Raw genomic sequence first — 115,343 nt, 5'->3', positions numbered from 1 at the left:
TGGGCCTGGTGGAAGAAAAAGATAAAAATGCGGTAATCGATAACCTGGTTAAAGATATCAGAGATCGTAAAAACAGTTTAACCGCTGGTGATATTGGCTATCGTTACGTTCTGCGTGTTTTAGAAGACGCCGGAAAATCGGATGTGATTTTTGATATGAACAGCCGTTCTGACGTACCTGGTTATGGGATGCAGCTAGCCAAAGGTGCAACAGCCTTAACCGAATCGTGGGCCGCCTTGCCAACGGTATCCAACAATCATTTTATGCTGGGGCACTTAATGGAATGGCTTTACAGCGGCATTGGTGGTATTCGACAGGAAGAAAATGCCGTTGCCTTTAAGCACATTAAAATCGAACCTGAAGTGATTGGCGATTTAACTTCTGCTGATGTAAGTTACGATGCTCCGTATGGCAAAATTTCTACAAAGTGGATCAAAACCGACAAAAGTTTTACTTTAGAAATCAATATTCCTGTAAATACAAAAGCGACAGTTTATTTCCCTGTTTTACCGAAATATGATATCTCGGAAGCATATAATTCATCGTTTGCAGATGCAGGAACAGAAAATGGAAAAACCAAATTGGCTATCGGGTCAGGTTATTATAAATTTAATTTAACGTACAAATGAAAAAGGTAATCCTCGCATTGTTTCTTTTTGTTAGTGCATTTAAATTGAATGCCCAAAGCACTAATCCTGTTTCAGCAGAAACCATGGAAAAGATTTACCAGGAAGTGAAAACTCCTTATAAATATGGCCTGGTAATGGTGCCAGCAGATAAAGACCATAAAATGGATTGCCCGACTATATTTAGAAAGGGTAAGTATTGGTACATGACTTATCTGATTTTTAGCGGTCGCGGTTACGAAACCTGGCTGGCGAAGAGTAAAGATTTATTGCATTGGGAGAATCAAGGTAAGCTGATGTCGTTTGGTGATGCAGGTCATTGGGACGATAACCAAAAAGCAGGTTATAATGCATTGCTGGATACCAGATGGGGTGGAAATTACGGTGTAAAGCCATTTGATGGTAAATACTGGATGTCGTATTTCGGTGGTAAAGAAAAAGGTTATGAAGTAGAGCCCTTGTCAATCGGCATGGCTTATACAAGCAAAGATCCATCAATAGTTCAGGAGTGGAGCCGCCTGGATAAACCCGTTTTAACATCAGGCGATGCAGATGTACGCTGGTGGGAAAACCGCAACAAACTTTTTAAAAGCACCGTAATTGAAGATAAACAAAAACTTACCGGACATGCATTTGTGATGTACTATAATGCTGTTGGCGATTCACTATTGAACAATAAAAAAACACGCTGGTATGAACGGATTGGTATGGCCGTTTCTGATGATATGGTTCACTGGCAACGGTTCAATAAAAACCCGGTCGTTCATCATCCTGTTGGCATTACCGGCGATGCTGTCATCCAAAAGGTTAACGGAACCTGGGTAATGTTTTACTTCGGCGCCTTCTGGCAAGATAGAAAGGGTTCATTTAATCGCTTTGTAGCTTCGAATGACCTGGTCAACTGGACTGACTGGACAGGCGAAAACCTGATTGAATCATCAGAAAAATATGATGAATTATATGCACATAAATCTTTCGTTTTGAAGTATAAAGGCACGGTGTATCATTTTTACTGCGCGGTAAATAAACAAGACCAACGCGGAATTGCGGTAGCCACTTCAAAAGATTTAGGTAAGAGCACATTAAATTTTGTAAGCGAAAAGAAGAATTAGAATGAAGATAACTCAATTTACATATCAGATTTTTGTGCTGACGATTTTAGCTGGTTTTGCAGGATTTCAATGCGCGGCTTTAAATTCCGTCATTTCGACTGTAGCGCAGTGGAATGGAGAAATCTATAAGAATCGTTTGAATATAGATTTCTCCACTACGGTCGAAATGACGACCGTTTCTACTTCACGCACCAGAATTAGCTTCAATAAAGATTGGAAATTCTTTTTAGGTGATGAACCAAATGCGAAATCTCCAGCCTATAATGATATTAAATGGAGAAAACTCACCTTACCACACGATTGGAGCATTGAAGGTAAATTTGATGAGAAAAATCCGGCCAAACCAGAGGGTGGAGGTTTACCTACCGGCATAGGCTGGTACAGGAAGGAATTTATAGCACCAGCTAATTTTAAGAATAGAATAATCAACATCGAATTTGATGGCGTATATAAAAACAGTGAGGTTTGGATCAATGGCCATTACCTGGGCAAAAGGCCTTATGGCTACAGCTCCTTTTCTTATGAGATCAGCAAATTTTTAAAGCCTGGAAAAAACAGTATTGCAGTTAAGGTTGATAATTCAGCACAGCCCGATTCACGTTGGTATTCTGGCTCGGGGATTTATAGAAATGTATGGTTAACCTCAGCGGCTGCCGTTTCGGTAAAACGTAATGGTGTTTTTGTGAAAACTACTATAATTAGCGGCGATAAAGGTCAGAGCGTTGAAAACCGGATTTTATCTCCTGGTGAAAGTATGGCATCAATTGCTGTTGATATCGAACTCGAAAATAAATTCAACACAAAAGGTACTTATAAAATCCTGACCACCATTTTCGATGATAAGGGAACAAAACTTCAGCAAAAGCAATGGCCGATGGCGGTTGATCAAAATGCATTGAAGTTAGTTACCAATGGTTTGAGTATTGCAAATCCAAAGTTGTGGTCGGTTGAGCAACCCGTGATGTACAAACTGCTTACAGAGATTATGCAGGCGGATGGAAAAATTATCGACAGTTATACTACGGCATTTGGGATTCGCGATTTTAATTTCGATGCACAAAAAGGCTTTTCTTTAAATGGGAAACCGATGAAAATTTTGGGCGTTTGCCTGCACCACGATTTGGGTGCTTTAGGCGCAGCAGTAAATGTACGTGCCATGGAACGCCAGCTGGAAATCATGAAAGCAATGGGGGTAAATGCCATCCGTACCGCTCATAACCCTCCGGCACCTGAGTTTTTAGATCTATGCGATAAAATGGGGTTCCTCGTAATGGATGAGGCTTTTGATATGTGGGTGAAAAAGAAAAATAAAAACGATTACCACCTGAATTTCCCAGAATGGCACAAAAGCGATTTAGAGGAAATGATTAAACGAGATCGTAACCACCCATCCATTATACTGTGGAGTATTGGAAATGAAATCCGTGAACAGTTCGATAGTACAGGTGTGGCGATTACAAAAGAATTGGTGGGGATTGTTAAAAATCTCGATAAAACACGACCCGTCATTTCGGCGTTGACAGAAACAAAAGCTGAAAAGAATTTTATCTATCAAGCCAATGCACTGGATATTTATGGCCTTAACTACAACCATAAATTATATAAAGATTTTCCTGAAAATTATCCAGGTGTTAAATTCCTGGCAACAGAAACTACTTCAGCTTTAGAAACCAGAGGTTTTTACGATACAGCCGATACCATCCGCCGTTGGCCAAAAGACGGAAAAACCAAGTTTACTGAAGGTAACAGCGAATGGTCAGCATCTGCTTACGATAATGTTTCAGCTTATTGGGGCTCCACACATGAAGAAACCTGGGCAGCCGCTAAAAAATACGATCATGTATCTGGCTTATTCGTTTGGACGGGTTTCGATTATCTGGGCGAACCTTTACCTTATCCATGGCCAGCCAGAAGCTCCTATTTTGGAATAGTTGATTTGGCAGGATTCCCGAAAGATTCATATTACATGTATCAAAGCGAGTGGACCAACAAACCCGTATTGCACATCCTGCCGCATTGGAACTGGAAGCAGGGTAAGTCGGTTGAAGTATGGGCTTATTACAACAATGCCGATGAAGTAGAACTTTATCTGAACGGAAAATCCTTAGGTAAAAGATCAAAACAAGGTGATGACTTACATGTGCTTTGGAAGGTGCCTTTTGAGCCCGGAACTTTAAAAGCAGTATCCCGTAAAAATGGGAAAGAAGTTTTAGTGCGAGAGATGAAAACCGCAGGAGATCCGGCGAAAATTGAATTAATCGCTGATAGAAAAAATATTAAAGCCGATGGCAAGGATTTATCTTTTATCACGGTCCGCATTTTAGATGCGGCAGGGAATGTAGTGCCAAACGCTAATAATCTGGTCGATTTTAAAGTAGATGGTGTTGGTTTTATTGCTGGTGTTGATAATGGATTTCAGGCAAGTATTGAGCCTTTCAAGGCCAATTACCGCAAAGCATTTCATGGTTTATGTTTAGCCATATTGCAATCGACTGAAAAAAGCGGTGAAATCAAACTAACCGCATCATCAGCTGGTTTGGCGTCTTCATCGATCATTATTAAAACGGGTAAATAAAAAAAATAATAAAGGTTTTGTCATTCTGAGGAACGAAGAATCTGCAAGAGATAAGAAACAGGCTCTGCTAAGACAGTAGCTGATGCGTGGGTTGAGGAAAACAGTTAGGGATTCTTCACTGCGTTCAGAATGACAAAAAATAAAGAGAAAATATAGTGGAGAAGACGATTAACTTAAAAGGAATAACCTGGAATCACAGTCGTGGGCTTTTGCCGATGGTGGCAACCGCACAGCGCTTTGCTGAATTGCATCCTAATGTTCACATTACCTGGGAGAAAAGAAGTTTGCAGCAATTTGCCGATTTTTCCATTCAGGAATTGGCAGAACGGTTCGACTTGTTGGTTATCGACCATCCATGGGCAGGTTTTGCCGCTAAAACAAAATCTATTGTGCCTTTGGATGTTTACCTTTCTGATGAATATTTAAAAGACCAGGAAGAAAATGCTGTTGGCCAATCCTACGAGAGTTATTTTTATGATGACCATTTATGGGCTTTGCCAATAGATGCCGCAACACCGGTAGCCGCTTCAAGGCCAGATTTACTTGCCGAAAGAGGATTGCACCTGCCTGAATCTTTTGACGATTTATTGGAACTTGCTGATAGAGGTTTAGTCGCTTTTGCGGGTATTCCGATTGATGTACTAATGAATTTTTACACACTTTGCTGCTCATTCGGCGAAGATCCTTGCCAAAACGATGAAGAAGTGGTTTCGGCAGAAACAGGGGTTAAAGTACTGAAAATGTATCGCGAGCTGGCGGCAAAAATGGATAAAGCCAACTTCAATAGAAACCCCATTCAGGTGTATGAAGCCATGACTTTAAGTGATGAAATAGCTTATTGCCCTTTCGCTTATGGTTATTCAAATTATTCGCGTAACGGTTACGCCCGTAAAACCCTGCATTTTCACGATATGATTAGTTTAGATGGGGAAACCAGGCTGAGAAGCACGCTGGGCGGAACCGGTTTAGCCATCTCTGCCAAATGTGAAGCGCTCGAGGTTGCTGCTAAATATGTAGAATTTGTAGGTTCTCCAGCTTGTCAATCTACATTGTTTTTTGAAAGCGGTGGCCAGCCCGGACATTTAGCAGCCTGGAGAAATGAAGAAGTAAACCGCCAGAGCCATAATTATTTCCTGAATACATTACCAGCTTTGCAAAGGGCATTTCTTCGTCCGCGATACCACGGGTCTATGTATTTTCAAGACCATGCAGGCGACGTTGTTCGCGATTATTTAATGAATGGCGGAGATGAAATTCAGGTGTTAACCGCCCTGAACGCATTATATCAGAAATCTAAAAGTTTAGTATTATCATGAACAGGCCGTTAGAAGGACTTTTGGTTTTAGAGTTTTGCCAATTTTTGGCGGGACCATCGGCTGGATTAAAACTGGCTGATTTGGGTGCCCGTGTGATTAAAATTGAGCGACCAAAAACAGGCGATGCTTGTAGACAACTATCTATTAAAAATCTCTTTGTAGATGAAGATAGTTTGCTTTTTCACACCATAAACCGCAATAAAGAAAGTTATGCTGCCGATTTAAAGAATCCTGAAGATTTAGAGAAATTAAAAAAACTAATCAGTAAGGCCGACGTCATGACGCACAATTTCCGTCCGGGTGTAATGGAAAAAATTGGTCTGGATTACCAAACGGTTCAAAATATTAATCCCAAAATTGTTTATGGTGTAGTAACCGGTTATGGCAATGAAGGACCATGGAAAAACAAACCGGGTCAGGACTTATTGGTTCAATCCGTCTCAGGTCTTACTTTTTTATCAGGAGTTGATGTAGATGGGCCTGTTCCATTTGGTCTTTCCGTTTCTGATATCATGTGTGGAAACCATCTGGTGCAAGGAATAATGGCCGCTTTGATCAAAAGAGCCAAAACCAACAAAAGTGTTTTAGTAGAAGTAAGCTTACTGGAATCAATTTTAGATGTGCAATTTGAGGTATTAACAACCTACCTGAACGATGGCGGGAAATTACCCGATAGAAGCGGAGCAAAGGGAAGTGCGCACGCCTACCTCAGTGCACCTTATGGCATGTACGAAACTGCCGATGGTTATATTGCCATGGCAATGGGCAATCTCCCAAATATCTGCGCAATCATTAATTGCGATATTACTGATCTGTATGTAGAAGCAGGGTCGGCCTTTGAAAACCGTGATCAGTTGATTGTGCGTTTAGCTGCCACTTTTAAAAAGGAAAATACTAAAACCTGGGTCGAATTGTTAGAAAATCACGGAATCTGGTGTGCTGAAGTATTAAATTATCAAAAGGCAACCGCTTTGAGTACTTACAAAAAACTGGATATCGCGCAGGAATTAAACTTAGATGGAGGCAAAACCATCAAGACAACCGTTAGCCCGATCCGTTTGGATAGGGAGAAGTTATTTGCTTCGAAAGCCGCGCCAAAATTGGGGGGAAATACTTCTGATATTAATAAAGAGTTTGAATTGAATTAGAGTGTACGTCACCCTGACCTGAGTTTACGAAAGCTATGCAGTAAATTTATTTCAGGGTATATCTAGCAGGAAAGATGCTGAAATAAATTCAGCATGACGAACATTCTTGTTGAAGTGACGATTTAAAGAAATAAAATTATGAGACCGCTTGAAGATTATTTAGTTATTGATTTCAGCCAGTTTCTTTCTGGTCCTTCGGCAGGCTTGCGCCTGGCCGACATGGGTGCCCGTGTAATCAAAATTGAGCGTTTGGGTGTTGGCGATATCTGCCGCACGCTTTACACTTCGAACCTGATTATGAATGGCGAATCGTCGGTTTTTCATGCCATCAATAGAAATAAAGAGAGCTTTGAAGTTGATTTAAAAAGTGAAGAAGACTGCGAAATGGTCCGCGAGCTGCTAAAAAAAGCAGACGTAATGATTCACAACTTCCGCCCAGGTGTAATGGAACGTTTGGGTTTCGACTATCAATCGGTTACCGCTATAAATCCTAACATTATTTATGGTGAAATTTCTGGTTACGGAACCGCTACCGAATGGAAAAATAAGCCAGGTCAGGATTTGCTTTTACAATCGGTTACCGGCTTAACATCATTAACCGGAAATGCTGATAGTGGTCCTGTTGCCATGGGTTTGTCCATTGTAGATATGCTGGCAGGCGCACATTTAGCCCAAGGACTATTAGCTTGTTTATACCGCAAAGCCATAAAAAATGAGGGTGGATTTGTACAAGTAAGCATGATGGAATCGGCCTACGATTTTCAGTTCGAAACCATTACTACCTTTATGAATGATGGCGGATGTTTACCCGAACGTTCAAAAAAGAATAATGCAAATGCATATTTAGGTGCGCCATATGGTATTTATCAAACAGAAAACGGATATTTAGCCCTGGCAATGGGTTCAATCCCACAGCTGGGCCATTTACTTGATTGTGATAAACTCGAAGATTATGTTGAAGTAACTGAAGCATTTGATAAGCGGGATGAGATTAAAGCGATTTTAGCTGAACACCTTTTATCTGCCACCACCGAAAACTGGCTTTCGATACTGGAACCGGCTGATATTTGGTGTGCTGATGTTTTAAACTGGAATGCACTGATGGCGCACGATGGTTTTAAGGTGTTGAACATGATACAGGAAGTGGAAATGGTGGATGGTTACAAATATGAAACCACCAGATGTCCGATCCGAATTGATGGCGAGTTGCTCACTTCATCAAAAGGTTCGCCTAAATTGGGACAGGATAATGAGCAAATTATCAAAGAATTTATAACACAGCATACCACTGCAAATGCATAACCAGATAGATACTTTCAGAATAGCCGTTCGTAAATTTGCGCCCTTCGAATCTGCCATGCAGAAATTCTGGGATCAATATTGTGCTTTTTCGGGTTGTAAGCTGAAATTGGAAATGGTGGTGATGGATCTGCACGAGCTTTACGATAGTACCATTACCAGAAAAGGTTTGGCCAATGGCGACTTTGATATCGCCCATATCAGTACCGATTGGGTTTTGGAGGGCTACACTGATCAGGATTTTGAAGTTTTAAATCCATACATCAATAAAAATAAACCAGATGATTTTCCGAGGGGCTGGAGCAAGTCGCTGCTCAGTTTACAGCGTTTTGGCTGGGAAATAGTGGGACTGCCTTTTCATGACGGACCTGAATGTTTTATTTACCGAAGGGATCTGTTTGAAAATGAAACTGAAAAAGCCAATTATTTAGCACAATACGGAAAAGCCCTGGAAGTACCCAAAACCTGGGAAGATTTTCATCAGATTGCCAGATTTTTCAATCGCCCGCAGAATAAGCTTTACGGAAGTATCTTCGCATGTTACCCCGACGGCCACAATACCGTTTTCGATTTTTGCCTGCAGCTATGGACCAGGGGCGGAAAATTGGTTGATAAACACGGCCATATCCAGATCAATACACAAGCGGCCATTGATGGGCTTAATTTCTATCGTGCCATGGTTAATGATAAAACCGCTGTTCATCCGAAATCGTCAGAATTTGAATCTGTTGGTGCCGGAATAGCCTTCTCACAAGGTGAAGCAGCAATGATGATCAACTGGTTTGGTTTTGCAGCCATGTGCGAAGTGGATGACAATTCAAAGGTGAAAGGCAAAATCGATGTAGAACGTTTACCATCTGCTCCTGACAAAGAATCTGCTTCATTAAACGTTTACTGGCTTTACACCATTGCAAGTGGCAGTAAAAACAAAGATATCGCCTACGATTTTCTTCGTTTTGCTTTAGCAAAAGAACAGGATAAACAACTCACTTTAGCGGGCGGAATTGGTTGCCGGATTTCGACCTGGAAAGATGAAGAAATTAATAAAATAATCCCATACTACCATAAACTGGAAGCTTTACATGAAGTAGCCAATATGCTGCCTCAGAAAACAAACTGGGCTGCAATAGCGGCAATAATCGATCAGATGGTTTTGCAGGCGATTAATACAGATCAATCTACTGAAGAATTGATCCAGCTTGCGCAGAATCAGATTAATGAAATTGACAAATGAGTATTGAGATCAAATATAAGCCAGACCTACCCGAAACAAAGCAACCTATCATCATTATTGGTGCAGGGGGCATTGTAGGCGATGCACATCTTCCTGCCTATAAAATTGCAGGTTTTGAAGTGCATGGCATTGTAAACAGAACTAAAGAAAGGGCACAGAAATTAGCAGATACCTTTGGTATTCTAAACGTGTATAATTCAGTTGCAGAGGCGGTAAAACTGGCTCCTGCAAATGCCGTTTACGATTTAACCATCATGCCTGAGCAGTACATCGAAACATTAAAGCAGTTGCCTGATGGAAGTGCGGTGTTAATCCAAAAACCAATGGGTGATGATTTTACTCAGGCAAAGGAAATTCTCGAATTATGCCGCGCGAAAAACTTAAAAGCAGCTATAAACTTTCAATTGCGTTTTGCTCCGTTTGTAAGCGCAGCAAAATACCTGATCGATAAAGGATTAATTGGCGAATTATACGATATGGAAGTTCGTGTAACCGTTAAAACACCCTGGGAAATTTTCCCCCATGTGATTATTCACCCGCGGTTAGAAATCCAGTACCATAGCATTCATTATGTAGATTTAATCCGTTCGTTTTTAGGTAATCCGGAAAGTATCCTGGCGAAGACATTAAAACATCCGGCAAAGAATTTATCCTCATCACGTTCTACCATTTTATTCGATTACGGCGATACCATGCATGCGGTAATCAACACCAACCACGACCATGATTTCGGTCCAAATCACCAGGAAAGTTATATTAAATGGGAGGGAACAAAGGGCGCCATTGTAGCTAAAATTGGCTTATTGATGGATTATCCGCATGGTGTCCCCGATGTGTTTGAATATTGCATTGTAGAGGACGGAAAACAAGCAGCATGGCAAACCGTAAAGCTGGAAGGCTCCTGGTTTCCAGAAGCTTTTATCGGTACAATGGCCAATTTGATGCGGTATAATGAAGGATCGGCAGCTATTTTACACACCAGTGTTGAAGATGTCATCCAAACCATGGCCGTTGTAGAAAGTGCTTATCAATCGAGTGATATTGGAGGAGTAAAGGTTAAGGAACAATTAAATAAATAGAACGTCATTGGGAGGTATGGACTGAGTGAGCCAACCTGTGCTGATTTTTATCGGTAAAGCAATCTGTTTTGCAAGAAAGATTGCTTCGTTTCGATGAAAAATCGAAAACTCGCAATGACGGAATTATAGATAAAAAACACAAAATCGTCCTCGTTTGTAACGAGGATGCAGGAGAAAAGCGATTGTATCGCTTATAAAAAGTTAAAAAATATGTATTTCAAATCAACATTTTTTGAAGATTATCAATTACAGGATAAACGCGTAACCTTAGGCCGCACCATAACGGAAACCGATTTCGTCGTTCATGCAGGTCATACCGGTGATTTCTTTCCGCACCATATGGATGCAGAATGGTGTGCCACACAACCGTTTAAACAAAGAATCGCTCACGGAACAATGATTTTTAGCATTGGGATCGGTTTAACCGCATCTGAAATTAATCCGGAAGCTATGAGTAAAGGATATGATAAACTGCGTTTTGTTAAACCTGTTTTCATTGGCGATACCATTCATTCTGAAATCACAATCTCTGAAAAGGGGGATAGTAAAAGACCAGCATATGGCACTGTAACCGAACACGTAGAAATCATTAACCAGCACGGAGAAGTGGTATTGGTATGCGACCATCTTTTGGTAGTGAAGAAGAAAATTCATTAGCGCATTGGTCAATAGTTCATTGGTCTGAGCACTAACAGCGAGAGTTTTAGTAGCTATAATTACAAAGACCAATCGATTAACAAATGACCAATGAATTACTGAACAACAAACTAGACCTATTCACAAAACTAATGAACCAATGACAAATGAACTAATGAACCAAGCTAATGACTAACGAACCACTAAACACACAGCCAGAAATGATAACTGAGGGCGATTCGTCATCAGGGAAAAAATATTTATTGCCATTTATACTCGTGATCAGTTTGTTTTTCCTTTGGGGAATGGCACATAACCTCGATTCGATCCTGATTCCACATTTAAAAAAAGCCTGTAATTTAAATAACAGACAATCGACTTTGATCGACACCTCTGTTTTCTTCGCTTATTTTTTAATGGCTATTCCTGCCGGAATGATTTTGAAAAAGTGGGGATATAAAGCAACCATGATTTCAGGTTTACTGGCCTTTGCTTTCGGTGCATTTTTATTTGTTCCAGCTGCCAATAATCTGTCGTATATCACATTTTTGATTGCACTTTTCATCATTGGTTGTGGTTTAACCATGCTCGAAACTTCCGCAAACCCTTATGCTGCTGTTTTGGGCGATCCTGCAAAAGCGACAAGCAGATTAAATCTCGCAGCATCTTTCAACGGATTGGCTGCAATGGTAGCACCAATGATTGGCGGATTATTTATTCTATCAGGTAAATCGCATACCAAAGAAGAATTGGCAGCCATGACAGACGCAGGTAGAAACAGTTATTTCTTAGAAGAAGCGGCATCAGTTAAAACGCCATACATTACCCTAGGGATTGTTTTATTGGTAATAGCTGCTATATTTTACTTTATCCACCTTCCGGAAATTAAAACAAAAAGTATAGATGGTGAAGCTAAAGGCAGTTTTTTTGGTGCATTACGCCATAAACACCTAAAATGGGCAGTTGTTGCTCAGTTTTTCTATGTTGGTGCGCAGGTTTGCGTGACTAGCTTTTTCATCAGAATGGCTCAACAAGGTGGTGGCTTTGACGAGAAAACAGCAGCCTCATATTTGGCTATTTATGGTTTACTGTTCACTGTTGGTCGTTTTGCTGGAACTGCGATCCTTCAATTTGTATCATCGCATAAACTGCTCGCCATTTATGCGGTAATCTCTATTTTATTGTGTTTGGTAGCCATATTAGGCAAAGGCTCTTATGTGGTTTATGCATTGGGTGCAATAGGATTTTTTATGTCGATTATGTTCCCAACCATTTTTGCATTAGGAATAGATGGTATTGGCGACGATACCAAGCCAGGTTCGTCATGGTTAATCATGTCGATTGTTGGTGGCGCAATTTTACCATTTGGAATGGGAAGTTTAATCGATATGTATGGTGATAATATCCAGATCGGCTACAGCATTCCATTGGTATGTTTTTTAGTTATTCTTTATTTCGGTTTAAGAGGTTATAAAATCGCGCACAAATAATGATAAATTTTAGATATATCCAGGTTTTATGCATTATACTGATCATTCTTAACTTTTCAGTAAATGTTTTTGCGCAACCAAATGAAAATGCTAAACCCTGGGTATTTTGGTATTGGATGCATGGCGGAGTATCTAAGGCGGGAATTACCGCTGATTTAGAAGCCATGAAAAGCTCGGGCATAGGTGGTGCCTATTTAATGCCTATTTATGGCACCAATAAACCTGATGTATATCCACAGCCAGTGGTTCAGCTTACCCCGCAATGGTGGCAAATGGTCGAATTTGCGATGAGCGAAGCTAAACGATTAAACCTGAAATTAGGCATGCACGTAAGTGATGGTTTCGCCTTGGCAGGAGGGCCATGGATTACACCAGAACTTTCTATGCAGAAACTTGTTTGGTCTAAGCTAAACATCAAGCATACAGCAGCTAAAATCAATTTAACTCAACCAAAGTATAACGAGAATTATTATAAAGATATTGCTGTTTTTGCTTACCCGTCTCCTACAAATGCAGGTATTTCAACTAGGACAGTTATTCCCAAAATAACAACAAGCAATGGCGTTGATGCCTCAGGTTTAATTAAACCCGAAAACACTAAAAACTTTGGTTCAAATGAACCATGTTACATTCAATATGAGTTTGAGCAACCGTTTACCTGTCGCAGTATAACCATTAAAATCAATGGCAATAATTATCAGGCACATCGTTTGGCCATCGAAGTGAGTAATGATGGTCAGGTTTTTCGTTCAATAGGCAGATTAACGCCCCCCCGCCATGGCTGGCAAGATACCGACGAAAGTGTAACGCATGCTATTGTGCCGGCAACAGCTAAATTTTTCAGGTTTATTTACGATAAAAGTGGCGCTGAACCTGGATCAGAAGATTTAGATGCCGCCAAATGGAAGCCATCATTAAAACTGGTGAATTTGGAGTTATCTTCAGAAGCACAGATTAATCAGTTTGAAGGTAAAAACGGTTCGGTATGGCGGGTAAGTGAAAGAAGTACCGAAGCTCAAATTGCAAAGAATTTATGCATTCCGTTAAATAAAATGATCAATTTAACAGGTAAATTGAATCCTGACGGAAGTTTAAACTGGAAAGCACCAAAAGGCAACTGGACCATTTTAAGGATTGGCCATACTTCAACCGGGCATACCAATGCCACAGGCGGTGGTGGAACCGGTTTAGAGTGTGATAAATTTAATCCGGAGGCCGTAAAACTACAATTCGAAAGCTGGTACGGCGAAGCACTAAAACATGGCGGACCTGAAATCGCTCAAAAGGTTTTAAGTGTTTTTCATGTAGATAGCTGGGAGTGCGGTAGCCAAAATTGGTCGCCTGTATTTAAAGCCGAGTTTTTAAAGCGCAGAGGTTACGATTTAACACCTTACCTGCCCATTATGACCGGATTACCGGTAGAAAGTGCAGCTGTATCTGAAAACTTCCTTTATGATATAAGAAAAACCATCTCCGAGTTAGTTGTTGATCAGTTTTATAAAACCTTGGCGCAATTAGCCAAAAAGAAAGGTTTAACATTTACGGCCGAAAGTGTGGCGCCGACCATGATGAGCGATGGTTTAATGCATTATAAAATGGTGGATGTGCCCATGGGCGAATTTTGGCTGAACAGTCCCACACACGACAAACCAAATGATATGCTCGACGCGATTTCAAGTGCGCATATTTATGGTAAAAACATTGTTCAGGCTGAGGCTTTTACCACTTTAAGAATGGATTGGAACGAAAGTCCGGCGAGTATGAAAACCTTACAAGACCGAAATTATGCACTCGGCATCAATAAAATGGTATACCATGTTTTCGTTCATAATCCATGGATGGATAAAAAGCCAGGCATGACCCTCAATGGCATTGGTTTGTACTTTCAGCGCGATCAAACCTGGTGGAAACCAGGGAAGGCCTGGGTAGATTATGCAGAACGTACACAAAACCTGCTGCAACAAGGCAAACCGGTAGTGGATATTGCTGTTTTCACGGGCGAAGAATTACCACGCCGTTCAGTATTGCCTGATCGACTGGTTGAAACCCTACCCGGCATCTTTGGATCCGATGTAGTAGAGGCAGAAAAGAAACGTCTCGCCAATGTCGGTGAACCGTTAAGACAAATTCCAGCTGGCGTAACACATTCAGCAAACATGGCCGATCCTGAAAATTGGGTAAATCCGCTGCGCGGTTATGCATACGATAGTTTTAATCCAGATGTGTTAAGCACGGCTACAGTAAAAGACGGTCAAGTGGTTTTCGAAAGTGGGGCATCCTACAAAGTTTTGGTCATCCCGGGTAAAATGAAAATGAACCCGAATGATCAGTATATGAGTTATGCAACTGTAAAAAAAATATTTGAATTAATTATAGCGGGCGCTAATGTGATTGTAGCAGACAAGCCTTTGTATCAAAATGGTTTACAACATGTTAGTCAATCTGCATTTAGCTCGGCAGTGGATGAAATTTGGAAGAATAATTTTCATGAGATAAATAATAATAATCATTCTGTTTTAATGAAAATAATGGATAAAGGAAATCTGTTTAAAGCTCCTTTTAATACCGATAATTTTAAACTTTTAGGAATTGAACCAGATTTTTATGTAACGGAAGCTAATTCGAACAGTGAGCCAATTACTTATGCAAAAAAAGTTGCTTATACTCACAGGAAAACTGATAAAAAGGATATCTATTTTATTTCAAATCAAGAGGCTAAAGAAAGAAATTTATGGTTTTCATTCCGTGTAACCAATAAAATACCACAAGTTTATGATGCTGTTGCCGATAAGTTAACTGACGTTAATAATTGGTCGAGCGAAAGGGGACGAACAGGCTTTACGTATAAAATCGCGCCTAATCAAAGTTTGTTTTTTCTCTTTGAAAAAGAAACCACAAAAACTAAACTTAATAATGGCAACAACTGGTCAACTTTCAAAACCATCCAGGATATTTCCAAATCATGGCAAGTCAAATTCGATACCGCATATGCCGGACCATCAAAGCCTGTCATTTTTAACGACTTATCCGACTGGACATTAAATACCGATAGCCTGGTTAAATATTATTCCGGAACAGCTGTGTACACCAAGAACTTCACTTTTAATGGAGATCTTAAAGGTAAAATCTGGATTGATTTAGGTGAGTTCTCCAGCATTGCAGAAGTAAAGGTAAATGGTATAAACTGCGGTACACTTTGGACTGCCCCACATCGTCTGGAAATTAGTAAAGCCTTAAAGAAAGGAGAAAACCAGATTACTATCGAAGTAACCAATACCTGGGCTAACCGTTTAATCGGCGATCAGCATATTCCTGAAAATAAAAGAATGACCAATACAAATGCACCTTTCCGGTTAGAAGGAAAGCCGTTAAATCCAGCCGGATTGTTAGGCCCGGTAGTGATTCAAGTGGAGGAATTATAGAAGATGGCAATACTAAAGAAAATAGAAGGAAACGAGCTGTATCTATACATGAATGGAAATCTTATATACAAACGCTGGCTTAATACCGGACAATCAAAAGTATTTGATATCATGGCTTATGATAAATATACATTGATCAGTATTCGAGATTTAGCATATGAAAATAGTGGCGGACTTTTGCCTGTAAAAGCCAAATTAAAACTCAAAACAGTAGAGGAAGGTGGACGGCAAACTGGATTTATTAGTGGATACAGACCAAATCATGTTTTTGAGTACAGTGACAACGGACAATTGTTGCAGACATACATTGGCGACATCATATTTGAAGGCAAACCGACAATTGAACCCGGAGAAGAAAGAGTAGTAACAGTTCGCTTTCTAATAAATCAACCAATTGAAAAATATCTAGACAAAGGCCGAATTTGGTGGATACATGAAGGACAAAGGCAAATTGGACAAGCAGAAATAATATGAAGACAAAATAACTGTCCTTCACTAAGCTCCCAAACCAATAAGATATGAACGCATTAAAAATTAATTTATCCCTTGCTTTGCTAACCATAGTGCTCTGCTTAAATGCACAGGAAAAAGCCTTGGTAAACAATTCAAATTCACCCTACGCCAAATTGCACAGCATCAATATGACTGATGTAACCTGGACGAAGGGTTTTTGGGCAGATCGTTTCAAAATAGCTACCGAAACCATGGTACCCAATATGTGGGCCATTTATAACGATCCTAAAATCAGTCATGCTTTCGAAAATTTCAGAATTGCAGCAGGATTGGATACCGGATCTCATTCAGGCCCTTCTTTCCATGATGGCGATTACTACAAAACTTTGGAGGCTGTAGCTGCGCTTTATGCTTCAACCAAAAACCCAAAACTGAACGAAATGATGGATCAGGCCATTGTAGTGATCGGTAAATCGCAGCGTGAAGATGGATACATCTACACCAAGGCCATGATTGAGCAACGAAAAACCGGTTCTAAAAACCAGTTTCAGGATCGGTTAAGCTTTGAATCCTACAATATTGGCCATTTAATGACAGCTGGATGCATCCATTATCGCGCTACAGGTAAAACTACTTTACTTAACATCGCTAAAAAGGCAACCGATTATTTATACAACTTCTATAAATCGGCCTCACCTACATTAGCGAGAAATGCCATTTGTCCATCGCATTATATGGGCGTGATAGAAATGTACCGCACCACAAAAGACCCACGCTATCTGGAACTTGCTAAACATTTAATTGCCATTAAAGGTAAAATTGATGATGGAACAGACGATAATCAGGATCGGATTCCATTTTTACAGCAAACTAAAGCCATGGGACATGCTGTAAGGGCAAATTATCTTTACGCTGGTGTGGCCGACCTTTATACCGAAACGGGTAAAGACTCGCTATTAAATACCTTAAATTTGATGTGGGATGATGTAAATCAACACAAAATGTATATTACAGGTGGCTGTGGCTCACTATACGATGGTACTTCGCCAGATGGTACGTCTTACAATCCCGCAGATGTGCAGAAAATTCACCAGGCATTTGGCCGCGATTACCAGTTACCCAATTTCACTGCGCATAACGAAACCTGTGCCAATATTGGCAACGTACTTTGGAACTGGCGAATGCTGCAGATTACAGCAGATGCCAAATATGCTGATGTGATGGAACTGGCTTTACATAACAGCGTTTTATCAGGAATCAGTTTAGATGGAAAGAACTTTTTGTATACCAATCCATTAGCTCAATCGAATGATTTACCTTTTAAACAACGCTGGTCGAAAGATAGAGTACCCTATATAACCTTATCAAACTGCTGCCCGCCGAACGTGGTACGTACCATTGCTGAAGTAAGTGATTACGCTTATAGTGTTTCTGATAAAGGACTGTGGTTTAATTTATATGGAGGTAATAACTTAAGTACTAAATTAGCTGATGGAACAAAGATTTCATTATCGGAAGAAACCAATTATCCATGGGATGGAAGGATAAAAATCAACATCAAAGAAACGGAACCTAAGGCTTATTCAATTTTTTTGAGAATCCCGGCGTGGACACATGATGCAAAAATTACGATCAACGGAAGAGCTGTAAATATTAAGGCCACTTCGGGTACCTATGCAGATGTTAATCGTATCTGGAAAAAAGGAGATGTAATCGAGTTAAACCTGCCTATGGATGCCACACTGATCGAGGCCAATCCCCTGGTGGAAGAAAACAGAAACCAGATCGCCGTAAAACGTGGCCCGGTTGTTTATTGTTTAGAATCGACAGATCTACCTGGAAAAAGTATTTTCAATGCTTTTGTGCCTACCTCAACTAAGTTCGAGGCAAAGTCGATAAATATCGATGGGGCTGAAATGATGAGTCTGGTCGGTAGCGCAAAAATAGTGGAACCGAACAACTGGAAAAATGTGTTATACCGTCCGATTGACTATAAAAACGAAGAAATACAAATAAAGCTGGTACCGTATTTTGCCTGGGGAAACAGAGGACATTCAGAAATGTCGGTATGGTTGCCGGTGAGTAGATAATGTGTAGAGGACTGGTAGGCGTTTCGTCATGCTGAATTTATTTCAGCATCTTTCTAGCTTAAGACCCTGAAATAAATTACCTTCGGTGAGCTCGCTTAAAGCTAGGTTTACTTCGTAGCTTTCGTAAACTCAGGTGAGGGTGACTCCCGACTAAAAAATAAATGAAAACAATGAAACTAAAACTCATCATATTTTTAAACCTTGCATGTTGCTTCATCGCATCTGCAATGGTTAAGCCCGTGTCTATTTTTACAAATCACATGGTGCTACAGCAACAAAGCAATGTGGCGATCTGGGGCTGGGCTAAACCCGCAAGCAAAGTAAAGATCAGTACTTCCTGGAACAAACAAAACTATACCGTTACTTCCGATCAGCTTGGTAAATGGAAGGTAAGGGTGGCCACACCAACAGCAGGAGGGCCTTACGAAATTGAATTAAATGATGGTGAAAAATTAGTTTTAACCGATATCCTGATCGGCGAAGTGTGGTTTTGCGGCGGACAATCAAACATGGAGATGCCGATGAAAGGTTTTAAAAGCCAACCCATAATTGGTTCTAACGAGGTCATTTTAAAATCGTCGAATAAAAATATCAGGTTGTATACCGTTCCACGTTCTTCAATAACCGAAAGACAAGAAAATAGCAAGCCTTCTGATTGGAAATTGGCTGCACCAGAAACCGTTTCTAATTTCAGTGCCACGGCCTATTATTTTGGTTCGTTGTTAAGCGAAATGTTGAACGTACCAATTGGAATCATCAACGACAGTTACGGAGGATCAACTATCGAGGCCTGGATGTCGCCGGAAGATCTAAAAGCCTATACCGAAATTAAAATTCCATCAAAAGGCGACAGCATTAAAGAAGTTAGCCGCACACCAACCACCCTGTATAATGGTATGCTGTATCCAGTGATGGGTTATGGCATAAAAGGTGTTATCTGGTACCAGGGCGAATCTAATTACGAGCGTCCGGATCGTTACGAAGATCTGTTTCCTGCAATGGTTTCTTCCTGGCGTAAAAACTGGGACAATGGCGATTTCCCGTTCTATTATGCCCAGATTGCACCATATAATTATGCACAATTGCCTCCTAATCATATTGGTGGAAAATATAATTCAGCCTATTTAAGAGAAGCACAACGTAAATCATTGGCTAAAATTCCAAATTCTGGAATGGCAGTTTTATTGGATATTGGCGAAGAAAAATCTATTCACCCAGCAAACAAAAAACAAGGCGGACAGAGACTGGCTTACCTTGCTTTAGCTCAAACTTATGGCATTAAAGGTTTTGGTTTCTCAAGCCCCAATTACGAATCATTAACGGTAGAAAAGAATACTGCTGTGATCAAATTTCAAAATGTACCAAACGGCTTAACTTCTTTCGGTAAAGAACTATCTTTATTCGAAATTGCAGGAGCCGACAAGAAATTTTATCCGGCAAAAGCAGCCATAAAAGGAAGTAGCATAAACGTTTCAGCCCCTGAAGTTAAAGCGCCCGTAGCCGTTCGTTACGCCTTTAAAGATTTCGTAATTGGGGATTTGTTTGGAAACGATGGCCTGCCTGTTTCCTCATTCCGTACTGATAACTGGGATAATTAATCATGATTTTAGCCACTAAGACACAAAGCGCACGAGGTATTTTAGCCAGGAACTTAAATGTTCTTTCATGCCTGATATGGTTGAAAATTCCTTTAAATTTCTTATGTGGTCTCAGGTGCCTTAGGTGGTCAAAAAACACACACCTTTTCTTTGTCTTTTTGTGGTTAATCATTCCAAATGCTTTTTCGCAAGAAAAAGACAATGTGGTATGGACCTCACAAAGTAACAATTCATCAGCATCTATGCCCGTAGGTGGTGGCGATATTGGCTTAAACCTTTGGGTAGAAAAAGGTGATGTTTATCTCTACTTATCGCGTAGCGGAACATTTGATGAAAATAATACCTTACTCAAACTTGGTCGTGTTAAACTGAGGTTAAGTCCGAATCCTTTCGAAGGAAAAACCTTCAAACAGGAACTGATTTTAAGAGATGGTTATGCCCTGATTTCCGGCACAAATGGTCAATTAAACACTCAAATTAAGGTTTGGGTAGATGTTTTTAATCCGGTCATCCACCTTGATGTAAAATCCAATCAGAAAGTTACAACCGAAGCCAGTTACGAAAGCTGGCGTTTTGAAGACCGCATCACGAAAGGCAAAGAAAATAACCAGAATTCGTATAAATGGGCACCTCAGGGTATTGTTAAAACATGGAAAGATGAAATAGCCTTTAAAAATAATGTTATTCAATTCTACCATCAGAACAAACCTGAAACCGTATTCGATGTTACCGTAAAACAGCAGGGACTTGAAGACAGAAAAGCTGATCTCTTTAATCCTTTAAAAAATCTCATTTCCGGAGGTGGCATGCAAGGCAGTAATATGGTGCCGGCCGGAAACTATTCAGGGATATACCTCAGTACGCCATTTAAAGCCTGGACTTTGAAAAGTAAAACGCCTGCTGTTTCAAACCATATCACCGTTACTTTAAATACTTCAAAAACAGCATCAGTTAGCGAATGGGAGAAGGATTTAAATAGGATAAAGGTTAAAAACGATCAAAAAGCCAGTATAAAATGGTGGAATGCCTATTGGGCAAAAAGTTTCATTTACATTCAGGCTAAAGACGAAACGGCAAATCAATCGGCTAAAAACTATCAGTTGTTCCGGTATATGCTGGGCTGCAATGCCTTTGGTCAATATCCAACAAAATTTAACGGCGGACTTTTTACTTTCGACCCTCAGTTAACGGATACGGCCTTAAAATACACACCAGATTTCAGAAACTGGGGTGGTGGAACACATACCGCTCAAAACCAGCGCCTGGTGTATTGGCCAATGTTGAAAAGCGGAGATTTTGATATGATGAAAGCTCAGTTCGATTTCTATCTGAATTTATTGAAGAATGCAGAAATCAGGACTGAAGCATCCTGGGGGCATAAGGGCGCTAGTTTTACCGAACAATTAGAAAATTTCGGACTACCAAATCCTGCTGAGTATGGCTGGAAACGCCCTGCTGATTTTAATAAAGGTATGGAGTATAATGCCTGGTTAGAATACGAATGGGACACTGTGCTGGAGTTCTGTATGATGATTTTGGAAACTGAAAGGTATGGTGGCAAAAACATCGATAAGTACCTTCCTTTAATCGAAAGTTCACTTACCTTTTTTAAAGAACATTATACTTATTTAGCCAAACAAAGAGGCGCAAAAGCTTTGGATGCCGAAGGACATTTGATTTTATATCCAGGTTCCGGGGCCGAAACCTATAAAATGGCTTACAATTCTACCTCTACAATTGCGTCTTTAAAAACAGTTCTGGAAAGATTAATGGCGCTGCCTTCTTTGTCTGAAAGCAAAAAAACCGAATGGGCAGCGATGCTAAAAACCATTCCACCAATAAGTTTCAGGGCTTTCGAAGGACATGCCACCATTTCTCCTGCTAAACTTTGGGAGCGTATTAACAATCAGGAGAGTCCACAGTTGTATCCTGTATATCCATGGGGAATTTATGGAATGGGTAAACCTGGTTTAGATACCGCAATTAATACTTTTAAATACGATACCGATGTGCTGAAATTCAGAAACCATATCGGATGGAAACAGGATAACATCTTCGCTGCAAGGTTGGGCTTAACTGAAGATGCAGCCAAGCTAACTATAGCTAAGTTAAAAGATTCTGGCAGGAGGTTTCCTGCATTTTGGGGGCCAGGTTTCGACTGGACACCGGACCACAACTGGGGTGGATCGGGTATGATCGGCTTACAAGAAATGCTGATGCAGGTTGACGAAAAAAAAATATATTTGTTTCCGGCATGGCCAAAAGATTGGGATGTGCATTTCAAACTTTATGCGCCTTACCAAACCACGGTAGAAGGAACTTTAAAAGATGGAAAATTAATAGAATTGAAGGTATTACCTGAATCGAGAAAGACTGATATAAAAATAATGATTAATTAAGCGGTATCGTCATCCTGAACTTGTTTCAGTATCTAACAGGAAAGATGCTGATCCCAGAACTTCGGACCAGCATGATGGACGCTTTAATATAAAAAAGAGATGGATTTACAATTAAAAGAAAAAGTTATTGTCATCACGGGTGCTGCAAAAGGCATTGGCCGTAGTATTGCAGAAGTATTTGCCAAAGAAAATGCAATTGCGGTAATTGTTGGCAGAAAAGCAGAAGACAATCAGATCGTGGTTGATGCAATTGCTACAAATGGCGGAAAAGCAGCACAATTTGTGGCTGAACTATCTAACCCGGAAGATTGCGAAACCGTGGTGAAAAATATAGTAGCACAGTTCGGCAGGATTGATGGTTTAGTAAATAACGCAGGCGTTAATGATGGTGTGGGTTTAGAAAGTGGCAACTATAAAGACTTTATGGCCTCGCTGCATAAAAATGTGGTACATTATTATTTGATGGCGCACCATGTTTTGCCAGAATTAATTAAGAGCAAAGGTGCTATTGTCAACATCACCTCTAAAACCGCAGAAACGGGACAAGGAAATACTTCAGCTTACGCAGCTGCTAATGGTGGGAGAAATGCCTTAACCCGTGAGTGGGCAGTTGAATTACTGAAATATGGCATCCGTGTAAATGCAGTAGTGGTTGCCGAATGCTGGACACCCGCCTACGAAACCTGGATCGAGACTTTAGACAATGCGGAAGAAAAGTTAAAAGAGATTACGGCTAAAATTCCATTGGAGAACAGAATGACAACTGCTGAAGAAATTGCGAATATGACGGCTTTTTTAATGTCAAGTAAATCAAGCCATACCACCGGACAAATTATTCACGTTGATGGCGGTTATGTTCATTTAGATAGAGCTTTAGCCAACGCCTAGTTCTGTCCGCAGTTTTTAGTTAACAGTTTACAAATTACAGTTAACCGATTGACCAATTTATACGATTAACCTTCAATTTAAATGAAAACCCTTACCTGTACAACACCTGGAACTTTCGAATATTCAGAAACAACAAAACCTGAACTTAAAAAAGACCATGCAATTATAAAAATTAAAAGAATCGGTATTTGTGGAACCGATTTACATGCCTTTGAAGGTACCCAACCTTTCTTTAATTACCCACGGGTTTTAGGTCACGAGTTGTCTGGCGAGTTGGTTGAGGCCGATGGAGCTGATGGTTTCAAAATAGGAGAGGCGGTTACTTTTATTCCATATTTTAATTGTGGTGAATGTATTGCCTGTAGAATGAACAAACCTAACTGTTGTGTTAAAATGCAGGTTTGCGGTGTACATGTTGATGGAGGAATGCGCGAATATTTACAGGTTCCTTCCAGAACACTTTTACATGGCGAAGGCTTGAGTTATGATGAACTGGCATTAGTGGAACCTTTAGCCATCGGTGCACATGGTGTCCGCCGGGCAGATGTTCAGCCCGGAGAGTTTGTACTTGTTATTGGTGCCGGACCAATTGGTTTAGGTACAATGGAATTTGCAAGGATAGCAGGCGCAAATGTGATTGCTTTGGATATTAATGAAGACCGCCTGGCTTTCTGTAAAGATAAATTAAAGGTGGCCCATGTGGTTAATGCCCTTTCTCCTGATGTGGTGCAGCAACTTAGCGACATTACCAATGGCGATATGCCAACGGTTGTAATTGATGCTACAGGTAACCAAAAGGCAATTAATAACGCCATAAACTATATGGCACATGGAGCCAGGTTCGTTTTAATCGGACTTCAAAAAGGGGATTTAATTTTTAACCATCCTGAGTTTCATAAAAGAGAATCCACCTTAATGAGCAGCAGAAATGCCACCATTGAAGATTTTGAACATGTAATTAAATCGATGAAGGCAGGTTTGGTTAATCCAACAAATTACATCACGCATCAGGTTCAATTCGAAGCGGTAAAAGATGAGTTCGAAAGCTGGTTAGATCCTAAAAACGGGGTGATTAAGGCTATGGTTAGTTTGGGGAATTAAACTTTAGCCATAATTTAACGCTGGTCGTCATGCTGAATTTATTTCAGCATCTATTATACATAATATTCCTGCCAGAAGATCCTGAAACAAGTTCAGGATGATGGTTCGTCATTTCGAGCGAAGTGCAACGCAGCCGAGAAATCTATTTTCAATTTACTATTACTTAATAGATCTCTCTCCCGATTTAAAATCGGGACTTTGCTTCAGTCGAGATGACGATTTTTTTATTGGAACCTTTCAATTGTACTTGTTTCATTAATACAATCACAGGAATACGATCGCATAAAAAAGCTGGTAATCTTATGATTACCGGCTTTTGCATTAAGGTTTTATTGAAATTACTTATAAAAAACCTCATTCCAATGCAATTCATTTCTGAACTGATTGATTTTGGTATCAGCACCAATATTTACATATTCTAAACCGGCAATATTGGCAAAATCCAATAAATGTTCAGTCGTTAAATTCTGACTATAAGCAGTATGGTGTGCACCACCGGCATAAATCCAGGCTGCACAACCTGTTTTCATATCAGGTAAAGGTTTCCACAATACACGGGCTACCGGTAAGTTTGGTAAATCATGTTCAGCTTCAACAGCTTTCACTTCGTTCACCAGCAGACGAAAACGGTTACCCATATCAATTAAAGCTGCATTTAAAGCATCACCACCAGCAACATTAAAAACCAGTCGGGCAGGATCAGCTTTACCACCAATACCCAATGGGTGAACCTCTAAGCTTGCTTTACCGCTAGCCAAAGAAGCATCAACCTCGAGCATGTGCGAGCCTAAAACCATCGAATTTGCGGGATCGAAGTGATAAGTATAATCTTCCATAAATGCATTTCCACCGGCCAAACCTGCACCCATTACTTTACAGGCACGTACTAAAGCTGCCGTTTTCCAATCGCCTTCACCTGCAAAGCCATAGCCATCGGCCATTAAACGCTGCGCAGCAATTCCTGGTAGCTGGATCATGCCGTGCAAATCTTCGAAAGTATCAGAGAAACCTTTAAAGCCACCATCTACTAAGAATTTTCTTAATCCTAATTCAATTTTGGCTGCCTCATAAACAGATGAGTGCCTTGCGCCGCCAGCTTTTAAATCATCAGCCATTTCATAGGTGGCTTCGTATTCTTCTAATAAAGACTGAATGGCATCTTCACCTATTCCATTAATTACTGCTACCAAATCGCCTATACCATAAGTATTTACAGCAAAACCGAATTTCATTTCAGCTTCAACTTTATCGCCATCGGTAACGGCAACATAACGCATGTTATCGCCAAAACGGGCAAATTTAGCGCCTTGCCAATCGTGCCATCCGGCAGCAGCCCTGCACCAGGTATCAATCTGTTTGGCCACTTCTTCATCCTGCCAATGCCCAACAACTACCTTACGGTCTTTGCGCATGCGCGAAACCATAAAACCAAACTCACGGTCTCCATGTGCACTTTGGTTCAGGTTCATGAAATCCATATCGATGGTATTCCACGGAATATCGCGGTTAAACTGTGTGTGTAAATGTAGTAATGGTTTTTGCAAAACATTTAAACCCCTGATCCACATTTTAGCAGGAGAGAAGGTATGCATCCAGGTGATTACCCCAATACAATTCTCGTCAATATTGGCTTGTTGTAAGGTTTCGAAAATCTCTTCAGTCGTTTTTACAATCGGTTTGTATACCACCGAAACAGAAATACTGCCGTTTTGGTTTAACGAATCGGCTACCTCCTGGGCATGTGCTGCCACTTGTTTTAAGGTTTCTTCACCGTACAAATGTTGTGTACCCGTGATAAACCAAACTTGTAATTTTTTTAAATCAATCATTACTATTTATGTTATTTTTAATTTATTCAATGCCACGGTCTGTGTCCTCACAGGCCGATTTTTTTTCTTTTTTTGAAAAGCAAGGTTCCGTATTTCATCGGTTACTGCAGTCCTGCTTTCCGTTTTATTCACCCACCTTCGGTTGGGCTCATGCTCACTCCAATCAGGTTTAGATTACTTAGGTAAAACTTACAATTTTAAACCCGACAGCAGCGACAGCTCCCGATTCTTCATCGGGACTATAGCGAATGGCGGGGCTTTCGTTTCCTAAGCACCACTGTACCTGCTTTCCAAAACCCTTAATTCAATTTATGCAATTAAACTCAAAACTTATTTTTGTCCATAATAAGCACCATCACCATGTTTACGTTCATAATGTTTCTCTATTAACGAATCCTTCAGCTTTGGTGCCTGCGGATTGATCTGTTCTGTTAACAAAGCCATTTGTGCCACAGTTTCTAAAACAGCACTGTTATAAACTGCTTTCTCGGCTGTTTTTCCCCAGGTAAAAGGAGCATGGTTACCCACCAAAATCATTTCAACTTCTTGATAACTTAAACCCAAACTTTCAAAATGGTTCATGATCTGAAAGCCCGTTTCGTACTCATAATTGCCTTTAATCATTTCATCAGCCATTGGTGGTGCGCAAGGAATATCAACAGTTAAATGGTCGGCATGGGTGGTCCCGAAAATTGGAATTGCCCTTTGTGCCTGCGCCCAGGCCGTTCCATAAGTAGAATGGGTATGCACAATCCCGCCAATTTCTGCCCAGTGTTGATATAAAACGGCATGGGTCTTGGTATCTGATGAGGGGCGTAAAGTCCCTTCAACCGTGTTGCCGTTAAAATCTACAATAACCATTTTTTCGGGTGATAAATCCTCGTAAGGCACACCGCTTGGTTTAATGGCAAAAACACCTTTCGACCGGTCTGCAGCACTTACATTACCGAAAGTAAAAAGCACCAGTCCCAATTTAGGTAACTGCATATTGGCCTGGTAAGCCTGCTCTTTTATATCCTGATAGTTGCTCATGATAAATAAGGTTTTACATCTTTTTTATTGTATTTCTCCAGGTATCTGCCCAGACCTAAATATTGCTGGTAATGCTGGCGGTAAAGCTTTTGCTTTTTAATATTGGGCTTATATTCTTTCTCAAAACCTGTTCCCATGGCCGCCATAGCGGTTTCGATATCTGGATAAATGCCTGCCGCTACCGCTGCAAACATCGCGGCGCCTAATGCACAGGTATGCTCAAAACGGTGAATCCTGATGGGCATTTCCAGTACATCGGCCATCATTTGCATAATATAAGCCGATTTTTTGGCGACACCACCAATGCCGATAATTCCTTTTACCGGAACGCCCTGTTCTTTAAACCGATCTACAATAGCCTTTGCACCGAAACAGGTTGCTGCAGCTAGAGCACGGAAAAACCGAGGTGCATCAGTCCCTAAACCTAAACCTGTTATGGCCCCTTTAAGTTCCTGATTGGCATCTGGTGTTCTACGGCCGTTTAACCAGTCAATAGCCAGTTCTGCATAATCCTCGTTTGGTAAAGCATCAGCCTGTTTGCTTAAATTAGCAATAATTTTGCCCTCTAATTCAGCCTTTAATGCAGTAGCAGTAGCTTCATCAATTACTTCAGATTCTGTAAGTAAATGATTTAACGGCCAGCTGATTAAGTTTTTAAACCAGGCATAAACATCGCCAAAAGCAGATTGACCAGCCTCTAAACCTGCCATCCCCGGAATTACTGAACCATTAACCTGTCCGCAGATACCGTTAATCAATTTACCATGTAAATCCTGATTGGGTGCAACCAGGATATCGCAGGTACTTGTACCCATTACTTTACTCAGGTAGTAAGGTTCAATCTGTCCGCCTACTGCGCCCATATGGGCATCAAACGCGCCAACGCCTACCACCACATCAGTATTTAAGCCTAATTTGTTTGCCCATTCCTCGCTCAATGTTCCCGCAGAAACATCAGAGGTATAGGTGTCGGTAAATAATTTAGCTCTGAAGCCGGCTAAAAGCGGATCAAGGCTGCTAAAGAAATCTTCTGGAGGTAAACCGTTAAATTCTTCTGCCCAAAGTGCTTTATGCCCTGCAGCACAACGGCTACGTTTCATTGTGCTAATGTCGTTTCCACCGCAAAGTAAAAACGGAATCCAGTCGCAATGCTCTACCCATGATGCTGCACCTTTTTTAATAGTCAAATCGACCCTTAAAATATGCAATAATTTAGACCAGAACCATTCTGACGAATAAATGCCGCCGACGTATTTCAGGTAGTTGGTATCGAATTTTGTGGCATGTTCATTAATTTCGGCAGCTTCTTTTACTGAGGTATGGTCTTTCCAAAGCACAAACATGGCATTTGGATTCTCTTCAAAATCTTTAGTTAAGGCAAGGGGAGTACCTGTTGCATCAACCGCAACCGGGCTCGAACCCGTTGTATCAACGGAGATACCTTTTACCAAATGTGCAATTTCAGCACCACCTGCTTTAGCCAGGCAATCTTTTATGGTGTGGGTTAAACCTTCAATATAATCTAGGGGATGCTGGCGGAACTGATTAACAGCGGGTTTACAGTATAAACCTTTCTGCCATCTTGGATAAAGAAAAACCGATGAGGCTATTTCTTTTCCGTTTGCGGTATCGACTAGAACAGACCGGACAGAATCTGTCCCGTAATCCACTCCAATTACATAGTTTGCTGTGCTCATAACAATAAATAAATGTCTAATTAACGTTTATTTTTTTGAAATAAGAAATTTTATTGATTTTTTAATCAAAAACCTCAATTTTAGATGGATACGACCACTATTTTGTTTATGGGTTTTGCACCTGGCTGGTAGATTAAGCTATTCTTTTTTCGCTGCAGGGTATAAAAATTTAAAGGAATTGGAAACCGCCTGATGCATGATGGTGGCATGATTCTCTTGGGGTAAAAAATCAAAATATACTTTTACATTTTTGTTTTTAAACCCTTTTATCTTTTCAGCCAATACATTTGCATCCACTTCCATTACCCTGGGTATTTCGGTTGGGGTAAGACCTTCTTTACCAACAGCAATGTAAACCGAAGTTTGCTGCTTAAAAGTACTTTCTTTGATTTTCGAATCTTGATTTAACAAGGAACCATTATTCCACCATAGGCTGGGGCTAATAATAATGTATTGATTAAAAAGTGCAGGTTTTTTGATTAGGATTTCAGTCGCCAGCAATCCACCTAAAGATTGACCGATGATGGTTTTATTTGTATTCGTTTTATATTTTGCCTGAATATAAGGCTGAAGCTCATTTTCTATAAAGGAAATAAATTTATCCGAATGACCTGTTGTAGGGTAGCTTTTCTTGTCGCGCTCAATTGATGTTGGAAAAGTAAAATCCCTTTTACGATCGACGGTTGCAATGCCCACTACAATTGATTTAGGAACCTGATTTACCCACTCGAAACTATTAAACTGCACAAGCCCTACAATATGGATAAAATCTTCATCAGCAGAACCATCGAGCAAATAAATTACCGGGTATTTTGTGGTATCATTTTGTTTATACCCTTCGGGTAGGTATATATTTAAAATCCTCTTTTCTGAGAGCGCTTTCGATTGTATTTCATCAATTACACCTAAAACAAAAGCTTTACTTTGAGCAGTATCATTTAATTTATTTTTTTGTCCAAAAACTAAAGCTGTAGAAAAAGTTAAAAGAAGAAGTAAAAATGTTTTATTCATATTTTTCCTGTAGGATATCGGCTGTGATAAAATGTACTCAATCGGTACACTTTTTTTGGAAAAATACAATTTTCAACTGGCCTGATAAAATTGATACTGATTTATGTAACCGGTAAATCGTTAACAAGAAAGATAAATGTCTGAAACACCCCACTATAATGTCCATTTAGACCTGCCTTAAAAGATGTGGTTTACACTAAATTTGCTTTTAACTTGTCACGATATCAGTGTGGTAATTAAATTAAACCCATTTGAATTATCTATTGAAATCTAAAAATATAAATATGAAACTTAAAAAATTAGTAATCATCATGTGTCTAATGATGGGTACGCAGCTGGTAAAGGCACAGGTAATAGCAACCGATCTGGTTAAGGAGTGGGAAAGATCAAAAATTTACACCAAAGAATATCTGGATGTAATGCCTGAAAGTGCTTATTCTTTAAAACCTACTCCTGAAATGCGGTCTTTTGCTGAACAGCTGTTACACCTTGCAGATGCCAACTATGGTCTGGGCGCTGATGCAGTAGGTCAGAAAGATCCTTTTGCGCTGGGCGAAATGGAAAAAACTGTAGATAAATCCAAATCTAATGTCACTAAGTTAGTGCTGGCCAGCTATGATTATGTAATTGATAATATAAAAAAGATGACAGATGCACAGCTGAATGAAAGCTTCAAAATGTTGGGTAAATTCGAAATGAACCGAAGAACCGCTTTGGCTAAGGTGTTTGAGCACCAGACTCATCACAGAGGGCAAACGACAGTTTACATTCGTCTGGCAGGCATCAAACCACCACAAGAAAAATTATTTTAAAATGGAAACTATAAATTTCACGTCTACGATACTGGTAGACCAAACACTGAGAGAGGTTTTTGAAGCTGTAGTAGCCCCTCAAAAGTGGTGGTCAGGAGAATTCGAAGGAAATACAAAAGATCTAGGTGACGAGTTTACTTACCGTTACAAGGATATTCATTATTCTAAGCAGCATGTTGTCGAGCTAATTCCAGATCAAAAAGTGGTTTGGCTGGTCACCGAAAGCCAACTTAATTTTCTTGAAGATAAATCGGAATGGACCGGCACAAAAATAATTTTTGAGATTTCCCCCGAAGGGAATAAAACCAGATTATTGTTCACACACCAGGGAATACATCCTGAAATTGAATGTTACAGTGCCTGCTCAACTGCGTGGAGCCAGTTAATTAATCAGAGCCTGTATAGCCTGATCACTGCTGGTGAAGCGCAAAAACCTTTATTATAATTTGCTTTAGCGCGAAACAACAACATTAAGGTCATGTTCCGCGCTAAAGCTGTCTCCATTTGTAAGCACGAATTAATCAGCTGTCTTTCAGGTGCTGTCTGTGGTTTTTGCCCCATCTGATCATTTCCAGGATGATGTCCCCAAATGATCTGCAATATTCCGTTGATGTATATTCCACACTTACCGGTGTGTCAGCTGTAACCGTTCTTTTGATCAGTTGGTTTGCTGTCATTTCTTTTAATTCTTTGGAAAGCATACGTGTTGTAATTCCAGGAATGCTCCTTTCAATTTCACGGAATCTTTTATTGCCATTACAAATGGAATTGATAATGGGGAGCTTCCATTTACCTCCAAGAACATAAAGTGTATCCTGCAAAGCCTGTATTTCTTCCTGTTGATTGCGTGGATTGGACAGTACCTCTGTCGCAATCTGGTTTCTTTTTTCTGTTTCCATTATTGGTATACTCTGTTATACTGAATACAAAAGTATACCAATATAAGCATATTTTTGTCGTCATAAAATTTATTTTTTGATCATGAGTAACTTAACAGGAAAAAAAGCGCTGGTAACCGGCGGAAATAGCGGCATTGGCTACGCCACTGCAAAAGAATTAAAAGCACAGGGTGCAGAAGTAATCATTACCGGAAGAAGAAAAGACGCAGTTGATAAGGCTGCTGCAGAACTTGGTGTGATAGGTTTGGTGGCAGACCAGAGCCAGATCACCGCAATTGAGGGATTAGCCAGCGATGTTGAAAGCATCTTTAATAAAATTGATATCCTTTTTATCAATGCAGGTGTAGTGGAACAGAGCAGCATTGCAGAGGCGACTGAAAAAAGTTTTGACACTATTTTTGGTATTAATTTTAAAGGTGCCTACTTTACTTTGAGCAAATTTATTCCATTGATGAATGATGGTAGTTCAGTGGTATTTCTTTCTTCAAATACCGCACACATGGACGGGGCAAAAAGCTCAATTTATACTTCAAGCAAATCAGCACTGAACTCGGTTATGCGTATTGCAGCTGTAGAGTTAGCGCCTCGCCAAATCCGGGTAAATAGTGTAAGCCCAGGACCCATAGCTACAGAAATTATGAATAAAATGGGACTGAACGAAGAACAGTTAAATGGCATTAACCAATGGCTCATCAGCCGCAGTCCGCTAGGCAAAATTGGGAAATCTGAGGATGTGGCAAAAATGGTTGCTTTCTTCTGTGGTGATGCTGCAACCTATATAACTGGTGCAGAAATTGTGATGGACGGGGGCATGAGTCTTAAGGCTTAGCACTAATGGCTAAGGTACAAGTAATCGCTGGTAAAGTGTTACAAAGAAGCTAAATGAATTAAGGCTAGTACAAACAAAAGAGATGACATCAAACAACGTATAGACCATCAGATGGTTAAGCACTAAGTAATATTTTCCAGGGAAGTTAAGGTCATTTATAAGTATTTTTGTTTATCAAACACAATACGATGAACGATACCCAGCAGAAACTTAGACACCAGCAGGTGCAATACCTTGAATTTCTTTCGCGCGACCTTGAAAAGGTAAAGGCATTTTATACCGGGGCTTTCGGGTGGACCTTTACTGATTACGGGCCGGAATATACTGCTTTTGAGGGCGATTTTGTTGACGGTGGTTTTACATTAGGAGCGCCTGAGAAAGGAAGCATTCTGGTCGTACTTTATTCACAGGATTTAGAGGGAACCAGAACGAGCGTTCTTAGTGCTGGTGGCATAATTTCAAAAGAAATATTTGCTTTTCCCGGTGGACGCAGGTTCCAGTTCCTTGATCCGGATGGTTATGAGCTTGCCGTGTGGTCGTTGTAAGCAATAAACAGAAAGCCAATCACTTAAAAGCGATCACACGGCTACCCATTTTGTCATTTTTTGTGAAGCTCCTGCGCAAGTCCTATGAGAAGGCCTTCTGATCCTCTAATGTAGCACAGTTTGTAGGAGTCTTCATATTGAACCACCTCGCCAACAAGTGTAGCACCAAGCTTTTCTAGTCTTGGTAAGAGTTCTTCGATATCTGAAACGGTAAACATTACCCGCAGGTAGCCCAGGGAATTAACCGGCGCTGTGCGATGGTCTGAAACAGTAAGTGGAGCCAGAAACTGTGAAATTTCAAGTCGGCTGTGGCCGTCGGGGGTCACCATCATCGCGACTTCCACGTGCTGGTTACCCAGCCCCGTAACCTTACCTGCCCATTCGCCCTCGATTGTGGCCCGGCCTTCCAGTTTCAGACCGATTTCGGTAAAGAAAGAGATGGCATTGTCAAGCGATGCTACAACAATGCCCATATTATCCATTCTGATTAATTGGTTTTGTGCCATAAGAATTTGCTTATAATTTAAAATTAAGGAATTTCACAAAGTTAATAGACGATTTATGGACCAAATTGAGATTGATAACGAGCAGGCGGTGTAAAATGAGCATTACGATTAAACACAAAAGACGCAGTTTCTGGTTTTTTTTGGGGGGATCGCGCTTGTATTTTTCGCTCGATAAAGAGAATTTCGTACCAGATCCGAATCCGTATTAACAAAAAAACCTCACATTTCTGTGAGGTTTCTTGTGATCCCGCTGGGATTCGAACCCAGGACCACTACATTAAAAGTGTAATGCTCTACCAGCTGAGCTACGGAATCTACTTTGTTAAAAACGTTATCTGTTTCCTTTAAAGTGGTGCAAATATAGGGTTATGGAGTGTTTCCTGCAAATAAAAAATCGCGAAACGCGTTAGTGTATTGATTTATAGGCGAATTAATTATTTACCTTCTCTTTTTTAAACTTAATTGATATTTTTATCGCTCCTAATTTAATATCAATCATGTATAGATTTCTTTCTGCTTTGTTTTTTTTGCCGCTTCTCTTTGTATTTTCTTGTCAATCTAACCATGCTAAAGAAGAAGAACGGGCCAAACACAAGCAAGATTCTTTGGCCTCATGTGAAAAAAACATGCCCAGCCGTTTTGGTGCGGTAAAAGATTCTTCAAGTTTCGCTTCTAATAATAAAGTAAGTCACGATGGCATGGTTTTAATTCCGGCCGGTGAGTTTGCAATGGGTGCTTCTGATAAAGAGGGTAGAGATGATGAATATCCGCAACACCAGGTTAAAGTATCTTCTTTCTGGATTGATGCTACCGAAGTAACCAATGCCAGTTTTAAAAAGTTTGTAGACGCAACCGGGTACCTGACTACAGCCGAACGTAAACCAGATTGGGAGGAAATGAAAAAACAGCTGCCGGCAGGCACACCAAAGCCACCTGATAGTGTTTTTGTTGCCGCATCTTTAGTTTTCTATCAGCCTAAAAGTGTTACCTCTTTAAATGACGCCTCACAATGGTGGCGTTGGGTTAAAGGCGCCAATTGGAAACATCCTCATGGCCCTAACAGCGATATTAAAGGAAAAGAAAATTATCCGGTGGTACATGTATCTTGGGATGATGCCATGGCTTACTGTAAATGGTCGGGTAAACGTTTACCAACAGAAGCGGAATGGGAGTATGCTGCAAGAGGTGCTTTGAAGAATGAAAAATATCCATGGGGGAATGAAGATATAGAAAAAGGTAAAGTAAAAGCCAATACCTGGCAGGGGAGCTTTCCGGTTAAAAACACCAATTGGGATGGTTTTAATGGTTTAGCTGCTGTGAAAAAATTTAAGCCCAATGGTTACGGACTTTATGATATGGCGGGCAACGTATGGGAGTGGTGCAGCGATTGGTACCGCCCGGATTATTATAGCACAATTTCGGGATTGATCGATAACCCAAAAGGTCCCTCAGACAGTTATGATCCTATGGAGCCAACAGTACCTAAAAGAGTGGTAAGGGGCGGTTCTTTTATGTGTAACGCCTCTTATTGCAAAGGTTACCGGGTAACTTCGAGAATGAAAACTTCAGTTGATACAGGCTTAGAACATACCGGTTTTAGGTGCGTCAGCTCTAACTAAAGCCTTTTTTTGTTAAAGTTAAAATTACGCAAACGTTTGATCCATATTTTATTAAATATTATTGTTTAGTTTGGTCAAATCAAATTAAACCGAACCAAATCTTTATGCAACAAACAACAAAATCAGGTCAAACACAAGGGCCAAAACCGCTTATTATCATTTGCGCGCTATTCTTTATTTTTGGCTTTGTAACCTGGGCAAACGGAACCTTAATTCCTTTCTTTAAATTATCTTTCGGACTATCAAACTTACAGGCATTCTTTGTAACCTTTGCCTCATATATGGCTTACTTCTTTTTAGCGTTGCCATCATCGTGGATACTAAAGAAAGTTGGTTTTAAAAATGGAATTGTTTTAGGCTTGGTAATTTTAGGCCTGGGTTCATTAATATTTATACCTGCAGCCCAAACCAGAACCTTTGGTTTGTTTTTAACCGGAATTTTTGTTCAGGGTGCCGCTTTAGCTTTATTACAAACTGCATCAAATCCTTATTTAACCATTATCGGCCCAATAGAAAGTGCAGCAAAACGGATCAGTATTGCGGGTATCTGTAATAAATTTGCCGGAATGATTGTGCCTTTGATTATGGGTAGTTTGTTTTTGAAAAATGCTTCAGAAGTAGAGAAACAAATCAAAGCAGCTACAGGCGCGGTTCACGAGCAGTTATTAAATGATGTTTTAGGCCGTGTAAATATGCCCTACATTGTTTTAGCTATCGTTTTCTGCCTTTTTGCTATTTTCATTAAATTCACTAACCTGCCAGAAGTTGAAGTGGAAGAAGATGTAATCGACGAAAGCAAAGGAGAAGTGGTAAAACATAAAAGCATTTTTCAGTTCCCACACTTATTCCTGGGTGCACTTTGTATTTTTGTATATGTAGGTGCAGAGGTGATGGCTGGTGATATTATTGGTATTTACGGACGCGAGTTAGGCATTAGTCCGGAGATAAGCGGGAAATTAACCTCTATTACGCTTTTTAGTATGTTAATCGGTTATATTATAGGTATTGTTACCATTCCGAAATACATCTCTCAACAAAAAGCACTTAGAATTTGTGCGATTTTAGGTATCATTTTTACCATTTTATCTTTTGTAATCTCTAGCTGGTTTGCTGTAATTTTTGTAGCCTTACTGGGTTTAGCCAATTCATTAATGTGGCCGGCAATTTTCCCGCTAGGTATTAGCCACTTAGGTAAATTTACCAAAATCGGTTCAGCTATTATGATTATGGGTATTGCAGGTGGTGCTTTAATGCCATTATTGTACGCCTTTTTGAACGAAAAATTACATGTTAACTTTCAGTTAGCTTACCTTTTAACGGTATTACCTTGTTACTTATACATTCTGTATTTTGCGATAAAAGGCCACAAAGCTGGATTGAATTTAAAATAACCAAAACCAAATAAATTTTATGATTAAGCCCGATCTTTAATTAGATTGGGCTTTCTTTTGCGATTAATTTTCCCTTATTTTGGCGAAATTATAAACGAGGTCTGAATCTCATATCTCAAATTACAATACTCATATCTCAATAATGAATAAAGCTATTTTCCTAGATCGTGACGGTGTACTCAATCACGAAATATATGATTACATCTGCCGTGTTGAAGATTTTAAAATCCTGGATTACCAGATTCCGGTATTAAAAAAACTATTCGATGAAGGTTATCTTTTAATCGTCATTACCAATCAGGGTGGCATTGCCTTAAAGCGTTATACCGAGCAGGAGCTGGCCATTATGCACCAGATGCTTCGCAATGCTTTTGTGGCTAAAGGAGCTGATATTGCTGGTTTCTATTATTGCCCGCATCATCCAACTGTTGGCGGAGAATGCAAATGCAGAAAGCCTGCTTCGGGAATGATTTTAGACGCCATTGATATGTACGATATTGACCCGGCACAATCGGTCATGATCGGCGATAAACCAAGAGATGTGGAAGCTGCAAACGGGGCAGGGGTGAAAGGCATTCTAATCGAACCCGATGAGCAGATTAGTTATGAAAAGATTAAAGAAGTCCTCAGTCGTGAGTCTTTAGTCTAACAACTGTTTTAGGTGTAGGGAAGATGTAAAATGGAAGAGGGGTGACGTAACTCAAAGTCCATTATATACCTTACATCATCCATGATAATAATTTGGGCGTTTTAACACGCTGTACACTATATCTTTTTGGCTGTCATTCGATTACATTACCATTGACGTTATTTTGCAAATGATTATTAATCAGCTTTTAAACTGCTTTCGCATTGCCATCCAGCTAGGCCCTAGCACGGTATCCCCGTTCTACTTAAATCCGGCCTAACAAATTTTTCGGGCTACATTGTTCTGGCCACACAACTGGCTTCAAAAGAAAAATTTTCAGCCGGCATTTTTTGTTTCTTTTTGATGCCAAAAAGAAAGAGCCATTCGGCGGCGGTGAGCCGAGGCAAGACTGTGGTGTATGGCAAAAGAAATCAATTATACTTCACTAATTTGATTTTTATAAAATAAATTACCCCTCAGGGTGACAACCAAAAAGGATGCTGTTCCATCGTTAACGCAATGACTACGAAGTTTAGAAACTGAAGAAGCCTGCGAAATTATACCACATCCCTTACCTAAACTTCCGAAATCCTACAACACTCATGCCTTTTGAGATTTCGGCAGATGCTCTGGCCACCTAGACCTGATTGAAATGGCATTCCGGTAATAGACTAATTTGTATTTATCGAAAATTCACCGGAATATAATGGAAAGCAGGACTACAGCCACCGACGAGCACTGTATCTGCGCTCCAAAAAATAAATTCCGCAATGAATACGAACATTAGAAAGGGAAGGAGCGGACGAATAACTTCGTTAGTCAAAAGCTGCTGAAATTCTATTACGCTTTTCCCCAGCTAATCCTTACGAAATCCTACAATGCTCAATGCCCCTTTGAGATTTCGTAAGATACCCTAAAAAAAAATCCTAAGTCTTAAACCGGAAACCGACTCAAGACTTAGGACTAAAGACTCTCGACTTATTTTAATCTATTTCCCAGCTGCTTTAGCGTGGTCAGCTAAAAATGTAGCTAAACCGCTATCGGTTAATGGGTGTTTTAATAAACCAACAATTGCAGCCAATGGTGCGGTAATTACATCAGCACCTAATTTAGCACAGTTTACAATGTGTAATGGTCCGCGGATTGATGCTGCTAAAATCTGAGTTTCGTAACCGTAGTTATCAAAAATAGTTCTGATATCTTCGATTAAAACCAAACCATCGCTAGAAATATCATCTAAACGGCCTAAAAACGGAGAAACATAAGTAGCTCCGGCTTTAGCTGCTAATAACGCTTGTCCGGCAGAGAAAATTAAAGTACAATTGGTTTTAATTCCTTTTGAAGAGAAATATTTAATGGCTTTAACACCATCTTTAATCATCGGAACTTTAACGACAATTTTCGGGTTTAAAGCTGCTAAAGCTTCACCTTCTTTAACAATTTCATCAAAAGTAGTAGAAATAACTTCAGCACTTACGTTATCATCAACAATATCGCAAATCGCTTTATAATGGTTAATTACATTTTCATCGCCGGTAATACCTTCTTTAGCCATTAAGCTAGGGTTGGTGGTTACGCCATCTAAAATGCCAAGATCTTGCGCCTCTTTGATTTGATCAAGATTTGCGGTGTCAATAAAAAATTTCATGGTTATAAATTCTTAAATATTTGAGTTTCTATGATTGAACCCTGAAGAATTTAATTCCCCCTTCAGGGGATTAAGGGAAAAGAAAAAAAAGGGCAAGCACCTTCTATCGCACCGCTACAACCTTCTACCCTTGCTGTGTTCCCACCCTGGGGGAGTTCAAAGGGAGCTGGTCGTAAAAGACTTGCCCGGCCACAAAGGTAGAAAAAGAAGTTGTTTCGCGAAATGCATTTTTGCATTTTTTTTCTCTTTTAAGCTATGTAGCTGATTAATAATTTAATAAATTTAAAATGTGTAATTTTAAATGGGATAAGAAAATACAACATTCGCAATACCTGAGGTATGTTATTTATATGCAAATAAAATATTCGTATATAAATCTACAATTAAAACGATTTATGCAGGAATTTAGCAGAAAAAGTGAATTTATTGTACAATATTACCATTATAAATTTGATAAATATTTATCGGTATTATTATCATTTTTTCAATGCAAAGACTTTAAATTACTTAAGGACTAAAATTTTTCTAAAAATCGTGTCAACTCTGTAATTTAAGATTTGTTTTTCGTATCTTAGTGTTTCCTATACACTAACAACTAACGAGCAAAGAATGGAACCAAACAGTGGATTGTACGATGCGCAATTTGAACACGATGCCTGCGGTATTGGGTTCGTTGCACATGTGAAAGGGCGAAAATCGCATCAAATCATCTCTGATGCACTTACTATTTTAGAGAATCTAGATCATAGGGGGGCATGTGGAGCAGAACCGAATACAGGCGATGGTGCAGGTATTATGATTCAGATTCCTCACGAATTTTTTTATGACGAATGTTTAAAAGCTGGCTTTAGCCTACCTGAAACCAATAATTATGGTGTAGGTATGTTATTTATGCCAAAGGATATCAGATCGAGAGAAGAGTGCAGAGAATTGATTTACCGTGCCGCCGAAAAATTAGGCCTTGAAATTTTAGGTTTTAGAAAAGTTGATGTTGATACAACAGATATTGGCAATATGGCCCTTTCTGTTGAACCAGAAATTGAGCAGGTATTTATTGCCCGCCCTTATGCAGTAGCACCTGGGGCTGATTTCGAACGTAAGCTTTATATTTTTAAAAATTACCTGATTAAACTGATCGTAAACACCGTTCATGGTGGTAAAGATTTTTATATCGTTTCGCTTTCTGCGCAAACCATTATATATAAAGGTCAGCTTACTTCATTACAGGTACGTACCTATTTTACCGATCTAACCGATAAGCGCATGGTTTCTGCTTTAGGTTTAGTTCACTCTCGTTTTGCGACCAATACTTTCCCTTCGTGGAGGCTGGCGCAACCATTCCGCTTTATTGCACACAATGGTGAGATCAATACTTTACAAGGAAATTTAAACTGGTTTAGGGCAGGCGTGAAGTCTTTTGCTTCTGCTTATTTTACACCAGAAGAATTAGATATGTTGTTGCCTGTAATCGATGAAACCAATTCAGATTCAGGCTGTTTAGATAATGTTATTGAATTGTTACTTCACTCTGGAAGAACCCTGCCTCATGTATTAATGATGTTGGTGCCGGAGGCCTGGGATGGTAACGAAGATATGGATCCGGTTAAAAGGGCATTCTACGAATTCCATGCTACTTTAATGGAGCCATGGGATGGACCTGCAGCAATTGCTTTTACCGATGGTAAATTAATTGGTGCTACTTTAGATCGTAATGGTCTTCGTCCTTCCCGTTATGCCATTACTTCTGATGACCGTGTAATTATGGGCTCTGAGGCTGGTGCATTGGCTATCGATCAAAGTACCGTAATCGAAAAAGGTCGTTTAACGCCTGGCAAAATGTTCGTCGTAGACATGGAGCAAGGCAGAATTATCAGTGATAACGAAATTAAAGAAGAAGTTTGCGGTAAAAGTCCTTATGCCGATTGGATTAATCGATATCAAATCCGTTTAGAGGAATTACCTGAGCCACGTGTAATGTTCACTGGTTTATCAACTGAATCTATTTTTAAATATCAGCAGGTTTTTGGTTACAGCAGGGAAGATGTTGATCTTTTGCTTAAACCAATGGCCATTGAAGGTAAAGAACCAATCGGTTCTATGGGTACCGATACTCCATTGGCTATTCTATCCAAACGCCCTCAGCATTTATCTTCTTATTTCAAACAGTTATTTGCACAGGTAACCAACCCGCCAATAGATCCGATCAGGGAGAAAGTGGTGATGAGTTTGGCCAGTTTTATGGGAAGCATGGGTAACTTGCTGGAAGAAACCCCAAAACAAGCACATTGTGTAGCCATTAAACATCCAATTTTAACCAATCAGGAGTTAGAGAAATTAAGAAGCATCGATACCGGTGTTTTCCAGGCGAAAACTTTACAGACTTATTTCAGGGCTGATGGCAAACCAGGCGCTATGGCGAAAGCTTTAGACCGTTTGTGCCGTTATGCCGTTGATGCGGTCGAAGATGGTTTCCAGGTAATTGTATTAACCGATAGGGCTATCGACTCTGAACATGCTGCAATGCCTTCTTTATTGGCCGTTTCAGCAGTACACCATCACTTAATCCGCAAAGGATACCGTGGTGCTGTAGGTATTGTAATTGAGGCGGGTGATATCTGGGAAGTTCATCATTTTGCTACTTTGTTAGGCTTTGGTGTAACAGCCATTAACCCTTATCTGGCATTAGAAACCATTAACGAGTTCAAGGAAGAATCTGGTTTATCAACAGAACAGCTTACTAAAAACTATATCTACGCGGTTAATAGTGGTTTACTTAAAATTTTCTCTAAAATGGGCATCTCCACCTTGCAATCATATCAGGGTGCGCAGATTTTCGAGATTTTAGGTTTAAATAAACAAGTGGTAAATACTTATTTCACTGGTGCAGTTTCACGTATCGGTGGCTTAGGATTGGATGAAATTGCGAAAGAAACCTTAATTAAACATCACCGCAGTTTTGGTCCGCTAACACAGACCGAAAACTTGTTGCCGGCAGGTGGAACTTATAAATTCCGTCGTAAAGGTGAAGCGCATTTATTTAATCCGCAAACCATTCACTTGTTGCAAAACGCAACCCGTAAAAACGATTACAATATTTTCAAGCAATACTCTAAATTGGTAAATGAGCAAACACAACAAGCTTATACCATCCGTGGATTGTTCGAATTTAACTATAGCCGCCCATCAGTACCTTTAAATGAGGTAGAATCTACCGAAGCAATCTTAAAAAGATTTGCAACAGGCGCGATGTCTTTCGGTTCAATTTCGCACGAGGCGCACTCTACTTTAGCCATTGCCATGAACCGTATCGGTGGAAAAAGCAATACCGGAGAGGGTGGTGAAGATGAAATGCGTTATACTAAATTGCCAAATGGCGATAGCATGCGCTCGGCCATTAAACAAGTGGCTTCTGCACGTTTCGGTGTAACCAGTTACTACTTAACCAATGCCGACGAGTTACAGATTAAAATGGCCCAGGGTGCTAAACCAGGAGAAGGTGGTCAATTACCAGGGCACAAAGTGGATGATTGGATTGCAAAAGTTCGTCACTCTACCCCGGGAGTTGGTTTAATTTCTCCTCCGCCTCACCACGATATTTATTCGATTGAAGATTTAGCCCAGCTAATTTTCGATTTGAAAAATGCCAACCGTGCTGCCAGAATCAATGTGAAACTGGTTTCAAAAGCTGGTGTAGGTACTATTGCAGCGGGTGTTGCTAAAGCACATGCCGATGTCATTCTGGTATCTGGTTTTGATGGCGGAACAGGCGCTTCTCCTTTAACTTCTATCCAGCACGCTGGTTTACCATGGGAGTTAGGCTTGGCAGAAGCACACCAAACTTTAGTTAAAAATAAACTGCGTAACCGTATTGTGTTACAAACAGATGGTCAGCTTAAAACCGGTAGAGATATCGCTATTGCAGCCTTATTAGGTGCTGAAGAATGGGGTGTTGCCACAGCAGCCCTGGTTACTTCAGGATGTATTATGATGCGTAAGTGCCACTTAAATACTTGTCCGGTTGGCGTAGCTACACAAGATCCGGAATTAAGAAAACTATTTACTGGTGATGCAGACCACGTAGTGAACTTATTTTATTTCCTTGCGGAAGAATTACGTGAGATTATGGCTGAATTAGGTTTCAGAACCATCCACGAAATGATTGGTCAGGCTGATATTTTGAAAGTACGCGAATTACCTGCTGAAGACTGGAAACTGAAACACCTTGATTTATCAGCTATTTTATACAAAGCTGAAGAAAATGGTTTGCCTTTATTTAATACTGAAGGTCAGGATCATGGTTTAGATCAGGTTTTAGATCATAAGTTAATTGCTGCAGCACAACCTGCCATCGATCATAACGAGCCGGTATTTGCCAGCTTCGATGTGAAAAATACCGACCGTGCGCTGGGTACCATGTTATCGAATGAAATCTCGAAAGTTCATTTAGGTGCTGGTCTACCTCCGGATACGATCAACTTTAAATTTGTAGGTTCGGCCGGACAGAGTTTCGGTGCATTCAATACCCGTGGGGTAACCTTATCACTGGAAGGTGAAGCGAACGATTACGTAGGTAAAGGATTATCGGGTGCCAGATTAGCCATTTATCCTTTCTCAAACTCAACCTTTATCCCTGAACAAAATATCATTATCGGTAACGTAGCCCTTTACGGTGCCACTTCTGGTGAGTTATTTGCCCGTGGTAAAGCAGGCGAACGTTTCGCCGTGCGTAACTCTGGTGCAACAGCCGTTGTTGAAGGAGTGGGTGATCACGGTTGTGAATACATGACCGGTGGTGAAGTGCTGATTCTTGGTGATACCGGAAGTAATTTCGCTGCTGGTATGAGTGGTGGTGTGGCCTGGATTTATGATGCCAACGGAACTTTTGCACGCAAATGCAACAAGGAAATGGTTGATTTAGATCCGCTGCAAGCTGAAGATGAAGAGCGTATTTTAGCTTTACTTAAAACGCATATCCGCTTAACGGACAGTAGAGTAGCTGAGTTTATCTTAAGCGATTGGAAAACTCAATCTGCTCATTTCGTAAAAGTATTCCCTAAAGAATACAAAGCAGTTTTAAGCAAACGTAATCAACAAGTAAAAACACACTAGGCCATGGGAAAAGTAACAGGATTTCAAGAATACGATAGAGTTGCGCCCACCAGAGAAGAGGCTGCAACACGTGTAAAACACTACGGTGAATTTTTAAATGATTTACCTTCACAAGAATTAAACAATCAGGCTGCCCGTTGTATGGATTGCGGCGTACCTTTCTGCCAGTCAGGCTGCCCATTGGGTAACGTGATACCAGAATTTAACGACGCTGTTTATCAAGGCAAATGGGAATTAGCGGCCAATATTTTATTAAGCACCAACAACTTTCCTGAATTTACAGGTAGAATTTGCCCTGCACCATGCGAATCAGCATGTGTATTAGGTATTAACCGCCCGCCGGTTTCTATCGAGGAAATTGAGAAACACATCATCGAAATCGCTTTCGAAAAAGGATTTATCAAAGCAAAAGCACCATTAATCAGAACCGGTAAAAAAGTTGCTGTAATTGGTTCAGGTCCTGCAGGATTAGCTGCCGCTGCCCAGTTAAATAAAGTCGGACATGAAGTGACTGTTTTCGAACGTGACGATGCTCCAGGCGGTTTATTGAGATACGGTATTCCTGATTTTAAACTACAGAAAAATGTAGTGGATCGCCGTATCGATTTAATGAAAGAAGAAGGTATTATTTTTAAATGTAATGCCAACGTAGGCGAGAATGTTGAAATAGGTACTTTATTGCGCGATTTCAACGCCATTGTATTGGCTGGTGGTTCAACTATTCCACGCGATTTGCCAATTGATGGCCGTTCGGCTAAAGGTGTTCATTTTGCAATGGATTTCCTGAAACAACAAAATAAACGTGTGGCAAGCAGAGCTGTTGAAGCAGAAGATATTATGGCTACCGGTAAAAATGTAATCGTAATTGGTGGTGGTGATACCGGATCTGACTGTATTGGTACTTCGAACCGTCATGGTGCGAAGTCTGTGACGCAATTCGAGATTATGCCGATGCCGCCACAGGCACGTAACGAGCATATGCCCTGGCCAAATTATCCAATGTTGCTAAAAAATACCTCTTCTCACGAAGAAGGTGCACAAAGGGCCTGGTCAGTAAATACAAAAAACTTTATTGCTGATGAAAAAGGAAACCTTAAAGCCTTAAAAGTAGTCGATGTAGAATGGGAAATTGATGCAAACGGACGCCCGGTTACTTTTAAAGAAGTGGCAGGTACAGAAAGAGATCTTCCATGCGAACTGGTGCTTTTAGCAATGGGTTTCTTACATCCTCAAAAAGAAGGTTTAATTGAGAAATTAGGCGTAGAGTTAGATAACCGCGGAAACGTAAAGGCATCTGAACACACCTATCAAACCAATATTGCCAAGATTTTTGCCGCAGGTGACGTTCGCCGCGGACAATCATTAGTAGTTTGGGCTATTTCAGAAGGTAGGGAAGCTGCCCGCAAGGTAGACGAATACTTAATGGGAACAACTAAACTGGCATCGAAAGATGCCGTTGCATACGCTTAGTAGGTTTTAAATTCTATATTTTTAGGGTCGTGGTTTGCACCACGACCTTTTTTGCTTTGATAAATCTTTAGTTAATTCTCTGCCACGGAGGCACGGAGCTTATTCCTTTAAGAAACATCGTCCTCGTTTACAACGAGGATGCAAGAGAATGGCGATTTTATCGCCCCTAGAATTCTTATTAAGCATTACAAATGCGAACCTCACTAATCCTAGGTACAAACGAAGACTATTTGCAGAGAGATCTTACAGCTAGCTAGTTTAGGGCGGTCGTCATGCTGAACTTGTTTCAGCATCTATCATACTGTTTAGTTGCTAATCATTTTTCGACACGGAAATTTCAGCATGAATACTTAACATATGATTATTAAATAGATCCTGAAATAAATTCAGGATGACGAATATGCGAGAAAAATAGATTAAAACAACTTCAATTGCTCATCTTTTGGTGGCTTCTCTTTTCCAAAAATGGTTCTGCCACCATATTTCCAGCTTTCCGCACGTTCTTTTTGAATTACTTTTTCAAAATCCATATTCGGAACAAAGTCTTTTTCTGCATTACGGGCAATTTGATGCAGCGATTTTATCGCTTGTTGTTTATTGGTATTTCCAATCTTTGCTTTTTCAATGGCTTTCTGCAAAACACTGATGGTCTCATCATAAACGTTTACCGGAACAGGGAAGGGGTGTCCATCTTTACCGCCATGCGCAAAAGAATAACGTGCAGGATCGGTAAACCGTGAAGGTGTACCGTAAATCACCTCACTTACTAAAGCCATTGATTGTAAAGTTCTTGGTCCCATGCCTTCAAGTAATAATAATTCCTCAAAATTACCCGGTTGTTTTTCCTGTGCCAGCCATAGTATACTTCCTAAACGTTTTAAATCGACATCTTTCGATTTTACTTCATGATGATCGGGCATGACCAATTTTTGTATTTCACCAAGCATTCGAGTTGGTGATTCAGTTGTCATGCTCATCATACTCTGCCTTGTTTTATCGGCATCGTTATCGGTTAGATTTAAAATCTGGCCTTGATTAATGCCACAAATACCCGTATGAGGCTCTTCTACAAAAGATTTTAAGTTTTCAGAATGCCAGTGGTACCTTCTTGCTGTCGAGCTGCTATCGCTCATGCCTTGTTGCACCACGGCCCAATCGCCTTCGTTGCTTAAAATAAAACTATGAAGATACAGTTGAAAACCATCTTGAATGGCTGTATTATCTACTTTTGCACTGAGTTTACTGGCCCGAACCAGCGCTGTTCCATTTAAGCCTGTTTGATCGGCAATTTTTAAAAGTTCGTTTGGGGTTTCCCTGCTGTATTTCCCTTTGCCTCCACAAATATAAATCCCCAGCTCTTTTGACAAGGGATTAATCGACTTCTTCAAAGCACCCATTACCGATGTGGTAATTCCTGAGGAATGCCAGTCCATACCCATTACGGCGCCCAGGCTTTGAAACCAAAAAGGACTACTTAAACGGCGTATTACTTCTGCTTTACCATATTCTAATAGTATCGCTTCGGTTATCGCTAAACCAAGTGTAGCCATACGCTGTGCCAGCCATGGTGGTACATGCCCATAATGTAGCGGTAAATCTGCGCTTCCTGATCTTTTCAATACTAACAAATTTAGTAAAATATTATTTAAAAAAAAGCATTATTTTATTGGCTATAGAAAGGACCTGACATTAATAAAAGCGATTATCCGGTGTAAACTAAACTTGATTGGAGTGAGCATGCCGATTTTTTATCGGCATAAAACGGAAAGCAAGGCCGAACCTAACCTAAGAATTACCACTATTGCTTTTCAGAAAAAACGATTGATGATATTTTTTGTTATTTTGAGGAACAATAATACTGGCGAAGACTCATTCATACATGCGGAAATTCTTACAACGTTTACTCAGTACCTGGATTATTCGCATGTCGAATAAGTTTGGTTCAAGGCCTAACCGTAAACGCATCCACGCTGCTTTAAATAAACTGTACAAAACCATCAATGCATCACCTGGGAAACGGGGACTTATTTTTGATGTTACCGATACAGATAAATTTATCATTTTATCGGATCAGCATAAAGGTGCCCGCGATTATGCCGATGATTTCACCTTAGCTGAAAAGAATTACCTTAAGGCACTCGAATACTACAATCAACAGGATTTCCATTATATCAATTTGGGCGATAGCGAGGAACTTTGGGAGAATTTACTCGAATCTGTAATCAAGCACAATAAGGAAACTTTCGAAGCAGAAAAAGCTTTTATCTCAAAAAATCACTTCACTAAAATATTCGGCAACCATGATTTATATTGGGATAATGATCCTTTAGCGGGATTTAACCTCAATAGAATTTACGGGACCAAAATCAGAATTTATGAAGGGGCAATTTTAAGAATGCCGCTTGGAGAAAGTAAACTTGATATTTTCTTAACCCACGGACATCAGGGCGATTTACAGAGTGATGGTAACTGGTTTAGCAAATGGTTTGTGAGTACGGTTTGGGCACCACTGCAATCGTATCTTCAAATTAATCCGAATACACCAGCGTACAGCAATCAACTTAAAACCGCACACAATGCACTAATGTACAACTGGGTAGCTGCAAAAAAGAATATGGCTTTAATTACCGGGCATACACACCAGCCGGTTTTCGCCTCATTAACACATCTGGAACGCATTTATATCAAACTGAATAAAGCCAAACGAGAAAAGAACACCGAAGATCTTGCGCTTTTAAATGCAGAACTTCATAAAGTGATAAAAGAAAGAGCCAAAACACCACGTATTGGCAAATATAAACCAGGCTACTTTAACAGCGGATGCTGTTGTTTTAGTGATGGCGATATGACAGGTATAGAAATCGAAAATGGCTTTATAAGATTAATAAAATGGTCGTACCACAGAAATGCGATTCCTGAAAGAATTTTGCTTGAAGAAATGAAAATCAGCGAATTAGCAGATTTAAACCTATTTAATGGGTAACATAACGTAAAATGTTGTACCCAAATCTTTTCCTTTGCTTTCTACCCATAACTTTCCCTTGTGTATATCCACTAAAGCATTTACGGTGATTAACCCCAAACCATAAGTATTTTCATGATCTGTAGCTACAGCACTTAAGGTGGCGAATTTTAAGAAAATTTTATCCAGATCTTCTTCTGTTAAACCTACACCATTATCTTTCACCTGAATGGTGACTTCATTTTCTGAAGCCTGATGTGTGATGTGAATTTCCTTTCCGCCTGAAGAAAATTTAATGGCATTGTCGAGTAATTGGCTAAAAATGACCTTAAGTTTGTCAGCATCACCAAAAATTTCTACCGGCGCTCCAAAATCGATGATAACAGTTTGCTTTTTCAGTTTAAGCGCTAAATCTAAATTAAATTTTACCTCTTCGAGTATTTCTTTCAGGTCAACCTTTGCTTTTTTAGGCTTAAAGGAATGGGCTTCCTTACGCGCTGAAATTAAAAGATTGTTCAGATTTTCGATTATCCTTTTAGATTGCGTATTGATCTTATCCGCAATTAAACTTGTCCTTTCCTCAACACCAGGAATCCGTCCCAACAGTTCTGACTGTAAAGAAATGGTGGTCATGGGATTTTTAAGGTCGTGAACAAGCACATGTAAACGATCATCATAAGCCCTGAAAGTTCTTCTGATCGAAATCCTGGATTCGAGTTTCTCCGTTACCATATCTGCCAATAACCCTAACATTTTAAGTTGCTGTGCTGTAGCCGCCTTAAATTCGATATCTGCCGCGTAAATCAAACCAAGCTCATAACCTTCAGGCGAGCTGATTGGCATAGAGGCAAAAAAAGTAAATGCATCATTTTTTAAAGGTAATCCGATAAATGATCCCAATTGAGCTTTCATAAAGAAGTCTCCATCTGTTTGAAAACCGATACCCGCATTCGGAACATCGAATATTTCTGCAGCCAATTGTGCAATCTGATCAAAAGCCCTTTCTTCAGCTGTATCTAAAATCTCATAATATCTCAATTTTTCCAAACGCAAGGTTTCATCTGATGGAATCATGTTATCTGCTTTTTCGTAATGCATTAAGGTTTTAGTTTACTTATAAGGATGAATAGCTATTAGTTTACTTATAAGGATGAATAGCTAAAGGTAAAAATTATGCGTAAATACTGTAAATAATATAAACAATTAAGTCGTAAATTTCGTTAATATAAAGTTGGAGGAAATAGGGCAGAAAGCGTTAAAATTACTACCAAAACAGTTTAGATAATGAGATTATACATAGAACGTAAACCTGTTAAGGTTAACCCGGATACTAAAAGAGTTATTGCACGTTTTTTTTTTAACGGAGAGGAGAGAGCATTAGAAGTCATCAGGAAGGTTTTAGAGTTTTCAGATGAAAAAGTGTTTTCACTGATATCGCCCATCTTACAGGAATATTCGAAAAGGCATCGCAACATCACTAAAATTTTAACCCGTCACTGCAAAAAATTAAAAAAGCAGTTTATTGCCCTGGGTACTGAAATAGAAGATATTGATGAATACACCAAATTGCTAATTGGTGCCTATTTTACCCACGAATATTCTATTGAATCTGCCGCTTTTTTCAATCCGAGTATTGTAGACGACCCTGATCAGACCGATCTGGTTGAAGGGGAAAAACGGGTAATCATCAGTTTTAGGGCTGTTGGAGAAGGCCACATTTCTTCTATTGTTTTCCGTCGTGCTTTAATTGATAAAAATAACAATATTCAGGTTTTACCTGTTGGAAATTACGTTGATGAAGCTGAAGTGGTAAAAAATGCCATTTACGTGAAGAAACTATTCCTGAAAAAAGCAGCCTATGCGCAGATTGATCCTTCTGTATTGGAAGAAATTGAATCGAAACTGGATGATAAATTTGAATATACCAGCCTGAGTAATATCATTAAAGATTCTAAAAGTCTGCACAAAGAAAATCCCGCACGTTTAATTGAATACGATAAAGTGCTCTGGCTGTCAGACACTTACCATACCATTTCATTTTCTAAAGATACAGATATCTCTGACCGTGTAATTTTTCCGATTTCAGAATTTGAGCGTAAAGGGATTGAAGATGCACGTTTTGTTAAGTTTATTAAAGATGATGGCAAAGTATTATACTATGCAACCTATACCGCATTTGATGGTTCTTTGATTATTCCCAAACTGGTGCAAACCGAGGATTTCTACGAGTTTAAAGTGATTCCGCTATATGGTGATGGTGCTCAGAATAAAAACCTGGCCCTATTTCCGCGAAAAATTAAAGGGAAATATGTGATGATGAGCCGGATAGACGGCTGGAACAATTACCTGATGTTTTCTGATAAAGTGAATGTTTGGGAAAATCCAATCCTTTTAAAGCAACCGCGATATGATTGGGAATTGGTGCAGATTGGCAATTGCGGATCTCCGATTGAAACAGATAAAGGATGGATAGTAATTACACACGGTGTTGGCCCCATGCGCAGGTACTGTATTGGTGTAAGTTTATTGGATCTTGAAAACCCGAGCATAGAAATTGGCCATTTAAAAGAACCATTAATTATTCCGAATAATGATGAACGCGAAGGTTATGTACCCAATGTGGTATATTCCTGCGGTTCGATTATCAGCAATGGTGAATTGATTATTCCCTATGGCTTATCTGATTACAGTTCTTCGTTTGCGACGGTAAACCTCGAATTGTTACTGGCTAAATTACTGGAGAATAATTAAGATATAGCTTTCATCAGGCTAAATCATAAGTTGTAATTCCACCCGAAAGCTGTCACTACTACTTGTTGAGCATCTTACTGGTCATCAAAACCCTGAAACAGATCAGGGTAAACGATCATTTTAACTCAATTTGTACAAGAAAATAACACAAAAGGCTGATTCATTTCTGAACCCGCCTTTTTTATTTCAGAGACAATTAAATATCTAGCTACACTTATCTGCCTCCACTAAAGGAGAAGACAAGGTTTCGTATTCTGCTTCTGCAGCCTTTAATATGGCCAAATGAGAGATGAAATAAGCTAAGGTACTTTCAGCCCCCTGGTTTCTATTCACACTGTTGAACTGTAATCCATCTGCACAACCATGGGTTTCAAAATCGTATAAGGGAATATGCAGACTGTTTTTCCCTAAAAACCACTCATAACTGATATGCATTAAATTTAAGTATTTATCATCTTTGGTCACCTCGAAAGTTTTGGCATAAAGTAACACCATGGCCATTGTTTCTATAGCCTGCTGGTCATATATCGGATTTTTACCATGTTTTTTCATCCATCCCGCATTTCCAACAGGATTTAGGTATCCATTTTCGAAAGAAAAGCTATTCAAAAACGCAATACTTTCCATTGCAATTTTATAGGATGTCGCATTGCCGGTAACTTCGTAATGATGAAGCAGAGCCAAAGGAAGGATTGCGTTATCGTAGGTCAGAATATCTTCAAACCAATGCCAGTCGCCATCTTTATTATCTTTATACGATGCCATTAATGAATTGGCCAGCATATTGATTTCTTTTGTGATTAACTCATCACCAGGATGGGCACACAGGTAATAAGACAGCCCAATAATGGTATTTGCTTTTCCACGGAGATATTTTAATTCTTTAAAATGGGGAATCGAATGTGAAAATAATTCCCTGCCGAATTCACGGTAAGAATTATTAGGTGCACTGCAAACTAAATAACCCAATGACCAAATGGTACGGCCAAAAGAATCTTCAGAGCCTACCTCATCCAGATAATTGCGGTTAAAACTCAGGAAATTCCTGAAATTTCCGTCATCCGTTTGCATATATTGAATGAAACTGAGGTAAACAGGCATGAATTTTAAAGCTTTAGGGTTTTTATCCTGCTCTATGGCCATTAATGCCATAATTAATGCCCTTGCATTATCATCGATGCAATAGCCTTCTTTTAAATTTGGAATGCCAAAACGGGCATGCTGTATAATTCCGGTATCATCTGTTAATAACGAAATATGATTTAAGTTAAGCGCTGGCATCCCTTCTACATCAATGATAGGAGGCGTAACTCTTTCAGGTCTTTTTCCATCAGCCAGAGCCTCATTTAATGCGTTAAGGTAAACACTTCCAATGGCTGGCCAGCGAAGGTTTAAGCCATATTCGTATGCATTTTGCTTCAGTTTTTGATATTTATCTTGATCGCTTAATAGTTCATTAACAATCTTTGCCAGCTGTACATCATTTTTAAAATCGAATAATTTGCCTCTGTTATCTGCTAATAACTCCTGAGCGTGCCAGTATGGCGTAGAAACCACTGCAGCACCTGCACCAATAGCGTATGATAAAGTACCACTGGTTATCTGGGCTTCATTTAAATATGGTGTGATGTATAAATAACAGGCCGTTAAATATTGATGTAATTCTTCTTCGGAAACAAATTTATTAACGAAAGCAATATTATTCTCGACGCCTAAATCTTTTGCCAATGCTTTCAAACTATCGCGATATTCTTCACCATTGTGTTTCACCACGCCAGGATGGGTATTCCCCAAAATCACATATAAAACATCAGGATGTTGCGCTACGATTTCGGGTAAAGCTTTAATCACCGTTTCTAAACCTTTATTCCGGCTAATTAAACCAAAAGTAAACAGTACCTTTCTATTGGCAAAAAGCTCACTTTGCGCAATTTCGTTATTTGGTATAGGTTCCAGATCCGGAACACCATGTTCTATTAATTTGATTGAAGCCTTAGGGATTTGATAAATACTGGTCAAAAACAAGACTGCCTTTTTACTCATGACCACTATTTTAGAAGATTTAACGGCAATCTCCTTAATAATGGTTTGCTGCATAAAATTCGGCTCTTTTAAAACCGTATGCAAAATGGTAATGAATGGCTTTTTTAGTCGGTTGATTAAGGATAATAAAAACACCCCACTGTTACCACCATATATACCAAACTCATGCTCAATGATACAAGTATCTACATCGCTGTTATTGATAAAATCAGCAGCTTCGATATAGTCCTGTTGATTTTGCTGGCGTATCACAAATTTTACTTCGCTCGGGTAATCGTGTTCATTAACATCATCTGATTCATTTAATGCAACAACAAAGCTTTTCTCTGAATGATAAGCAGGATTTAAACTTAGGGCATTCACTAAGTTCTGATTAAAAGTAGCTAAACCGCATTCGCGAGGAGGATAGGTTGAAATATAGGCTATTTTCATAAGTATTTCAAGTAGGTTGATACTTAAATAACATTATATTATCTAAATAGTTTGTGATTTCCTCAAAATACGCTTAATAAAGCCAAAACAATCTGATTTGGCCACTTGTTAGTAAGTAAATATTTAGCTATGAGATCAATATGGAAAGGTTCGATTGGATTTGGTTTGGTAAATATCCCGGTGAAGTTATTCTCGGGCGTCCAGAATAGTAACCTTGATTTAGATATGCTCGACGAACGTGATCATGCGAAGATTAAATTTCTAAGGGTAAATGAAAATACACATAAGGAAGTACCTTACGAGAAGATTGTTAAAGGCTATTTTTTAAAAGACAGTTATGTTGTTTTAGACAAACACGATTTTGAAGAGGCCGCTCCTGAAAAAACTAAAATTATTGAGTTAGAGAATTTTGTTGATATAAAAGATATTAATCCTATTTATTACGAAACTTCTTATTATACCGAACCCGAAAAGCAGGGCAAAAAAGCGTATGGATTATTGCTAAAGGCTTTAGAAAAATCGGGCAAGGCCGGTGTGGCCAGGTTTGTATTAAGAAATACAGAAAATTTATGTGTAATCCACCCGATGGAACATGTGATTGTAATTACTAAAATCAGGTTCCAGGAGGAAATCAGAAGCTTATCAGAAATTAATAAGGTGGATGATATTACCATCACCAAAAAGGAAATGGATGTGGGTTTAGCATTGATTAAACAATACAGCTCCAAATTCGACTTGAGCGCTTTTAAAGATGATTACAGTACTGAATTATTGAAGATAATCAAAGCGAAATCTAAAGGAAAACGCGCCACAGTGAAAAAGATGAAACCACAAAAAGCTTCAAGCGACGATTTATATGAGCAATTGATGCAGAGTTTGGGCTCGAAGAAAGGGGCGTAGTTAGTTTGGCGTTGTTGAAACCGCTTAACGCTAAGCGCTATACAAGAAGTTCATTGGAGTGTTAATCACTCCAATGAACTTCTTTCTATTTAAAAGCAGCTTTCAATTGATCTGCTGCATAAGCCTGTGCCGCTTTTGCTTCCGGAATAACGATAGCCATACCAAAAAATTCGTGTGTTACGCCCTCATAGTTTTTAAGATCGACCCTTACCCCGGCAGCCTTAAGTTTATCAGCCAGCATGATACCATCATCGTTTAAAGGGTCTATTTCTGCGGTAATAATCGTCGTAGGTGGAAGTCCTTTTAAATTGGCATTAACCAATGATATTTTAGGATCCTGTGCTTCAATCATGGTGTTCAGGTACTGATTAGTAAACCATCCCATCATCGCTTTGTTTAGCGGTTTTGCTTTTTCATACATTTTGTAAGATTCTGTATTCATGTCTGCCTGCGCAATAGGATAAACCAAAACCTCGTGCACAGGAAGCATGATGTGTTTGTCTCTAGCCATTATAGATACATTTGCCGCTAAATTTCCGCCTGCACTTTCGCCAACCACTGCAATCTTCGCTGGATCGGCTTTTAATTCTACCGCATTTTTAATCGCCCATTCGTAAGCAGTAAAAGCATCATTATGCGCCGTAGGGAACTTATTTTCGGGTGCTAAACGATAAGCTACAGAAACCACAACAGCACCAACCTGCTCGGCCAAAGCCTGTGCCGATGCGTTATAAACATCTAAATTGGCTATAACAAAACCACCACCATGGTAATAAACAATGAGCGGATAGGGACCATTTCCTGCTTTTGGCGTATAAATACGCAAATGAATTTTGCCTCCGCTTGCATCAATATCTTTACCTATGGTATCGACCTGAGCAACTGGTATGGGAATATTGTTTTGTTTTACCAAATCCATTACCGCATCCGTTGGTGTATGATTTTTACGCGCATCAGTCGCATTTAAAGTTTCTAAAGGTTTATCTCCATAACTACTTAATTTTTCCATTACCGCCTGCATTTCCGGCTTTATTGTTTTTCCCCATTCGGGAGCTGGTCCGGCAGGTTTTAACCCTGCTGTTAATGTTGAATCGGTTATGGTCGAATCAGTTGTTGTCGTCGTTTTTGTTCCTCCCGTACAAGCAGAGAGCGAAACTGCCACCCCGAAAATGAGTGTACTAAACTTTATTGAGTTGGTTTTCATAGCGATATTTTATTGTTTTTATTAAACATGTTTCTATAACAGTATCAATCAGATAGTGTTTTCATCGCCTCACAACTTTTTAGAATTTACTTAAATAGCAAACATCTTGGCGAATTAGTGTGTTCTTAAATAAACGAAATTTTATGCTAACAGAAATAACAGGATTACCGGATCATATTTTTGGGGTAAGGGCTACAGGAGAGGTGACTAGCGAAGATGTAAAGAGCGTTTTGTTAACCGGTTTAAAAAGAACCGCCGAACGATTTAAAGAAATCAGGTATCTGCTTGTTTTAGAAACTGATGTGAAAAACTTTACAGCAGGCGCATGGGTACAGGATGTTAAAGCCGGTTTACAAAATTTTACCAAATGGAAAAAAATTGCCGTAGTAAGTGCCGAAAAAGGAGTGGAGTGGTTTACTGATGTTTTTACAGTAGCTACACCCGGTAAATCTAAAGGCTTTAAACCAGAAGAAATAGAAGAAGCCAAAGCCTGGTTAAATGCCGAAGACTAATTATTAAACAACAGCTCATGAAAAATTCTAAAACAGCGGAAGAAAGTAGCAAGGCTACCGCACCGAAAAATGCAAAAGCTAAAGGCGCTGATGATCAAGTAACATCAGCCAAAGATGCAAAGAAAGTAAGTGTAAGTAAAGATGCACTTGTGAAACATAAAAAGCCGTAATCAGTAGAAGATATTCCTTAGTTTTATGAAGATTGATGCCAGTAATATTGACCATTTTTATGATAAAGCCTACGATTGGATAATTGATAAAGGACCGTCTGTAATTTTAGGCATAGCGCTGCTTATTTTAGGACTATGGCTAATTAAGTTATTAGGAAAGTGGATGCAGGGAGGTATGCACCGCAAAGATGTAAATCCATCACTGCGGCCATTTCTAACCAGTTTAATGCTGATAACCTTAAGAATTTTGTTGGTGCTTACCGTGATGCAGATTATTGGCATTCAACTTACTTTTTTAACCGTATTAATTGGTGGTATTGGGGTTGCTGCAGGCTTAGCTTTATCAGGGACACTGCAAAATTTTGCCAGTGGTGTATTGATTTTACTGCTGAAACCTTTTGTGGTAGGCGATAATATTATTGCCCAAAATCAGGAGGGAACCGTAACATCGATCCAGATATTTTATACCATTGTTAAAACTTTCGATAATCGAACGGTAGTTATTCCAAATGGCAAATTATCAAACGAAGTAATTATCAATATCAGCAGAGAAGGCAGCAGGAGATTAGATTTTGAAATGAAATTTAGTTATGGCATCGATTATGAAAAGATTGTAACGGTTTTCAATAAAACGGTCGATGAATTTAAAGATTGCCTCAAAACACCGGAAAGGAGAATTGGAGTGTCTGCTTTAGAGGATAGTGGATTTAAAGTAAGCTTAAATGTTTGGGTTAAAGCACATGGTTTTACCGATACTAAACTTTCTTTTTTAGAAGTACTGATGAAAAACCTAAAACTTGGAGGAATAAAATTACCTGGTATGGCCGATTAAAAATCTATTTTCTCAGCAATGCATAAATCTTATCCATTAGTTCGTCGATGTTAAAAGGCTTAGACATAAAATCATCTGCTTCTATTCCGTCTAATGTATAATTGTTTGCATTATAACGGGCAGAAATCATTAAAACGGGAATATGCTGTGTCGTCGCGGTATCTTTAAGTTCTTTTAAAAGTACCCTTCCATCAGCGTCAGGGAGCATAATATCCATGATAATCACATCCGGATTGAATTGATGAACATGGTTAATAAAATCAGCACCTTTGTTTAATCCATCCACATTAAAAGCTTCGCTTTCTAAAATAAGGGTTATAACATCTAAGATTGCGTGGTTATCTTCAATAACCAAAATATTTTTCTTTGCCAAAGTTGGGATGATTTTAAAAATTCAAACAAATATATAATAAAAAACAAATCTCAAATCCGAATTTAGCAAATTAGAGTCATTCTAAAAATAGGCTTAAAATTTGTTAATTCGTGAAATAAAATACGCTGCAATATCAAATACATATGACTAAATTTTCTGTAGACTTAACCAATTGCGATAAAGAGCCCATTCATATTCCTGGTAAGATTCAATCTCATGGCTTTCTGGTAGCAGTTGATAAGAATAGCCTATCCATTACCTACATTAGTGAAAATGCAGGAGTTTTTTTGGCAGCGCAAGCCACAAGCTTATTAAACAAACCACTTCCGGTTTTAAATCATTTTATTAAACAACAAGATCCGGCTTTTAATATCGAAGACCTGCTTAAACTGGGTATTATCCGGAAAAGCTTTGATGCCATTAGCCCACATCCTGTTGAAATTAACGGCCTTCCTTTTTATTTGATTATTTCTTCATCAAAAAGCGACTGGTTAATAGAATTTGAACCCGTAACCTTACAATTCGATATTCAAAGTTCCATTGGTCGTTCTGCGTCATCTATGCTTCAGGGGAAAAATGTTTCAGCATTATTAAAAGGTGCTGCCCTGGAAGTAAAAAAGCTAATCAATTACGACCGGATTATGATCTATAAATTTTTAGATGATGGTCATGGCGAAGTGGTAGCAGAAGAGAAGGAAGCCGATTTAGAACCATTTTTTGGATTACATTACCCGGCATCGGATATTCCTAAACAGGCGAGAGAACTTTATAAATTAAATTTAACCAGGCTAATTGCCAATGTAAATGTGCCAGATTCGCCAATTCTTACTTTTAAAGAAAACGAGGCACTCGATTTAACTAATGGCAGTTTACGAGCGGTATCACCCATACATATTCAATACCTGAAAAATATGGGTGTGCATTCGAGTTTCAGCATATCCCTCATCTCTCATGGCGAATTATGGGGTTTAATTGCCTGCCATAACTATAGCCCTAAATTTATAGATTATAAAGCCAGAGAAGGCGCTAAGTTAATCGGGCAGATTCTTTCTTCAGCATTAGAATATCGCCAGGAAGAAGAAGATGCAGAGGTTATTGAACAATTTAAAAGCACGGCTAATGTTCTGGTCGAACATTTAAACCGTGATAAGTATTTAGTTGAGGCCATAACCGGCCACAAAAGAACCATTTTAGATGCAACCAAAGCTTCGGGTGTGGCCATCATTTTCGAAAATGAACTTAAAACCATTGGAAATGTGCCATCAGAAGAAGAAATACTGGAACTTTCCGAATGGTTGAAAACCACCAATGATGAATCGATATATTATACGCATCGATTATCTGAAATCCATTCTCCGGCTAAAAAATACAAGTCAATTGCCTCTGGAATTCTTTCCTGTATATTAAATAAAGAACTGGGCGAAATGATTATCTGGTTTAAACCCGAAATCATTACTACTGTAAATTGGGCCGGAAACCCCGAAAAACCGGTAGTTCCTTCTGAAAATGGCTTGCTAAACCTATCTCCTCGGAAATCATTCGAAATCTGGTCGCAGGTAGTTAATAACACTTCAGAAAAGTGGATGGCTGAAGAAATCGCCTCAGTTTTAAGAATACGTGAAATTATTATTGCCGATATTAATAAAAAGGCTAATGAAATCAGACTGCTTAACGAAAAACTGCAGGCTGCTTATGAAGAACTGGATACGTTTAGCTATACCATTTCGCACGATTTAAGGACTCCGTTAACCTCGATCAAAACTTATGCAGAGCTTATGCTTAAGAATAAGAGTATTGATGAAAATGGCCGAAAAATGCTAAGCAGGATTTTAACAGGCGCGGATAAAATGAATTTCTTAATAAAAGAGATCCTAAATTTAGCAAGAGTGGGGCGTTCTGAAATAAATTTTGAAACAGTTGAGGTAGAATCTTTGTTAAAAGAAATAAAGAGCGAAGTGTGGTCGGCCTTTAAAGCAGATCATACCGAGTTGGTTTTAGGTCAACTACCTAATATAAAAGGAGATAAAACCATGATCAGTCAGGTTTTTACCAACCTGATTGGTAATGCAGTAAAATACTCGGCCATGGTAGATAAACCTAAAATTGAGGTTTCTGCGTATATAGATGGAGGAGAAATTATCTACGCAGTTAAAGATAATGGGATAGGAATTGACAACCGTTATTACGACCGGGTTTTTGAACTTTTTAAACGGATGGATAATGTTAAGGATATAGAAGGCACAGGAGTGGGCTTAGCAATTGTAAAAAGGGTTGTAGAAAAACACAGTGGCAGGGTTTGGTTTGAAAGTAAGTTAAATGTAGGATCAACTTTTTTTGTAGCTTTTAAAAACAGATAAAATGAAAACACCAGATATATTTTATGTAGAGGATGATGTAGACTATGCATTTTTTATGCAAAGTGCATTACAAGAGGTTAAGGATACCTTGAATTTAACTATAGTTGAAGATGGGACAGAAGCATTACAAAAACTTCAGAAGTTTGCTGAAAGTAAAACCAAGCCTAAATTAATTCTGCTTGATTTGAATTTGCCGGGCTTGTCTGGGCTCGACCTGTTAAAATTCATCAGGGATATTCCTTATCTGAAAACGATACCAGTAATCTTGTTTTCTACATCTGATAATCCTGACGATGTTAAGGCATCAATAGAATTTGGCGCCAATGCTTACCTAACCAAACCTGATGGTTATGAAAACCTGGTTAAATGCGTACATTCTGTACACGATTTCTGGTTTAACCAACACCTAAGGTTAAATTAAAATACTATAAAATAATAGGAAGAGATTCGGGTATTAAATCCGAATCTTTTCTTTTTAATAATTAAATTTCCTTTTATGATTGCCAATTTATTGAGAACTGAAACTGCAGAAAACCATAAAACATTAGAATCTTTAATGTTTGTTAATGAGATTATGAACAATTCTTTAAGCGTTGATCAGTATAAAAAGCTGTTAACCATTAATTATATTATTCACCAGAAATTAGAGAATACGCTTGCGAATAGGTTAGATGCAAATATTGCTGAGCAACTGGAAATGAAGGACAGGTTAAAGCTCGCGGCATTAGAACAAGACTTAAATTATTGGAATATAGATAGTTTAACATTACCGGGTTTAGATTTTGAATTGTTTGTTCCAGAAAAAAATACTGCTGAAGTTTTAGGCGCACTTTATGTGTTAGAGGGGGCTACATTGGGCGGAAACGTAATTAAAAGGCATATTTTAGCCAATCCCAATTTTAAAGATCACGAAGATGGCTTAAATTATTACGGCGTTTATGGCGAAGAACTGAGTGCAAAATGGAAAAAATTTGTCTCCATAATAAACCAGGTGGTTGCTGAGGTGGATTATAATCGCTGTATAAATAGCGCCAACTTAACCTTCAATAACCTGATCAACTTATCTAAACAACTCAATTAAGTTGCCGGATTTTGATCGTAAAATCTGAAAAAATACCTCTATAATAGTGCCAGGGCATTTTTTTGATTGTGTAAATGTGCAAAACTTCTTTCAAATAAATATTTGCTTTCTGTTGTTAATTCAAGGTAAATATGTATTATTGAAAAAATAAATTTTTTAAACCTTAAAAACATCAATTAGCGATGGAAAAATTCTCAAAAGTTAAAGCTGCTGTTGCTGCTATTGAAGCAGATGTAGAAAAATTTTATAATGCTGGCAATGCAGCTGCTGGTACTCGTGTGCGTAAAGCAATGCAAGATCTTAAAGTTTTAGCACAAGAAATCCGTGCAGAAGTAACTGACAAGAAAAACTCTGGAAAATAATATTTCGCGAGTAAGAAACAAAAAGGGTTCTGGTATGCCAGGGCCCTTTTTGCGTTTATGGATGTTAGCCAGTCTTACGAAGTTTAGGGCGCTTTGTTGCTGAGCTTCATTAAGTCTCAGGAAGCAGCGCAATCGTCGCCCTGCACTTGTTTCAGGGTCTTAATGAGGTATCATATAGATACTGAAATAAATTCAGCCTGACGCCAATAAACGCATTATCCCTATAAAAGATAAAGCTCCCCATCGCGGAGAGCCTTTATCCAACTAACAAAACATATTTTTTATTTATTATCCTATCAGAAATAAACGATAATTTATTTCCAAGTAGGTGTAACAGTCAAATTACTACCAGCATTAGAAGTTAAACCTGCTGCTACAATTGTATCTATATAGGGAATGAAAAACTCATAGTCACTATTTATCGGAGTATTTTGTGGATCTTCTGCTCCAAAAATTAATGCTCTAAATCTAATATTGGGATCCGGATGATCTAGAATTATCTTTATCTTATTACCTATCAGCAGTCCATTGCTATCAAATACTTCCGTTTTGGTTACGGTATATGTATTTGGTGTTGCTGTTGGACTTGGCGGAACTATAATTTCATTACTATAGCTACGAGCTCCCGATCTCGTAATTATGACCCTCCTGTAGGTTCCACCGTTAGTATTTGCCATTATGCCAGTAATATATCCACCATTTACTTCATTACCTGAGATAATATAACCATTTGTTAATGCTGTTTCGAAAATTCCACTGGCATTTTTAATTTCATATGATTCACTATAATATTCATTTGGAGTTATATTGGGTTTTGAACCAACAGTACTAGGGTAGTTTACACCGTTATTATAAAGACTAATTATGTTATTTGTAATTGTAACAACAACTGGTGGAGGTACTATGTAAATACTATATCGAACTGAAGAGTAACTTACACGATTTATATTTTGGTTGTCTGTAAATTCAAATCTGATAACTAATTTACCATTACTCTTAGCTGCTGGCAGTGAAGCCTCTATGTCTTTTAAAGTGGCAAAGTCATCCTTATAATTTGAAGATGTTATACTTGTTTCTTTTAGTAAAACACTGGAAGGGTCATCTGGAATATTGGAATCACTACTTTGGTTCTCAGTATAATATAACGATATCTTACAGTTACCTGAAACAAATCCACCAGAAGAGGCTACAACTCTTTTTGTAACAATTGTAAATTTAAATGGAGTAGCGACGGCAGCATTAGGTACCTTAAGCGCATTACTGCTTTGGAGATAATCATGTCCTATTTGAAACGTTTGCAAAGTAATCTGTGCTTTTGATGTTAGCGCTAACACTATGAAAGCTAACACAAAAAAAATCTGCTTTTTCATTTTACTTTTCATAATTAGCTTTGTATTCATTTGCACTTTCGTGTTCCGATTGCGCATCGGCCAAACTTTTGTGGAACCATCCGTAAACAACAAATTCTTGTTTTTTTTCATCAAATACAATTTGATCCTTTGGAGCGCCTGTGGTTACAGATAGATATTGAAGAAGTTTAGAAAATTCATTTTCAGAGAGTTTTGTTGTCTGAATAACAGGTTCAATTTTCGTTTCATCCTTTTTGCATCCTGCAAAAGCTATGCTGATTAATAAGGCAGCGGTTCCCACTTGTTTAATGGGCAATTTTAATTTAGATTTCATAGATAGATTATTATTTATTATTTAACTTATTTTCATTTTATCCCTTTTTTATCAGTTTATATTCGATTACGGGTTTACCACGTGTACCTGCATCTCCAGCACCCATTGAAATAAATTTCAATTTATATACATTACCAGCTGTATCTTTAATCAAATAAAAAACCTTTGTGTTAACACCAGTAGCAGGTTGTGTACTTCTCCATCCTGAACCAATTGCATCCCTATTCGTTAAGAATGTTTCTCCAGCAATGTTTGATTCAGAAAATGACGCATAAGTTTTTGTATCTGTAATCGTAACAATTGCAGCAGATGTGCCTCCTAAATTATTAATGAAAACTAAATCAGAAAATGCATATGGTAAATAAATTGTATTACCGTTTACATCTTTTGATGTTGTCCAATACATGCTATAGCCCCAAACAAGATCCCAACTCGCTTTAGCAGGTTCAGCAGTAACAGCTGCTCCATTTACTAAGGAAGCAAATTGAAAATTAGCATCAGTATTTTTAGTAATATCTAATGTTTTAAAAGTAGTTTCAGCTATTTTAGCATATTGTAAAGTGTAGCCGGTGGTGCCTATTCTAATTACTCTGATTTTATAAAGTTCTTCATTAGCTAATACTGTTCCTGATCCACCTTTTCTGTTAATAATGTAAACTTTATTTTCAGCCTCAGTTGCAGATATAGCTGCAATAGCAGTTCTATTAGTGATATTTGCCTCTCTAGCATCATCAACTAACGTTAAATTGCCCTGACCTTGACCAACTTTTAACGCGTTTGGATCAAAATCAGCACTCGTTACAGAATTTAAATCTGTTTTATCCTTTAATAGTAAAGCCGAAGCACCGTTGGTTGAATTTAAGATTACTTTAAAATCCGCACCAGAATAAAATCCTAAATCCCAGCTATCTCTTGCCAGTGAAGTTTGTTTATCTGTACTAAAATCTACATAAACACTATTTCCTGCAGCACTTCCAGCTTCAGCAGCAATTAGTCCATTTAATGTTAAAGTACTTCCATCAGATGGTGGAACTACAACAATAGGTTCGTCTGTATTTTTTTTACAGGCTGTAAATGTTACTGCTAAAAAAGCAACAGCAATTATTGAGTTAAATTTATTCATGTTATTGTGATTATATTGTTTTTATTAGAGTTTATACCAGTTATAACTTAGTCCTAATACGTAAGATCGACCATAACTATAAGCCACAGCTGCCCCACCTGTACTGTGTGCGCCAGCATTGGCGGTTGAACTATTGGTGAGTTGTGTAACATTAAATAGATTTTTAATCCCCGCATTAATGTCTAAAGATTTGAACAGATTTTTGTTTAGCATTAAATCAGCTGTATGAAAATCGCCAATCTTTACCAGTACTGCAGTATTGTTGGTGGCAAGCTGATAACTAGGTAAACTGCCCGTATACTTGTAAAAAAAGCTAATGCTTCCATTTACATTCGGAAAAGTATAGGTAATGTTCGAATTTACCTCTGTAGCCCAGGCAAATTCTGGAGCTGTTATATCTTTGTCTTCGAGAAGATCATTATACCGTCCGATATACGACAACCCAAGCGTAGCCTGAAGATTTTTAAAGATTAATATGTTTTCTAAAGTTCCACCAGTTGTTTTGTATTTTGATACATTTATGGGTGTAGTGATCGATGTGTTTGCAGGAGAAATACCAAACTCGATACGATTTTTAAATAAATTGTAAAAACCTGATAGGGTAGAGCGAAATTGAAAATCCTTTCCTTGTATGCCTGCCCAAGCCAAGGAAGCATTAAAACTGTTAGATTCTTCAGCCTTTAAATTTGGATTACCAAATATGGTATGGCTGGCATCTACAAAATCATAAAACAATTCTCTAAGTGCGGGGGAGCGGAAACCTCTGGCGTAGGCCAAGCGAAAATCCAAATCTTTAGTCAAAGTAAATTTAGTATTTAAAGAAGGAATAACAGGAGGGGCATCGTAAACCGAATTTTTGATAAATCTTAATCCTGGTCTAATGTTTATACCTGCTGAGAGTTTTATTTCAGCAGAAAGAAAGGCGGCATAATCATTAATTACAGGCGATCCGCTAATCCTTTGTCCACTGGCTGCATCTCTATTATACTCAATACCAGGTTGGAAAGAAACAAATTGGTTTAGGATATAAATTGCCGTAGCCCTGAATATTGTAGAATTGAATTTAGCTACATCCTGTTCACCTAGGCCTGGTGAAAGTTCCTCAGTATTATTACTAAAATCATGAATAACCGTTCTGGTGGCTCGATCAAGTTTTGTAAAACCGGCAATGGCAGATAGTTGCAGTTTATTGCTAAATTTATATTCCGATTGAAGCTGTTGGGCATATCTGTGTGTAGTGTAGGTTTGTAATATTCCCTTGTAATTGTTTGGATTTAGTCCGTTCCTTACAAAAATATCCTCTTTTAATCCATCCAAACGGTACCAGATATTAAAATTATTATTTCGATAGCCTATTTTGGTATTGCCTAAAAATTGTTCTTTGGGTTTCCAGCGAGATAGAATACTATTAACTTCAGCTATGGTGGCTGTTTTACTTGCTAAATTCCAGCCACCAAACTCGTTATGCGATGCACCAAGCAACACACTCCAGCCTTTTTTCTGCCAGCTAACGCTTAAGTTCTGGTTATGCTGACCTGCGCCATTGAGTAAGTTATACTCATTCCCAGCTGTTTCTTCCTGTACACGTGCATTAACACTTAACAATTGCTTTCCTGGATTTTTGGTTATGATATTAATTACCCCTGCAAGTGCATCGGTGCCATACACAACAGACATCGGACCTTCAACAATTTCTACCCTTTCAATGGTGTTAATGTCAATTTGATTTAAACTTTCGCGGGCATCAGATCGGTCAACCATCGGTACACCATCCAGTAAAATTTTAATATTTCGGCCTGTCATTCCCATTAAAGAAACATCGGTTGTGCCTAAGGTTAAATCGTTGCTAAAGCGAAAACCGAGTTCGGTATTCAAAACTTGCTGCACATTGGTTGCTGCTCTTAACTTAATCCGCGCTGCACTTATTGTTTTTACATTGTATACCGAATTCCGCAAAGTTTGCGGTCCATATTGCCCTGTAATCACCACATCTTTTAAATCATTTGCCTTTGTAGTATCAACTTTAATTTCTTGAGCCACAGTAACAAATCCACAAAGCGATAAGGCAATTGATAAATATATCTTCATTTATTTAGACTAATTATAAATAATTGTGCAAATTTGTAGATAATCACAAAAAGCAGATAACGTTAAACGGATAATTAATACCGTAAAACGGATTAAATGAATATGGGACCATCATGATTTTCCGATCACAGTATTAGGATGTATGAAATCATGATAGCCTTATCACATTTTAAGAAACAGTATAAATAGATGGAAATTAAACTCTCAACCTGTCCAAAAGGAGATATTATTTATAAAAATACCTATCCTGATAACTTTGATAGCTTTAAGGATATAGATGAGACGACTGTAGCGTTGGAAAGAAATGATGTAAAATACCACATAAAGGAGCAGTGGTTTAGAGGAATCCACATTAGCCTTATTGAGGTCCATCCTCATCAGGAAGAAAATTTTCACTTTGAATCTTCTCAGCCACATATTGGCTTTCTGTTTTGTCTGAGCGGTTCAGTCAATTATGGTTATGATCAACAAGATGATTTTTTATCACTGAATAAAGAGGAGCAGGATTTTAATATAGGAAGTGTTAATGCAATCAGATTTAATATAACAGCGAAAACCAGGTTCCTTTATATACAACTCACTGAACAATATTTTTTTCAGGTCACAGGTGGAAAGTCTACTATGGATACCAAAACTGCCATCCAAAAACCCATTAGCACTGAAATCGGCTTGATACTGCAGCAAATTATTTACCCTAAGCACGAGGGGAGGATAAAGCGCCTGTTTCTGGAAGCCCGGATATTTGAATTGATTATTGCCTATTTTAATCAAAAACCGGAAAAACAGACCCTCATTTTAAAAAAGGAAGATGTAGAAAAAATTCTCCTGGCCAAACAGTTGGTCGAGTACGATTTACAGCATCCGAATTCGTTAATGGAGCTGTCGCGCAAGGTTGGTATTAACGATTATAAGCTTAAAAGAGGTTTTAAGGAATTAATAGGTCATACTGTATTTGGTTATCTCTATAAAATCAGGATGGAAAAGGCCCATTATTTTCTTTCTAAGGAAAAGAAAACGGTTAATGAGGTTGCTTTTCTTGTCGGTTATAAAAACGCACAACATTTTATCACTGCTTTTAAAAAACAGTACCATATTTTACCGGGAAGTTTAAACAAAAGCTAGAAATTTAGCGCAAACGTTTGTTTATTCTTTTACCTCGTTCACAATCAAATCAGACTCTACAATGGTGTTGTAATACGCCTGGTTCTCAGAATTAGGGCTATGAATAAGGTCTAACAGAATATTTGCGGCTTTTTGTCCCTGTAAATAGGGGTATTGCTCTACTGAAGCTACAGGCGAATTATCCAGGTAGCTGATAATCGGCAGATTTGCATAACTCACCACGTCAAAATCATTGATTACATTCAGTTTTTTGAAATATTTAATCAGGAAAAGCGCGACATAATCGTTAAAGGCTACAATTGCGGTAGGTTTACGCTTATGATTTAGAAATTGCTCAGCAGCGTCGATAGTGCCTTCCTCAGTTAAATCACAGTTCACCACCAGCGATGGATCAAATTTTAAGCGGTTAAAAGTAATGGCCTGCATATAGCCATCTTTACGTTCCTCACTCGCATATAAAGTACTTGGGCCATTAATCATGCCAATGCTTCTGTGTCCTTTTTTCAAAAGATAGTTCACAGCCTTAACGGTTGCACTCTCCAGGCTGCAAGCTACATAATGTACGTTTTTAAAAGGAGGAATCCGATCAAAAAATACGACAGGTATATTGAATGAATTGAGTTTCTCGAAATGATCAAACTTTGAAGTGTCTTTACTGATGGATACCAATAAACCATCAACGCGTTGATTTTTCATTTTTTCAACGAGCTTTACTTCCTGCTCATAGTTATCGTGCGACTGGGCAAAAATAACTGTATAGTTTTTTTTAATGGCTTCGTCTTCAATTGCAGAAATGGCTATGGAGAAAAAGTGTTCTGATAGTTCAGGTAAAATTACGCCAATAGTATATGTTTTTCCTTTTTGAAAAAGAATTGCCGCATTATTAGGCTCATAGTTTAGAGACTTTGCCAGCTGCTTAATTTTCTCCCTCGTTACCGCTCCAATGCTCGGATGATCGTGCAATCCCCTGGAAACACTGGATGGAGAAATGTTTAAGATTCTGGCTATTTCTTTGATGGTTGTTGGTTTCGACTGCATTCTGAGTGCTAAACTACATTAAATTTCTTCAATATGTAATAATACAAAATTAATCAAACGTTTGCGTTGTTTTTTTTCCTCATTTCTTTTCTCTGCTATATAAATATCAATACTTTCGGAAAAACTAATGACGCTGCGTTCTAAAAAATAATAATAGAAAAATTATACATAGAAAGCAATTTTAACCCCTTAAAAAACAAAATTGATATACAATCATAAAGGCACACCCCAATGATTAACACAAGTACCCCTCAATTTGGAGGGGTATTTAAACAAAAAGACGAGAAGTGTTCGTACCACTCCTCGCCAAATTGGGTTATTTTCCTGCAAGCAGGCACAAAAGTTATCTAAGCTATATGTTTAACCCTTCTCCAAAGGTATAAAATTTACGCATGTTACAAATAACGCAGTGTACATTCTAATTATTTTAAATTTTCATAACAATGCCTCCAGCTACCTGAGGTATTGTTATAAGGGGTTAGAAGTAATCCATACGTCATATATACAATTCAGGCTTCATTTTTAAAATCATATTCCTACTTTGGTTATTATTAATTTTATAAATGATAGCTGTATACATTTTACTTTTTATCGTAATCGCCTTTCTGATTATAACAAACCTTCCGGTTTTTGGCCGTTTGCCAAAGGGATTACGACTGGAAAAAATCCACCACCTCGCTAATTATCGTGATGGTGCCTTACAAAATCAGTCGATAACCTTAATGCAACCTGAGGGTGTTAGCTTTTTTAAGGTTCTAAACGCATTTCTTTTCGAAAAACATCCTAATAAGGCTCCAGATAAAACACTTCCTTTTATTTTACCTAACTTAAACGGAAAGGCTAAAAGCGATGTTCCTGAAATTATCTGGTTTGGACACTCATCTTACCTGATCAAAGTACAAGGCTTAAGAATTCTGGTCGATCCTGTTTTTAGCAAAACGCCATCTCCATTTTCATTTATCGGCAGTAAAGCTTTTTTGGGCACAGATGTGGTTAAAGCGGAAGAATTTAAAGATATCGATATCCTGGTTATCACACACGATCATTACGATCACCTGGATTATAATAGTATTTTAAAAATTGCACCACAGGTTAAATCTATTGTTACTTCACTGGGCGTGGGATCACACCTGGAAAGATGGGGAATTAAGACAGAAAAAATCAATGAACTTGGCTGGAATGAATCGCTAACATTGTTTGACAGCCTGCAGTTAACAGCTGTTCCTGCCAGACATTTTACCGGGAGGAAGTTTAAAAGGAATCAAACCCTTTGGTCGGCATTTGTACTGAAAACTGCAAATTATAAACTATTTCTGGGAGGCGATTCTGGTTACGATGCACACTTTGCCAAAATAGGTGAGGAGTTTGGCCCTTTCGATTTAGCCCTGCTCGAATGCGGGCAATACAATGCCTATTGGCCGTACATTCATATGTTCCCGGAAGAAACCGTGCAGGCCGCTATCGATTTAAAAGCAAAAGTTTTAATGCCCGTGCATTGGGGCAAATTTAGCCTGGCCATGCACCCCTGGAACGAACCCATTAAAAGAGTGGTTTTAGCTGCAGCAGCAAAGCAGCTTCCTTTGGTTACCCCAAAATTGGGTGAAACCATCATTTTAGATGAATATTTGCCTACAGAAAACTGGTGGCTTGAAGAATAAAACTAAACAATAATGGTATTGTAGTGTTTAATTCTAAAATCAAATACCATTATGAAAACTGATCTTGTTGAAATTTTTCAGACCATTAGAGCTGGAATGCAGCCTTACGCTACTCGTGGATATACGGTACACGAAAATTCGGAGAACGGCTATGATCTTTACAGCGAAAAAAATATAGCAATAAACGGCGAAAAAGTAACTGAGCGCTTTTTTACAGGCGTTTACATTAATGGGGATATCGTAGAAGTTAAAATCAATACTGATGAATTTTCTACAACAAATCATAATTTAAGTGATTTTGGTCAAAATAAGGCAGGTTTGCAAATTTCTGCTCTTGATGATTCTAAATTAAAAGAAGTTGAAACTTTAGTCGAAATTATCCATACTAACTTTAAAGAAAAAGAGTGGATTTAACAATCTGATGGTTAAATTTGCAGCTGATAACTTTTCTAATAACCTTCTGCTGATTGAATAATTTAACTTCTAATGGTAACTGGCATCATCAATTATGTATAGCGCTGGCTCATCACAAAATTGAGTGTTTTTTTTCTTTCGAAGATCAATTTCGATTATTACAGATCGATCATCAATTAGTCGTTCACCTGGTAGATTTAAACAATCAATTCAGCCCGCAAGATCTTCTAAAGCTTCAGGAAAAACATCACCACGAAGGCATTAAACTTATTCATCTTTGGGAAGACCTCTGGCAATCAAAACCAGATCAGGTTTTAGCGAGAATAAAATCTTTGCTTGGCCAAAACATCCGTATTCACGGGAGAAAAACCAAAGTATCTAAAATTACCAAACCAGTTTCCGATTCTTTTTTAATTGAAAATCATTTGCAGGGATCAGTCAGTAGCCGCTATAAAATTGGTTTATTTGAAAAGAATGAACTCGTGGCTGTTGCTACTTTTTCGGCACTGCGCAAAATGAACCATACCGAAAATTACAGATCGGCAGAATTGATCAGGTTTGCTGTTAAAGCTGGTTATTCTATTACAGGAGGATTAAGTAAACTGATTTCCTTTTTCGCGGAAACCTATAAACCCAATGACCTGATGACTTACGCAGATCGCGATTGGTCGGCAGGTGGAGCTTATATCAAATTAGGTTTTAAGCAAACAGCAATGCTGGAACCTCAGGTTTATGTTCTGGATGGAAATCTAAATCGTCAGCTTAAAAAAGACCATCAGGTTTTAGCAACCGAGGTGTTTAATACAGGAAGTTTAAAGTTTATTCTCAAGTTCTAATGGATCAGCACAATCTCATCATCATTTTAGGTGCAACGGCATCAGGCAAAACGAAACTGGCGGTAAGCGTAGCGGAAGCTTTAAATGGAGAAATTATCAGTGCTGATAGCCGCCAGATATTTAAACGCATGGATATCGGTACCGGCAAAGATTTGCAGGAATACCATATTAACGGCAAAACCATTCCTTATCATTTAATCGATATTTTAGAACCTGGCGAACGTTATCACGTAGACGCTTTTAAAAACGATTTCTACCAGGCCTTTGCATCTATAACAGCAAAAGGCAAAATCCCCATCCTTTGTGGCGGAACTGGAATGTACATCCATAGCCTTTTGCAAAATCAAACTTTTACGGCTATTCCCGTAAATCAACAATTAAGAGATCAGTTAAATCTATTATCTAAAGAAGAGTTGATTTCAAAAATGCATGGTGATAAAAGCCAGAACAGCGATCATGTCGATCTTTCCTCAAAAAAGAGATTAATCCGTGCATTGGAAATAGCAGATTATTTGAAGCATAATAAGCTGGAAACTGTAGAGCGGCCCAAAATTAAACCCATTATTTTTGGCCTTAAGAATGAAGTAGAAGTAACCAGGGCTAAAATTCTATCGAGACTGGATGAAAGATTTAAAGCTGGTTTAATTGATGAGGTAGCGCAATTGCTAAAGGATGGTATTAGTAAAGAAATATTGGTTTTCTACGGACTGGAATATAAATTCATCGTTAATTACCTCGATGGCCTATTCACTTTTGAAGAATTAAGGCTAAAGCTCGGCATTGCTATTTGCCAATATGCCAAACGGCAAAATACATTTTTAAGGAAAATGGAAAAGGACAGTGTTGAGATCATCTGGCTTGATGCATCAGCACCGGTAAACCATTTACAACAGCTAATTCTCCAAAAAGTTTCAGTTATCCAAAATTAACTTTTATTGGTCATCAAAACGTTTGATTCTAGCTAAAATAGCATCAAAAACGCCCTTTTGGCACAACCTTTGTGTTTGTTGAAACATATTAGTTTAACTCAAAAACAATAACCTTAAAAATGAAAACAATTACTAAAATTATTGCTACTTCAGCAGCTGTCGTGGCACTTTTCTTTTCTACAAATGCTAACGCGCAATCTTCTCAAAAATTAGGAATAGGAATTATTGGTGGTATACCTACTAGTGACGGATACAATGTAGCACTTGGTGCAGATTTACGTTATCAGTTTGATATCGATAAACAATTATCAATCCCAGTAACTGCTGGTTATACCCGTTTCCTGGCTAAAGATATTACTGTAGGTAATGTGACTTATGATGGAGTAGACTTTGGATATATTCCTGTAAAAGCTGGTGTGAAATACTTTTTTGATGCATCAGGTTCTGGAATTTATGGTTTAGCAGAACTGGGTGCTGGTTTCGGTACAAACGAAGGTAGCAAAACTTCTTTTGTGTATTCACCAGCTGTTGGTTACGCCTGGAGTAATGGTTTAGATTTAGGCCTGAAATATGAAGGTTTAGCTCAGAATGGAACTAGCACAGGATATGTTGGTTTACGTTTAGCATACGGATTTAGCCTGTAAGGTTAATCAGAGATGATATTGAAAGCCCCGACCACTTGGTCGGGGCTTTTTTATTTCACAACATTCTGAAAAAAATGAAAATTTAAAAATCTACCATTGATATTTTAACGTATATAAACTAAACCCTTAATTAATAACTTAAAATATCTAAAATGAAAACAATTACTAAACTTTTTGCAACGACATTAACGGCCCTTGCAATTTTAACCACTTCAAATTTAAAGGCACAAACAATGGGTTCTACCGAACCAATGTCATCAGGAAGCGGTATGGCATTTAAAATCGGCGTAGGTGTAAACGGTGGAATATTTCCAGACCGTTCGGAAATGGATTATGGATATGGCGCCGATGTAAAACTTCAGTATGATTTAAGTCCATTCGTAGCCGTAACAGCTTCTGGCGGTTATACCCGTTTAAAATGGAAAGGTAGTCCGCTTAAATTCGAATTTATTCCATTATTAGGTGGTGTCCGGGTATTCCCGATTGAAAGGATGTACCTTGCTACTGAACTTGGTTCAGGTTTGGCCATAAAAGAAGGTGCGAATATGAATTTTATCTATACCGGAGGTTTAGGTTATGAATGGAAAAACGGTCTCGATCTTGGTGTAAAATACGAAGGTTATGTAAACAATAGCGCTTCTGATCTTTACTTCATGAAAACCGGACAATTTAACCTGAGGTTAGCTTATAATTTTAAATTATAATTAAAACATCATATAATTTAAAGTCCCGATGAAAATCGGGACTTTTTTATTTATTTACCTTTTTATTTGCTATTTTGAGCCGAAAACCAAATACAATGAAAAGAATATTCGGAATAGCAATTCTCACCACATTGATGGCCTGTAATCAGGCTGATCAAAAAACATCAGAAGCAAAAGACTCCATCAAAACTGATTCTGCATCGGTTAAAAATGAGATTTCGATAAAAGACGAAAAGAAGCTGGCCATATTTACACAATATGTAGATTTAAAAAATGCGCTGGTCAAATCTGATGCCGGAAGTGCACAAAAATCTGCTGCTGTATTAAAAAATAGTTTAGCTGCCTACGAAGGCTGCGAACCTACCGCCGATATTGCCGGAAAAATTGCAGAGAGCAGTAATCTGGTTTCACAAAGAAAAGATTTTACCGTTTTAAGTGCTGATTTAATTGCTTTACTTAAAAATGCAGAAATAGAAAAAGGCACCATCTATGTTCAACATTGCCCAATGGCTAACAAAGGAAACGGAGGTGATTGGTTATCAACCGAAAAGGAAATTAAAAACCCTTATTATGGTAACGAAATGTTAGCATGCGGTAGGGTTGCTGAAGAGATTAAAGCAAAATAGGTCTTCAAACCTGGTTTAATTAAGCATGATTGTTACGTCATTTTGACCAATTATTCATATTAATTTAACAGATTTGTTATGCATGTATATTAATTTTATATAATTTAGAAAGCTATAAACACAATACAATAATATGTCAGATATTGCAGAGATAAAAGTTGATGGTAAGACAGTAGAATTGCCAGTAATTACAGGAACAGAAGATGAAAAGGCCATTGATATTTCGAAATTAAGAGATCTTACGGGCTTCGTAACTTTAGATACTGGTTTTAAAAATACTGGTTCTACAAAAAGTAAAATCACTTTTTTAGATGGTGAAAAAGGCATTTTAAAATACAGGGGATATTCTATTGAAGAGCTTGCCGCAAAATCGAGTTTTTTAGAAGTAATTTATCTGATTATTTATGGTGATCTTCCAACGCAAGCTCAATTAGAAGGATTGCAAGCCGAGATCAGCAAGCATACACTCATTCATGAGGATATGAAGAAATTTTTTGATGGTTACCCATCAAGATCTCATCCAATGGGCCAGTTAGGTTCCCTGATCTTCTCATTGTCTACATTCTACCCTGAGTGCTTAAAACCAAATCAAACCGCAGAAGAACAAGATTTAACCATCATTAAACTTTTGGCTAAATTCCCAACCATTGTTTCTTTCGTTTATAAAAAATCATTAGGTCATCCACTTATTTATCCAAAAAATAAATACGATTATGTAACCAATTTTCTTTGGATGACTTTTGGACAACGTACAGAAGATTACGATGTAAATCCGATTGTTGTTAATGCCATGAATAAACTGCTTATTCTGCATGCAGATCACGAGCAAAACTGTTCAGCATCTACCGTTCGTATAGTAGGTTCGTCTGACTGTAATTTATATGCTTCAATTGCTGCTGGTATCGCTGCACTTTGGGGGCCGCTACATGGTGGTGCTAACCAGGCAGTAATCGATATGCTGGAGCTAATTAAAGCAGATGGTGGTGATACTGAAAAGTGGATTGCAAAAGCGAAAGACAAAAACGATCCATTCCGCATGATGGGTTTTGGTCACCGTGTTTACAAAAACTTCGATCCAAGAGCGAAAATCATTAAAAAAGCATGTGATGATATCTTAGAGAACTTAGGCATTGATGATCCGATTTTAGAAATTGCCAAGAAACTAGAAGAAGCAGCTTTAACTGATCAATATTTCATCGATCGTAAGTTATATCCAAATGTAGATTTCTATTCAGGTATTATTTACCGCGCATTAGGCTTCCCATCTGAAATGTTTACGGTTCTGTTTGCATTAGGCCGTTTACCTGGATGGATTGCACAATGGAAAGAAATGCACGAAAACAAAGAACCGATAGGTCGTCCACGCCAGATTTATGTAGGCGAAACCGATAGAGAATTTGTTGAGCTTAAAGACAGAAAATAATTTCACTAAACATAAAAAAAACCACTCGATAGTATCGGGTGGTTTTTTTATGGGGTTAACTCTTTAACAATCGTCACCCTGATGAATTTATTGTACGATCGTCATCCTGAGTTTAACTCAGGATCTTCCCTCCATGATAGATGCTGAAACAAGTTCAGCATGACGATCTAGTTATGTAGCCACGTAATAAATCAGGTTTACCATGACCATTTCAGATACATTAAATGCGATCCAGTACATCACAAAGATCCAGAACATTTTAAATATAATACTGGAAGGTTTACGTTGGTAAAACACTTTTAACGCATTGTACATGTACCAGCATATCCAAACCACCACACCAAATTGAATAATATTGGTAATAATGGCACTGTTGCCAAAAACATGCTTAACCAATGGGTTTGTAAAAATCTGCACAATAAAATAGGCAGTCATACCGTGAATGGTAAAAATCAGGTGGTTTAAATAATAAATATGATTTTTCCTGAAATTCCACATGATGAACAGCGCCAATAGCGGCATCAATAAGAAATACTGTTTTGGGCGGTTATGTTCTAAGGTTTCCTGAATGACTTCAGATTTTTCACCTATATTGATCGCCCGCTTTTTGATTAACCGCTCATACCAGCTATCCTGATCGGCTGGTGGTAATTTTTTCTGTCTGTTTAAATAAGCAGCATAAGTACTATCGTTCCTTTCAATATGAATCTCGTTAAAATCTTCGATCAGGTCATTAATAGAATCCGATTTGAGGGTGGTATTTTCTGTTTTAAGTCTATTTAACTCTTTCTCCTGGTCAGCAAAACCAAGTTTTACAAATTCTTTTTTCTTGATTGCTTTATTAATCGATGTTGTCGCCTTATTTGCAATCTCTTTAGATATTCCTGTAAGTTTCAGTGCCTTGTTTACACTATCGGTAACATTTTCACTCCTTTTATTTTCAATCGTGATGCCGTTTTCATGTTTTTCCTTTGTTTTATGTTTTGGCGAATACACCACCAAAAAATATACGATGGAAACAAAGATGTACATACTCACCGGATTAATATAGCGGGCCCTTTTGCCGGCTAAATAATCGAGCGTAACCTTTCCGGGTTTTGTTAAAAGAGGAGAGAGGGTTTGAAAAAATTTATTGTCGAAATGAAAGTAATGCGCAATACTGTGGCTGATAAAAGCCCAGAAACTTTCTTTTAACTCTAGGTTCGGCTGACCGCAATCGCTACAATAATGTTTCTCAACATGAGCACCGCAGTTTAAACAATTGTGTTCTTTTCTATACTTACCAGCTGACATGGAATAAATTATAAATGGTTAATGGCTTCTACTTCTGCCCGTGTATGTTTGTGTTTAAATATGACAACAAAAACTATCGCAATAACCAATACATAAATGGTGAAAGATAGCCAGATGTTGTGCCAGTCTTTTACATCTAAAGCCCTGCTTAAATTTCCATTCTCTAACACGCTGATTCCTTTGTTTTTCAAAAACTGCAGCAAATGCTTATTGTCTGCTTCGCTCTTTACATATTTAGATAACGAATCGATACTGCTATAATAGGTCGTAAAATATTTATTAATCATCCAACCTGATACTAAACTTCCAAACACAGCGCCGAAACCGTTAGTCATCATCATAAATAAACCTTGTGCAGATGAACGTGTTTTTGGTGTAGTTGATGTTTCGACGAACAATGACCCCGAAATATTAAAGAAATCGAATGCCATACCGTATACAATACAAGAAGTGATGATCATCCATAAATTGGTAGATGGATCGCCAAAAGCAAATAAGCCAAAACGTAATACCCAGGCAAACATGGCAATTGCAATTACCCATTTAATCCCAAATCTTTTCAAAAAGAATGGAATAGCCAGAATAAACAATGTTTCTGATATTTGAGAGATGGATAAAATAATGGTAGAATATCGGATGACAAAAGATTCGGCAAAAACAGGAAATAATTTAAATTCATCTAAAAATACATCACCATAAGCATTTGTTAATTGTAATGCAGCTCCTAAAAACATAGAGAAGATAAAAAACAATGCCATTTTGTAGTCGGCAAACAGCTTGAAAGATTCTAAGCCCAGTTTCTGTGCGAATGTTTTTTTCTCACTAATGAGGTTCAAAGGCTTACAGGCGGGAAGGGTAAAAGAGTATAATCCCAGCATTAAGGCACTGACACCTGCAATGTAGAACTGATTCGCACTTGCTTTATTACCCGTTAAATTGGTAAGCCACATGGCAGCAATAAAACCAACCGTTCCCCATACACGAATGGGTGGAAAGTTTTTCACTACATCGAAATTGCCGTTTTTTAACGTTGTGTAGCTAATGGAATTACTTAATGCAATGGTTGGCATGTAAAAACACATGGCTACCAGTATTACCCAAAAGAAAGTGTGTGGATCTTCTACCTGAGGAAGATAGAACATGGTGGCGGCATAAAGAATATGTAAGATTGCATATAACCTTTCAGCATTGATCCATTTATCTGCAAGAATACCTGTTATGGTTGGCATAAATAACGATGCAATGCCCATGGTAGAGAAAATTATCCCAAAATCTGCACCATCCCATTGTTTGGTTCCAAACCAATAATTTGCAATCGTAATTAACCAGGCAGCCCATACAAAGAATTGCATGAAACTCATTATAGTTAAGCGAAACTTAACGTTCATAATAATAGTTTAGTTTGAATGATTGAAAGTAAAAGCTGAATATAGAACTATTTTAAATGATAATCCAAAATGAACCTAAATTATTTTAAACAATTTGGTTCATCTTAGAATTTAGCTTTTATAGAGTGGATTTGAGAAGAAAATTCAGACAAATTTAGACCAGATAAACATTTTATCAGCATCAATGCTATGATGTTCCGCGTTTATTGAGCTCATCTCTTAATCTTGCGGCCTTTTCATAGGCTTCATCGGCAATAGCTTCCTGTAATTTTTGTTGAAGCTCTTCTAATGTTAAATCACCATAACCTTGTTGCTGGGTTGAGGTTGGCAAGCTATCTGCTTCGGGTTCCTTTGCAATAGAATCCATGTTTTCGAGAAAAAGAAAGTCATTGCCTTCGATTACGATTCCGGCGGAAGCTAAAATAAATTCGTAGGTATAAATCATGGCATTAAACCGAACAGCCAAAGCAATAGCATCAGATGTTCTGGCGTCAACTTCATGTGTATTTTTACCATCACTACAAATCAGCTTTGCATAAAAAACACCATCAACCAGGTTATATATGATAATTTCCTGGATATTGATATGAAAAGTATCAGCCATTGATTTAAACAAATCATGTGTTAATGGCCTACTAGGAGTCATTTTCTCAATTTCTATAGCAATGGCCTGCGCTTCAAAAGCACCAATAATAATCGGTAAGCGGCGGCGTCCATTTACTTCTCCTAAAACAAGGGCATAAGCACCAGATTGAGTCTGGCTGTAAGATAAACCTACAATATCTAATTTAACTTTTTTCATATTTGTCGATGTCATGTTGAGCTTGTCGAAACATTTAATTTAATCCTTCGACAGGCTCAGGATGACAAAAATTATCCCTTATGTGCTTTTAATGCTTCAATTAATTTTGGTACCACCTCAAAAGCATCTCCAACAATACCATAATCGGCCACTTTAAAGAAAGGTGCTTCCGGATCTTTGTTGATTACGACAATCACTTTTGAAGAACTCACACCAGCCAAATGCTGGATCGCGCCAGAAATACCGATTGCAATGTAAAGGTTAGGACTAATGGCAATACCGGTTTGACCAACGTGCTCTGAGTGTGGTCTCCAGTCTGCATCCGATACGGGTTTAGAGCATGCTGTAGCTGCACCTAACAAACCAGCCAATTCTTCAATCATTCCCCAGTTTTCTGGTCCTTTTAAACCTCTACCGGCCGAAACCACCAATTCTGCATCAGGTAATGACACTTTATCTGTTGCCCTAACAATCTCTTTAATAACAGTTCCTAAATCTGATTGTTTAACATCAGCGGTAAAAACTTCTATTGCTGCATCAGTAGCATTTTCTTTAACACCAAATGCATTTGGGTTTAACGCGATTACTTTATTGGCCGATGTTAATTCGGTAATGGCAAATGCTTTACCTGAAAAAGCGGTTTTTTTAACCGAAAATTTACCATCATTACTCGGTAACTCAACTGCACCGTCAGCTAAACCTGCCTTAAGTTTTACTGCAATACGTGGAGCTAAACCTTTGCCAGAGAAAGAGTTAGATAAAACCACAATATCGGCACCTTCTTTTTCCGCTGCTGCTGCAATAACACTTGCATAAGCCTGGTTTACGAAAGTTTTTAACTGATCGGAACTCACGTTTAATACTTTGGATGCACCGTATTTACCCAATTCCTTTAATTCGCTATCAGCTACGTCGCCAATAGAAATTGCGGTTAACTGAGTTGATTGTTGATCGGCAATGGCTTTGGCATAAGATACGGCTTCAAATACAGATTTCTTAAATTTTCCCTCAGCTTGTTCTACATATACTAATACTGACATATATTTACCCCTAAATCCCCTGAAGGGGACTTTTTATTTTATAATGAAATTAATTCTATTTATTATCTCTTTATTATTAAACAACTGGAAATTGAAAATTGCCAACTACTTATATCACTTTAGCTTCGCTGTGAAGTAAACTAATTAACGATTCTGTTTGGTCGGCAGGAATTAATTTTACCGTTCCGCGAGGAGCAGGGGTTTCGTATTTGGTTACTTTGGTTACTTCTTCAATAGCAACGGCATCTACTACCACCAATGGTTTTGTTCTGGCGCTCATGATACCACGCATATTCGGAATTTTTGGTTCTGCTACGCCTTCGGCACAACTTGCAACCAACTTACCTGAAACCGTTAAAACTTCTTTACCACCTTCAATTTCTCTTTCAATTGTTGCTGTATCGCCATCAACATCTAATTTTTTAATAATAGATACTGAAGGGATGTCTAAAAATTCGCCAACCATAGCGGCAACCTGATTACCATTATAATCAATAGACTCGCGACCAGTTAAAATTAGATTGAAATCTTTATCTTTTGCATATTCTGCTAGCTGTTTTGCCACGAAATAAGCATCTCTCGGTGCCGCATTAACCCTAACTGCATCATCTGCACCAATTGCAAGCGCTTTTCTGATGGTAGGATCGTTACCCGCTTCGCCGACATTAATAACGGTTACTGTTCCTTTACCGCCTTCGGTCAACTCAATTGCCCTTGATAAAGCGATTTCATCGTATGGATTAACAATATATTGCACTCCTGACGTATTGAATTCGGTATTATCATTAGTAAAAGTTATTTTTGTCGTTGTGTCTGGCACATTACTGATACAAACTAATATTTTCATATGTTAATAGTGGTTTTTATTGCTATGACGTTATCAAGCTGAATTGATTAGCTCATGATAATTTCATATGTTATATGTTTATTATATAAGGTCTTTCTGCAAATTTAATTAAAAAAGCAAGGAAATAAAATGTCATCAACCCGTTTAAGTAAGTTATTAGAATTTTTAGAAAGTGATCCCAACGATCCTTTTATACTATATGCCTTAGCCACAGAGTATAACGCACAAAATGATAAGGAAAAGGCTTATTCTTTTTACCTTCAGTTAACGGATAAACATCCCGATTATGTTGGCACCTATTACCATTTAGGTAAATTACTCGAAAAAGACGATCAAAAAGAAAAGGCTATCGCCATTTATCAGCAAGGTATGCAGGTAGCACGCAACAAAAGAGACATGCACGCTTTTTCTGAATTACAGGGTGCATATAATACAGCGGCTGGATTAGATTATGAAGACGATTAAACCCCAAACCCCTGAAGGGGCTTTTAGTTTATTATTATAAATGCAAACAAAACCTATTGCTGCAAAAAGACAGTGGTTATTTATTAGAAACGTAATCTTTTTCACCTTTACTTCCTTTGGAGGGGCGCAGGCACATCTGGCGCTATTGCTTAAATACTTTGTTCAGAGCACAAAATTTATCTCAGAAGAGGAGCTTTTAGAGTTAAATGCATTGGCACAGGTACTCCCAGGACCAGCATCTACGCAAACCCTGGTTGGGATAGCCTGGAAGGTTGGAAAACTTAAACTGGCTATTATCACTTTCCTGATCTGGATTTTACCCACAGCAACTATAATGACTTTTGCTGCAATCAGTTATGCCCTGCTCGATCAAAAACAAAAGTTCAATGATGTTTTAGAGTATATCCAGCCAATTGCACTGGGTATTGTAGCTTACGGCGCCTGGAAACTTGGCAAAAAGGTTTTATCCTCGCAGGTTTCCATATTCCTGGCCATTGCTTCGGTTATTGCTACGCTAGTTTTAAGAAATGCTTATGTGTTTCCATTGTCAATATTAATAGGAGGAATGATCTCTTCGGCTATCGAAACACCAAAAGAGGAAGCAGAGCTAAGGGTTAAACTTTTTTCAAATATCAACCCTAAAAAACTAGTTTACTTTTTGGGTGCTTTACTTTTGTTTGCCTTAGTAGGCGCAATTATAAACAGAACATCGCCCTTTAGTTTGCCGATCCGTTTACTCGAAAACTTTTACCGTAACGGAATATTGGTTTTCGGAGGGGGACAGGTACTTGTTCCGCTGATGTTTACCGAGTTTGTAGAGATGAAACATTATTTACCTTCATCCGGATTTTTATCAGGTTTTGCATTACAACAAGCTTTACCTGGTCCAACATTTTCTTTCACCAGCTATTTAGGTGCATTAAGCATGAAGAATTTTGGATACGGATTATGGGGGCAAATTTTAGGCGGATTAATCGGGGTAATTGGTATCAATTTACCTGGACTAATCCTCGTTTTATTTATTGTACCATTTTGGGATGATCTGAAAAAGATCTCCCGCATCCGTCATAGCCTTTCCGGAATCAATGCCGTTAGTGTTGGATTTATTATCGCCGCTTTTGTACTGCTGTTAATACCCATGGGCTTTAACTGGATATTTTTGGGAATTATGCTTGCCACATTTCTGCTGCTTAATTTCACAAAAATAAGCCCGCCGGTTATTGTGTTGGCAGGTATCCTGATCGGATATTTATTTTAGTAAAAACAGATGAAGGTTTTGAATCTTAACTAAAATTTGAAAAGCAATTGCAGTAAATTATAGCTTAATGCAGTCCCGCTATCACTGCTGCTCCGATGAAACCTGTGAAACAAGCAAGCACACAATAAAAATAAAATATACAGTGCTTAAATCGGGAGCATTCGTTTTATCGGGTTTAGATTGCCTGGTTACCTGCTGCCAGGATCAGCTTTTCGTGCCAGCGCCCATTTTTAGTTCTGATTGTTGAAATCTTTACTTGTCATCCTGAGCGGAGTGGGAGGCCAAAAAGCTAAACCTTGCGCTTAAATGAAATACTTTTTATACAGCATTAGGATTTATCAATACCTAAAACGGTGGATCATCATCATTATAATCGTCCATTTTTGAAGGACGGATAATCACATTGCTTTGTTTTTCAAAATCCTGAGATGGATACATTCCCGCAGAAGGATCAGCAGCAAATGAATTTGGTGGCGCATTAAAGTCGTCTTCCAGATCCTGGAATTTCACAAATTTACCTACGAATTTAAGCGGTACGATCCCGGTTTCACCATTACGGTGTTTTGCAATGATAACCTCACCAATACCCGCCTGCGACCTTCCTTGTTCATCTTCAGTAATACCGTAATATTCAGGACGGTACAAGAACAATACCATATCCGCATCCTGCTCAATAGATCCCGACTCACGTAAATCGGATAACATTGGTCGCTTTCCTTGTAAACCAGGTCTGCTCTCTACCGCACGACTTAACTGCGATAGTGCCAGCACCGGAACGTCAAGTTCTTTTGCAACTGATTTTAGTGCCCTTGAAATACTACCAATTTCCTGCTCACGGTTACCGCCTCCTTTTCCTTCGCCTTTACCATGCATTAACTGCAAGTAATCGACAATTACCAATTGAATATCGTATTGCGATTTTAATCGTCTGCATTTTGCCCTGAACTCGAAAATATTTAGCGCAGGTGTATCATCAATTAACAGGGGAGCTTCAGTTAAACGGCCAATTTTACTGTGTAACTGCTGCCATTCCCATTCCTGTAAATTTCCTTTTCTGATTTTTTCCTGTTCAATTTCTGCTTCTCCAGAAATTAAACGATTCACCAACTGAACTGACGACATCTCTAGTGAGAATACCACTGTTGGCTTTGCAAAATCGACGGTGGCGTTTCTTGCGCAGGTTAGTACGAAAGCCGTTTTTCCCATCGCCGGACGTGCAGCAATAATCACTAAATCCTGCTTTTGCCAGCCACCAGTTATTCTGTCTAATCCTGTAAAACCTGTTGGCACACCGGTTAAACCATCGGTTTTGGTACGAAGCTCTTCTAATGTGGCTAACGATTGTTTAATGATATCGTCCATTTTCTGTGTATCTCTACGCAGGTTATTCTGGGCGATTTCAAAAAGTCCTTTTTCTGCCTGATCTAAGAGATCGAAAATATCAGTTGTATCTTCGTAGGCATTTGTAATGATTTCGGTAGAGATCCTAATTAACTCACGCTGAATATATTTCTGAGAAATAATACGTGCGTGGAACTCGATATTCGCTGCTGAAGCAACTCTATTGGTTAAATTGGTAATGTAATAAGCGCCACCAACTATTTCTAAAGTGCCTAATGTACGCAGTTCGGCTGTTACGGTTAAAATATCAACCGGTCGCGATTTCTGAAATAGGATATGAATGGCTTCAAAAATTTTCTGATGGGCAATGTTATAAAAAACCTCTGGTTTCAAAACATCAATTACAGCAGAAAGCGCATCTTTTTCGAGCATTAATGCCCCAAGAACTGCTTCCTCAAGATCTAACGCCTGAGGGGGGATTTTCCCTTGTGAACTTATGGTATTACTTAACCTGCTTTTTCTAGCAGTCATACTGTTCTTTCCGCCTTGTTCATTATCGATACTCATTCCACAAAAGTAATCAAATTTTGATGCGGTTGCTCGAATTAGTTACTAGCTGTTTGTTAACAAATTGAAGCATAATCAGATTAAATTTTATTGGATTTATGATGCCATATAAATTTTTAAACAATTAAATGTTAATAAGGAGCACATTGTTTAGGGCTAAAACATTTTATTTGAATACTTTTGCCTAACAATTTCAAAACATGGATAATTTTAGAAGACCGCAACGCGCAAAAGAGAATAATGAGTTTGTATTCGGCATCAGGGCCGTAATAGAAGCCGTTAAAGCAGGAAGAGATATTGAAACCATTTACCAGCAACGCGGTTTGGGCGGTGATCTTTTTCTAGAATTGAAAGCGCTTCTAAAAGATACTTTGATTCCTTTAAATTCGGTTCCAGTTGAGAAGCTGAACCGCATGTCGCAGAAAAACCATCAAGGTGTAATTGCCGTTATTTCTCCCATTACCTATCAGAATATTGAAGACATTGTTCCAGCTGTTTTTGAAAAAGGAGAAGTTCCATTAATTTTGGTTTTAGATAGCGTGACTGATGTCCGCAATATGGGTGCAATTGCCCGTACGGCTGCTTGTGTAGGCGTTCATGCCATTGTTGTTCCGTTAAAAAATGCAGCACAGATCAATGCAGATGCCATTAAAACATCTGCGGGTGCCTTATTCAGCATTCCGATTTGTCGCCATGCTAACCTGCACAAAACCTGTTTATTTCTACAGGAAAGCGGTCTGCAAATTGTAGCCTGTACCGAAAAAACAAGTGATTTTATTTATGCACCAGATTATACCATGCCTACGGCAATTGTAATGGGCTCAGAAGATGAAGGAATTTCTAACGATCTTTTAAGGGTAGCCGATCATTTAGCTAAAATACCAATGGCTGGAAAAATCGAATCGTTAAATGTTTCGGTTGCCGCCGGGGTAATTTTATACGAAGCGGTCAGACAAAGAACAGTTTGAGGTAAGATGTCAAAGGGAAGAGGGCTGATGGAATTAGTATCGATTCATACACCTCATCGGGGTTCGCCATCCTGAACTTGTTTCAGGATCTTCTATTATAGGTTAAAAGGGAAAAGGTAATAAGTAAGATGTAAAGGAAAATGGGACGATGGAATTAGTATCGACTCATACACCTCATCGGGGTTCGTCATCCTGAACTTGTTTCAGGATCTTTTATAACAGGTTTAAGGGAAAATGTAAGAGGTAAGATGTAAAAGGGCTGATGGAATTAGTATGATTCATACATTTCATCAGGGTTCGTCATCCTGAACTTGTTTCAGGATCCTCCATTATAGGTTGAAGGGAAAATGTAAGAGGTAAGACGTAAAAGGGCTGATGGAATTAGTATCGATTCATACACCTCATCGTGGTTCGTTATCCTGAACTCGTTTCAGGATCTTCCATTATAGGGTTAAAAGGGAAATGTAAGATGGGTAATATAAGCTATGCCACATCATCCATCTTACCTCTCACATCATCCATCCTAAATAAACTTATTTCCGTAGCGCGATTTAACTTCAGCGACAAACTCCTTAACTCTCTGCTCTTCGTTTCTTGGGCAAATCATGAGCATATTATTGTTTTCGACCACAATGTAATCGTGCAGTCCTTGCAGGATCACCAATTTATCTTTCGGCACATTTACCATACAGTTCGATGAATCGAACATCAATACCTGCTCCGAAGGGATAACCGCATTGCCTACATAGTCTTTCTCGGCCATCTCATAAATAGAGGCCCAGGTTCCTAAATCAGACCAGCCAAAATCGGATGGAAGCACGTAAACATTCTCCGCTTTTTCCATAATCCCAAAATCAATTGAAATATTGGTGCATTGGAAATATGCATTATTGATAAAGGCTTTTTCTCCTTCCGTATTCAGCTCAGACCTGCCGATATTAAATATCTCATACATATCCGGCAGATGTTTTTCGAAGGCACTTAAAATCGCTTTAGCCGACCAGATAAATATCCCGGCATTCCACAGGAAATCGCCACTTTGCAAAAATGATTTGGCTAATTCCAGATTTGGCTTTTCGGTAAAGGTTTTAACCTTATGCAGGTCGGTATCGGTATTGAGCACATAATCGGTGTGCTGAATATAACCATAACCTGTATCCGGACGGTTTGGTTTAATACCTAATGTGATTAAACAATCGTTTTTAGAAGCTGCATCTAATGATTGCTGAATAGACTCTATAAAGCCATCAATATTGGCAATGGTATGATCAGAAGGAGCTACAACAATAGTCGCATTTGGATTTAATTGAGCAATTTTTAAACTTCCGTAAGCAATACAAGGTGCTGTATTCCTTAATAAAGGTTCTGCCAGAATTTGATTTGCACTGAGCTGTGGCAACTGCTCTTTTACTAAATCCGAATAAATTTCGTTGGTAACAATAAAAATATTTTCAGGAAGGCAAATTTTTAAAAATCGATCGTAGGTGCTTTGTATCAAAGTTTTACCTACACCAAAAAAATCGATAAACTGTTTTGGGTATTCTGTTCTGCTTACTGGCCAAAAGCGACTTCCGACGCCACCGGCCATAATTAATGCATAATAATCTTTATTCATTTTATAAATTAAAATTACACAATACCTTCGTTAAGAAGATCGTGTAAATGGATAATGCCAAAGTAAGTATTTTGTTCCAGAACTAATAATTGCGTTATATTGTTTTGTTTAATAATATCCAAGGCATCCACCGCTAAAGCATCAAATTGTATACTCTTTGGCGTTCTGCCCATAATATCTTCGGCTTTTAAGTTTGCAATAGAATTGTTATTTTCTAACATCCGCCTAATATCACCATCGGTAATAATGCCCAGCACCTTATCGTCGTTATCAACAACAACAACAGCACCCAAACGGTTTTTACTAATTTCGATCAGCACATCTTTAACAGAAGCCGATGGATGTATGGCTGGTTTTTCGTTAGACAGGGCAAGATCACGGGCCCTTAAATATAATTTTTTACCTAAGGATCCTCCCGGGTGATACTTGGCAAAATCTGATTCATTAAAATCTCTGCATTCCAATAAACAAATGGCTAAGGCATCGCCCAATGCCAATTGCGCCGTTGTACTGGTGGTGGGTGCCAAATTATGCGGACAAGCTTCTTTTTCGAAAGAAGTGTTTAAAATCAGATCAGCTTGCTCGGCTAAAAAAGAATTCAACTCGCCAACCATCCCGATTAAAAGATTGCCAGAAGTTTTTAACAAGGGGGTAAGTACTTTTATTTCTGGTGTATTTCCGCTTTTAGAAAGGCAGATGACAATATCATCCACCTGGATCATGCCCAGATCGCCATGAATGGCATCTGCAGCATGCATAAAAATAGCAGGGGTACCTGTTGAATTAAAAGTAGCCACCATTTTTTGCGCAATAATTGCACTTTTTCCTATACCTGTAACAATTACCCTTCCTTTACCATGTAAAATGCTTGATACGACTTTTTCAAAATCGTTATTAATATTCTTGGCAACATTTAATATTGCTGCTGCTTCAAGCTCTAATGTGCTTACAGCTGATTGGATTATTGATTTTTTACTTTTCAAAGAGAAAATAATTGTATGTTAATACTTGAAATTCTTGTAAAATTATGTTATTTTGGATACAAAAATAGCATCGCATATTTTATTACACAAAATGGACGTGAAAAAGTCGTTATTTGATAACCTACAAAATTTCTTCGGGTTTGATAATTTCAAGGGTGATCAGGAGTCGATCATTACAAATATTTTAGAAGGCAATAACACTTTTGTTATTATGCCAACAGGCGGAGGGAAGTCTATTTGCTATCAGTTGCCCGCTTTAATGAGCGAGGGAACGGCAATTGTAATCTCTCCACTAATTGCATTGATGAAAAACCAGGTAGACCAATTAAGGGCCTTTGGTGGAAATGACAGTATTGCTCATTTTCTTAATTCATCCCTAAACAAATCTGAAATTACTCAAGTTAAATCTGATCTTTTAAGCGGTCAGACTAAATTATTGTATGTTGCGCCCGAATCTCTGGCGAAACAGGATAATATTGAATTTTTAAATCTGATTAAAATCTCTTTCGTTGCTGTTGATGAAGCGCACTGTATCTCTGAATGGGGGCACGATTTCAGACCAGAATACCGTAAGATTAAACAGGTGATTGCAGGATTAGGAAATAACATTCCAATTATTGCACTAACCGCAACGGCTACACCAAAAGTGCAGCAGGATATTATGAAGAACCTCGGCATGACGGAGGCAACCTTGTTTAAATCTTCATTTAACAGACCCAACCTCTTTTACGAGATCCGCCCGAAAAGAGACATTACCAAAGAGATTATTAAATACATCAAATCTAATCCGGGCAAATCAGGCATTATTTATTGTCTAAGTCGCAAAAAGGTAGAAGAGGTGGCTGAAGCGCTAAATCTAAATGGAATTAGTGCCTTGCCTTATCATGCTGGTTTAGACCCAAAAGTTAGGGCCGAAACACAGGATAAATTTTTGATGGAAGATGCTGAGGTAATCGTTGCAACCATTGCCTTTGGTATGGGGATCGATAAACCCGATGTTCGTTTTGTCATTCACCATGACGTGCCTAAAAGTATGGAAGGTTATTACCAGGAAACTGGCAGGGCCGGACGTGATGGTGGCGAAGGTGTTTGTATTGCTTTCTACTCTCAAAAAGATGTAGACAAACTGGCCAAGTTTATGAAAGATAAACCGGTTTCTGAAAGAGAAATTGGGACACAAATATTAAAAGAAGTAATTGATTATGCTGAATCTGGCGTTTGCCGTCGGAAGCAGATCCTTCATTATTTTGGCGAAAACTTTAATGAAACAGGCTGTAACTGCATGTGCGATAATTGCAAAAAGCCTAAAAAACAATTTGACGCCGAAAGCCAGTTATCTACGGTATTAAAGTTTATTGAGAAATCGGGAGAAAAATTCGACGATGCACACTTGCTAAACGTTTTCTTAGGTTTAGAAACCGCACAAACCATTGCCTACGAGCATAGTAAGGTTCCTGAATTTGGAATTGGTAAAGAAGAAGGTGAGTTGATGTGGAAATCGATTATCCGCCAGGCTGTTTTAAACAACTACCTTTTTAAAGATATTGATAATTACGGTTTATTAAAGTTAACCAAACAGGGAAGAGATTTTATTGTCAACCCTTACAGCCTCAAATTCATACTAAACGAGCCAATAGAGAACGGTGCTGACGATGACGATGATGACGTAAAACAAGGCACAGGTGCTTTAGATACGCATCTTTTATCATTGCTTAAAGAGCTACGCAAAAAAATAGCCAAGCAAAAAAGCGTTCCGCCATTTGTGGTTTTTCAAGACCCATCTTTAGAGGAAATGTGTACACATTACCCCATTACGATGGAAGAGCTTCGCCAGATTTCTGGTGTAGGTTCGGGTAAAGCGATGAAATTCGGAACACCTTTTATCGAACTGATTAAAAAATATGTTGAGGATAACGATATCGAGCGTCCGATTGATCTGATTATTAAAACACAGGCCAATAAATCTCAGATGAAGGTTTCAATTATTCAAAATATCGACCGGCAGATTGGCTTGGAAGATATTGCCGACTCAAAAGGCATCACTTACGAAGAAATCCTGAAAGAAGTAGAATCGATTGTAAACTCTGGAACCAAACTTAACCTAAACTATTTCATTGATGAAGTGATTGATGATGATAGACAGGATGAAGTATTTGATTATTTCAGGGCAGCCGAAAGCGATTCTATAGACGAAGCGCTCAATGAATTAGGTGAAACTGATTACACCCGCGAAGAAATTCAATTGATGCGAATTAAATTCATGTCAGAACTAGGCAACTAGCTTTTGATGTCAGACGTAAAATGGAAGATGGAATTATAGCACTGTGCATAAACCCATCTTCCATTTTCCATTACACATTTTACATATGTTAAACTACTTAGATAAATTAAAAAATACAGATTCAGGGAATTTCTTTTTAATGGCGGGACCATGCGCTATTGAGGGTGAGGATATCGCTATGAGAATTGCCGAAAAGATCATTACCATTACGGATAAACTTCAAATCCCATATATTTTCAAAGGTTCGTACCGCAAGGCTAACAGAAGTAAAGGAAGTTCCTTTACTGGCATTGGCGATGAAAAAGCTTTGCGTATTTTAGAACGCATTGGTAGAGAATTTGGCGTGCCAACAGTTACTGATATTCACGAAAGCGGAGAGGCCGCCATGGCTGCTGCATACGTGGATGTATTGCAGATTCCTGCATTTTTATGTCGCCAAACCGATTTGTTAATTGCTGCTGCAGAAACAGGAAAAGTAGTGAACGTTAAAAAAGGCCAGTTCCTTTCTGCAGGTTCAATGAAATTTGCTGTAGAAAAAGTAAAAGAGGCCGGCAACAATAAAGTAATCCTGACGGATAGAGGTAATACCTTCGGTTATCAGGATTTGATTGTTGATTACCGCGGATTACCTGAAATGCAGAGTTTTGGCGTGCCAGTGGTAATGGATTGTACGCATTCATTGCAACAGCCCAATCAAAGCAGTGGTGTAACCGGAGGCAAACCAGAACTGATCTCAACCATCGCCAAGGCGGCAATTGCGGTAGGAGCAGATGGTTTATTTATCGAAACGCACCCTGATCCGGCTAATGCGAAATCAGATGGCGCCAATATGTTACATTTAGACCTGCTGGAAGAAACATTAACCAAGCTGATTCGTATCAGACAAGCTATACTATAATTTTGAACAATCCGAAAGTATTTCTTACTGCCGAATGGCGTAAACTGGCGCTGGCACAGTACGCTGTAGACAAAGAAATACTTTCGAAATACCTTCCTCCACACATCGAGTTAGATGACTGGCAAGGTAAATACTATGTCAGTTTAGTGGGCTTTATGTTTGTTGATGTTAAACTTCGGGCATTAACATTCCTTTCCATACCAATTTTGAGGAAGTTAACCTTAGGTTTTATGTTAAATTTAAGATGGCACTACCTGGAAGCGCGGCGTAGTTTTTATCAAAGAATTTGTACCCAAACCAGCCATCACCTTTGTAGCAAATACCATTTATAAAGAAAATTACCAAACATTTCCGATGAAACATGTTTGGATTGAACAGGAAAACCAAATTGAGGTAGATTATCTTTGGAAGAATAGAAATTGGCATAACTTTTCAGTAACCGCTGCATCAAAAGCTGAAGAAATCAGGGTCGGAAGCGAAGAGGAGTATATCACCGAACATTATTGGGGTTATACTAAAATCGGAAGGAATAAAACTTCTGAATATGGGGTAGAGCATCCGCGCTGGGAGGCTTATCCTGTAAATGATTATAAAATTAATGTCGATTTTGGAATCAACTATGGGAATGATTTCGCTTTTTTAAATCATGCCAAGCCTGATTCAGTATTCCTAGCCGAAGGCTCTGAAATAAGGGTACTAAAAGGGAAGAAGTTTTAGTACTGACAAAGTTACCATTATATCCTATGGTAATCTCCCCGCCAGTTTTTGATAGCTTTTTTAATCTCGCCGGGAGATAGTTTTTCTGAAAGTGTTTTATCTACTAAAGCCAAATATTCTTCATCACCAGCAAAACGTAAAGCCAAAATCTGACCCATCCTTAGTTCAACCGGAAGTGCTTTACCGGCCAGAATGTAATAACGTAATTTTTCTTCAGCCCTCGCCGCTCGATCCTGTGCTTTAAGCGCGAACATCCTTGCCATTACCGCTATAATCGCTATCAGGAAAAATGCAAGCACCAGCAAGCCTGTAATGATAGTGGGTATGGCAATGCAAGAGTAAATGGCAAAACCTAATCCTAATATGGCTAATGGTATAGCGAAAAAATGAAAAGGGGGGTAAAATCTTTTATGGTTTCCGTAATGCTGAGACATTTTTAATTTTTATTAAGTTTATCGACTTAACAGGGCGTTGCATTTAAGGCAAAATCTTTAATTTATATTGCTATAAAAGTTCCCGTTATATCTTAGTAATTACAAACGAGGTTCTCCTATTGTTTTTCCTACCCAAATCAGTTTTATTGTCAGCAATTGGTTTACTGGCACCAAAACCTTTATAAGTAAGCCTCTTGGCATCGATACTATTTTTAATCAGGTATTCGTAAACGGCATTGGCACGGTTAAATGATAACTTTTCATTTAGTTTATCATCGCCAACATTATCTGTATGCCCCTGAATCTCGATCTGAACGTTTTCATTTTGATGTAAAAAGTCGATCAGCAGATCCAGTTCACGGATAGAAGCGGGCAAAAGATTAAATTTATTGGTATCGAAGAAAATGTTTCTTAAGGTTACATTCCCACCTTGCTTTATCTTTTCAATATAAACTTCAATCTGGTAAGGTTTATTAATATCCCCGGCCTTGAGCTCGAAGTTTTCGGAGTAAAACATGTAACCTTCGGCATTTACATTGAACAAGTAATTACTCCCTACAGGCATTACCGCTAAAAACTGCCCAGTCTCAGGATCTGTGTAGTCGTCAAAAACAGTTTTATTGGTTTTCAAATCTACTACCTGGACATTGCTTTCAATCGTTTTTTTAGTATCCCGGTCTCTTACTATTCCTTTTACATATGAAACTTTTAATGGTTTGGCTACTTCAGGGATTCCAAAACTGTAAATATCCTGCATGCCGTAACCGCCTTTTAAATTTGATGAAAACAATCCTGAATTACCATCGGCACTTACTACTAAACCACTTTCATCTTCAAAAGAGTTAATCGGATAACCCATATTGATGGGCTTTTGCCATTTACCATCATTTTCCTGCCGGCTGTAATAAATATCTTTGTTCCCGAAACCTGGCCAGCCATCAGAAGAAAAATATAAGGTTTTACCATCTGCATGCAAAAAAGGGGTGTTCTCATCGAATGCAGTATTAATCTCTGGACCAAGATTAACGGCAGGTCCCCATTTGGCATCATCGGTAATGGTGCTTTTCCATATATCGTAACCACCCGATCCGCCAGGTCTGTTGCTGATAAAATATAATGTTCTTCCATCAGGACTGATGGCCGGTTGAGATTCCCAGAATTCAGAATTAACAGGCTGACCAACATTATAAGGCTCACCCCAATCTTTTCCTTCACGGTGTGAAACGTAAATATCACAGCGACCTAAACCATCAGGGCGGTTGCATCCGGTAAAAAACAGATACTTACCATCAGGAGAAATGGTTTGGGCACCCTCGTTATATCTCATCGTGTTTATTTTACTTGATAAAGGCGTGGCGATACCCCACGTATTATTTTTAAACTGTGAGGTCCAAAAGTCTTCATTACCATTCACCTGACGGGTAAAAACCAGGGTTTCGCCATCAGCAGTTATCGCAGGAAAGTACTCTGCATCAGTTGTATTTACACCATCACCTAAATTTGTTGGGCTATATTTTACGGGTTTCTTTATGGCTAATGCAGCAAAATCGCAATCTAAGAGGTATTTTTTTGCTCTTCTCCCTCTGTCAGATGAAGAATCTAACATCAAAAATTCACTAAAGTGCTGTTTCGCTTTTAAATAATCCTGCGTAGCAAATTCTGTTTCAGCCAAGCCATACATGACTTCCGGGGCAAACGTTTTGTTGATTAGTATCGCTTTTTCGTAAGCCGTTCTGGCATCCGGATATTTCTTTTGTATTTTGTAAAGCCCGGCAAGCATTACATAGGCATTTTGAAATAAAGGATCAGCCTCAACTGCACTTTTTAAAGCCTGCTCTGCTGAGGTATAATCTTGCTTTTGAATTAATGGATTTGCTTTTTCGAAAAAGGTTTGCGCTTTTTTATTGCCCGAACTTTGAGCAAATAGGCAAAAGCTAAATAAACTAAGGGATAAGAATAGACAAAACCTCATACATTAACATTTGGTTATCAAAGCTAATGTAAACTAATTTAAGGAATATTTAAAAATTTGTGTGTTTGTAAAGAAATCTCCCATTTAGGATTGGCCATTACATACTCAATAATTAATGGTGTAATTTCTTTTGATTTAGACCACTCAGGCTGAAGATATAATTTACAGGTAGGAGATACCATTGCAGCATATTCTTCGGCCCATTTAAAATCACTTTTATTAAAAACAATAACTTTTAATTCGTGTGCAAATGGCGTAATATCTGGTCTTGGGGCTTTAAACTTCTTTGGGGATAAACAGATCCAATCCCAGTTTCCCGAAAGTGGGTAGGCACCAGATGTTTCGATAAAAGTAAGAATACCTCTTTCTTTTAATTTATTGGTTAAATAATCCAGGTTATAAATTAAGGGCTCGCCACCAGTAATTACAACAGCTTTGCCCGGAAATTTATCGGCATTTTCTACAATAACGTCTGATGGGGTAAGTGGGTGCATTTCTGCGTCCCAGCTTTCTTTAACATCGCACCAATGGCAACCTACATCGCAGCCCCCTAAACGGATAAAATAAGCTGCTTTACCAGTATTAAATCCTTCGCCCTGTATAGTATAAAATTCTTCCATTAAAGGAAGTAATGTGCCGTCTTCTGGTATTTCTTGTTTCATTTTTGAGGATGCAAATATCCTAAAAAAATATGGTGATGCTGTTCCTCTTTTGAAATTTAATAGAAAGATGAAATAAGAGTGATATTTATTTGCTGTATTTTAGCAGAATGAAGTGGTTTAAAGCACTAAATAATAACCAGATTCCCCGTCCGGATAGCATCAAGACCATCGAGGTTGGTGGAAAACAGATCTGTCTGATCAATAATGATGATAAAATTATTGCAACCCAATCTCATTGTCCACATGCTGGAGGTCATTTTAGTGGCGGCTGGTGCAAAAACGGCAACCTGGTTTGCCCCATCCATCGATATGAGTATAATTTAACCACAGGGAGAGGCGCAGAGGGGCAGGGCGATTACATCAATATTTACCCAACCGAATTGCGTGAAGACGGCCTGTATATTGGTTTCGAAGAAAGCTGGTGGAGTAAACTTTGGGGATAAATTAATTTGATGAGGTGAATGTTAATCAGCCTCTTTCAAATACTGATAACATTTGAAAGGCCTAATTGAGCAAATACCTTTTAAAGAATTCCTGGCAATTTAAAACCTCTATTTTTGAGAAATAAAAATCTTCTATATCTTCTGTAACGATACACATACTACCTACCGTTTCAGCGGCATAATATTCTAAACCGTCCTCGAAATCATTAATAGATTTATTCGTAAGAGTATTGAAAACTCCTTCAGAAGAATTCTCAGCGATTTTAATATAGCGACAAAGTAAATCTATCTTCTGCTTTGCGAGTTGAGCATTATGTTTTTTTTCTGCAAAATAAAAAGCAATTGCCAAACAAAGAGGAGAGGTGTATACATCAAACTTTGGATGAGAGGCTAAACTTAAAATTCTGGACGAATATGTGTAAAGTGGATATTCCTTATTCAGTACCGAAACCAAAACGTTTGCATCTAAAAATATCTTCATTTGTTATTTTTTAGAAGAAAAGAATTCATCTTTTGAACCCTTACGTGTTTTTTTTGGAGATTTTTTATATTCTACTTCACCTTCGGCAACCATACTTACCCAATCTGCAATAGGGAAATCTTCTAAAGATTTGTACTCTTTTGCGGTTACCTGTATTAACAGATGCTCTATTAAACGAGATAAACTAATGTTGTTATCGGCAGCATATTTTTTTGCCTTTGCAACAACATCCTGACTGAAGCTTAAGGTTAATTTGGCATCCATTATCTTAATTGTTTTATAAACGAATATACAAAATATACGTATAAATTTAAAAAATAATACGTAAAAAAAGCGATTCATTTTTATTGAATCGCTTTTGATATTTTCCTTGGCAATGAGTTCACCTTCAACCCTCAACCCTTCAACCTACTACCGCTAAGCGTATATCTCTTTTCTAGCTGATGCTAAAGTATTTTTCAATAAACCAACAATAGTCATTAAACCTACACCACCTGGAACAGGCGTAATGTAAGAGGCTTTAGGCGCCACGTTTTCGAAATCTACATCACCATATAACTTAAAGCCCGATTTGGTTTCAGCAGAAGTTTCACGGTTAATTCCTACGTCAATAATAATAGCACCAGGTTTTACCATATCGGCTGTAACAAAATTCTTTTTACCAATGGCAGCAATTACAATATCGGCCTGTAGAACCTGTTCTTTTAAATCTTTTGTGCGCGAGTGGGTAAGTGTTACCGTACAGTTGCCTGGGTTTGCGTTACGGGCCATTAAAATACTCATTGGGCTTCCCACAATGTTACTACGACCAACAACCACACAGTGCATTCCTGTTGTGTCTATACCATACTCTTGCAGCATCAATAAAATACCATAAGGTGTTGCCGGAATAAAGCAAGGTAGATTACGCATCATCCTGCCCAAATTTACCGGGTGGAAACCATCTACATCTTTACGGTGATCGATCTTTTCGGTTACTTTCTCCGGATCGATGTGTTTAGGTAAAGGCAATTGAACAATTAATCCGTCTACCTCATCATCCTGGTTAATTTCTTCAATTTTCGCCAATAATTCAGCTTCAGTTACTGAGTTATCATATCTATGTAGTGATGATTTAAAACCAACTTTTTCGCAGTTTTTCATCTTACTGGCTACATAGGTTTCGCTTCCTCCATCGTTACCCACTAAAATAGCAACCAGGTGTGGCTTGCGACCACTTTTATTTAAAAATTCGGCAGCTTCTTCTGCAATTTGAACTTTAACCTTTTCTGATACGTATTTACCGTCTAATAATACCCCTAAATCCCCTGAAGGGGACTTTGAATTTCCATCGCTCATATAACTTGCTCCGTTATAATTTTATAATTTAAGATTTGACTTAATAAAACTCGCTAGTAATTCCCCCTCAAGGGGGCTAGGGGGTTAATCTAATTTCAAAACTGCCATAAACGCCGTCTGCGGAATTTCTACGTTCCCCACCTGACGCATACGTTTTTTACCTTTTTTCTGTTTTTCCAATAACTTACGTTTACGGGAAATATCACCACCGTAACATTTAGCGGTTACATCTTTACGTAAAGCACTCAGTGTTTCGCGGGCAATAACTTTAGCACCAATTGATGCCTGTATTTTTATTTCGAACTGTTGACGAGGGATTAATTCTCTTAATTTCTCGCAAATTTTCTTTCCAAAATCGTAAGCATTACTTCTATGGATTAATGATGATAAAGCATCTACAGGCTCATCGTTCAATAACATATCTAAACGAACCAGATCCGATTTACGGTAACCTGTTTGGTGATAATCGAAAGAAGCATAACCTTTAGAAATTGTTTTCAACTTATCATAAAAATCGAATACAATTTCGCCCATTGGCATTTCGAAAACCAGTTCAACACGATCTGAAGTAAGATAAGATTGATTTACAATAATTCCGCGTTTCTGAATACAAAGCGACATTACCGGACCAACAAACTCTGCTTTCGTAATGATATTTGCTTTAATATATGGTTCCTCAACAGAATCCAACTTACTTGGGTCAGGTAAATCAGAAGGATTGTTAACAATAATTTCGTCACCTTTAGTAGTATACGCAATGTACGATACGTTGGGAACCGTTGTAATTACGGTCATATCAAACTCACGTTCTAAACGCTCCTGGATAATTTCCATGTGCAACATGCCCAGGAAACCGCAACGGAAACCGAAACCAAGTGCAGCAGAACTTTCTGGTTCAAAAACGATAGAAGCATCGTTCAGTTGCAATTTATGCATCGCCTCACGTAATTCTTCAAACTCATCGGTATCTACAGGATAAATCCCTGCAAAAACCATTGGTTTAACTTCTTCGAAACCCTGAATGGCATCTAATGATGGCCTGGCCACAGTTGTAATCGTATCACCAACCTTTACCTCTCTGGCTTCTTTAATACCAGAAATAATATAACCCACGTCGCCGGTTTTAACCACACTACGTGGCGACATATCCAGTTTCAAAATACCAACCTCATCAGCCAGGTATTCTTTGCCAGTATTAATAAATTTAACTTTATCGCCTTTTTTGATTTCGCCGTTTACCACTTTATAATAAGCGATAATCCCTCTGAATGAGTTAAAAACAGAGTCAAAAATCAACGCTTGTAACGGTGCTTCAGGATCGCCAACTGGAGCTGGAACACGATCAACAATGGCCTGGATGATATCAGGAATGCCCATTCCGGTTTTACCCGATGCCGGAATAATATCTTCGCGTTTACATCCAATCAGGTCAATAATCTGGTCTTTCACTTCCTCAGGCATAGCCCCGGGTAAATCCATTTTATTTAAAATCGGAATAATTTCCAGATCGTGCTCTAAAGCCAGATATAAATTCGAAATAGTCTGCGCCTGAATCCCTTGCGAAGCATCTACAATAAGTAAAGCGCCCTCGCAGGCTGCAATGGAACGTGAAACCTCGTATGAGAAATCGACGTGGCCTGGTGTATCGATCAGGTTAAAATTGTATTCAATATCACCAACCTTATAGTTCATTTGTATGGCATGACTTTTAATCGTTATGCCTCTCTCACGCTCTAAATCCATGTTATCGAGCAATTGCGCCTGCGCTTCACGCTGCGAAATCGTCGCTGTATATTCTAATAACCTATCAGCCAGGGTGCTCTTGCCATGGTCAATATGTGCAATAATGCAAAAATTACGTATATGCTTCATCTTTGCGCAAAGATATGCTTTTTAATGGAAAATGTAAGAGGGAAAATGGAATGCCGCAAAGGCTGAATTTTTATTGTTTTGAAAAGCAAGAGCAGTACTTTTCGGTTACTTCGTTCCTGCTTTACACTTTATCCCGGTGTTGGTTTAATGCTAGTTCGAACGGTAGAAAACCGGGATGTTCGTTCCAATCAGGTTTATTTAACCAATAGCAGTAATGCTTTTGAGCGGTTTCTTACCTGATGCTTAAAATTAACCACAAACAGGCACGATAACAATTTCAGTTTATTAATAAAACAGCTGTGTTTATCAGTGCCCATCTGTGGTTAAAAAATTAAACCATTGTTTTCTTCCACTTACCTTTTTTAAATAAGATAAAGGCAGCCACCGCAATACCGGCTTCGGCTGTTGGGATGGCAATAAAAACACCTGTTGGTCCCATTTCTAAAAATTTAGCCAAAAAGTAAGCTAAAGGAATCTGAAACAACCAAAAGGCAAAAATGTTAATTTTGGTAGGCGTCCAGGTATCGCCAGCACCGTTAAATGCACTACTAAACACCATTGCCGCTCCATAAATCACAAAACCAATGCTTAAAATTTTTAAAGCTTTGCTTGCAACGGCAATCACATTTTCATCTGAAGTGAAAAATGCTGCGAACAAATGTCCACAGGTCAAGAACAATACACTGACCACCGCCATGAAAACAATGATGTATTTCAAGGTTTGGAATACCGATTTTTCAGCACGATCTATATGGCCTGCGCCTAAATTCTGACCAACCAGCGTAGCTGCTGCATTACTCAAGCCCCAGGCAGGTAACATAAAAAACATCATGAGTCGTAGTGCCGTTTGGTAACCTGCCGACCCGGTATCGCCACCGGTAGTGGCAACCAGTTCTGCCAAAAACACCCAGCTACAGCTCGCAATTACAAACTGAAAGATGGCCGGTGCGGCAATCTTAACGATAGCTTTAATCTGGTCAAAATCAGGCAGGAAATGACTAATCCGTATTTTCAATATATTTTTACCACTAAACAGATTATAAACCTGATAGGTAACTCCCAAACCACGACCAATTGTAGTTGCAATTGCAGCACCGGTTAAACCAAATGCAGGTATAGGGCCTAAACCGTTGATAAAAATAGGGCAGAGGATGATGTTGGCAATATTGGCGATCCATAAACTCCGCATGGCGATTGCCGCATTACCTGCTCCCCGAAAAATCCCGTTAATTAGGAATAAAAGTACAATTATGATACTTCCACCCATCATAATACGAACAAATGTAACACCTTGCTCGGCAGTTTCGGCCGAAGCCCCCATGAGTAATAGAATATCTTTGGCATAAATTAGCCCCAGAATACTGATGATAATGTTAACGAAAACAGCTATCACAATGGTTTGCATGCCCGCTTTTGATGCTGCTTCCGGATTTTTCTCCCCAATCCTCCGTGCAACCACTGCGGTTGCAGCCATGCTTAATCCAATGGCCAATGAGTAAATAATGGTTAATACAGATTCTGTTAAACCAACGGTCTGTATGGCATGGCTACTATTTTCCAGGTGGCCAACAAAATATAAATCAACTAAAGCAAAAACCGATTCCATAGCCATTTCCAGCATCATCGGAATGGCCAATAAAATAATTGCGCGTTTAATACTAATTGAAGTAAGATCAACTTCGTGACCTTTTAAAGACTGAACGAGGATATCGAAAAAAGACGAAAGTTTGCCTTGCGTCTTTGTGGACTGTGACATATAATAAAAAGTAAAGTGTAATGTATAAACCAATGATACGCTTTAAGCGTACATACCTAAAATTGAAGCGGAGGGGAATCCTCGGTTGTTTAGAACCTCAAACGGATTGCAGATACTATCATGGCTCTGTTCTATTGATAAATCAAAGATAGATAAAATTTTGAATTGTCAAATTTAGATGACTAATTTTTAAGATAGTGATTGATTTTTTTTTACCACGGACTCAAGGAACACACGGAATGTTATTCCAGGGTCTGTTTAAGTTCCTTTTGTACACTTACTAGTCATCCTGAGCTTATTGAAGGATCAGTTTCAAAGGCGTTTCGACAGGCTCAACGTAACAACCTGTAAAAATTTATTTCGTTTGATAAATAGCTGCTTAGTCATGATTCAGTTATAAAAAAAAGAGGACGAAACTGTAACCAGTATAACCCCTTAATTTGTGTATCATCTTCTATATACTATATGCTTTAATCATTTCTTCTGAAACTTTTGTTCCACGACCAGTAGTTAAATCAATTAATACGTAATCAAAAATACCGTCTGATGCTACTTTACCCGTTTTCTGGTTAATAATTTCGAACTGAACCGCGCAGCCTTTATCGTTCATGGTTAAAATACCTGTTCTAATCAGCATTAGATCGTTCATTAGTAACGGACGTTTAAAATTAATGTCAACATGGCTAACCACCCAGCCCAGGCCTTGTTTGGTAAAATGTTCCCAGGGCATACCATAGAATTTCTCCATTTGCTCGTAACGGGCTGCCAGAACATAATCTAAGTATTTACTATTATGTACATGGTTAAACATATCGATATCATCCGGACGAACACGTAGTTCACTTTCGAAAATGCTGTATTGATTTTTTTCCAAGGGTAAATGTTTTGTGCAAAAGTATTAATAATGACTGAATGTAAAGTATTACTTGACAAATGTGAATATGATGTAGTGTATTTACTTGACAATTTTTCGTATTTTGATTTGAAATGGGAAAGCTCACTTTATATGATATTACAATTCCGCGCGAAACAATAGTCGAAGCGCGTGAAAATGTTTATTTAAGCCGCACGCCCGAGCAACGCTTTTTTGGTGTTTTGCAACTCAACCAAATTTCAGTTACCATGAATGGTGGCCAGCCTTTAAAATCTCCTCAAGGAAAAGGTATTATTATCCGCAAGCCAAACTTATAAGCTTCAATATGTCGTTTGATAAAGAGAACCCAGAGATGCTTTTGTTATTGGAAACATTTGAGTAGTTTGACATGCAATAATAATGCGAAACTAAGTTTCTTGCACCGCCTCAGATTCTCTAAACCCGACTTAGCGGAAATCCTTTTTGCTGCAGGTCTTCGACAAACTCAAACCAACAATCGCAAAAAGATTGCAGCGAGGGCGGGAGGATAGCAAGCTATGAAAAACCGAGTTTGCCTTTCTAAAAAAAGGAAAATTAAAATTTAATCAATTTCCCTTGGTTCAGTTTTATCATTACTAATAAAACGCCATTCTTCTCCATAAAGTGATTTATATTGAACCATAATTTTAATATCAGCTTTTTCTACAAGCGGTCCCAAGCGTTCATCATTTATATTAATCAGACTTAACTTTTCGCCAACCGGTAAAATTTCGTTTTTCCAAAGATTAGCCAGTATTACAGATTTGGTTATGGCTAATTTGTTATCGTTTTTTATTTGTTTAAGGATTTCAGCTACATTCTCATAACGTTTAGATTTGTAATAAAAACCATAATCGGATACTATAGCCGGACCTAGGCCTTGATTTACAATCAGAAATTCATAATGGTAATTATCTTCTCCATTTTTTTTGATGTCAGAAAAACTATTTGAATAACTCATAAGCAGTGGTTTTACAGATGCATACTGCTGAACTTTTTGCAACCTGGTTTGATATAGAGTTATAATAATGGCACAAATACTGGTTACAATGGCACACAAACCAACGATAGTGTTTAATGATAATTTGGGCTTATTTTGAGCTTTCTGCATATCTCATTAGGTTGTAAAATCAATCTAAAATAGAAAATATCAGTTGTTGAACCTATAAGGGGATAAATATTTCTAAAACATGATAATATAATAAGCAACAACCACTTGCTTATAAATAAAAATAGCCTTATCTTTGCGCCACAATTAATTAATTTTTTATTGCTTTAATATTATTCAAGAATGTATTTAAGTCCAGAGAAAAAAGCTGTAATCTTTAAAGAACACGGCAAAGTAGAAACCAACACGGGTTCTGCAGAAGGTCAAGTAGCGTTATTTACATACCGTATTGCGCACTTAACAGAACACTTAAAGAAAAATCGTAAAGATTTCTCTACGCAGTTGTCACTTCAAAAATTAGTAGGTAAACGCCGCGGTATTTTGGCTTACCTATACAAAAAAGATATTGAGCGCTATCGTGCTATCATCAAAGCTTTATCGCTTCGTGATATCATCAAACAAAAATAAGCGCAAGTTTATCATTAAAAGCCATTCTTTAGGGAATGGCTTTTTAATTCCCTGTTAATTTTTTTTAACGGGTTTTATTATAGATAGGCTTTTTTAATCCTATCTTCGTTTGCAAAAACAAATACATATATAAACAACGGTGTGTAGAAAGAGGAAAACACACCATAATTCTATTTAAATGAATGTAATAAAAAAATCGTTCGATTTGGGCGATGGCAGAATTGTAGAAATTGAAACTGGTAAATTGGCTAAACAGGCTGATGGTTCGGTTGTGGTAAAAATGGGCGATACGATGTTGTTAGCAACTGTAGTATCAACTGTTGGCGCTAAACCAGGTACTGATTTTTTACCTTTATCGGTTGATTATCAGGAAAAATATGCGGCTACAGGCCGTATCCCAGGAGGCTTTTTACGTCGCGAAGCAAGATTATCTGATTACGAGGTATTAATCTCTCGTTTAGTGGATAGAGCTTTACGCCCAATGTTCCCAAGTGATTATCACTCTGATACACAGGTGATGATTTCATTAATCTCTGCTGATAAAGATATCATGCCAGATTGTTTGGCAGGTTTAGCGGCATCTGCTGCATTATCAGTTTCTGATATCCCTTTCAATGGTCCAATTTCTGAAGTACGTGTTGCAAAAATCGATGGTAAATTAATCATCAATCCGAAAGCTAGCGAACTGGAACGTGCAACTTTAGAGTTTATGGTTGCTGGTTCGGCTAACGATATAGGCATGGTTGAAGGTGAGTGTGATGAAATTCAGGAAGACGAAATGGTTGAGGCTTTAAAATTTGCACACGATGCAATTAAAGTTCAATGTGCCGTTCAGGTTGAATTAACTGAAGCTACCGGCAAAACGGTTAAACGCGAATACAGTCACGAAGACCACGATGCGGATTTAAAAGCTAAAGTTTATGCTGATACTTACGATAAAGTTTATGCTGTAGCAAAAGCTGGTGGCAATAAAGATGTTCGTAAAGAAGGTTTCACCGCGATCATTAACGAATTCTTCGAAGCAATGCCAGAAGATACTGCAGATTTAACTAAAGCAATGGCTAAACATTATTATCATGATGTTCAGTATGATGCCATCAGAAACTTATTGTTGGATGAAGGTATCCGTTTAGATGGTCGTAAGACTACAGAAATCCGCCCAATCTGGAGTGAAGTTGGTTATTTACCTGCTGCACACGGTTCGGCTGTATTTACACGTGGCGAAACGCAATCATTAACTTCAGTTACTTTAGGTAGCAAAGATGATGAGCAAATGATTGACGGTGCTTTCTTTAATGGTTATAACAAATTCTTATTGCACTATAATTTCCCTGGTTTCTCAACTGGTGAGGTTAGACCAAACAGAGGCGCTGGCCGTCGCGAAATTGGTCACGGTGCTTTAGCACAACGTTCATTGAAAAAAGTATTGCCTCAAGGTGAAGCAAATCCTTATACCATCCGTGTGGTTTCTGATATCTTAGAATCAAACGGTTCATCATCAATGGCAACTGTTTGTGCTGGTACATTAGCATTAATGGATGCAGGTATTAAAATCAAATCGCCAGTATCTGGTATCGCAATGGGTTTAATTACTGATGAGAAAACCGGTAAATATGCAATCCTTTCTGATATTTTAGGTGATGAAGATCACTTAGGTGATATGGACTTTAAAGTAACCGGTACCGAGCATGGTATTGTTGCTTGCCAGATGGACTTAAAAATCAATGGTTTATCTTACGAAGTTTTAACTAAAGCTTTGTTACAGGCTAAAGATGGTCGTTTACACATCTTAAACGAGATGAAGAAAACCATCAGTACACCTAATGAAGATTACAAACCACATGCGCCACGTATTGTTTCTTTAACTATTGATAAAGAATTTATCGGAGCAATTATCGGCCCTGGAGGTAAAATTATCCAGGAAATGCAACGCGAAACCGGTGCTTCAATCTCTATCGAAGAAGTTGATGGTAAAGGTATTGTGGAAGTATTTGCTGATAACAAAGCCGCTATTGATGCAGCAGTTACCCGTATCCGTAATATCGTAGCTAAACCAGAAATTGGCGAAATTTACCAGGGTAAAGTAAAATCAATTATGCCATTCGGTGCGTTTGTTGAGGTGATGCCAGGTAAAGATGGTTTATTACACATCTCTGAAATTTCATGGGAACGTTTAGAAACCATGGATGGTGTGCTAAAAGAAGGTGATAAAATCGAGGTTAAATTATTAGACATCGATAAACAAGGTAAAATGAAACTTTCCCGTAAAGTTTTATTGCCAAGACCTGAAAAACCAGCAGCGCCACAAGCTTAATAATCGATACGTCATGCTGAACTTGATTCAGCATCTGTTTGATAGACCCTGAAATAAATTCAGGGTGACGGACACAAATAATAAAACCCTTTCAGTTTTACTGGAAGGGTTTGTTGTTTTATGTAAAAATTTAACTTCGGTCTTTCTGACTAAAAACTTTCGCACTTCTTTTGTAACTTGCATCGTAGCGTCATGCTGAATTTATTTCAGCATCTTTCTTGCTATTGAGACCCTGACCTGTAGCGAAGCGGAAAGCTACGCAGTAAATGAATTCAGGGTGACGACGTTTATAAATGCTGCCGCAAAAAATAATAGCGGAATTAAGAAACTAAGAAATAATTAAATGAAATACATCATTGCCCCATCCATACTTTCTGCTGATTTTGGCAATTTACAGCGCGATATTGAAATGATTAACCACAGTGAAGCCGACTGGTTCCACGTTGATGTGATGGATGGTGTTTTCGTTCCGAATATTTCTTTTGGTTTCCCGATAATGGCTGCTGTAAAAAAACATGCAACCAAACCTTTAGATGTACATTTAATGATTATTGATCCGGATAAATACATCGAGGATTTTGCCAAGGCAGGAGCAGACCGAATCACGGTACATTACGAAGCCTGCACACACCTACATAGAACAATCCAGTTAATTAAAGCATCTGGCTGCAAAGCTGGTGTAGCGCTAAATCCGCATACGCCAGTAAACTTATTGCAGGATGTAATTGAGGATCTTGACCTGGTGTTGATTATGTCGGTTAATCCCGGTTTCGGTGGACAGGCTTTCATCCACAATACCTACAAGAAAATAAAGGATTTAAAAGCCTTAATTCAAGGGCTAAACGAAAACTTAATCATCGAGGTTGATGGTGGTGTTGGTTTACAAAATATTGCGACATTAGTATCAGCAGGTGCCAATGCTTTCGTGGCCGGAAATGCAGTTTTCGCAACAGATAACCCAACTGAAACCATTTCTAAAATGAAAAACCTGACGGCCAGCACGATAAATATTTAATTGTTAAATGTTTTATTGCTAAATTGTTTTTAGGTTGAGGCGGATACCGTTTTCATACCTGATACTTTTGTCTGATACTAAAAATGCTCAAATTTCGGCTAATCCTTTTCCTTTTAATTGCTGCTTGCAGTTTTGCTGTTGCACAGCCTTTAGTTAGGGTTTCGGGGATAGTTTACAGTGATGAAAAGTTGCCATTATCGCAGGTGACCGTTATCGTTCTGGGGCAGGCACAATCAACCATTACAGATGAATTTGGTGTATACACCATTTATTCAAAATCGAGAACCTTTAGTATTAAATATTCGCTTTTGGGCTACCAGCCTCAAACCATAAAATTTAGCGAGCGGTCTGGCTCACGGATTACCAAACAGGTAAATTTAATAGCCAATATCAATGAATTAGAGCAGGTTAACATCACCAATAAACAGAATCAGTTAAGCAATACCACGACCATTAATATTGCAGATGTTTCATCGATGCCATTGGTTTCGGGCAATTTTGAAACGCTACTGAAAACCTTACCCGGCGTATCTACAAATAATGAATTAAGTGCCCAGTATAGCGTTCGCGGAGGTAATTTTGATGAAAATCTGATTTATATCAATGATGTAGAAATTAACCGACCTGTGTTGATCCGCAACGGACAGCAGGAGGGACTAAGTTTTATCAATTCAGATCTCGTGAGTAAAGCGAAATTTTCTGCAGGTGGCTTTGAAGCGAAATATGGCGATAAACTTTCTTCTATTCTAGATATCAGGTACGATAAACCCGATAGCAATCAAACCATTTTTAGCACCAGCCTTTTAAATACTTCACTGACCACTAAAAGGATATTCAAAAACAGTTTCCTGCTGGCTGGTTTACGCTATAAAAACAATTCGAGTGTACTCATTAAACAAGATGAAAAGGGGAGTTATAGTCCCAATTTTGCCGACGCTCAATTGCTGTATCAATATGATTTTTCACCGAAATTTAATATCAGCTTTTTAGGCAGTTTTAATCTCGGGCAGTTTAAATTGGTGCCCACTAACCGGGAAACACAGTTTGGAACTTTAAATACGACGCTAAGGTTAAATGTTGATTATACTGGACAAGAAATCGATGACTACCGAACTTTAGGAAGTGCTGTTACGGCTACCTATTCCCCTAAAGCAAACCTGGTGATTAAGTTTATCAATAGTTATTTCAGCACCATAGAAAGAGAACGGTTCGACATTAACGGCAGTTATGTTTTTGATGAAGTAGATAATACTTTTTCAGGTGAAAATTTTGGCGTGGTTAATAAAAACAGGGGCATTGGCAGTTATTATAATTACGGAAGAAATAGTTTAAATACACAAATTTTTGCTTCTGAAATAAAAGTAGATCAGAATTTTAATAATCATGTTTTTTCCTGGGGCATAAAATTCGATCAATCGAAGTATGATGACCATTTAAATGAATACAACTATACTGATTCAGCGGGTTTTATTTTACCGAATAATTCGAAAAATATCACCTTGCAAAATGTGATTAACGTGCAGAACAATATCGATATTAAAAACTACAGTGCTTATATCCAGGATAGTTATTCGCTTTCAAATTCGGCAGAACTGCAATTGGGCGCCCGCGCTACCTACAGTTCGTTAAGCAAACAGTTGTTAATCAGTCCGAGGATGTTAATTGCTTACCGGCCCAATTCGAACAATAAAATTTTAAGGTTTTCTGCCGGCGTTTACAAACAACCGCCTTCCTACCGGACCATTCGTGATTTTTCGGGCGTCCTGAATATCGATCAGAAAGCGCAAAGCTCTTACAATACTTCACTGGGTTATGAATATGCTTTTGATGCTTTCGGAACGCGGTTAAAGTTCACTTCGGAGGCTTATTTTAAATATTCTGACCGATTGATCCCCTATAAAATAGATAACCTGAGAATTAAATATCTGGCAAATGAGGTATCACGTGGCTATGCTTATGGTGCCGATTTTAGCATTGGCGGAGAGTTTGTTAAAGATTTGGTTTCTTATTTCAGGATGTCGGTAATGCATGCCAACGAAGATATTATCGGCGATAGTTATGTACAAAACGGAACGACTATTTACCCTGGCTATTTAAAGCGGCCAACCGATCAACGCTTAAATTTCTCCATCTTTTTTCAGGATAAACTGTTAAATAGTCCTACGTATAAAGTGCATTTAAATGCCCTTTATGGCTCAAGGTTACCGATAGGTCCGTCACAAACACCAAGATATTTGGATAAGTTTTTTATTCCATCGTATAAACGTGTAGATATCGGTTTTTCTAAAGATTTTCTTGATGATGCCGCACTGCACAAACCTAAGTTTTTAGATAAAAATTTCAGTTCGGTTATACTGTTTTTCGAGGTTTTTAATATGCTGAACATTGACAACACAGTTTCATATCTGTGGCTAAAAGATGTAGATAATGTGCAGTATGCCATTCCTAATTATTTAACAGGAAGACAATTTAACCTCAAGTTGATCGTGAAATTGAAGAATAAGCCATAAACCACTAAAATATAATTTTTTATCTTTTTGTCTTAGCCAGACAGGCTTACTTTGAAAAGGCTTTGTTTTGTTTTGAAAGTTTGTACTTCACAATGGGCTAGATATTTCCCTAAGCATTACAGAAACAGGGTAATTTAAACCCGACAGCAACGAAAATACTTTTTTACTGCAAATCACCTGCAAACTCAGCCTGACATTCACAAAAAAGATTGAAGTGAATGGCGGGGCTGCTGCAACGAAAATGCTTCTTTATCTGCTTTCCGAAACAAAAAAATCAGTGTTTATCTTTTTGCCTTTGTGATTAACAATTTCTTTTACAAAAACTGCAACAAAACGCGTTAATTTATCGAGATTTTTAACAAAATTTAATTTTTTATGATACGATTTTATGGGCATAACTGCTTTAAAAATTTTACATTTACGCCCATAAAACATTATATAATAAGATGAAGCATAATTTTGGCGCAGGCCCTTGTATTTTACCTCAAGAAGTGTTTAAACAAGCAGCTCAGGCTGTTTTAGATTTTAACGATGGATTATCAATTTTAGAGATTTCGCATAGAACAACCGAATTTGAGGCAGTTGTTGCTGAAGCTGATAAGTTGGTAAAGGAATTATTAAATGTGCCGTCGGGTTATTCCGTTTTATTTTTACAAGGTGGTGCAAGTTTACAGTTTGCAATGGTTCCGATGAACTTATTGGGCGATGGACAAACAGCGAGTTACTTAGATTCAGGCGTATGGGCAACCAAAGCATTAAAAGAAGCTAAATTTATCGGAAATGTAAATGTGGTGGCTTCTTCTAAAGATGCCAATTACACTTTTATTCCGAAGGATTTTGAAATCCCGGCTGATAGTGCTTATTTCCACTATACGTCAAATAACACCATTTACGGAACTGAGCTTTTCGAAGTACCTAAAACAAATGTTCCGGTTGTTTGCGATATGTCTTCTGATATTATGAGCCGTGTAATCGATGTTTCCAAATTCGATTTAATTTATGCCGGAGCGCAAAAAAATGTAGGTCCTGCAGGTTTAACCATCGCTATTGTTAAAAATGAAGTTTTAGGTAAAATTGACCGTAAAATTCCATCGATGCTGAACTACCAGTCGCATATCGACAATGATTCGATGTACAATACACCTCCTGTTTTCTCTATTTATGTAGCTTTATTAAACCTTCGTTGGTTAAAATCAAAAGGTGGCGTTGCTGAAATTGAAAAAGAAAATAAGCAAAAAGCTGAGGCACTTTACAGAGAGATAGATCGTAATCCGCTGTTTAAAGGAACCTGTGCAGTTGAAGACCGTTCTAGAATGAATGTTTGTTTCGTAATGGAAAATCCTGAATTGGAAAAACCATTCTTGAAATATGCTGAAGAGCAGGGTATTGTGGGTATTAAAGGACATAGAAGTGTTGGTGGTTTCCGTGCTTCGATGTATAATGCATTGCCAATTACAAGTGTACATGCCCTGGTAGATGCCATGCAGGTATTTGAAGAACAACAAGCAAAAGCAAATTAATTTAAATTTTAACCACAGATGATTATGGTGATTATTTATCAGTGTAATCAATTTAATCTGTGCTATCATACATACAATGATTAAGATATTAGCAAACGATGGGATTGATCCGATCGGAAAAGAATTATTAGAAAAAGCAGGTTTTCAGGTTGATACCGAGACTGTTCCTCAGGATCAACTGGCTGAAGCTTTAAAAAACTACGATGCCATTACCGTACGTAGTGCAACAAAAGTTAGAAAAGAATTAATTGATGCCGTTCCAAATATCAAATTAATTGGTAGAGGTGGAGTAGGTATGGATAATATCGACGTAGAATACGCCCGCAGTCAGGGCATTAACGTGGTAAACACACCAGCTGCATCTTCACTATCAGTTGCCGAATTGGTTTTTTCTCACTTATTTACCGGTATCAGGTTTTTACAGGATGCCAACCGTAAAATGCCTGTAGAAGGTTCAACCCAATTCAACAACCTTAAAAAAGCTTATGCTAAAGGGACTGAATTAAGTGGTAAAACCATTGGTATTATCGGTTTTGGCCGTATCGGTCGCGCTACTGCAAAAGTGGCTTTAGGTTTAGGTATGAATGTTTTAGCTTATGATTTATATCCTTCAGAATCTGAAATCACTTTAGAATTCCAGGGTGGAAAATCAGTAAGTATTCCAATTAAAACGGTTTCTTTAGATGAGGTAATTACAGGAAGTGATTTCTTTAGTTTACATACGCCATTTGCCGATAAACCGATTTTAGGCGCAGAAGAGTTTGCTAAAATGAAAAACGGGGTAGGTATTGTTAACTGTTCACGCGGTGGCACAATTGATGAGCTGGCTTTAATTGATGCACTAAATTCTGGCAAAGTTTCTTTCGCTGGTTTAGATGTTTTCGATAACGAACCTACACCATTGGCAGAAATTTTAACACACCCTAAAATCTCTTTAACACCACATATTGGTGCCTCAACCAACGAAGCGCAAGAACGTATCGGCACAGAATTGGCCACGTTGATTATTGAGCATTTTAAGAAATAATAAATAAATCTAGACCTTATAGGTTTTGAAAACCTATAAGGTCTTTAGATTGGTCTTTTTTAATCTAACGCATTCGTTAGCACCCAATAGCGATAAGCCAATATTGCTTTCTGAAAAGTTGTAAGCTTATTCGGATCTTTTTTATACAGACTTGGTAAAATGGCCTTGTTAATTTTAACCAGGATCTTAAACAGTGACTTTTTCATTTGCTTAATTTTTTAAAAACGCTGCTCTTAAGCACTACCCTTAGCATTTTCATACTGCTGTAACTTCTTATTGAAGAAATAAAATCCACCAGCCATTACTAAAATCAAAAAGACGATAATATAGGTTGATAAACCTCCCTTGTTCTTTTTCTCTAAATCTTCTTTGAGTTGTGCATTTTGATCCTGCAGTTTTTTAATGGTTTGCATATAACGTTCTATGCGTTCCTGAGAATTATCCGCAACCGCTACTTTCTGCTGGTTCTGCAAATCTTTATAATCCATCAATACCTTCAGCTCTTTGAAAATATTATTATCAGTTAAAACTACCTGGCGAAGAATTTCATTGGAATTTTTAATATCACGTTTGGTTTGCCAGCCAAATATTCCGGTTCGCTGATTTAAACTTTCATCATACTGACCAAACTTGGCACTTCTTTCTGCAAGCAATGAATTTACTTTAGCACGTTGTGCAGTATAAGCCGTGGTATCTTGCTGCGCAAAGGCATGCATATTCAGCAATAAAGTAATAAACAGATAAAAAAATTTCTTCATGCGGTATAAACGTGAAAAGGGTAGAAGTTGTTTTATTGGTTCATTAGTTCAGTCGTCATTGCTTATTAGTTCCAATATTAAAGAGTTCGGCATGCCGAATTTATTTCAGCATCTATTTTGCTGTAAAATCCTTTTGTATGAAGCTTGATGAACTATTTAACTAAAAAACTAAGGATGAAACTCCACCCGTACAATATCGCCTAAATGCAAGCCTAATAAACCACTTGCTTTTCCTTTGTTAATCGCAATTTCCAGATGGTTACTAATGCCGAACAGGCAAAGTTTTTCGCCCTCCTGTACTTCATTATAATGCCAGCTCAACTGGGTAATGGTTTCGCTTTTTCTAAAGTATAAAGTAAAATCCCTATTCTTCTGGATTTTAGTAAAAAGATCTTTAGTAATGTTGGTAATTACGTTGCAAAAAGTATCGATATACACCACACTTCCCCGAATCACATCCCGCTCTATTACAGGATGTAAAAGCATCTTTTGTTCAATCTCTGCTACAGGTAAACCGATGTCTTTCAGTTTGCCTCCCTTAGCCAGGTGTGTTGCAGCTTTAACAAAAATATCAACCAAAGGGAAGTGCAGGTATTTCAAATCCTGCATAATGTTCAGCTCTACCACATCTTCCGGAATATCATCAAAAAGAAGCGAAAAAATACCATTATCAGCCCCTACAAAAAAGTGATCACGATGCTTTACAGCAATGTATTTAGTGTTTTCGCTATAAACAGAATCAATGCCGATTAGGTGCACCGTGTTCTTCGGAAAGTATGGATAAGCGTTTTTGAGGACGAAGGCAGCGTACGAAATATTGAATGATGGAACCTCGTGGGTAATATCAACTAAATTAACATTAGGCATAAGACTCAACAGACTACCTTTAAGGGCACTCTGGTAAAAATCTTTTGAACCTAAATCTGTTGTTAAAGTAATTATCCCCATTAAAAATTCATTATTATTGCTTATTCTTGTGTACAGGCCTAAGCGTCTGCAAATATTCAAATTTTAATTAATATACCCCGATAACTTTTTAAAATACTACAGTTTGAACGAATTAAAATTAACTCTGGATACCGTAAATCCTGCTCACTTTTGGGGGCCGAATAACGAGAATTACGAAATGATTAAAGGTGCTTTCGCGAAGTTGAAACTGGTAGCGAGAGGTAGTGATGTTAAGGTTCTCGGTGATGAACAGGAACTTAAGACTTTTGAGGATAAGTTTAACCAGCTTATTGCACACCTCGAGAAATATAGCTCACTTACCAATAACGACGTAGAATCTATACTGGGTGCAAAAGCAGCCGGTGTAGTAAAAAAAGATGTAGAACAACCTACCGGAGGTGGCGGAGAAGTAATTGTTTTTGGCACAAACGGACTTTTGGTTAAGGCAAGAACTGCCAATCAGCGCAAAATGGTGAGCAGTATTGCTAAAAATGACATCCTGTTTGCTATTGGCCCTGCCGGAACAGGAAAAACATATACCGCCGTAGCTTTGGCGGTTAGGGCATTAAAGAATAAAGAAATTAAACGCATCATTTTAACCCGTCCGGCGGTTGAAGCAGGGGAGAACCTGGGGTTCTTACCCGGCGACTTAAAGGAAAAAATCGATCCATATTTACGCCCGCTTTACGATGCTTTGGACGATATGATCCCTGCGGAAAAATTGAAATTCTACATCGAAAACCGTACAATAGAAATTGCACCACTGGCCTTTATGCGCGGTCGTACCTTAGATAATTGTTTTGTGATTTTAGATGAGGCCCAAAACGCCACCGATATGCAGTTAAAAATGTTTTTAACCCGTATGGGACCAACAGCTAAATTTATCGTTACAGGTGATGTTACACAGATCGATTTACCTAAAAAACAGATGTCGGGTTTATTTAATGGCTTAAGGATTTTAGAAGATATTAAAGGAATCGATATTATTTACTTAAGCGGGGAAGATGTGGTCAGACATAAATTGGTGAAAGATATCTTGAAAGCTTACGGCGATATTCAGTAAGTCGGAGGTCAGAAAGTCAGGGGTCCGAAGTTTAGGTCTTACAACAGAACTACTTCGGACTTTTGTTTTTTACACTTTATCATCCGACTCCGGTCTTCGGACTTTCGGACTTTTTTCCTATTTTTATCCCCTCATGAAAGCACTAAAAGAAACTCATTTCAATTTCCCAAATCAAAGTAATTTTTACAAAGGTAAAGTTCGCGATGTATACACAATAGCCGATCAGTTTATGGTAATGGTGGTATCAGATCGTATTTCTGCTTTTGATGTCGTATTACCTGAAGCTATTCCATTTAAAGGACAGGTATTGAACCAGATTGCAGCTAAATTTTTAGCCGCTACGCAGGATATCGTTCCAAACTGGGTTTTAGACATTCTAGATCCAATGGTTACCATTGGCCGTATCTGCGAGCCGTTTAAAGTAGAAATGGTAATCAGAGGTTACTTAGCTGGTCATGCCTGGCGCGAATACAGTGCTGGTAAACGTTCTGTTTGTGGCGTTTCTTTGCCTGATGGATTGAAAGAAAACGACAAATTGCCT

General features: G+C 38.4%; 100 protein-coding genes, 1 tRNA gene and 1 other RNA gene (2 of these 102 cut by a window edge). 62 read left to right on the top strand and 40 right to left on the bottom strand.

From position 1 onward, the window contains the following. The 17 genes from AC07YT_RS01540 to AC07YT_RS01460 form a co-directional block, all read left to right on the top strand. Window positions 1-629, top strand: the 3' portion of a protein-coding gene (locus AC07YT_RS01540; RefSeq protein ID WP_086546144.1) for a family 78 glycoside hydrolase catalytic domain. 2,131 nt of this gene lie to the left of the window's left edge; the window shows 629 of its 2,760 coding nt (coding positions 2,132-2,760); its start codon lies off the left edge, out of view; its stop codon occupies window positions 627-629. Next, on the top strand, window positions 626-1,738 hold the full coding sequence (locus AC07YT_RS01535; protein ID WP_086546145.1) for a glycoside hydrolase family protein: 1,113 nt from the start codon (window positions 626-628) through the stop codon (window positions 1,736-1,738). The genes AC07YT_RS01540 and AC07YT_RS01535 overlap by 4 nt, the downstream gene beginning before the upstream one ends. Before the next feature lies 1 nt (window position 1,739). Continuing rightward, window positions 1,740-4,313: a glycoside hydrolase family 2 TIM barrel-domain containing protein gene (locus AC07YT_RS01530; RefSeq protein ID WP_494945132.1), complete on the top strand. Its 2,574-nt coding sequence runs from the start codon at window positions 1,740-1,742 to the stop codon at window positions 4,311-4,313. A gap of 155 nt (window positions 4,314-4,468) precedes the next feature. Then, a complete protein-coding gene (locus AC07YT_RS01525) occupies window positions 4,469-5,629 on the top strand; it encodes an ABC transporter substrate-binding protein (RefSeq protein WP_086546147.1) in 1,161 nt (386 codons plus the stop codon). Then, window positions 5,626-6,777, top strand: coding sequence for a CaiB/BaiF CoA transferase family protein (locus tag AC07YT_RS01520; RefSeq protein ID WP_086546149.1), 1,152 nt, complete (start codon window positions 5,626-5,628; stop codon window positions 6,775-6,777). The genes AC07YT_RS01525 and AC07YT_RS01520 overlap by 4 nt, the downstream gene beginning before the upstream one ends. Window positions 6,778-6,915: 138 nt before the next feature. Continuing rightward, window positions 6,916-8,079, top strand: coding sequence for a CaiB/BaiF CoA transferase family protein (locus AC07YT_RS01515; protein WP_086546150.1), 1,164 nt, complete (start codon window positions 6,916-6,918; stop codon window positions 8,077-8,079). Beyond that, window positions 8,072-9,310, top strand: a complete 1,239-nt coding sequence (locus AC07YT_RS01510) for an extracellular solute-binding protein (protein WP_086546152.1) — start codon at window positions 8,072-8,074, stop codon at window positions 9,308-9,310. The genes AC07YT_RS01515 and AC07YT_RS01510 overlap by 8 nt, the downstream gene beginning before the upstream one ends. Continuing rightward, window positions 9,307-10,389: a Gfo/Idh/MocA family protein gene (locus tag AC07YT_RS01505; protein WP_086546154.1), complete on the top strand. Its 1,083-nt coding sequence runs from the start codon at window positions 9,307-9,309 to the stop codon at window positions 10,387-10,389. The genes AC07YT_RS01510 and AC07YT_RS01505 overlap by 4 nt, the downstream gene beginning before the upstream one ends. 210 nt (window positions 10,390-10,599) lie before the next feature. Continuing rightward, window positions 10,600-11,046 (top strand): MaoC/PaaZ C-terminal domain-containing protein, encoded by a 447-nt coding sequence (locus AC07YT_RS01500; RefSeq protein WP_086549319.1) that lies wholly within the window; start codon window positions 10,600-10,602, stop codon window positions 11,044-11,046. A gap of 167 nt (window positions 11,047-11,213) precedes the next feature. Further along, window positions 11,214-12,515 (top strand): L-fucose:H+ symporter permease, encoded by a 1,302-nt coding sequence (fucP, locus tag AC07YT_RS01495; RefSeq protein ID WP_494945131.1) that lies wholly within the window; start codon window positions 11,214-11,216, stop codon window positions 12,513-12,515. Then, on the top strand, window positions 12,515-15,937 hold the full coding sequence (locus AC07YT_RS01490; RefSeq protein ID WP_086546156.1) for a glycosyl hydrolase: 3,423 nt from the start codon (window positions 12,515-12,517) through the stop codon (window positions 15,935-15,937). The genes fucP and AC07YT_RS01490 overlap by 1 nt, the downstream gene beginning before the upstream one ends. A gap of 3 nt (window positions 15,938-15,940) precedes the next feature. Further along, window positions 15,941-16,411 (top strand): hypothetical protein, encoded by a 471-nt coding sequence (locus AC07YT_RS01485; protein WP_086546158.1) that lies wholly within the window; start codon window positions 15,941-15,943, stop codon window positions 16,409-16,411. Window positions 16,412-16,455: 44 nt separating this feature from the next. Then, window positions 16,456-18,480, top strand: coding sequence for an aceric acid hydrolase (locus tag AC07YT_RS01480; protein ID WP_086546160.1), 2,025 nt, complete (start codon window positions 16,456-16,458; stop codon window positions 18,478-18,480). Between the two features lie 170 nt (window positions 18,481-18,650). Continuing rightward, entirely contained in the window at window positions 18,651-20,078 is a 1,428-nt protein-coding gene (locus AC07YT_RS01475; protein WP_494945130.1) for a sialate O-acetylesterase, read from the top strand. 158 nt (window positions 20,079-20,236) lie between these two features. Next, window positions 20,237-22,477 (top strand): DUF5703 domain-containing protein, encoded by a 2,241-nt coding sequence (locus tag AC07YT_RS01470; RefSeq protein WP_086546164.1) that lies wholly within the window; start codon window positions 20,237-20,239, stop codon window positions 22,475-22,477. Between the two features lie 99 nt (window positions 22,478-22,576). Next, window positions 22,577-23,365, top strand: a complete 789-nt coding sequence (locus AC07YT_RS01465; protein WP_086546166.1) for an L-fucose dehydrogenase — start codon at window positions 22,577-22,579, stop codon at window positions 23,363-23,365. 81 nt (window positions 23,366-23,446) lie between these two features. Beyond that, a complete protein-coding gene (locus tag AC07YT_RS01460; protein ID WP_086546168.1) occupies window positions 23,447-24,466 on the top strand; it encodes a zinc-binding alcohol dehydrogenase family protein in 1,020 nt (339 codons plus the stop codon). Window positions 24,467-24,804: 338 nt separating this feature from the next. Here the strand turns inward: AC07YT_RS01460 and araA are convergent, their stop codons facing one another. From araA to AC07YT_RS01440, 4 genes are all read right to left on the bottom strand, one after another. Then, entirely contained in the window at window positions 24,805-26,295 is a 1,491-nt protein-coding gene (gene araA, locus AC07YT_RS01455; protein WP_086546170.1) for an L-arabinose isomerase, read from the bottom strand. A 330-nt stretch (window positions 26,296-26,625) separates the two neighbouring features. Next, window positions 26,626-27,327 (bottom strand): L-ribulose-5-phosphate 4-epimerase, encoded by a 702-nt coding sequence (locus tag AC07YT_RS01450; RefSeq protein ID WP_086546172.1) that lies wholly within the window; start codon window positions 27,325-27,327, stop codon window positions 26,626-26,628. Next, window positions 27,324-29,024: a ribulokinase gene (locus AC07YT_RS01445; protein WP_086546174.1), complete on the bottom strand. Its 1,701-nt coding sequence runs from the start codon at window positions 29,022-29,024 to the stop codon at window positions 27,324-27,326. Before AC07YT_RS01445 ends, AC07YT_RS01450 begins: the two co-directional genes overlap by 4 nt. Before the next feature lie 138 nt (window positions 29,025-29,162). Further along, window positions 29,163-30,035, bottom strand: coding sequence for an alpha/beta hydrolase (locus AC07YT_RS01440; RefSeq protein ID WP_086546176.1), 873 nt, complete (start codon window positions 30,033-30,035; stop codon window positions 29,163-29,165). Window positions 30,036-30,319: 284 nt separating this feature from the next. Between AC07YT_RS01440 and AC07YT_RS01435 the strand changes: the two genes are divergently transcribed. Both AC07YT_RS01435 and AC07YT_RS01430 read left to right on the top strand, forming a co-directional pair. Then, window positions 30,320-30,847, top strand: a complete 528-nt coding sequence (locus AC07YT_RS01435) for a DinB family protein (protein ID WP_086546178.1) — start codon at window positions 30,320-30,322, stop codon at window positions 30,845-30,847. A 1-nt stretch (window position 30,848) separates the two neighbouring features. Then, a complete protein-coding gene (locus AC07YT_RS01430) occupies window positions 30,849-31,292 on the top strand; it encodes an SRPBCC family protein (RefSeq protein ID WP_086546180.1) in 444 nt (147 codons plus the stop codon). Window positions 31,293-31,368: 76 nt separating this feature from the next. Here the strand turns inward: AC07YT_RS01430 and AC07YT_RS01425 are convergent, their stop codons facing one another. Beyond that, window positions 31,369-31,746, bottom strand: coding sequence for a winged helix-turn-helix transcriptional regulator (locus AC07YT_RS01425; RefSeq protein ID WP_086546181.1), 378 nt, complete (start codon window positions 31,744-31,746; stop codon window positions 31,369-31,371). An 82-nt stretch (window positions 31,747-31,828) separates the two neighbouring features. Between AC07YT_RS01425 and AC07YT_RS01420 the strand changes: the two genes are divergently transcribed. Next, entirely contained in the window at window positions 31,829-32,575 is a 747-nt protein-coding gene (locus AC07YT_RS01420; protein WP_086546183.1) for an SDR family oxidoreductase, read from the top strand. Window positions 32,576-32,763: 188 nt separating this feature from the next. Next, the gene (locus AC07YT_RS01415) at window positions 32,764-33,120 is read left to right on the top strand and encodes a VOC family protein (RefSeq protein ID WP_086546185.1); all 357 of its coding nucleotides are present in this window, start codon (window positions 32,764-32,766) and stop codon (window positions 33,118-33,120) included. 53 nt (window positions 33,121-33,173) lie between these two features. Here the strand turns inward: AC07YT_RS01415 and AC07YT_RS01410 are convergent, their stop codons facing one another. Next, window positions 33,174-33,626 (bottom strand): VOC family protein, encoded by a 453-nt coding sequence (locus tag AC07YT_RS01410; RefSeq protein ID WP_086546187.1) that lies wholly within the window; start codon window positions 33,624-33,626, stop codon window positions 33,174-33,176. A 242-nt stretch (window positions 33,627-33,868) separates the two neighbouring features. After that, window positions 33,869-33,941 (bottom strand) — tRNA-Lys (locus tag AC07YT_RS01405). A gap of 182 nt (window positions 33,942-34,123) precedes the next feature. Between AC07YT_RS01405 and AC07YT_RS01400 the strand changes: the two genes are divergently transcribed. From AC07YT_RS01400 to AC07YT_RS01390, 3 genes are all read left to right on the top strand, one after another. Further along, window positions 34,124-35,245 carry a formylglycine-generating enzyme family protein gene (locus tag AC07YT_RS01400; RefSeq protein WP_086546189.1) on the top strand — a complete coding sequence of 374 codons (1,122 nt, stop codon included), beginning with the start codon at window positions 34,124-34,126 and terminating at the stop codon, window positions 35,243-35,245. 104 nt (window positions 35,246-35,349) lie between these two features. After that, complete coding sequence (locus AC07YT_RS01395) at window positions 35,350-36,636, top strand: sugar MFS transporter (RefSeq protein ID WP_086546191.1); 1,287 nt, start codon at window positions 35,350-35,352, stop codon at window positions 36,634-36,636. 142 nt (window positions 36,637-36,778) lie between these two features. Next, entirely contained in the window at window positions 36,779-37,285 is a 507-nt protein-coding gene (locus tag AC07YT_RS01390) for a D-glycero-alpha-D-manno-heptose-1,7-bisphosphate 7-phosphatase (RefSeq protein WP_086546192.1), read from the top strand. A 967-nt stretch (window positions 37,286-38,252) separates the two neighbouring features. Here AC07YT_RS01390 and fsa read toward each other — a convergent pair. Further along, window positions 38,253-38,912, bottom strand: coding sequence for a fructose-6-phosphate aldolase (fsa, locus tag AC07YT_RS01385; protein WP_086546195.1), 660 nt, complete (start codon window positions 38,910-38,912; stop codon window positions 38,253-38,255). A gap of 87 nt (window positions 38,913-38,999) precedes the next feature. Continuing rightward, window positions 39,000-39,099: signal recognition particle sRNA small type (gene ffs, locus AC07YT_RS01380), an RNA gene on the bottom strand. A 422-nt stretch (window positions 39,100-39,521) separates the two neighbouring features. On the opposite strand from ffs, the gene gltB reads away from it, so the two are divergent. Together gltB and AC07YT_RS01370 are read left to right on the top strand one after the other, a co-directional pair. Next, a complete protein-coding gene (gene gltB / locus AC07YT_RS01375) occupies window positions 39,522-44,021 on the top strand; it encodes a glutamate synthase large subunit (protein ID WP_086546197.1) in 4,500 nt (1,499 codons plus the stop codon). Between the two features lie 3 nt (window positions 44,022-44,024). Then, on the top strand, window positions 44,025-45,491 hold the full coding sequence (locus AC07YT_RS01370; RefSeq protein ID WP_086546198.1) for a glutamate synthase subunit beta: 1,467 nt from the start codon (window positions 44,025-44,027) through the stop codon (window positions 45,489-45,491). Between the two features lie 416 nt (window positions 45,492-45,907). Here AC07YT_RS01370 and AC07YT_RS01365 read toward each other — a convergent pair whose 3' ends face one another. Continuing rightward, complete coding sequence (locus tag AC07YT_RS01365; RefSeq protein ID WP_086546199.1) at window positions 45,908-47,110, bottom strand: DUF763 domain-containing protein; 1,203 nt, start codon at window positions 47,108-47,110, stop codon at window positions 45,908-45,910. Between the two features lie 260 nt (window positions 47,111-47,370). Here AC07YT_RS01365 and AC07YT_RS01360 point away from each other — a divergent pair, with 260 nt between their 5' ends. Then, complete coding sequence (locus AC07YT_RS01360) at window positions 47,371-48,474, top strand: metallophosphoesterase (protein ID WP_086546200.1); 1,104 nt, start codon at window positions 47,371-47,373, stop codon at window positions 48,472-48,474. On the opposite strand, the gene AC07YT_RS01355 is transcribed toward AC07YT_RS01360, so the two are convergent. Continuing rightward, entirely contained in the window at window positions 48,460-49,551 is a 1,092-nt protein-coding gene (locus tag AC07YT_RS01355) for a sensor histidine kinase (RefSeq protein WP_086546201.1), read from the bottom strand. The two genes, AC07YT_RS01360 and AC07YT_RS01355, sit on opposite strands and share 15 nt — an antisense overlap. Before the next feature lie 186 nt (window positions 49,552-49,737). Between AC07YT_RS01355 and AC07YT_RS01350 the strand changes: the two genes are divergently transcribed. Then, window positions 49,738-51,204 (top strand): glycoside hydrolase family 130 protein, encoded by a 1,467-nt coding sequence (locus AC07YT_RS01350; RefSeq protein WP_086546203.1) that lies wholly within the window; start codon window positions 49,738-49,740, stop codon window positions 51,202-51,204. A gap of 204 nt (window positions 51,205-51,408) precedes the next feature. Here AC07YT_RS01350 and AC07YT_RS01345 read toward each other — a convergent pair whose 3' ends face one another. Next, window positions 51,409-53,679: a glycosyltransferase family 4 protein gene (locus AC07YT_RS01345; protein WP_086546205.1), complete on the bottom strand. Its 2,271-nt coding sequence runs from the start codon at window positions 53,677-53,679 to the stop codon at window positions 51,409-51,411. Between the two features lie 129 nt (window positions 53,680-53,808). Here AC07YT_RS01345 and ku point away from each other — a divergent pair, with 129 nt between their 5' ends. Next, window positions 53,809-54,579, top strand: a complete 771-nt coding sequence (ku, locus tag AC07YT_RS01340; RefSeq protein WP_086546207.1) for a non-homologous end joining protein Ku — start codon at window positions 53,809-53,811, stop codon at window positions 54,577-54,579. Between the two features lie 85 nt (window positions 54,580-54,664). On the opposite strand, the gene AC07YT_RS01335 is transcribed toward ku, so the two are convergent. Beyond that, complete coding sequence (locus tag AC07YT_RS01335; RefSeq protein WP_086546209.1) at window positions 54,665-55,783, bottom strand: alpha/beta hydrolase; 1,119 nt, start codon at window positions 55,781-55,783, stop codon at window positions 54,665-54,667. Window positions 55,784-55,926: 143 nt separating this feature from the next. Here AC07YT_RS01335 and AC07YT_RS01330 point away from each other — a divergent pair, with 143 nt between their 5' ends. From AC07YT_RS01330 to AC07YT_RS01320, 3 genes are read left to right on the top strand one after another with little or no spacing between them, the layout of a single operon-like run. Next, window positions 55,927-56,295: a SpoIIAA family protein gene (locus AC07YT_RS01330; RefSeq protein ID WP_086546211.1), complete on the top strand. Its 369-nt coding sequence runs from the start codon at window positions 55,927-55,929 to the stop codon at window positions 56,293-56,295. Window positions 56,296-56,312: 17 nt separating this feature from the next. Beyond that, window positions 56,313-56,465: a hypothetical protein gene (locus tag AC07YT_RS01325; protein ID WP_494945129.1), complete on the top strand. Its 153-nt coding sequence runs from the start codon at window positions 56,313-56,315 to the stop codon at window positions 56,463-56,465. A 25-nt stretch (window positions 56,466-56,490) separates the two neighbouring features. Then, window positions 56,491-57,297, top strand: coding sequence for a mechanosensitive ion channel family protein (locus tag AC07YT_RS01320; RefSeq protein WP_086546213.1), 807 nt, complete (start codon window positions 56,491-56,493; stop codon window positions 57,295-57,297). A gap of 4 nt (window positions 57,298-57,301) precedes the next feature. On the opposite strand, the gene AC07YT_RS01315 is transcribed toward AC07YT_RS01320, so the two are convergent. Then, the gene (locus AC07YT_RS01315) at window positions 57,302-57,670 is read right to left on the bottom strand and encodes a response regulator transcription factor (protein ID WP_086546215.1); all 369 of its coding nucleotides are present in this window, start codon (window positions 57,668-57,670) and stop codon (window positions 57,302-57,304) included. A 143-nt stretch (window positions 57,671-57,813) separates the two neighbouring features. On the opposite strand from AC07YT_RS01315, the gene AC07YT_RS01310 reads away from it, so the two are divergent. The 4 genes from AC07YT_RS01310 to AC07YT_RS01295 all read left to right on the top strand — a co-directional run bounded on the left by AC07YT_RS01310 (window position 57,814) and on the right by AC07YT_RS01295 (window position 61,470). Continuing rightward, window positions 57,814-60,027, top strand: coding sequence for an ATP-binding protein (locus AC07YT_RS01310; RefSeq protein WP_086546217.1), 2,214 nt, complete (start codon window positions 57,814-57,816; stop codon window positions 60,025-60,027). Between the two features lies 1 nt (window position 60,028). Continuing rightward, a complete protein-coding gene (locus tag AC07YT_RS01305) occupies window positions 60,029-60,448 on the top strand; it encodes a response regulator (protein WP_086546218.1) in 420 nt (139 codons plus the stop codon). A gap of 75 nt (window positions 60,449-60,523) precedes the next feature. Then, complete coding sequence (locus AC07YT_RS01300; RefSeq protein WP_086546219.1) at window positions 60,524-61,108, top strand: biliverdin-producing heme oxygenase; 585 nt, start codon at window positions 60,524-60,526, stop codon at window positions 61,106-61,108. 182 nt (window positions 61,109-61,290) lie between these two features. Beyond that, a complete protein-coding gene (locus AC07YT_RS01295; RefSeq protein WP_010602585.1) occupies window positions 61,291-61,470 on the top strand; it encodes a BF3379 family histone-like protein in 180 nt (59 codons plus the stop codon). A 314-nt stretch (window positions 61,471-61,784) separates the two neighbouring features. On the opposite strand, the gene AC07YT_RS01290 is transcribed toward AC07YT_RS01295, so the two are convergent. Genes AC07YT_RS01290 through AC07YT_RS01275 form a run of 4 tightly spaced genes read right to left on the bottom strand, consistent with a single transcriptional unit; the run spans window position 61,785 to window position 66,364 of the window. Beyond that, window positions 61,785-62,840 (bottom strand): hypothetical protein, encoded by a 1,056-nt coding sequence (locus tag AC07YT_RS01290; protein ID WP_145954236.1) that lies wholly within the window; start codon window positions 62,838-62,840, stop codon window positions 61,785-61,787. A gap of 1 nt (window position 62,841) precedes the next feature. Then, on the bottom strand, window positions 62,842-63,153 hold the full coding sequence (locus AC07YT_RS01285; protein ID WP_086546223.1) for a hypothetical protein: 312 nt from the start codon (window positions 63,151-63,153) through the stop codon (window positions 62,842-62,844). A 37-nt stretch (window positions 63,154-63,190) separates the two neighbouring features. After that, window positions 63,191-64,276 carry an HmuY family protein gene (locus tag AC07YT_RS01280; RefSeq protein WP_086546225.1) on the bottom strand — a complete coding sequence of 362 codons (1,086 nt, stop codon included), beginning with the start codon at window positions 64,274-64,276 and terminating at the stop codon, window positions 63,191-63,193. Between the two features lie 24 nt (window positions 64,277-64,300). Next, complete coding sequence (locus tag AC07YT_RS01275; protein ID WP_086546226.1) at window positions 64,301-66,364, bottom strand: TonB-dependent receptor plug domain-containing protein; 2,064 nt, start codon at window positions 66,362-66,364, stop codon at window positions 64,301-64,303. Window positions 66,365-66,553: 189 nt separating this feature from the next. On the opposite strand from AC07YT_RS01275, the gene AC07YT_RS01270 reads away from it, so the two are divergent. Further along, the gene (locus AC07YT_RS01270) at window positions 66,554-67,486 is read left to right on the top strand and encodes a helix-turn-helix transcriptional regulator (RefSeq protein ID WP_086546228.1); all 933 of its coding nucleotides are present in this window, start codon (window positions 66,554-66,556) and stop codon (window positions 67,484-67,486) included. Window positions 67,487-67,507: 21 nt separating this feature from the next. Here AC07YT_RS01270 and AC07YT_RS01265 read toward each other — a convergent pair whose 3' ends face one another. Then, window positions 67,508-68,524: a LacI family DNA-binding transcriptional regulator gene (locus tag AC07YT_RS01265; protein WP_086546230.1), complete on the bottom strand. Its 1,017-nt coding sequence runs from the start codon at window positions 68,522-68,524 to the stop codon at window positions 67,508-67,510. Between the two features lie 563 nt (window positions 68,525-69,087). Here AC07YT_RS01265 and AC07YT_RS01260 point away from each other — a divergent pair. The 8 genes from AC07YT_RS01260 (at window position 69,088) to AC07YT_RS01225 (ending at window position 75,758) form a co-directional block, all read left to right on the top strand. Continuing rightward, the gene (locus AC07YT_RS01260; RefSeq protein WP_086546232.1) at window positions 69,088-70,182 is read left to right on the top strand and encodes an MBL fold metallo-hydrolase; all 1,095 of its coding nucleotides are present in this window, start codon (window positions 69,088-69,090) and stop codon (window positions 70,180-70,182) included. A gap of 51 nt (window positions 70,183-70,233) precedes the next feature. Next, entirely contained in the window at window positions 70,234-70,596 is a 363-nt protein-coding gene (locus AC07YT_RS01255) for a hypothetical protein (protein WP_086546234.1), read from the top strand. Window positions 70,597-70,649: 53 nt separating this feature from the next. After that, window positions 70,650-71,432: a PDDEXK family nuclease gene (locus AC07YT_RS01250; RefSeq protein ID WP_086546236.1), complete on the top strand. Its 783-nt coding sequence runs from the start codon at window positions 70,650-70,652 to the stop codon at window positions 71,430-71,432. Beyond that, a complete protein-coding gene (gene miaA, locus AC07YT_RS01245; RefSeq protein ID WP_086546238.1) occupies window positions 71,432-72,361 on the top strand; it encodes a tRNA (adenosine(37)-N6)-dimethylallyltransferase MiaA in 930 nt (309 codons plus the stop codon). Before AC07YT_RS01250 ends, miaA begins: the two co-directional genes overlap by 1 nt. Window positions 72,362-72,480: 119 nt before the next feature. Then, window positions 72,481-73,005 (top strand): hypothetical protein, encoded by a 525-nt coding sequence (locus AC07YT_RS01240; RefSeq protein WP_086546240.1) that lies wholly within the window; start codon window positions 72,481-72,483, stop codon window positions 73,003-73,005. 152 nt (window positions 73,006-73,157) lie between these two features. Beyond that, window positions 73,158-73,709: a hypothetical protein gene (locus AC07YT_RS01235; RefSeq protein ID WP_086546242.1), complete on the top strand. Its 552-nt coding sequence runs from the start codon at window positions 73,158-73,160 to the stop codon at window positions 73,707-73,709. A 95-nt stretch (window positions 73,710-73,804) separates the two neighbouring features. Beyond that, on the top strand, window positions 73,805-74,335 hold the full coding sequence (locus AC07YT_RS01230) for a DUF3347 domain-containing protein (protein WP_086546244.1): 531 nt from the start codon (window positions 73,805-73,807) through the stop codon (window positions 74,333-74,335). A gap of 133 nt (window positions 74,336-74,468) precedes the next feature. After that, window positions 74,469-75,758: a citrate synthase gene (locus tag AC07YT_RS01225; RefSeq protein ID WP_086546246.1), complete on the top strand. Its 1,290-nt coding sequence runs from the start codon at window positions 74,469-74,471 to the stop codon at window positions 75,756-75,758. A 171-nt stretch (window positions 75,759-75,929) separates the two neighbouring features. On the opposite strand, the gene AC07YT_RS01220 is transcribed toward AC07YT_RS01225, so the two are convergent. The 5 genes from AC07YT_RS01220 to AC07YT_RS01200 form a co-directional block, all read right to left on the bottom strand. Next, complete coding sequence (locus AC07YT_RS01220; protein ID WP_086546248.1) at window positions 75,930-77,051, bottom strand: DUF3667 domain-containing protein; 1,122 nt, start codon at window positions 77,049-77,051, stop codon at window positions 75,930-75,932. 8 nt (window positions 77,052-77,059) lie between these two features. Continuing rightward, window positions 77,060-78,439: a nucleoside permease gene (locus tag AC07YT_RS01215; RefSeq protein WP_086546250.1), complete on the bottom strand. Its 1,380-nt coding sequence runs from the start codon at window positions 78,437-78,439 to the stop codon at window positions 77,060-77,062. A gap of 187 nt (window positions 78,440-78,626) precedes the next feature. Further along, a complete protein-coding gene (locus AC07YT_RS01210; RefSeq protein WP_086546252.1) occupies window positions 78,627-79,241 on the bottom strand; it encodes a bifunctional nuclease family protein in 615 nt (204 codons plus the stop codon). Between the two features lie 71 nt (window positions 79,242-79,312). Continuing rightward, window positions 79,313-80,281 (bottom strand): electron transfer flavoprotein subunit alpha/FixB family protein, encoded by a 969-nt coding sequence (locus tag AC07YT_RS01205; RefSeq protein WP_086546254.1) that lies wholly within the window; start codon window positions 80,279-80,281, stop codon window positions 79,313-79,315. Window positions 80,282-80,390: 109 nt separating this feature from the next. Continuing rightward, window positions 80,391-81,128: an electron transfer flavoprotein subunit beta/FixA family protein gene (locus AC07YT_RS01200; protein ID WP_086546256.1), complete on the bottom strand. Its 738-nt coding sequence runs from the start codon at window positions 81,126-81,128 to the stop codon at window positions 80,391-80,393. 129 nt (window positions 81,129-81,257) lie between these two features. On the opposite strand from AC07YT_RS01200, the gene AC07YT_RS01195 reads away from it, so the two are divergent. Both AC07YT_RS01195 and chrA read left to right on the top strand, forming a co-directional pair. Then, window positions 81,258-81,593: a tetratricopeptide repeat protein gene (locus AC07YT_RS01195; protein WP_086546258.1), complete on the top strand. Its 336-nt coding sequence runs from the start codon at window positions 81,258-81,260 to the stop codon at window positions 81,591-81,593. 40 nt (window positions 81,594-81,633) lie between these two features. Continuing rightward, window positions 81,634-82,851 carry a chromate efflux transporter gene (gene chrA, locus AC07YT_RS01190; protein ID WP_086546260.1) on the top strand — a complete coding sequence of 406 codons (1,218 nt, stop codon included), beginning with the start codon at window positions 81,634-81,636 and terminating at the stop codon, window positions 82,849-82,851. Between the two features lie 345 nt (window positions 82,852-83,196). Here the strand turns inward: chrA and dnaB are convergent, their stop codons facing one another. Next, window positions 83,197-84,759, bottom strand: a complete 1,563-nt coding sequence (gene dnaB, locus AC07YT_RS01185; protein WP_086546262.1) for a replicative DNA helicase — start codon at window positions 84,757-84,759, stop codon at window positions 83,197-83,199. A 200-nt stretch (window positions 84,760-84,959) separates the two neighbouring features. Between dnaB and rlmB the strand changes: the two genes are divergently transcribed. After that, window positions 84,960-85,727: a 23S rRNA (guanosine(2251)-2'-O)-methyltransferase RlmB gene (gene rlmB, locus AC07YT_RS01180; protein ID WP_086546264.1), complete on the top strand. Its 768-nt coding sequence runs from the start codon at window positions 84,960-84,962 to the stop codon at window positions 85,725-85,727. 523 nt (window positions 85,728-86,250) lie between these two features. On the opposite strand, the gene AC07YT_RS01175 is transcribed toward rlmB, so the two are convergent. After that, complete coding sequence (locus AC07YT_RS01175; RefSeq protein WP_086546266.1) at window positions 86,251-87,342, bottom strand: mannose-1-phosphate guanylyltransferase; 1,092 nt, start codon at window positions 87,340-87,342, stop codon at window positions 86,251-86,253. Between the two features lie 14 nt (window positions 87,343-87,356). Continuing rightward, window positions 87,357-88,325: a KpsF/GutQ family sugar-phosphate isomerase gene (locus AC07YT_RS01170; protein WP_086546268.1), complete on the bottom strand. Its 969-nt coding sequence runs from the start codon at window positions 88,323-88,325 to the stop codon at window positions 87,357-87,359. Window positions 88,326-88,416: 91 nt separating this feature from the next. Here AC07YT_RS01170 and recQ point away from each other — a divergent pair, with 91 nt between their 5' ends. The 4 genes from recQ (at window position 88,417) to AC07YT_RS01150 (ending at window position 92,221) form a co-directional block, all read left to right on the top strand. Continuing rightward, entirely contained in the window at window positions 88,417-90,606 is a 2,190-nt protein-coding gene (gene recQ, locus AC07YT_RS01165) for a DNA helicase RecQ (RefSeq protein ID WP_086546270.1), read from the top strand. Between the two features lie 85 nt (window positions 90,607-90,691). Next, window positions 90,692-91,504 (top strand): 3-deoxy-8-phosphooctulonate synthase, encoded by an 813-nt coding sequence (gene kdsA / locus AC07YT_RS01160; protein ID WP_025146274.1) that lies wholly within the window; start codon window positions 90,692-90,694, stop codon window positions 91,502-91,504. A 2-nt stretch (window positions 91,505-91,506) separates the two neighbouring features. Beyond that, window positions 91,507-91,836, top strand: a complete 330-nt coding sequence (locus AC07YT_RS01155) for a DUF2071 domain-containing protein (protein WP_494945128.1) — start codon at window positions 91,507-91,509, stop codon at window positions 91,834-91,836. After that, window positions 91,781-92,221: a DUF2071 domain-containing protein gene (locus AC07YT_RS01150; protein ID WP_494945157.1), complete on the top strand. Its 441-nt coding sequence runs from the start codon at window positions 91,781-91,783 to the stop codon at window positions 92,219-92,221. The genes AC07YT_RS01155 and AC07YT_RS01150 overlap by 56 nt, the downstream gene beginning before the upstream one ends. A 17-nt stretch (window positions 92,222-92,238) precedes the next feature. On the opposite strand, the gene AC07YT_RS01145 is transcribed toward AC07YT_RS01150, so the two are convergent. From AC07YT_RS01145 to AC07YT_RS01135, 3 genes are all read right to left on the bottom strand, one after another. Beyond that, entirely contained in the window at window positions 92,239-92,655 is a 417-nt protein-coding gene (locus AC07YT_RS01145; RefSeq protein ID WP_086546272.1) for a DUF6526 family protein, read from the bottom strand. Window positions 92,656-92,740: 85 nt separating this feature from the next. After that, on the bottom strand, window positions 92,741-94,627 hold the full coding sequence (locus AC07YT_RS01140) for an OmpA family protein (protein WP_086546274.1): 1,887 nt from the start codon (window positions 94,625-94,627) through the stop codon (window positions 92,741-92,743). A gap of 38 nt (window positions 94,628-94,665) precedes the next feature. Beyond that, window positions 94,666-95,289 carry a 7-carboxy-7-deazaguanine synthase QueE gene (locus tag AC07YT_RS01135; RefSeq protein WP_086546275.1) on the bottom strand — a complete coding sequence of 208 codons (624 nt, stop codon included), beginning with the start codon at window positions 95,287-95,289 and terminating at the stop codon, window positions 94,666-94,668. 107 nt (window positions 95,290-95,396) lie between these two features. Between AC07YT_RS01135 and AC07YT_RS01130 the strand changes: the two genes are divergently transcribed. Next, complete coding sequence (locus tag AC07YT_RS01130; protein WP_086546276.1) at window positions 95,397-95,732, top strand: Rieske (2Fe-2S) protein; 336 nt, start codon at window positions 95,397-95,399, stop codon at window positions 95,730-95,732. Between the two features lie 61 nt (window positions 95,733-95,793). Here the strand turns inward: AC07YT_RS01130 and AC07YT_RS01125 are convergent, their stop codons facing one another. The 6 genes from AC07YT_RS01125 to AC07YT_RS01100 all read right to left on the bottom strand — a co-directional run bounded on the left by AC07YT_RS01125 (window position 95,794) and on the right by AC07YT_RS01100 (window position 102,053). Next, a complete protein-coding gene (locus tag AC07YT_RS01125; RefSeq protein ID WP_086546277.1) occupies window positions 95,794-96,213 on the bottom strand; it encodes a type II toxin-antitoxin system VapC family toxin in 420 nt (139 codons plus the stop codon). Window positions 96,214-96,216: 3 nt separating this feature from the next. Further along, complete coding sequence (locus AC07YT_RS01120; protein WP_086546278.1) at window positions 96,217-96,477, bottom strand: DUF6364 family protein; 261 nt, start codon at window positions 96,475-96,477, stop codon at window positions 96,217-96,219. A 153-nt stretch (window positions 96,478-96,630) separates the two neighbouring features. Continuing rightward, a complete protein-coding gene (locus AC07YT_RS01115) occupies window positions 96,631-97,551 on the bottom strand; it encodes a bifunctional 5,10-methylenetetrahydrofolate dehydrogenase/5,10-methenyltetrahydrofolate cyclohydrolase (RefSeq protein WP_086546279.1) in 921 nt (306 codons plus the stop codon). A gap of 84 nt (window positions 97,552-97,635) precedes the next feature. Further along, window positions 97,636-99,423 carry a translation elongation factor 4 gene (gene lepA, locus AC07YT_RS01110; RefSeq protein WP_086546280.1) on the bottom strand — a complete coding sequence of 596 codons (1,788 nt, stop codon included), beginning with the start codon at window positions 99,421-99,423 and terminating at the stop codon, window positions 97,636-97,638. A gap of 331 nt (window positions 99,424-99,754) precedes the next feature. Further along, window positions 99,755-101,179 (bottom strand): MATE family efflux transporter, encoded by a 1,425-nt coding sequence (locus AC07YT_RS01105; protein ID WP_086546281.1) that lies wholly within the window; start codon window positions 101,177-101,179, stop codon window positions 99,755-99,757. 454 nt (window positions 101,180-101,633) lie between these two features. Continuing rightward, entirely contained in the window at window positions 101,634-102,053 is a 420-nt protein-coding gene (locus tag AC07YT_RS01100; RefSeq protein ID WP_086546282.1) for an acyl-CoA thioesterase, read from the bottom strand. A 113-nt stretch (window positions 102,054-102,166) separates the two neighbouring features. Between AC07YT_RS01100 and AC07YT_RS01095 the strand changes: the two genes are divergently transcribed. Beyond that, window positions 102,167-102,370 carry a hypothetical protein gene (locus tag AC07YT_RS01095; protein ID WP_086546284.1) on the top strand — a complete coding sequence of 68 codons (204 nt, stop codon included), beginning with the start codon at window positions 102,167-102,169 and terminating at the stop codon, window positions 102,368-102,370. Between the two features lie 263 nt (window positions 102,371-102,633). Here AC07YT_RS01095 and AC07YT_RS01090 read toward each other — a convergent pair whose 3' ends face one another. After that, the gene (locus tag AC07YT_RS01090) at window positions 102,634-103,074 is read right to left on the bottom strand and encodes a hypothetical protein (RefSeq protein ID WP_494945127.1); all 441 of its coding nucleotides are present in this window, start codon (window positions 103,072-103,074) and stop codon (window positions 102,634-102,636) included. A gap of 288 nt (window positions 103,075-103,362) precedes the next feature. On the opposite strand from AC07YT_RS01090, the gene rpsO reads away from it, so the two are divergent. The 6 genes from rpsO to AC07YT_RS01060 all read left to right on the top strand — a co-directional run bounded on the left by rpsO (window position 103,363) and on the right by AC07YT_RS01060 (window position 112,033). After that, a complete protein-coding gene (rpsO, locus tag AC07YT_RS01085; protein WP_029275143.1) occupies window positions 103,363-103,647 on the top strand; it encodes a 30S ribosomal protein S15 in 285 nt (94 codons plus the stop codon). A 178-nt stretch (window positions 103,648-103,825) separates the two neighbouring features. Beyond that, on the top strand, window positions 103,826-105,961 hold the full coding sequence (pnp, locus tag AC07YT_RS01080; RefSeq protein ID WP_086546288.1) for a polyribonucleotide nucleotidyltransferase: 2,136 nt from the start codon (window positions 103,826-103,828) through the stop codon (window positions 105,959-105,961). Between the two features lie 343 nt (window positions 105,962-106,304). Next, a complete protein-coding gene (gene rpe, locus AC07YT_RS01075; RefSeq protein ID WP_086546290.1) occupies window positions 106,305-106,976 on the top strand; it encodes a ribulose-phosphate 3-epimerase in 672 nt (223 codons plus the stop codon). Window positions 106,977-107,059: 83 nt separating this feature from the next. Next, complete coding sequence (locus tag AC07YT_RS01070) at window positions 107,060-109,486, top strand: TonB-dependent receptor (RefSeq protein ID WP_086546292.1); 2,427 nt, start codon at window positions 107,060-107,062, stop codon at window positions 109,484-109,486. Window positions 109,487-109,932: 446 nt separating this feature from the next. Next, window positions 109,933-111,006, top strand: a complete 1,074-nt coding sequence (serC, locus tag AC07YT_RS01065) for a 3-phosphoserine/phosphohydroxythreonine transaminase (protein WP_086546296.1) — start codon at window positions 109,933-109,935, stop codon at window positions 111,004-111,006. A 76-nt stretch (window positions 111,007-111,082) separates the two neighbouring features. Then, on the top strand, window positions 111,083-112,033 hold the full coding sequence (locus AC07YT_RS01060) for a D-2-hydroxyacid dehydrogenase (RefSeq protein ID WP_494945126.1): 951 nt from the start codon (window positions 111,083-111,085) through the stop codon (window positions 112,031-112,033). Between the two features lie 59 nt (window positions 112,034-112,092). Here the strand turns inward: AC07YT_RS01060 and AC07YT_RS01055 are convergent, their stop codons facing one another. The 3 genes from AC07YT_RS01055 to AC07YT_RS01045 form a co-directional block, all read right to left on the bottom strand. Further along, a complete protein-coding gene (locus tag AC07YT_RS01055; RefSeq protein ID WP_494945125.1) occupies window positions 112,093-112,239 on the bottom strand; it encodes a hypothetical protein in 147 nt (48 codons plus the stop codon). A gap of 27 nt (window positions 112,240-112,266) precedes the next feature. Further along, window positions 112,267-112,791, bottom strand: coding sequence for a hypothetical protein (locus AC07YT_RS01050; protein WP_086546298.1), 525 nt, complete (start codon window positions 112,789-112,791; stop codon window positions 112,267-112,269). Window positions 112,792-112,959: 168 nt separating this feature from the next. Beyond that, window positions 112,960-113,739 carry an SAM hydrolase/SAM-dependent halogenase family protein gene (locus AC07YT_RS01045; RefSeq protein ID WP_057934213.1) on the bottom strand — a complete coding sequence of 260 codons (780 nt, stop codon included), beginning with the start codon at window positions 113,737-113,739 and terminating at the stop codon, window positions 112,960-112,962. A 103-nt stretch (window positions 113,740-113,842) separates the two neighbouring features. On the opposite strand from AC07YT_RS01045, the gene AC07YT_RS01040 reads away from it, so the two are divergent. Both AC07YT_RS01040 and AC07YT_RS01035 read left to right on the top strand, forming a co-directional pair. Then, the gene (locus tag AC07YT_RS01040) at window positions 113,843-114,802 is read left to right on the top strand and encodes a PhoH family protein (protein ID WP_057934214.1); all 960 of its coding nucleotides are present in this window, start codon (window positions 113,843-113,845) and stop codon (window positions 114,800-114,802) included. 133 nt (window positions 114,803-114,935) lie between these two features. Continuing rightward, a protein-coding gene (locus AC07YT_RS01035) for a phosphoribosylaminoimidazolesuccinocarboxamide synthase (protein WP_086546300.1) crosses the window boundary here: on the top strand, window positions 114,936-115,343 show its 5' end (the start). It continues 537 nt past the right edge of the window; 408 of the gene's 945 nt are visible here — the first part of the coding sequence; the start codon lies at window positions 114,936-114,938; the stop codon falls past the right edge of the window.

The organism is Pedobacter sp. GW460-11-11-14-TSB4 (genome assembly GCF_059423705.1).
The sequence above is the reverse complement of the archived record's forward strand: the minus strand, read 5'-3'. Positions and strand labels throughout refer to the sequence as shown.

Bases quoted from the DNA above. Each gene is read 5' to 3' on its own strand.
- AC07YT_RS01535 (WP_086546145.1), top strand. From the start codon at position 626: ATGAAAAAGGTAATCCTCGCATTGTTTCTTTTTGTTAGTGCATTTAAA.
- AC07YT_RS01530 (WP_494945132.1), top strand. From the start codon at position 1,740: ATGAAGATAACTCAATTTACATATCAGATTTTTGTGCTGACGATTTTA.
- AC07YT_RS01520 (WP_086546149.1), top strand. From the start codon at position 5,626: ATGAACAGGCCGTTAGAAGGACTTTTGGTTTTAGAGTTTTGCCAATTT.
- AC07YT_RS01515 (WP_086546150.1), top strand. From the start codon at position 6,916: ATGAGACCGCTTGAAGATTATTTAGTTATTGATTTCAGCCAGTTTCTT.
- AC07YT_RS01510 (WP_086546152.1), top strand. From the start codon at position 8,072: ATGCATAACCAGATAGATACTTTCAGAATAGCCGTTCGTAAATTTGCG.
- AC07YT_RS01505 (WP_086546154.1), top strand. From the start codon at position 9,307: ATGAGTATTGAGATCAAATATAAGCCAGACCTACCCGAAACAAAGCAA.
- AC07YT_RS01500 (WP_086549319.1), top strand. From the start codon at position 10,600: ATGTATTTCAAATCAACATTTTTTGAAGATTATCAATTACAGGATAAA.
- fucP (WP_494945131.1), top strand. From the start codon at position 11,214: ATGACTAACGAACCACTAAACACACAGCCAGAAATGATAACTGAGGGC.
- AC07YT_RS01490 (WP_086546156.1), top strand. From the start codon at position 12,515: ATGATAAATTTTAGATATATCCAGGTTTTATGCATTATACTGATCATT.
- AC07YT_RS01485 (WP_086546158.1), top strand. From the start codon at position 15,941: ATGGCAATACTAAAGAAAATAGAAGGAAACGAGCTGTATCTATACATG.
- AC07YT_RS01480 (WP_086546160.1), top strand. From the start codon at position 16,456: ATGAACGCATTAAAAATTAATTTATCCCTTGCTTTGCTAACCATAGTG.
- AC07YT_RS01475 (WP_494945130.1), top strand. From the start codon at position 18,651: ATGAAACTAAAACTCATCATATTTTTAAACCTTGCATGTTGCTTCATC.
- AC07YT_RS01465 (WP_086546166.1), top strand. From the start codon at position 22,577: ATGGATTTACAATTAAAAGAAAAAGTTATTGTCATCACGGGTGCTGCA.
- AC07YT_RS01460 (WP_086546168.1), top strand. From the start codon at position 23,447: ATGAAAACCCTTACCTGTACAACACCTGGAACTTTCGAATATTCAGAA.
- araA (WP_086546170.1), bottom strand. From the start codon at position 26,295: ATGATTGATTTAAAAAAATTACAAGTTTGGTTTATCACGGGTACACAA.
- AC07YT_RS01450 (WP_086546172.1), bottom strand. From the start codon at position 27,327: ATGAGCAACTATCAGGATATAAAAGAGCAGGCTTACCAGGCCAATATG.
- AC07YT_RS01445 (WP_086546174.1), bottom strand. From the start codon at position 29,024: ATGAGCACAGCAAACTATGTAATTGGAGTGGATTACGGGACAGATTCT.
- AC07YT_RS01440 (WP_086546176.1), bottom strand. From the start codon at position 30,035: ATGAATAAAACATTTTTACTTCTTCTTTTAACTTTTTCTACAGCTTTA.
- AC07YT_RS01435 (WP_086546178.1), top strand. From the start codon at position 30,320: ATGAAACTTAAAAAATTAGTAATCATCATGTGTCTAATGATGGGTACG.
- AC07YT_RS01430 (WP_086546180.1), top strand. From the start codon at position 30,849: ATGGAAACTATAAATTTCACGTCTACGATACTGGTAGACCAAACACTG.
- AC07YT_RS01425 (WP_086546181.1), bottom strand. From the start codon at position 31,746: ATGGAAACAGAAAAAAGAAACCAGATTGCGACAGAGGTACTGTCCAAT.
- AC07YT_RS01420 (WP_086546183.1), top strand. From the start codon at position 31,829: ATGAGTAACTTAACAGGAAAAAAAGCGCTGGTAACCGGCGGAAATAGC.
- AC07YT_RS01415 (WP_086546185.1), top strand. From the start codon at position 32,764: ATGAACGATACCCAGCAGAAACTTAGACACCAGCAGGTGCAATACCTT.
- AC07YT_RS01410 (WP_086546187.1), bottom strand. From the start codon at position 33,626: ATGGCACAAAACCAATTAATCAGAATGGATAATATGGGCATTGTTGTA.
- AC07YT_RS01400 (WP_086546189.1), top strand. From the start codon at position 34,124: ATGTATAGATTTCTTTCTGCTTTGTTTTTTTTGCCGCTTCTCTTTGTA.
- AC07YT_RS01395 (WP_086546191.1), top strand. From the start codon at position 35,350: ATGCAACAAACAACAAAATCAGGTCAAACACAAGGGCCAAAACCGCTT.
- AC07YT_RS01390 (WP_086546192.1), top strand. From the start codon at position 36,779: ATGAATAAAGCTATTTTCCTAGATCGTGACGGTGTACTCAATCACGAA.
- fsa (WP_086546195.1), bottom strand. From the start codon at position 38,912: ATGAAATTTTTTATTGACACCGCAAATCTTGATCAAATCAAAGAGGCG.
- gltB (WP_086546197.1), top strand. From the start codon at position 39,522: ATGGAACCAAACAGTGGATTGTACGATGCGCAATTTGAACACGATGCC.
- AC07YT_RS01370 (WP_086546198.1), top strand. From the start codon at position 44,025: ATGGGAAAAGTAACAGGATTTCAAGAATACGATAGAGTTGCGCCCACC.
- AC07YT_RS01360 (WP_086546200.1), top strand. From the start codon at position 47,371: ATGCGGAAATTCTTACAACGTTTACTCAGTACCTGGATTATTCGCATG.
- AC07YT_RS01355 (WP_086546201.1), bottom strand. From the start codon at position 49,551: ATGCATTACGAAAAAGCAGATAACATGATTCCATCAGATGAAACCTTG.
- AC07YT_RS01350 (WP_086546203.1), top strand. From the start codon at position 49,738: ATGAGATTATACATAGAACGTAAACCTGTTAAGGTTAACCCGGATACT.
- AC07YT_RS01345 (WP_086546205.1), bottom strand. From the start codon at position 53,679: ATGAAAATAGCCTATATTTCAACCTATCCTCCTCGCGAATGCGGTTTA.
- ku (WP_086546207.1), top strand. From the start codon at position 53,809: ATGAGATCAATATGGAAAGGTTCGATTGGATTTGGTTTGGTAAATATC.
- AC07YT_RS01335 (WP_086546209.1), bottom strand. From the start codon at position 55,783: ATGAAAACCAACTCAATAAAGTTTAGTACACTCATTTTCGGGGTGGCA.
- AC07YT_RS01330 (WP_086546211.1), top strand. From the start codon at position 55,927: ATGCTAACAGAAATAACAGGATTACCGGATCATATTTTTGGGGTAAGG.
- AC07YT_RS01325 (WP_494945129.1), top strand. From the start codon at position 56,313: ATGAAAAATTCTAAAACAGCGGAAGAAAGTAGCAAGGCTACCGCACCG.
- AC07YT_RS01320 (WP_086546213.1), top strand. From the start codon at position 56,491: ATGAAGATTGATGCCAGTAATATTGACCATTTTTATGATAAAGCCTAC.
- AC07YT_RS01310 (WP_086546217.1), top strand. From the start codon at position 57,814: ATGACTAAATTTTCTGTAGACTTAACCAATTGCGATAAAGAGCCCATT.
- AC07YT_RS01305 (WP_086546218.1), top strand. From the start codon at position 60,029: ATGAAAACACCAGATATATTTTATGTAGAGGATGATGTAGACTATGCA.
- AC07YT_RS01300 (WP_086546219.1), top strand. From the start codon at position 60,524: ATGATTGCCAATTTATTGAGAACTGAAACTGCAGAAAACCATAAAACA.
- AC07YT_RS01295 (WP_010602585.1), top strand. From the start codon at position 61,291: ATGGAAAAATTCTCAAAAGTTAAAGCTGCTGTTGCTGCTATTGAAGCA.
- AC07YT_RS01290 (WP_145954236.1), bottom strand. From the start codon at position 62,840: ATGAAAAAGCAGATTTTTTTTGTGTTAGCTTTCATAGTGTTAGCGCTA.
- AC07YT_RS01285 (WP_086546223.1), bottom strand. From the start codon at position 63,153: ATGAAATCTAAATTAAAATTGCCCATTAAACAAGTGGGAACCGCTGCC.
- AC07YT_RS01280 (WP_086546225.1), bottom strand. From the start codon at position 64,276: ATGAATAAATTTAACTCAATAATTGCTGTTGCTTTTTTAGCAGTAACA.
- AC07YT_RS01275 (WP_086546226.1), bottom strand. From the start codon at position 66,364: ATGAAGATATATTTATCAATTGCCTTATCGCTTTGTGGATTTGTTACT.
- AC07YT_RS01270 (WP_086546228.1), top strand. From the start codon at position 66,554: ATGGAAATTAAACTCTCAACCTGTCCAAAAGGAGATATTATTTATAAA.
- AC07YT_RS01265 (WP_086546230.1), bottom strand. From the start codon at position 68,524: ATGCAGTCGAAACCAACAACCATCAAAGAAATAGCCAGAATCTTAAAC.
- AC07YT_RS01260 (WP_086546232.1), top strand. From the start codon at position 69,088: ATGATAGCTGTATACATTTTACTTTTTATCGTAATCGCCTTTCTGATT.
- AC07YT_RS01255 (WP_086546234.1), top strand. From the start codon at position 70,234: ATGAAAACTGATCTTGTTGAAATTTTTCAGACCATTAGAGCTGGAATG.
- miaA (WP_086546238.1), top strand. From the start codon at position 71,432: ATGGATCAGCACAATCTCATCATCATTTTAGGTGCAACGGCATCAGGC.
- AC07YT_RS01240 (WP_086546240.1), top strand. From the start codon at position 72,481: ATGAAAACAATTACTAAAATTATTGCTACTTCAGCAGCTGTCGTGGCA.
- AC07YT_RS01235 (WP_086546242.1), top strand. From the start codon at position 73,158: ATGAAAACAATTACTAAACTTTTTGCAACGACATTAACGGCCCTTGCA.
- AC07YT_RS01230 (WP_086546244.1), top strand. From the start codon at position 73,805: ATGAAAAGAATATTCGGAATAGCAATTCTCACCACATTGATGGCCTGT.
- AC07YT_RS01225 (WP_086546246.1), top strand. From the start codon at position 74,469: ATGTCAGATATTGCAGAGATAAAAGTTGATGGTAAGACAGTAGAATTG.
- AC07YT_RS01220 (WP_086546248.1), bottom strand. From the start codon at position 77,051: ATGTCAGCTGGTAAGTATAGAAAAGAACACAATTGTTTAAACTGCGGT.
- AC07YT_RS01215 (WP_086546250.1), bottom strand. From the start codon at position 78,439: ATGAACGTTAAGTTTCGCTTAACTATAATGAGTTTCATGCAATTCTTT.
- AC07YT_RS01210 (WP_086546252.1), bottom strand. From the start codon at position 79,241: ATGAAAAAAGTTAAATTAGATATTGTAGGTTTATCTTACAGCCAGACT.
- AC07YT_RS01205 (WP_086546254.1), bottom strand. From the start codon at position 80,281: ATGTCAGTATTAGTATATGTAGAACAAGCTGAGGGAAAATTTAAGAAA.
- AC07YT_RS01200 (WP_086546256.1), bottom strand. From the start codon at position 81,128: ATGAAAATATTAGTTTGTATCAGTAATGTGCCAGACACAACGACAAAA.
- AC07YT_RS01195 (WP_086546258.1), top strand. From the start codon at position 81,258: ATGTCATCAACCCGTTTAAGTAAGTTATTAGAATTTTTAGAAAGTGAT.
- chrA (WP_086546260.1), top strand. From the start codon at position 81,634: ATGCAAACAAAACCTATTGCTGCAAAAAGACAGTGGTTATTTATTAGA.
- dnaB (WP_086546262.1), bottom strand. From the start codon at position 84,759: ATGAGTATCGATAATGAACAAGGCGGAAAGAACAGTATGACTGCTAGA.
- rlmB (WP_086546264.1), top strand. From the start codon at position 84,960: ATGGATAATTTTAGAAGACCGCAACGCGCAAAAGAGAATAATGAGTTT.
- AC07YT_RS01175 (WP_086546266.1), bottom strand. From the start codon at position 87,342: ATGAATAAAGATTATTATGCATTAATTATGGCCGGTGGCGTCGGAAGT.
- recQ (WP_086546270.1), top strand. From the start codon at position 88,417: ATGGACGTGAAAAAGTCGTTATTTGATAACCTACAAAATTTCTTCGGG.
- kdsA (WP_025146274.1), top strand. From the start codon at position 90,692: ATGTTAAACTACTTAGATAAATTAAAAAATACAGATTCAGGGAATTTC.
- AC07YT_RS01145 (WP_086546272.1), bottom strand. From the start codon at position 92,655: ATGTCTCAGCATTACGGAAACCATAAAAGATTTTACCCCCCTTTTCAT.
- AC07YT_RS01140 (WP_086546274.1), bottom strand. From the start codon at position 94,627: ATGAGGTTTTGTCTATTCTTATCCCTTAGTTTATTTAGCTTTTGCCTA.
- AC07YT_RS01135 (WP_086546275.1), bottom strand. From the start codon at position 95,289: ATGAAACAAGAAATACCAGAAGACGGCACATTACTTCCTTTAATGGAA.
- AC07YT_RS01130 (WP_086546276.1), top strand. From the start codon at position 95,397: ATGAAGTGGTTTAAAGCACTAAATAATAACCAGATTCCCCGTCCGGAT.
- AC07YT_RS01125 (WP_086546277.1), bottom strand. From the start codon at position 96,213: ATGAAGATATTTTTAGATGCAAACGTTTTGGTTTCGGTACTGAATAAG.
- AC07YT_RS01120 (WP_086546278.1), bottom strand. From the start codon at position 96,477: ATGGATGCCAAATTAACCTTAAGCTTCAGTCAGGATGTTGTTGCAAAG.
- AC07YT_RS01115 (WP_086546279.1), bottom strand. From the start codon at position 97,551: ATGAGCGATGGAAATTCAAAGTCCCCTTCAGGGGATTTAGGGGTATTA.
- lepA (WP_086546280.1), bottom strand. From the start codon at position 99,423: ATGAAGCATATACGTAATTTTTGCATTATTGCACATATTGACCATGGC.
- AC07YT_RS01105 (WP_086546281.1), bottom strand. From the start codon at position 101,179: ATGTCACAGTCCACAAAGACGCAAGGCAAACTTTCGTCTTTTTTCGAT.
- AC07YT_RS01095 (WP_086546284.1), top strand. From the start codon at position 102,167: ATGGGAAAGCTCACTTTATATGATATTACAATTCCGCGCGAAACAATA.
- rpsO (WP_029275143.1), top strand. From the start codon at position 103,363: ATGTATTTAAGTCCAGAGAAAAAAGCTGTAATCTTTAAAGAACACGGC.
- pnp (WP_086546288.1), top strand. From the start codon at position 103,826: ATGAATGTAATAAAAAAATCGTTCGATTTGGGCGATGGCAGAATTGTA.
- rpe (WP_086546290.1), top strand. From the start codon at position 106,305: ATGAAATACATCATTGCCCCATCCATACTTTCTGCTGATTTTGGCAAT.
- AC07YT_RS01070 (WP_086546292.1), top strand. From the start codon at position 107,060: ATGCTCAAATTTCGGCTAATCCTTTTCCTTTTAATTGCTGCTTGCAGT.
- serC (WP_086546296.1), top strand. From the start codon at position 109,933: ATGAAGCATAATTTTGGCGCAGGCCCTTGTATTTTACCTCAAGAAGTG.
- AC07YT_RS01060 (WP_494945126.1), top strand. From the start codon at position 111,083: ATGATTAAGATATTAGCAAACGATGGGATTGATCCGATCGGAAAAGAA.
- AC07YT_RS01055 (WP_494945125.1), bottom strand. From the start codon at position 112,239: ATGAAAAAGTCACTGTTTAAGATCCTGGTTAAAATTAACAAGGCCATT.
- AC07YT_RS01050 (WP_086546298.1), bottom strand. From the start codon at position 112,791: ATGAAGAAATTTTTTTATCTGTTTATTACTTTATTGCTGAATATGCAT.
- AC07YT_RS01045 (WP_057934213.1), bottom strand. From the start codon at position 113,739: ATGGGGATAATTACTTTAACAACAGATTTAGGTTCAAAAGATTTTTAC.